Below are 84,214 nucleotides of genomic sequence, written 5' to 3'. Positions count from 1 at the left end.
GTGACACGCCTGTCGTTGCTTGCTTTGTTGCGCCTGTAATATAGGAAACAATAATGAAAAAGCTCTGTTCTACTCTCCTGCTCTCTACTCTATTCACAGCTTCTTCTTTGGCAGATGAGAGTACTTACTCTGGATGGGGTAACCTCCATATCAACTGGCAAGAATGGGGGCACGGTGCCTCTGACAGCGACTTCAGCCAAGGCCTGATTGGCGTGGAAGGCGGAATGAACTTCGAATGGGGAGAGGTCTTTGGCTTCTATGATTTCGAGGGTATCGACCGCGATTCAGGCCAACAAACCGCAACCATGAACTTACAAGCCCATACCTATTTAAGTGATTCAGGCTTGAGTCTGTTTACCAAGGTCTACAACACGCAAGGTACCGAGATAAAAGAAACCAACAGCTTTTTGGGCTTGGGGTACACCGAGATCAAAGGCGATGGTTGGTGGTTTACGCCATGCTTGCCGCCAACTACACGACGGTTTACAACGAGTTTGCCCCCATTACCAACGCGAACGGATTTAATGGTGCGACTTTAGGTTGGAGCGCAGGTTATGTATTCAATGCATTTGGAGAATCCTTCATTCTTAGTAACTGGACAGAAATTGAAATGGCTCGCTCAGATGAATACGCGCTTAACAACTATGGCGACACAGGTGTTAACGGCGGCCTAAACCTAGGCTGGAATATCACGAAAGACATCAGTGCGACTGTGATGTACCGTTATTACTACAACAAACTTGGCAACGGCGGTTATGGGGACATCTTGATCTACCGCCTCGCTACAATTTCTAGACTACCGCCATCCATTAAGCCCAAGAAGGCTGTTTGATCGCTCTTAGATAGATTCTTACCCAAACTAGGGTGGAATCCATTGAGGTACACCTATCAAAAAGCCTGCAGTCATGCAGGCTTTACATAATATGGAGGTGGTCGCAGCGCGAATATTTACAGTGTCGCTCTCAACTGCTCTAACAAGTCACGCTGTTTATCTGTAAGATTCGTTGGTGTCTCTACCTGAATCTTGACTAACAGATCGCCAGTTTGACCTTTACGGCTCGTCACACCTTTTCCAGCCATCTTGAACTTACGCCCTGACTGAGTACCCGCAGGAATCTTGAGCTTGAATCGGCTATCAAGAACATTGACTTCAACTTCGCCACCTAGCGCAGCTGTAGCAATATCAACTTTGGTGTTGCAGATTAAATCGTTTTCATCTCGCTCTAAAAATGCATGTGAGCGAATGGCCACCGATAGCAGCAGATCCCCTGCAGGGCCACCATGGCTACCTGGACCACCCTTTCCGGAAAAGCGAATTTTCTCACCATCTTTAATGCCCGCCGGCACCTTAACGTTGATCTTCTTCTGCTCACCATTAATTGGCAGTTCTACAACTTTTTCAGTGCCCTGCACCGCATCAACAAAATCAACGGTGAGCGTGTATTCACGATCTTGACCTTTCTGTGGACGTGCACGGCCGCCACGGGACTGTGAAAACATGTCATCAAATCCACCAAAACCTCCGCCGCCACCGAAACCGCCGCCTCTCTGTCTAAAGACATCACCAAAGATATCTTCAAAGCCCGCACCACCCTGAGAACGGTGACCACCATGACCACCAAAGCCGCCACCTTCAAACGCAGCATGACCAAATCGATCGTATTGGTTGCGCTTATCTTTGTCAGTCAGCACCTCGTAAGCTTCTTTAATCTCTTTAAAGCTAGCTTCTGCTTTGGCATCTCCGGGATTTTTATCTGGGTGATATTTCATCGCCAACTTCTTGTAGGCTTTCTTAATATCTTTCTCTGAGGCTCCCTTAGAAACACCTAGCACGCTGTAATAATCTCGCTTCGACATGCTATAACCTCACTCCAATCTCTCTTATTTTCATAAACTCAGGCGTATAAGTTCCCTACACGCCTCAAACCCCGTTAACTTCATGTATTTGTACTCATAAATCAACTATTAATTGTGTCTAAGCGACCAATAGCTAAAAGCACTACCGGATACGTTACAAGAAATGGCGAAATCGTAAATTTGTTTGGAAGGATTGAAGCCCACTAAAAAGTAATGGCTATGAATAGGAGGCAGCGAGGGGCTAGCAAGGAGCTAGGCTGGTATCGAAGGAGAGATTTGACTAAATCCCTCTTTCACTGCGGATACGAAAAGCCCCAGCATTTCTGCTAGGGCCTAGAATGTGGCGGAGTGCCGGGGTTGCGTCCAACTAGGGATTTGAAGAAATCCCTTTAAATGCACCGATGCAAAAAAGCCCGCTAATTTCTTAGCGGGCTTTTTCTAAATGTGGCGGAGAGATAGGGATTTGAACCCTAGATACGCTATTAACGTATGCCGGTTTTCAAGACCGGTGCTTTCAACCACTCAGCCATCTCTCCAGTGGTTTGTATCCTATGTTTTGGCATGAGTTTTGTAAAGCTTATTTTTGGCTACCTGAACCCGTTTGGGCGTATATTGACCAAATTGTTTAGTAAAGAAACAGAGAACTTTTTGATCTAATCCATACTCTTTATAAGAGTTTAGGCTCTAATATGCACAATCTAATAAAATAATGTTTTATTTATAAGTGCATGATAATTAGTAATAAAACCACTTTAAGTTAACAAGTGTTCGCCCGAAAGATGTTGCACATAAGTGTGAACTATTTCAAAATTATAGGGTTGCCAATTTATTGGTTGTTTACAGAGGTTTTTATGAAGGTCGCGAATCTATTCAAGCATCGTGGTGATTCCATGTCTAAGCACCACTCGGAGTTTATGCAATGGATGTCTCCTGCCGTGCGTGATTACTGGCAAGAGTTTTTAAACAAAGCGAATAACCGCACCTTGTTTACGCGTTTGCGCGACCTCCATTTAGGCGATCTACAAAAGCTGCAGTTAATGATGAACAACCAAAGCCGAAGCCAATTCAGTTAAAACCTGAAGCAGAAGCGGTATATCTTGAGCTTCAAGAGAAGATCGGTGAAGTCATTCACACAGGTGAGTGGTTAGACGTTTCTCAAGAGCGTATCAACCAGTTTGGCCAAGTAACCGAAGATATGCAATGGATCCATACTGATCCAGAAAGAGCCGAGCAAGAGTCTCCATTTAAAACGACTATCGCTCATGGTTTTCTTACGCTGTCACTACTTCCAAAGTTAACAGACAGTGTCGACCCAGATTCAGCTATGTTCCCGACAGCTAAAATGGTCGTCAACATCGGCTTGAACCAAGTACGTTTTCCGTACCCGGTGAAAGCGAACAATCAAGTTCGCGCCGTGAGCACGCTAACTAAAGTGACCCCTATTCGCAAAGGCTTAGAAATTGAGCGCGAAATCAAAGTTGAAATCGACGGTGTAAGACGCCCAGGTTGCGTTGCAGTATCTGTTATCCAGCTGCACTTCTAGTGGTTAAATCAATTTCAAAGTATTAAAAAAGGAGAGCTTGTGCTCTCCTTTTTTGTATCCGCATTTACTTAGCTGGCGTATAACCGTACTCAGTAATCAGCGCTGCAGCTTTATTTGTCGTCACGTAGTTCAAGAACTCGGTCGCTTTTTCATCCAGCTCTTCAGTGTGGTAGAGCAGAATGAATGGACGAGAAAGCTCGTATTTGCGTGATGCAATACTTTCATTGGTCGGCGCAACGCCTTCAAAGTTAATCGCTTTCACTGAGCGGTCAACGGAACCTGTAGAGATAAAACCGATCGCTTGTTTGTTATGATTGACGATGGTTTTCACCATGCTGTTGCTATTTACTACTAGGTTGTCGTGACTGATGTCAGACACCATTCGATCGTTAACAATTTTTGTCAGTCCCAATAGGCTTTCGAAGCTGTAACGAGAGCCCGAAGACGCTTCACGTGTCACGACTGCAATTTTTTGATCCGCACCGCCAAGCTCTTTCCAATTGGTGATTTTGCCTTTGTAGATGTCAAACAGCTGCTCGCGGGTGACGTTCGCTACGTTATTTTCAGGGTTCACCACAACAGCCAAGCCATCGAGTGCGATCGTCTTAGTCGAGATCGACTCATCTTGCTCACGTTCAGTTAAGTAGCGCGAACTCATACCGATATCCACCACGCCTTTTTTCAATAGCGTAATCCCTGCTGTTGACCCAACGCTTTGCACGGCGACATAGGTGTCTGGGTGGTCATTGTTAAAATCTTCTGCTAGCACTTCCATGACTCGCGAAACAGACGTAGAGCCTGACACACTCACTTCAGAGGCAATAGCTGGGGAACTTAGGATTGTCGCAGACAAGAGTGCTGTTACAGCGGCTCGAAACATATCTAACTCCGTTAATACAGGTGACTGATAAGAATATTCATAAAAATTACAGGCGCTATCATATGTCGATTTGATGACAGTTTTGTGAAAGTGGATGCAGATCCCTAACCTTTCAAGCACTACTATAATTAACACGGAAAAGAAGTTGAGGTGGTGTTGTGAGCTTAGTCAGTTTGTTGCAAAAGCAGGTAGAAAGTCGCGCACTTATCGTGTGCCAAAATCGAAACCGCAGCTTACCTGTAGAGCTAGGGAAGTCGTGCTTTGAGTCTTTCGACTGTGGTGTGGAATTCATTAAACAGCACTACCTGTTGGACTCTTCACACATGGATTACACCAGCTCAGTTGCTCGTGTTGAGTGGAATCCAACGCAAGCCTGTTGGCATCTAATGATCCCTAAAGACGACAACCAGCCAACGACTTGGTTGCCTTACCCTTATTTGATTAAGAGCCAAGACTTAACCGCAATCATGCGTGAGATCGACAAAGATCCAAAATCGTTATTTTGGGATTAATCTGCCCATAGATCGTAATTTTGCCAATAAAAAAGCCGATGAATAAACATCGGCTTTCTTTTTCGAAACAATCTTTTTCGAAGCAATTTTTAAGATTGTGTCTCTTCTTCCGTTTGAGGCAATGGCGCGTACTCTTTGGTCGGTTTCGCCACCAAGCTGCGCGTTTCCTGATTCACTTCAGTTAGAACAACCTCTAGTGTATCGCCTAAACGGTACTCAAGTGCTTTATCTACAGAGATGGTACCAAGGTCGGCATTACATTCAATGCGCTCTTTGTTATCAACAATCAGCTTACCTGGAATAAACGCAGCTGCGCCATTTTCAAGCAGTCGGATACGAGCACCCGCGCGGTTAATATCAAAGATTTCACCAGTGTAAACAGTTTTGTTCTCTGGCTCTTTCGCTAACGTACGAGCATATACCAATCGGCAACGTTACGCTCAGCAATCTTATGGTGCTTACGATGTAGTGCAAGTTCTTCACCGACCGTTTCATCTGGCTTTTGAACTGGCTCTTTGCCCAAGATGTGAGCTTTCAGCATACGGTGGTTGATCATATCACCGTACTTACGGATTGGAGATGTCCAAGTCGCGTAGATGTCTAAGCCCATTGCGTAATGTGGTAGAGGTTCGCTACCCATTTCGCTGTATGCTTGCGCTTTACGGATACGATTGTCGAGATAGCTTGTCTCTTGCGATCCCAACCAACGGCGCAGCGCGGCAAAGCTTCCAACGTCACGACACTTTCTGCTGTGTATTCTAGCTCGCCTTCAGGGTTCACCAGCTCGATGACGTCTGCAATTTTCTCTGGCTTGAAGCCCGCATGTGTATTGAATACTCCTGCACCAAACGTTGCTTTCAGCGTTTTACCTGCACAGATGTTGGCAGTGATCATTGCTTCTTCAACAAGGCGGTTGGCACTACGACGCATATCAGCATGAATCGCAACCACATCGTTGTCTTCGCTCAACTCAAAACGGTAGTCAGGACGGTCAGGGAAGACAACCGCATTCTCTTCACGCCAGTTAGCACGTGCTTTAGAGAAATCGTATAGATCAGAAACAATCGCAGCAATCTCTTCGCTTGGAGACCATTTTTCGCATTCGCCGTTCTCTAGCCAATCCGAAACATTGTCGTACGCAAGACGAGCGTGAGATTTAATGTTCGCGGCAAAGAAGTTGATGTCGTCACCAATGACACCTTCTTTCGATACGCTAACCGTGCAGCAAAGCGCCGGACGAACTTCGTTTTCAATCAAAGAGCACAAGTCATCAGCGAGGTCACGAGGAAGCATTGGGATGTTACGTCCTGGCATGTAGATGGTGAATCCACGTTCGCGTGCCACTTTATCCATCTCATCATTCGGCGTGATGTATGCGGTCGGATCGGCGATAGCAATCGTCAGTTCAAAGTCGCCTGATTCTGTTTTCTTCGCGTACAACGCATCATCCATGTCCTTAGTCGACTCACCGTCGATAGTCACGAATGGAATATGCGTCATATCAAGACGTTCAAGATCCGCATCGTCTTTGAGTTCCCAATTGTCAATACCTGCTGGTTCGCTGTTTGGTAGGTCGTTAATCGCCAACGTCACCCACCAAGGCGCGATCTTGTCAGACGCATCGGTAATCTTCTCTGAGATCTCAACTAAGAAGTTGTTGTCACCTTTCAATGGGTGGCGAACCAAGTGAGCGACTACCCAGTCACCCTCACCAAGCGTTTCGGGATTTACCCCTTTCTTCGCCTTGGCTTTGAGTGAAAGTTTCTTCAGTTGTGGATGATCAGGCACAACGTTCAAGCGACCTTTAAACAGTTTCACACGACCAATAAATCGCGTAACTCCTTGCTCCAAAAGCTCTTCAGGCTCAGCCACTTCTTTCTCTTTTTCGGTGCGGATGATCGCCACAACCTTGTCACCATGCATGCATTTTTTCATGTAAGGGGGTGGAATAAAGAAGCTGGTTTTACTATCGACTTCTAAAAAGCCGAAGCCCTTTTCCGTCGCTTTGATTGTCCCTTCCTTTTTTGGAAGCGTTTCTTGGATTTGCTGCTTAAGCTGAGCGAGTAGCGGATTGTCTTGAAACATCTTATCTAGTCTACATTGAACGATTGCGCACACTATAAACATAGAGGCGAATTATTACTAGGGTATGGCTACGGTGAAAGGCGAAATTTTAGCACCATGAACGCACCTTACAAATACGTCATTTATCAATAATCTTCACCGACACACTAACTTTTAAGCGGTTAATGAAGATTTAATGACCATTTCTCCCAGAATGAGAAAAATATGTGATGTATTTCAATTTTTTCTGGCTTTTTTTGTGTATTTAGGGAATAATCCGCGCCCTTAAGTTGTTGTCCCTAGCGGCTTGATGCATTTTGAAACTTGTCTGCATCTGAATGGAATCAGCTCAAACTGGATTGGTATTGGAATTGGTAGAGCTCGTGGGACCTTTCGTTAATTTACATAGTGGGATCCCGATGGAAAACCAAGAAAATCAAATCAAATTCAGTGAACTAGCCCTGAGCGAAGAAATCCTATCATCACTTGATGACATGGGTTTTGTTTCGCCTACGCCTATCCAGCAGCGGCTATTCCACACCTATTGCGAGGTGCTGACGCATTAGGTAAAGCTCAAACAGGTACTGGTAAAACAGCTGCTTTCTCTCTTCCTCTGCTTACTAAACTTGATCTTTCTCAACGTAAGCCTCAAGCAATTGTTCTTGCGCCTACTCGTGAGCTTGCAATTCAAGTAGCAGCAGAGATGAAAAACCTTGGTAAAAACATCAAGGGCCTAAAAGTTTTAGAGATCTACGGTGGTGCTTCTATCGTTGATCAAATGCGCGCACTTAAATCTGGTGCACACATTGTTGTTGGTACTCCTGGCCGTGTTCAAGATCTTATCAACCGTGATCGTCTACACCTAGACGAAGTGATGACGTTCGTTCTAGATGAAGCAGACGAAATGCTTAACATGGGTTTCGTTGATGATGTAACTGAAATCATGGAGCACGCTCCAGAATCAGCGCAACGTGTTCTGTTCTCTGCAACTATGCCTCCAATGCTGAAAAACATTGTTGAGCGCTTCCTACGTGAACCAGTAACGATTGACGTTGCAGGTAAAAACCACACAGTAGACAAAGTAGAACAGCAGTTCTGGGTTGTAAAAGGCATCGAGAAAGACGAAGCAATGTCTCGCCTTCTTGAAACGGAAGAGACTGACGCATCAATCGTATTCGTACGTACTCGTCAAGATACCGAACGTCTAGCTGACTGGCTAAGCGCACGTGGTTTTAAAGCTGCGGCTCTTCACGGTGATATCCCACAGTCTCAACGTGAGCGTACAGTAGACAACATCAAGCAAGGTGTTATCGATATTCTAGTTGCAACGGACGTTGTAGCGCGTGGTCTTGATGTTCCACGTATCACACACGTATTTAACTACGACATCCCATTCGATGTTGAGTCATACATCCACCGTATCGGTCGTACTGGTCGTGCTGGACGTAAAGGTAAAGCGATCCTTCTTGTTCGCACAAACCAAATCCGTATGCTTCGCACTATCGAGCGCGTAACTAAGTCTTCAATGGAAGAAATCCAACTTCCACTACGCGACAAAGTTGCAGAGGCACGTCTAGTGAAGCTAGCAGCTGAGCTAGAAGCAGAAAAAGAACACAAAGCAATCGACAAGTTTGCAGAACTGGTTGAGAAGCTACAAGAATCTCTAGAGATTGATGCCGCAACACTGGCAGCAATTCTACTTAAGCGTCAACAAGGTAAGCGCCCACTGTTCTACGTTGGTGAAGACCCAATGATTGCTGCTATCGAGCGTGATAAGCAACGTCGTAAAGAACGCCGCGAAGGTGGTCGTGACGGTCGCGATGGCGGTCGTGGTCGCAGCTTCAACACCCAAGATTGGGATACTTACCAGCTTCAAGTTGGTCGCGAGCAAGGCGTTCAAGTTAAAGACATCGTTGGTGCGCTTGCAAACGAACTTGGCCTAGTAAAAGGTTCTATTGGCGCTATCAAGCTTGCTCAAGGCGAAACTTACGTTCAGCTTCCTAAAGCAATGAACAGCGAAACTGCAAACAAGCTTGCTAAACTACGCATCCGTCAGAAAGAAGTTGGCGCAGTAGTGTGTGACTTTGATGACTTCCGTGAGCCTCGTGGTCGTCGTGATGGTGGTCGTCGTGACGGCGGTTACCGTGGTAACCGTGATGGTAACCGTGATGGTCGTCGTGGTAATGGCGGTGGTTACCGTGGCAACCGTGAAGGTGGCCGTGATGGTAACCGCGAAGGCGGCTACCGTGGTAACCGTGAAGGTGGCCGTGATGGCGAGCGTCGCTTCGATCGCAACCGTGGTGGTGACCACCGTGGTAACTACCGTGGCGAACGTGGCCATGGTCGTTCACGCCGTGAAGACTAATCCGATAGTCGGATAACGAACTGAAAAAAAAACCTGCTCAATGAGCAGGTTTTTTTATGCTTGTTAACTGTCGTTCCTATTTTCTAGCTACTTATAAATCCGAAGACTTCTCTACTTAGTCGCACTTTCATATTAAAGACTCTCCACTACAGCTGTTCTTCAATGGGCAACCAACCTGCTATGGTTGCTCCCATCCTGCGCAGAATACCAGCATGAGGTTCACTGGTATAAACAGCGCCACTCACATGGTCTTTCCACACTATATCCCCATCTTGCATCTTCAGTTCATAAGCATTATCGCGAAGCGCTGACTCAAAACTCAGTAGTGACTCCTCGATATAGTTTGGTTGTTCAATCACAACTGCCATTTCAGTATTCAAATGAGCAGAGCGTGGATCCCAGTTCATCGAGCCAACAAAGAGCTTTCTTTTATCAAACATAATTGCTTTGGCATGAAGCTAGAGCGGCTGCTGCCCGTTAAACTCCACTGATTGCCAACGTCCGCGCTTGCTTTTACTTCCCAAATTTCTATGCCAGCTTCAATCAATGCCTCACGATACTTTGCGTACCACCCATGAACAGCAAAGACATCATTAGAAGCTAAAGAGTTGGTGACAATAACGATTTCTTTGCCTCGCTGAACCGCATCAATAAGCTCTTGAGTCCCTTCTTCAGTAGGAACAAAGTAAGGTGAAATCAAAATCATTGATTCGTTCACTTGCTCTAAAAATGCGCTTAGGCTTGCAACGAGCTCACTCTCTGCGCCACCAATTTTAGATGGTGTGTCGTACCAAAGTTTGGCAGGCCCCCAAAAAAGTTCCAATTCTTGATTTTCAAACTTTCTATATATCTCCAACTGGGTAAAGTCATACTCGCCATAGCTGAACTTCTCGATCAGCCCGGATTGAGCAACCAAGCTTGAACCTCTTCGTCTGTTCTTGCCGTTACATTTGGCTCGAAGGCTTCTACTGGCACGGCAAAGTCACTGTTCCAATACAGATCAAATTGATCCGCGATCTGCTCGACTGTATTGCCATACAAAAGTAAGTCTAAATCACCAAACTCTACTGCACTGCTGAATGAAAAGTACTCGTTGCCAACATTTCTACCTCCCACAATCGAGGCTACTGTATCTGCTGTTAAAGATTTATTATGCATTCTGCGATTGAGACGCTCAAAGTCCGTCGCCATACCAACGCCACGAACACTTCTAAACTGATTTGGATTAAACAGCCTAACCTCAATGTTTGGATGAGCGTTAAGGCGAGCCAGTGAGCGATCACTGCGTTTTTGAAAATCATCCAGCAGCAAGCGGACCTTAACACCGCGTTGCGCCGCTTCGTACAAGCGCCAAGTAAGGAGCTGCCCCGTTTCATCTTCACGATAAATGTAATACTGAAGATCAAGACTCACTTCAGCACTTTCAATCAATGCCAATCGGGCCAGAAAGGCATCATGCCCACGTTTCAATGGGAAGAATCCGCTATGTGTCGATGTATCGAAATCATCCTGCTTAAAAAACGAGTCTAGCAGGCTCCCTTCTTGGTACCCACTATGATAACTGTCTACTTTATTCTCTATCGCAGCGGTATCTATACTACTGCACGCAATCATTAACACTGAAAAACCACATACAGCAATTTTAACGAACGTCTTTACTTTCATAGCGTTCCGGTTGTCTCTTTTTAACGCATATCTAAACTGTTTCTTGTCACCGAGGTGTATCAACGGTCACTAATCTATTATGATTGCATAATAATTGAAAACGTCACGCAATTTACGTGGTAATTGTTCGACACATCAAGGATTAATCCAAAAGGAAAGTATGTGAAAAAGTTAGCATTGGTAGTATTTATCGCGACTCAACTCATGGCCTGCACTGAAGTGGGCAGCGAAGCGTGGTGCAGGATATGAAAGAAAAACCCAAAGGTGACTGGACAGCCAACGAAGCTGGTGATTTTGCTAAGCATTGCATCTTTTAGTTTGAAGTTATTGGTCCTCTCATTTTCTATCCAAGCTATCGCCTTAGACATATATTAATGACGCGTTAAGTACTTGCTCTTTAATTGATTGGAAGGACCTCAATTAACATAATGCTTACCCCATTCAGATATTCGCCCATCCCAATTAATAATTTTGTAAATTTTGATTGAATGACTGGCACACACCAATCATCTCAAGCTAAAATAACGCCTAACTGCGCGTCTATTGATCATGACCGACGCGGATTCACCTATAATCCAATATCGTAATAAGCGTAATTTGACGCCATCGACTGAGTTTTTATCTCTACGAACCCAGTCACTATTTTCGCAACGATGATTTAGCGTAAAGCCCATGGATACAGATAAGTTTACCAATATTTACCGACTACCGACTTCAATTCAGATCCGAATTGGTAAATGGCAACAAACATTCAGAGGCACATCCGATCTTGTGCTTCATAAAGCATTGCTTGTCAGAAATGAAAAGTTCAAAAGCCGAGCCTTGATACCAACAGGGTGGGCTGTAAATTTATTCGCTAGCGACGAAGCTTCAATCACTCATCATGGTCGTTATATTCAAACGCCAATGCGTTCAATGATTGATCGTAAAGTCGCCTACAAACGCATTTATCTTTCTACTATTCCATTAGAGGAAGCTGAAAAGGCGCTGATCGCTTTTAAGCTTGAGTGGATAGAAAAGCACAACAAAATTGCAAATAAATACAACCAAATCAAACTGAAAGAGTTTTTGAACTTTGCCAACGAAGAAGAGGAAACCCTTTACCCCTCTATTCCAAAAGGTGAGTTTGATAAAGCACTTTGGAATCGTCTAGTCCGTTCTGAATTTGGGCCAGAGAAAAAGTACAACAACCCTTTCTTTGTAAAAAAGGCGGTAATACTCAAGCCGGGTGAAGAACTGCCAGAAGAAATCGAAGAAGAGCCAAAAGCAGACAAACCACAAAGGCGTCGTCAAAAAAGTCGTTCGAATTCAAACGCTGAAGCAAACTCTCAAGAGAAGAATCATTCTCAGGAGAGCAAGACTGGTAACAGAAAGCCACAAAATCGACGCCGTAAGCCTCAAGGTCAAGGCAATGGCAATGGCAATGGCAATGGCAACAGTGAACACAAGCCACGCAACCATCGTCAAAAGTCACATGCCAACCGTTCAGGTCACGATGGTCACCGGAATCGTTCTGACCGTAACCGCCAAGAAGGCAACGGGAATAGAGCCGAAGCTAACGGAAACCGTACTGACAACAAAGCGACATCAAAACAACGACAAGGCGCGAGTAAAAATCGCAGGCCTCGAAACAACGTCAACAATCGAAAAGCTCGCCAAGAATAGCTATTTTTTATAAAGCGCTAACTCTGTTAGCGCTTTTTCATTACTAACTTAAAACAACCATTACTGACTTAAAGTAGTTTGGCCAAACGTTCTTTAAGCAATACCAGCCATTGCTCATAGGCTATCGCGTTCAAATGCAAATCATCGCAACTGTATTTGGCATCAAGCATACCTTGTTCGACCAAAACAGAATTTACATCAAGATACTCAATTTCTTCTTTAGCACACAACGCTTCAAGCCTTTGGTTAAGCTCGTTCACTTGGCTATTCAATACATCCAAACGTTTACCTACTAAGAGTGTAGATTGCACCAAAACTTGGCAGTCAGACTCTTTCCATATCGCTAGCATCTCTTTGTAGTTCGCAAACACTTGGTCAACGCTGTAACCCTGAGCTAAGTCATTAATGCCTGCCATCACACAAACAAAATCAGGCTTAACCACGATAGAGGTATCGATTCGTTTGAGCATTCCCTGAGTCGTATCTCCCGCAATGCCTCGATTAACAATCTTGTAATCCAAAGCGTCATTCCAAGGGCCCCATTCAGTGATAGAATCGCCGAACATGACAATGTCAGCTTTAGGTGTAAAGCGACGATGGTTATCGGTACTTTGAATGTAGCGGCTCACGCTGTGCCCTCTTTGTTGTGTATCGCTTTGTGTCACTATGTATTCAAGCTGGCTTTTGATGTCTAGTTCCTGTGATTGACACACAAGGTTTTCAATCTGCGTTTTCTGAATACTCAAACGGCTCGTTAGCCCGTGCTCTCGCTTAATTTCCTTCAAAGCATCAATCAGGTCATAGAGTGAGTAATGTTCTTCTATCTCCTGATACAAATCCGGTAAATCAATGTAGTCTGAGTTTTCTAGCCAAGCCTTTAATTTATCTCTATTCATGAACATAACGCATTTCAAATGTTTAACCTCATGATACCAAGCTTTAGCTCAATACCTAGCATCGTAACTAAGATTGATTATTTGATTGAGAAGTTGATTAATATGGAAATAGCAGAAACAAAAAAGCCGATGCTTAAAGGCATCGGCTTAAAAACAGTATATTGCTGCTTACAGTTTGAAGAATGACAGCTGCGCTTTTTGCTTCTCAGCGAGTTTTGATAGCTCTGTACTTGCCGAAGCACTTTGACTGATACCAGCTACATTCTGGTTAACCAGCTCAGACATGTTTACCACGTTACGATTAATATCTTGGGTCACCTGAGATTGCTCTTCCGCCGCAGTGGCCACTTGAGTATTGGTATCGTTGATGTTCATTACAGACTCGGTGATGCCAACTAGTGCCTCGTTCGCACGTTGGGCAAGCTCACTGTTTTTTGCGATCATTTCTAGGCTATCTTGCATCGAGTCGTTAGCAAGTACTGACTGTTTCTGCAGCTCTTCAATAATGGTTTGAATTTCCACCGTTGAATCTTGCGTACGTGCTGCCAACATACGAACTTCGTCTGCCACTACCGCAAAGCCACGACCGGACTCACCTGCACGAGCTGCCTCAATCGCCGCGTTAAGCGCCAACAGATTCGTTTGCTCTGACACGCCTTTAATTACCTCAATCACATCGTTAATCTGTTCAGATTGTTGTTTTAGGCTTGAAACCACTTGAGCTGCATCATTTAGAGCATTCGACATTTGAGCTGTCGCTTGACTGCTCTCTTCAAAGATAGACAAACCAGACTTGGCCAAAGCATCCGTTTCACGTGCAGTCGCATCCGCCATAGTTGCATTGTCACTTACGTTATTCGCTGTGCTCGCAAGTTCATTAACAGCAGAAGCCACTTGTTCGATTTCGGCTAGCTCTTTGTGAGCGTTACCTTCCGCTTGAAGCATCACCGCAGCCAACTCAGTGGAAGCAGATGCCACCTCTTCGCTAATACGATTCAGATGATCAACCGTTTGATTCAGACGCTCAGCCGTCACGTTCACATCTTTACCCAGTTGTGCAATCTCATTCTCACCATCACTAGGCGCTGTTACAGTTAGATCACCTTCTGACAGGCGAGCCATCACTGAACGCAGTGCAAAGATAGGGGCAACAATTTTTCCAGATATGAAGTAAGCAAACACTAGAGCTCCCGCAAGTACTGCAAAGATCGACAATATCGCTTTGTTTAGCACGGCATCCGCTTCATCGGCAGTATCTAGCATGGCTTGCTGGGCAAACTGATTGAGGTCTGTAGAGAACTTCTCAATTTGCTGAATAAGCACTTCACCAGCGCCTCGATAAGACGCATAGAACTGTTGGTATTCAGATTGCGACAGTTGGCCGTTATCATAAGCATTGAAAACGCCTGTAGAGCGCTTGGCTAACTCTATGTACTGATTGAATGCATTACCGATTGTCTGCGCATCACGGGCGAACGTTTCACGGCTCTTGATAACACTTAGTACGTTATTCACTTCTCGCTCAGCTTGAGCAACCTGATTGGCAAACACGTCACGTCTTTCCGCTTCAAAAATGGAATAAACCGCATTCACTCTCAACGGGTAGATTGTATTGGTTAAATCCGCAATCGAATCTTTGTAGAAAGTTAATGAGTCTGAGTTCGAAATCATCGTGGTTTGTTCTTCTTCAAGATTTCTTTGCGTTACCCACAAAGCGACAGCAAGAGCTAGGGTAATAAAGAGAACAGGAACGAGAATTTGTGCTCGAATAGAGAGGTTTTTGAAAGAAAGGGTCATGTGATTTCCCAATAAATGATTAACATCAGGTTTATGTAGCATTCTTGATACCGGCGCGAATACTAGACATAGATCACACTTTTGTCTACGAGAAATTAACCCAATTTCATAGTTTTTGTTATCTCGAGAACTTTGAATATTTATAAAGTCATTACATCTCAACCAAAAAGCAAAATTTAGGCAATTAAAAAGGAGAGCCGAAGCTCTCCTTTCTCTTAAACCTGAAACTGCTAATTAAAGAGCAGCTTTCGCTTTTTCAACTAGAACAGCAAATGCTGCTTTGTCGAATACTGCGATGTCAGCAAGAATCTTACGATCGATCTCGATAGATGCTTTCTTAAGACCGTTGATGAAACGGCTGTAAGATAGACCATTTTGACGAGATGCCGCGTTGATACGTGCAATCCATAGTTGACGGAATTGACGCTTCTTGTTACGACGGTCGCGGTAAGCGTATTGACCAGCTTTGGTAACTGCTTGGAAAGCTACGCGGTAAACACGTGAACGTGCACCGTAGTAACCTTTAGCTTGTTTTAGAACTTTCTTATGACGTGCACGAGCTTGTACACCACGTTTTACGCGAGGCATTATGCTTCTCCTAAACTAAACGATTATTAAACTAAAAAGAATTAAGCGTATGGCAACATACGAGCAACTGCTGCTACTTCACACTTAGGAAGTAGAGAGTTAGGACGTAGCTGACGCTTGTTCTTAGTAGTACGCTTAGTCAGGATGTGACGTTTACCAGCGTGCTTAAACTTAATACCACCAGCAGTTTTCTTGAAACGCTTAGCAGCACCTTTGTTGGATTTCATCTTAGGCATGATGAAGAACTCCGCATTGTTGAGTTGATTAAACAATAGTAATTAGGGCGAACAAAACCCCGCCGCTAGACCTTCGTGAGAAAGCACGGCAGGGTTTTCTTACTTGCAAAAGCCGTTAATTACTTCTTTTTAGGGGCTAACACCATGATCATCTGGCGGCCTTCGATTCGAGTCGGGAAAGATTCTACAACAGCTAAATCCACTGTATCTTCTTTCAGACGATTCAAAACGTCGACACCGATTTCTTGGTGTGCCATTTCGCGGCCACGGAAGCGAATTGTTACCTTCACTTTGTTGCCGTCTTCTAGGAAACGCGTCAGGTTGCGTAGTTTTACCTGATAGTCTCCAATATCAGTTCCAGGACGGAATTTTACTTCCTTAATCTGAATCTGTTTTTGCTTCTTCTTCTGCTCTTTAGCAGCTTTGCTCTTTTCAAAGAGGAACTTGCCATAGTCCATCACACGACAAACTGGTGGCTCGGCGTTAGGGCTGATCTCTACGAGATCCATACCAGCTTCTACAGCTGCTTCAAGTGCTTCGTTAATAGAAACGATGCCAACGGCTTCACCGTCCGCGCCTGTTAAGCGAACTTCACGAACGCCACGAATTTCACCGTTTAAACGGTGCTGGTTTTGTTTGGCCGGTTGTTGGCCACGTCTTCCGCCTTTAATAGCTTATTCCTCCAGATTGAGCTTACGGGTAAAGACTTCGTCTTGGATGTGTGCAATAAAGTCATCCACTTTAAATTTACCTAAGTCTTTACCTTTACGTGTACGTACTGCGATTTCGCCAGCTTCCATTTCTTGGTCGCCACAAACAAGCATATACGGAACACGCTTCAAAGTATGTTCGCGGATTTTAAAGCCAATCTTCTCATTTCTCAAGTCTGCTTTGGCTCTAATTCCACTTTTTTGCAGTTTTTGTACAACTTCTTGCACATACGCTGACTGTTTGTCAGTGATATTCATGATAACTGCTTGCTCCGGTGCCAACCAAGTTGGGAAGAAGCCAGCGTACTCTTCAATTAGAATACCAATGAAACGCTCTAGTGAACCTAGGATTGCGCGGTGAATCATAACAGGAACAAGACGCTCGTTGTTTTCACCAACATAAGTTGCACCTAGACGACCAGGTAGGTTGAAGTCTAGCTGAACCGTACCACATTGCCACGCACGATCTAAACAATCGTAAAGAGTGAACTCAATCTTAGGGCCGTAGAATGCGCCTTCGCCTTCTTGAATCTCGTACTCAATGTTCATTGATTCAAGAGACTGCTTGAGCGCTTCCTCAGATTGATCCCAGATTTCATCTGAACCAACACGCTTTTCAGGGCGAGTCGATAGTTTCACAACAATGTTATCAAAACCGAACGTTTGGTACGTGTCGTAAACCATCTTAATACAGTTAGTCACTTCCTCTTGGATTTGACTCTCAGTACAGAAAACGTGAGCATCATCTTGAGTGAAACCACGCACACGCATAATGCCGTGTAGCGCACCTGATGGTTCGTTACGGTGGCAAGAACCAAACTCCGCCATGCGAAGTGGTAGATCACGGTATGATTTCAGACCTTGGTTAAAGATCTGAACGTGACCTGGACAGTTCATTGGCTTGATCGCGTATTCACGAGCTTCTGATGACGTAGTGAACATCGCATCTGCGTATTTATCCCAGTGACCAGAGCGTTCCCAAAGAACACGGTCCATCATTAGAGGGCCTTTTACTTCTTGGTAGCCGTATTCATCAAGCTTTGAGCGGATGAATACTTCAAGATCACGGAAAATAGACCAACCGTTGTGATGCCAGAACACCATACCTGGTGCTTCTTGCTGCATGTGGAACAGGTCTAGCTGCTTACCAATTTTACGGTGGTCGCGTTTAGCCGCTTCTTCCAGACGTGTTAGGTGAGCTTTAAGTGCCTTCTTGTCATGGAATGCAGTACCATAGATACGCTGAAGCATCTTGTTGTCGCTATTACCGCGCCAGTATGCACCAGCAACGTTTAATAGCGTGAAGTGTTGGCAAAAGCCATATGTGGTACGTGAGGTCCACGACACATATCAATGTATTCTTCATGATGGTATAGGCCTGGACGATCATCTTTTGATACGTTTTCGTCTAGGATTTCCATCTTGTAAGTTTCACCGCGAGCTTCGAATGCATCGCGTGCTTCCTGCCAGCTAACTTTTTTCTTGATAACTTGGTACTTGGTTTTTGCCAGCTCTTTCATCCGCTTTTCGATCTTTTCAAGATCTTCTTGCGTTAGAGAGTGCTCCATGTCGATATCGTAGTAGAAACCGTTATCGATGGTTGGACCAATCGCCATCTTAGCTTCAGGGTAGAGCTGCTTGATCGCGTGACCTAAAAGGTGCGCACAAGAGTGACGAACGATTTCTAGACCATCAACTTCATCTTTTACGGTGATGATTTCAAGGCTTGCATCGTTTTCAATGAGATCGCATGCATCAACACGGTTGCCATCAACACGGCCTGCAATGGTTGCTTTCGCAAGACCAGGACCAATAGATTGAGCAACTTCTAGAGTTGAAACTGGGTTATCAAATTCGCGCTGACTGCCGTCAGGAAGAGTAATAATAGGCATTAGGTATCCTTTACAGTGGTGTTGCACACCAAGCAACACGTGTTCAGTTAGTGTTTGTAAACACATCTAAAATAAGTGATGAGCATCTCCAGAAATGCAAATACGAATGCATCGCTAAAAATGCGAGCGAGTATTGTAACCGAATCCAGACAAATAACAATGAATGTGACTAAGTTCAAGAGTTGTTCTTTTGCATTCACTTTGAAAGGGAGCGAAACAATTTGGGCTGAACATCAAGCTTTGTCAATCAGGTTGCTTTCCTGACAATAAATAAACAAAAGCCCTCACTGTGAGCACTACCATGACCTTTATTCGCTCAACTTTATTCACAAACTACGTCAAAGAACCAAAATGAACTACAAAGATCAGCTAAATCGTGTTTGCCAGAGCTTGTCGAACGCTGGCTTCCACAATATCAAAAGTAACCTATCGGAAGAGAAGCTGTTTATCGTGGCTGACCTTACCTATGTCAGACTGTCTATTGCATTTAATTACACACCTAAAAAGGTGGAATGTGATATTTTCCCGATATCCAATGGCGTGAAATTTTACAATGACATGCCTGCCATGTCCTTCAACGAAACCAATGAGATAGACCGAAAGCTCACAGGTGTATTAAGAATTGCGCGGACGCAAAATGACTATTTGGGGCTTCGACTGAACAAGGAAGCAGAAAGCAATACAATCGCAGGAAAGAAGAAGGTTAAGTCGACACGCAGCTACATCATCTATGACCAAGAAGAAATTCGCTATCACTAGTTTCTGAGCGCCCTAAAACAACAAAGCAACACGAGGAGTGTTGCTTGGCGGTTTAATTGGTTTTAAAAAGGGACCTCGATCTGCATCATTACATCACCTTCATATTTTTCATGCCATCGATAATCAAAACGCATTCTTGGTTCACCTGGCTTACGATCGCCAAAGCCAACACTAAACTGCAACCCATGACTTCGGATCCAGTCTTCGGTCGACATGGTTTTTGATTCTTCCAATAGATCTGATGGCATCCAAACGCCCACGCCAAAGTGGTTAGAAGAAAGACTCTGGCTGAGTAATGGATCCGAATCTAATCGAAAGGCCCAACTCTCCCAATAGCTTTCTGTCTCAAAGGACTTTTCTTTCTCTTGTATCGAGATAACCGTTTCACTTGCGTAGTTATAACTATCAAGCATCGATATGCAGACTCCGTAAGAAGGAGGCGCAAGATCGGAGCGAGGTTCATCCCCATAACTTTGCGTAAAAAGATCGCAAGCAAACGTTGGGAAAGCGCACATCCCAACCAACAACAAACGAAAATGCATACCGCGTACTGCAACCTCACAACATGCACAGAGTAAATGGGCGTGTGCCCTAATTAATAGTAATGATTACTCTGTAAAATTCGCGCAACCGAAGGCGTGGTTAACTCATCCACTGACGCCTCGTTGGCTAAACGATTTCGAATATCCGTACTTCGAATCGCCACTTTTTCTGGGCAAGCCATCACTGACCACTTGCTGAGTATTTCTTCTGCTTTATAAAATTTTGAAAAGTTGAAGAGATTATCAGGCCCTAATACAAACGTAATCTCTGATTGAGGAAAATCTTCACTCAACTGAGATAAAACGGCGAAAGTTGTGACACTTTGTCCAGGTTCCTCCAACCGCTCTTCTACTTTGGATCGTTCTACATTGTGCAACGCTAAATCTTGGATAAACGCATCGACTAACTCACACCGACTCGTATACTCGAGCATTTGCTTTCCCCAAGCATGCGATATGCTCGGCAAAAGTAGTACTTTGTCAAAATGGCCCAAAGATTCGATAACACTTTTGTGCCCCAAACTCGGCGGATTGAATGCACTCCCAAACACGGCTATTTTCACGCTTATCCCTACTTCGTCTTATTTCGGCGCTATCTTACACCTTACCAGCCCGCAATAATAACCAAATAATTTGTACAGTATGCAACCAACGATTCCCTCGAGAAACTCAATCTAAGTCAAATTTCGGTCAATTGTTTGGCACATCAACCCTTACGCGGATTTTGAAGTCAATAAACGATGGGGTTATGATACGGACATCAATCGATTTTTTATTTGCTTGCAGGAAGACAAACCATGGAACAGATCATTCGCGATGAGATGCGCGTACTCCCATCAATCGACCCACATTTTGAAATTGACCGTCGAGTGGAGTTCATTCAGCGCAAATTGCAAGAGTCTGGTTGTAAATCAGTTGTGCTTGGGATCAGCGGTGGCGTTGATTCAACAACCTGTGGCCGACTCGCTCAATTGGCCGTCGAAGGACTTAATACCCAGACCAACAGTAACGACTATCAATTCATTGCTGTGCGTCTTCCATACGGTGAGCAAAAAGACGAAGACGAAGCTCAACTGGCGTTGGGGTTCATCAAGCCAACGCATTCCGTTTCGGTTAACATTCAACAAGGCGTTGATGGTATTCACTCTGCCACTAACCTTGCCCTTGAAGGTACTGGCCTCATTCCTGAAGACCCAGCAAAAGTCGACTTTGTGAAAGGCAATGTGAAAGCACGTGCCCGCATGGTCGCTCAGTATGAGATTGCTGGTTACGTTGGTGGTTTAGTTCTTGGAACCGATCATTCAGCGGAAAACATTACTGGTTTTTACACTAAGTTCGGTGACGGTGCTTGCGATTTGGCTCCGCTATTTGGCCTAAGCAAACGCCAAGTACGTGAAATCGCAGCGACACTTGGCGCGCCAGAACTGCTGGTTAAGAAAGTGCCAACAGCCGATCTTGAAGAGCTTGATCCTCAAAAAGCCGACGAAGATGCACTAAACCTAAGCTATGACCAAATTGATGATTTCTTGGAAGGTAAACCTGTCCCTGAGTTTGTATCTGAAAGGTTGATTGGTATCTATAAAGCCACGCAACACAAACGTCAGCCAATTCCGACGATATACGATTAATAAAAGTCGAATCGTGAACAATCAAAAAGGGAGCACTTCGCTCCCTTTTTTATTCGCATTTATTCAGTCAACGCTAAACACGTTCTTCCATGCCAATGTTGTTATTCGCCCACAATAAAGCCTGAAGTCGGTTCTTCGCGTTTATCTTCTTAAAGATATTGTGTAGATGCGTTTTCACTGTGTTCTCGCTAACAAACAGCTCTTCTGCGATTTGGATATTTGACGCACCATGTCCGAGTAAGTGAATGATCTCTTTTTCTCGCTTAGTCAGGCTAGTGTATGTCTTAGAGGTTGTCACACTATTAGAACAACGGAAGTGCTGTATGTAATCTTGTGCCAGTTTACGAGATAGCCACATTTCGTCTTGCATGACTTTTTTCATTCCTTTAAGTAACAGCTCTAGATCATCGTTTACATAGAACACCGCAACAAGACCGCGCCACTTAAACAGGTGTGAAGATCCCAAGTCTTTTGGACAGTTAATCACTATCTCTTTCACGTTATGTTTGCAGGCGCTGCGCACTTGTGTGTAATGCTCAAACTTCTCTTGGTCTAGATAAGCGTAATCAACCAAGATTATTTCATTAAGTAACAGCGTCGGGTTGAAGCTGTTAACTAGTTGAGAAAATGGAACAATGTTCAATGACACGTTCAAGTTTGCTTCTATCGATTGCTTAAAAAGATTCGCCTGCATGCTATGGTCAGATAACAGTGTGATCTGTTTGGTGTCTGTCTCACTCATTTCCTTTGCCCCTCTCGCCGATATTCATCCGCCAACAAACATTCAGCAAATCTATAGAACTATTTTTTCGTGTCAATGGCTACTTTTTGCGCGATAGAACAAAAGTTGCATAACCGTATGTTTCCCATAGAATAATTATCATTCTCTCAGTTTTGAGAGAATACTCAATTAAATGCATTAGAGGCAATAATAAGAAAAATCTAGTACTTTAGATTTAAGCTCTAATACAAAAAGTTAGGCTCAAAAAAAGGACGGTAAGCACCGTCCTCCTTTTTGGGCCAGAGTGACTGATTAGCGTCTGCGGCTAAAGAATAGTCCCAAGCCAGCAAGTACCCACAATGGTAAACTGCCACCACTGTCACCTGAGTTAGAGCTGGAATCAGTATTTCCCGTATCTACTAATGATGCTAAGTATTCTTCTCGTCTAGCATCAGTCGCTGTGTAGCTCGCAGTTTCACTTCCCGCAATTACACTGTCGATCCACGTTCGATAATCATAAATTTCTGTAAAGACTGATGTAATCGCTCCTGTCCCACAACTAGTTGGACCGAAGCTAGTAATGCCGACTTGTACCCAATCGTTAGCACCACGCTGCCAATAGACTGGCCCGCCAGAGTCACCTTGACAAGTGCTGTTACTCAATTGAGAGCTCACGTTAAATGCACCGCTAAAACATAAAATGACTGTCTTGTATATCAGTATTGAATACTGAATCACAAGTCGCATTTGTTTCATAAGTCAATGTGGTTTCTAGTAATGCTCCAATCGGGTTGGTGGTATCTGTTGTTCTTCCATGCCCAAGAGCTTTAAACGTGTTCGGACCTCGATAACTTTCATCTGCAGGTCGTTGGATACCATCAGTATTGGGGTCAATATTATACGGAGAAGCCAATTTAATGATTGCGATATCATTCAACAAAGTCGCATGATTGTAGTCCGGATGAAAGTAAAACGTCTCCGCCATAACTTTTTGGATATTACCGTTCGGAAAATCACCTTCATCAGAGAGCTGAGGGACAATCGACGTAAAGAGCACTGTATCTTCATCGATTGTGTTCCCGTTATCGTTATAAAAACAATGCGCCGCTGTCAAAATATGCTGCTCATCCAATAGCGTTCCACCACAAAAACTTCCGCTACCATACACTCCATCGTAATCGATACGGTCATAGAACAAAGTCGCTATTGAAGGAAATTCTGTCACCGATGCACTCGAGCCATTAACAATATAAGGGCTGACCTCAACATCCGACGCAGATACACTCAAACTCATTGGAAAAGTAGCAAGTATTGAAACCGTCAGTAGAGAACTTTTATTCATAGAAATATCCTTTCACTAGAACTTCGAACCATCGCAACGTGAGTCACATAAAAAAAGCCTTCTAAATAGAAGGCTTTAATCATTTACATTGATACTTGGTAGTATAGTTTATCCACGGTGATATCGCTGTGGAACGAAAGGCATTTTTTCTATGGTCATCGCTAATTTTTTTCCTCGAACGAGGGCATAGACCTCTTCACCGATTACATTTAGGTCTGCTCGAATGTAACCCATTGAAACTGGTTTGCCTGCTGTTGGGCCAGCTGTACCGCTTGTTACAACGCCAATCTTGTTGTCGTCTGTATCAAACAACTCTGTACCTTCGCGCACTGGTGCTTTAGTTTGCCCAACTAATCCAACACGTTTACGTGATACGTCTTTCAACTCAATCTGTTTAAGAATGATATCGGCACCTGGGAACCCACCCTCACGCTCGCCACCAATACGACGAATTTTCTGAATGCCCCAAAGAAGGCTGGCTTCCACAGGGGTAGTTGTCGTATCTAGTCATGACCATACAAACATAGGCCACACTCTAGGCGTAGAGAGTCGCGAGCACCTAAACCAATCCACTCTACTTCATCAAAGCCTGTAAGCTTTTTCGCAAGCGCTTCAGCACTTTCGTTTGGTACTGAGATTTCAAATCCATCTTCGCCGGTGTAGCCGCTGCGACTTACAATGCAGTTAACGCCATCGATATCTAGCGTTTGCACATCCATAAACACCATATCCGCAACTTTAGGTTGGATTTGTGCTAGCACTTCTGCTGCTTTTGGCCCCTGTAATGCAAGCAAAGCGCGATCGTCGATCACCTCAAGCTCAACGCCTTCAGGTAAATGTGCTTCAAGATGATTAATGTCTTGCTCTTTACAAGCCGCATTGACCACTACAAATAGATGGTCGCCAAGATTAGCCACCATCAAGTCATCCATAATGCCGCCTTCATCGTTAGTAAAGAAGGCATAACGCTGATTGCCTGAAGGCAGGTCAATGATGTCGACAGGAACCAGTGATTCAAGAAACGCAGCCGCACCCTCACCATGTAAACGCAATTGGCCCATGTGCGATACATCAAACAAACCTGCGGCGTCGCGGGTATGAATGTGCTCTTTTTTAACACCAAGCGGATATTGCACAGGCATTTCGTAGCCCGCAAATGGAACCATCTTCGCTCCTACTTCTTTATGTAAATCATAAAGTGGCGTCTTTAGTAAATCCTGAGTCGCTGCATCTTGTGTCATTGTGTTCTCCATTCACCAAACCCTACTACATAGGATGGTATTGATTGTGATTTTTGCCTGCTTACCGTTTTTTCCTGTTTAACAGTGGAAGCAAACTAAACAGTCCGGAAATTATGTTTCGTATAGTAAACAAGGATTGGACTAAAATTCACCATTAACAACTTTTAAACAAGCAAAAATGTGACATTTAACACCCTTGTCACATAACCAATCCTAGCAAACAAGCTAGACAGCACAATAAACAGCCCTATTTCGACCACAAAAAAAGCACACATCTGCCTACGCAAACGTGTGCTTTCACTATAGGAAACTTAATAGAATTGAGTTATTTAGCGGTCACCCACAAAATATGAGCGTCTTCTTCACTGACTGAAACGAGCATATGCCCCATATTCGCGTCATAATAAACGCTGTCCCCTTCCGACAAAATCACCGGTTCGTAGAATTCAGAAAAGAATCGAACTTCACCAGAAAGAATAAGTAGAAACTCTTCGCCATCATGCCTAACCCAGTCGCTGTACTCTTCGAAACTTCGAGCGCGGATACGACTCTTAAAAGGCATCATCTTTTTGTTCGATAACTGAGTCGCAAGCAACTCGTGTTCGTAGGTTGGCGTTGGGTGAGGTTTACCTTGCCCAGCAATCGAGATGTCTCGCCGACCTGTTGCAACTTTTTTTTCTTGGTGGTTCAAAGAGTTGAGGCATATCTATCTGAAGGCCAAGCGCCAACTTTTGCATCGCTTGAAACGTTGGTGAGATCTGTTCGTTCTCTATTTTACTCAACGTTGAACGAGCCAGCCCAGTTCGTTGGCTTGCCTCTTCTAAAGTAATTCCGAGTTTTGCTCGAATTTCTTTAATTCTTTGGCCTAACTTTAGGGGCTCTATATTTTGGTCGCCGGCCTCTTTGGCTAGCGTCAACGATGGGTACTCATCATAGATATCTTCAGACATACCTGTCCCTCAATTAGTACTGCTTCCTATATGAAACATCATTGTTGCACGAAGCCACTAATTGATTAAAGAGGACAAGCGCAAATAAACCGTGCTCCACGTAACAAATTTAGAAACTATGTTTCCTATTGGAAATTTTTGATTGAATGTTTGTTGCGCAAGGGGTATGTTATCGACTTGTTAGATGAAGAGATGCTATTTCTGGTCTTGCTTAAAGTCGAATTTAACAAATAAGCCGACCATTTTGCCCACATTTTTAGGGACTAATTCGCGCTGTACCGCCCTACATTTTATAAGGTGCAGAAGTATTAATTAAGCCAAGTGAGTAATGACAATAGAGATAAAACTCGCTGGCAGTATGGAAGGTCATCTACCATGAACAATGCATACCAAAAACAAGGTCTTGAAAACTTTTTCACCACCAGCCTAGCCGCTACCGACGATGCCATTTTTGCCGGCATCCAAGCTGAAAACGGTCGCCAGAATGAGCAGATTGAGCTCATCGCCTCTGAAAACATCGTATCTAAAGCCGTCATGCAAGCGCAGGGCACCTGCCTGACCAATAAGTATGCTGAAGGCTACCCAGGCCGCCGCTACTACGGTGGTTGCGAACATGTAGATACCGTTGAAGCGATTGCTATCGAGCGCGCAAAAATGCTTTTCAAATGCCAATACGCAAACGTTCAACCACACTCTGGCGCTCAAGCCAATGGTGCAGTCAAACTCGCTCTACTTCAGCCTGGTGACACAATCTTAGGCATGTCACTTGATGCTGGCGGTCACTTAACGCACGGTGCTCGCCCTGCGCTTTCAGGCAAATGGTTCAACGCAATTCAGTATGGCGTTGACCGTGAAACATTAGAAATCAACTACGAAGACGTTCGTGCACTCGCGCTAGAACACAAACCGAAAATGATCATTGCCGGTGGTAGCGCGATTCCACGTACTATCGATTTTGCTAAATTCCGTGAAATTGCAGATGAAGTCGATGCGCTATTGATGGTTGATATGGCGCACATTGCAGGCCTTATCGCAACAGGGGCTCACCCGAGCCCAATTCCTCATGCTCACGTTGTGACGACGACAACGCACAAAACACTTCGTGGCCCACGCGGCGGCATGATCCTGACCAACGACGAAGCGATCAACAAGAAAATCAACTCAGCCGTTTTCCCAGGCCTGCAAGGTGGCCCACTTATGCATGTCATCGCGGCGAAAGCAGTGGCATTTGGTGAAGCATTAGGCCCTGAATTCAACACATACATCGATAACGTCATTCAGAATGCGAAAGTACTGGCTGAAGTACTTCAAACGCGCGGATGCGACATCGTAACTGGCGGCACTGACACGCATTTGATGTTGGTTGACCTGCGCCCTAAAGGATTAAAAGGCAACAAGGCAGAAGAAGCACTTGAACGTGCAGGTATCACCTGCAACAAAAATGGCATCCCGTTTGACACAGAAAAGCCTATGATTACATCGGGTATCCGTTTAGGAACCCCTGCTGGAACCACACGTGGTTTTGGCCAAGAAGAATTCAAACTCATTGGTGAGTGGATTGGTGATGTTCTAGACGGGTTAGTAGAAAACCCTGAAGGCAACCCAGAAGTTGAGCAACGCGTTCGCAAACAAGTGAAAGAACTGTGTGCTCGCTACCCACTTTACCGATAAACAATTTTATATTTAGGACACGTCCTTACAGTTATTTGGAGAATAAGCAATGGATAACACACTGAAGTTTGCAGATAGCCACGAGTGGGTAAAAGACAACGGTGACGGTACAGTAACAATCGGTATTTCTGAGCACGCTCAGCAAATGTTAGGCGATGTAGTTTTCGTTGACCTACCAGAGGTTGAAGACGAAATCGAAGCTGGTGAAAGCTTCTCATTGGTTGAATCTGTAAAAGCCGCTTCAGATATCTATGCACCAATAACCGGCGAAATCTTGGAGATCAACGAAGAGCTAGAAGATAGCCCAGAGCTGATCAACGAAGAGCCGTATGAAGGTGGTTGGATTGTTAAAGTAAAAATGTCTGATGCAGACGAGCTTAACAACCTGAAAGACGCCGAGGAATACCTAAACTCGATCGAAGACGAGTAAGCAGTAAAAGTTAAGCTGCTCAGTGAAAGCTGAGCAGCTTTTTTATAAGGACGCTTATTACTTTTCGTTGCCAAGCCCTTGCTCAACAAGGCATTACTCACCTGATATAGCAACGAACAAGAAAATGATGAAGGCCTTATTGAGAAGGTAAAGGAACCATGACTGATAAATTAAACAGCCCACTACTAAACGAACTGAGCACGCAAAATGAATTTGTTGCGCGCCACAATGGCCCGAATAAAGCCGACCAACAAAAAATGCTCGCTGCAATCAATGCCAGCAGCTTGGAAAGCTTGATTGACGAAACCGTGCCATCCCAAATTCGTTTAGAGCAACCTCTTAGCTTAGATGCGCCGAAAAGCGAAGCGGACATGCTAGAGGCAATGAAAGTGTTTGCTCAGCAGAACAAAGTTAACCGAACATTCATTGGTCAGGGTTACTACAATACTTTCACGCCAAACGTCATCCTACGTAACGTACTTGAAAACCCAGGTTGGTACACCGCATACACGCCTTATCAACCAGAGATTTCACAAGGTCGCCTAGAATCACTGCTGAATTTCCAACAGATGGTCATGGACCTAACAGGTATGGAGATCGCTAACGCTTCTCTACTAGACGAAGCGACTGCTGCTGCTGAAGCGATGACCCTATGTAAGCGCGCCGGTAAGAGCAAGAGTAAAGTCTTCTTTGTAGCAGACGATGTTCACCCTCAAACCATTGAAGTGGTAAAAACTCGTGCGAAATACATCGGTTTTGATGTTGTGATTGATGCGCTTGAAACTCTACCTGAACACGACGTGTTTGGCGCATTGCTTCAATACCCAGGCACAACCGGTGAAGTTCGCGATCTGACAGATATCATCGCCAAAGCACAAGCAAACAAAACATTGGTTTCGGTTGCTACAGATCTACTTGCGAGCGCACTACTTAAGCCTGCAGGTGAAATGGGCGCAGATGTTGTTATCGGTAGCGCGCAGCGTTTCGGTGTACCTATGGGTTACGGCGGTCCGCACGCAGCCTTCATGGCAACGCGCGACAAACACAAGCGTACTATGCCAGGCCGTGTCATCGGTGTATCTATTGATACCAACGGCAACCAAGCACTTCGCATGGCAATGCAAACTCGTGAGCAGCACATTCGCCGCGAGAAAGCGACATCAAACATCTGTACTGCTCAGGCACTGCTTGCCAACATGGCATCGTTCTACGCGGTATACCATGGTGCAGAAGGCCTTCGCACTATCGCTCGCCGCACGCACCACATGACAGCCATCCTAGCGGCTGGTCTAACTAAAACTGGCTTCGAATTGGCACATAATAGCTTCTTCGACACCATCACTCTGAACACGGGTGCAAACACGCAAGCGATATACGACAAAGCGCAAGCCGCAGAGCTAAACCTGCGTAAACTGCCTGAACAACTTGGCATCAGCTTGGACGAGACCACCACAACAGAAGATATCCAAGCGCTATTTGCAATCTTTGATGTAAATGAGAACGTTGCCGATCTATCTGTGGAAATCGCGGGTAATGAGTTCGCCGCTATTCCAGAGGCGCTGCGTCGTACAACGTCTTACCTAACGCACCCAGTATTCAATACGCATCACAGCGAAACACAAATGATGCGCTACCTAAAACAGCTTGAGAACAAAGACTTCTCGCTAACTCACGGTATGATCCCACTGGGCAGCTGTACCATGAAGCTCAATGCAGCGGCAGAAATGATCCCAGTGACATGGCCAGAGTTTGGCGCAATTCACCCATTCGCACCATTAGATCAAGCCGCAGGTTACACCGCATTAGCGAAAGACCTAAAAGAGAAACTGTGTGAAATCACGGGTTACGATGATTTCTCTCTACAACCTAACTCAGGGGCTTCTGGTGAATACGCAGGTTTGATTGCGATTCAACGCTACCATGAGAGCCGCGGCGAAGGTCACCGTAACGTATGTTTGATTCCAAGCTCAGCGCACGGTACTAACCCTGCAACGGCTTCAATGGTTTCAATGAAAGTGGTTGTGGTGAAATGTGACGAAGACGGCAACATCGACATCGCAGACCTAGGAGCGAAAATCGACAAGCATCGCGACAACCTATCAAGCATCATGATCACTTACCCGTCAACGCACGGCGTGTATGAAGAGCAAGTGAAAGAAGTGTGTGAAATGGTTCATGAAGCTGGCGGTCAGGTTTACCTAGACGGCGCTAACATGAACGCACAGGTTGGTCTAACATCACCAGCCTAATCGGCTCAGATGTATCACACCTAAACCTGCACAAAACATTCTGTATCCCACACGGTGGTGGCGGTCCGGGTATGGGCCCAATTGGTGTGAAATCTCACCTAGCGCCTTTCCTACCGGGTCACATTGAAAATGGCGTTGAAGGTTCAGATTGCGCGGTTGCCGCTGCAGACCTTGGCAGTGCGTCAATCCTACCTATCTCTTGGGCTTACATTGCCATGATGGGTGAAGCTGGCCTAACAGAAGCGACTAAAGTTGCGATTTTAAACGCCAACTACGTGATGGAAAAACTACGTCCTCACTACCCTGTTCTTTACCGTGGCAGCAACGGCCGCGTTGCACACGAATGTATTATCGATATTCGCCCGCTGAAAGAAGAGACGGGTATCAGTGAAGAAGACATTGCAAAACGTCTAATGGACTACGGTTTCCACGCGCCAACGATGTCGTTCCCGGTTGCAGGTACACTAATGGTTGAGCCAACAGAGTCGGAAGACTTGGAAGAGCTAGACCGTTTCTGTGAAGCAATGATCGCTATACGTGAAGAGATGACGAAAGTGAAAGAGGGTGTTTGGCCACTAGATAATAACCCGCTAGTAAACGCACCTCACACTCAAGTTGATATGACAAACGAAGAGTGGGATCGCCCATATTCACGTGAACTTGGTAGCTTCCCATCTGCGCACCAAAGAACGTGGAAGTACTGGCCAACAGTTAACCGTGTCGACAACGTATACGGCGACCGTAACCTTATCTGTTCTTGCCCAAGCATCGACAACTACGAAGACTAATTGTTTTTCTATCAAATAGACAAAGGCGAACCATTGGGTTCGCCTTTTTTTGTTTGCCCTGATATTCCTATTTCCCGTATGACAAGAAGTAAGTTCAATAATGAATACCGTTCACTTCTTGTCACATTAGTAATAGGTTAGATTACATCTCATCACTTAAACTTACGGTTTATTGCTCCAAACGACCTCGAACCAACCTACAATGACGTGTGAATACTATGACTGAATTTGAAAAGATGTTAGCAGGGCTTGATTTCGACGGTGCCGATCAAGGCATCAACGATATTCGCGATAATGCGTCTATTACCCTCCAGACCCTCAACCAAACGATCGATTCCACCGAGCGAAACGAGCTTCTTTTCCAGCTCATGGGCGAGATGCATGCTTCGAGTATCGTCCGATCGCCCTTTCATTGCGAGTTCGGCAAGACTATTTTCATCGGCAAAGAGACATTCATCAACATGAACGTGACCATGCTAGATGGGGCAAAGATCAGCATTGGCAGTAACGTTTTGATTGGTCCTAATACCCAGTTCTATACGGCTAGCCATTCCCTTGATTACCGTTCTCGACGCAGATGGGAGACGTTTTGTAAACCCATTACGGTAGAAGATGATGTGTGGATTGGCGGGAATGTGGTGATAAACCAAGGGGTGACGATTGGCGCTCGTTCTGTGATTGCGGCCAACTCAGTTGTTAACTCAGACGTGCCACCAGATAGTCTATATGGCGGTACGCCAGCAAAATTAATTAGGCACATTACCGAAAACAATTAAGGTAGCCCAAATAGCATGACGTAATACTCAAAGGCGAACCCTAGGATTCGCCTTTTACATTAATCTGAATAACGACGTTATTCACTAACCGCTTGATGCTGAACAATATCAATATTGATTCCTGACGGGTCTTGCACCATGAAATGAACTTGCCCCCACACTTCTTCTTTTAAAGGCATAGAGACTTTTAGGCCAAGCTCTTGCGCGTGAGAATAGGCTCGAGTGGCATCCGCGACTATGGCGATGGTAACTACGGTTGTTGTGTCACTATTTGTACACCCCTGAAATAATACCTATCTCAAACATGAGCTATGCAGCATTTTTGTCATAAGTGGCGCGTGCTTTGTTAATTTTGTCTTGGTGCGTCTCGGCCCATAGTACCAACTGATACAGTGGCTTCACGAGATCCTTACCCATATCTGTTAGTTCATATTCAACACGAACTGGCACTTCAGGATAAACCGTGCGATTCACATAACCATCTCGCTCCAGATCGCGAACTGTTTGAGTGAGCATTCGTTGAGAAATCCCCTCGATTCTGCCTTTTAACGCATTAAAACGCTCTGGCCCATCAACTAATGCAAAAAGAATTAACAGTGACCATTTATCACCAATCTGCGCCACTACATTGCGTACTGGGCACTCTTCTGTGTTGAAAAATATACGTTTTTCTTGTTTTTCTAGATCAGCCATAAGCTGTTACTCACTTCAAATTGCTCTCAACAGTTACCAAAATGTGCCTACCCGACTTTTTGGTGCCTTCTTGTAACCTTGGTTACTAATAATTACTATGGTAATTATTGAGTACTAAAGACCAATAATATACAGGAGTTCCCTATGTTTAAAGTACTATTATCAACCGCTCTACTATTGACCAGCACTCTTGTTGCAGCGCAAGCTAAGAACCCGATCGTTATTGATCTTCCATCGCTACAAAAACCAAGCTGGACAGAACAAGAAGCGCAAAACGCAGAAATCATCACTGACTTTGTTCAGCACTTAATGAACAATCATGACTTCGACTATATCCTCAAGCACTACAACGACAGTGCCTATACTCAGCACAACCGCAATCTACCAGACAAAGTCACAGGCCTTGTTGGTTTCCTTGAAGAGTTTGTAGAGGAGTACCCAGATTACACTTACGACGTGAAACATGTTTATGTGGATGGCGACTATGTGATCTTCCATTCTCACGCCACGCTGAACCTTGAAGATCGAGGTAATGATGAGAAAGGTTTGAACATCATTGATAAATGGCGCCTAGAAGATGGCAGAATTGTTGAGCACTGGGACTCTATTCAAGCGCTCGATTTCTCAATGCGCATGTACTCCCTCATCAGTGGCGGTGATATTGCCAATGACAATGGTGTCTTTTGATTTGAGTTTTCTCGCAAGTATTAAAAAGGGCGATGTGAAGTTGGGATTCACTTGCAGAGATATCGCTGGCGATTTGTGGCAAGGCAACCAAGTAGAAATCAATGGCTGTCGGATAGAGCAATACAAAGGCAAAGCTGCAGAGCAGATATCGAGAAGCCAGATTTCTGGATGCTATGTTTCTGGAGGCAAGGTTTCTGAATACTATGGTTCTGGATGCACTGATTGGTTTCATGATGACCTCGTAAACAAGTGGGTTTACGAGGATGATATGAGACATAACTTAGCTTGGCGCGTTACCTATATGACAACAGGTATTTCCATTTACGACATCGGGTACAATCGAGCATGAAAATTGAAGGTGCATCAATAAAGCGCCTCGACCTCTCAAAGTACTTGCTTGGAATAGCGGCTCATCAACTTCCAATGCTTTGAAGCATATTGGGTGATTTTAGATGATCCCGTATTGAGCCAAAACTCAGTGCGGTTAAACCTATATTGTGGCTGATATTTAGGAAGCGTCGATGCCAAAGGATACTTTCGACCAAAACCAGACTTTTGAGTCGCTTCTAACACGTACTCTTTCCCGTCTATGAACAGAACGACCCAAGCATGGCCCTCATTATCGTATTTCCCCAAAGCAACGTAGGCGTTATAGCCCGATTCAATCAACCAGTCGGTCAGTAGAATAGCGTGGTCTTCGCAATCTCCAGAAGGATAGTAGTAAGACTGTCTGCTCGATTGCCAAACCTCCATCAGTCCACCGTACTGCTCATGGTCATATTGATAGTTTTTCTTGCGGGCGATCGTTAACATCGGCAGCATCGGGTTATCAACCTTAAACGGTTCAAAACCTTCTAAATAACTATGAGCCAGATGGAAGTCGGTGTTGTGATCGGACGCCAAACCCGTAAATGCCTCTCCGCCCTGAAGCTGTAGGTGTAAAAACCATTTTCGCCTTTCAAAGACTCGATCCAATGACTAATCAGACTATGATCAGCCACCTGTTTTGTTTCCTCGATGGTGACGTAACCTTTGCTACCATTGAACTCAACACTCGCTGCAGAAAATGACCGAGCCTCCGGCGACTCCATAGTTCGGATTTCCGCCACACTCGGCAACGCATTTTTCTGCTCTTCGAGAAATGCTACTAGGATGACCAGAGCAGCAATTAAAGGAAGATAAAACTTAGAGCTCATAGCTTATGATCGAAATCCAAACGCGACGATGACCGCGACGAAAATTAGAATAGTAGAGGCGAAAATAGAAACCGCAATATTGCCCTTTTTCATCTCATCTTCAATATCGACACTTTTCAAAAGCTTTCTGTCTACCCAAAGTAAGGCGTAAACACCGACCAACAAAGAAATAATGGTGTAAATGAGATTAATGGAAAGGTTAAGAATTGACGCGAAAAAAAACTCGCTGCCCATAGTGACACTCCTTTGCAAAGGGATAACGGCTCCAGCCAGAAACAAAAATAATACTGATTTTCTTCAAGTTTCTCGCCAATTTCGCATCATTATGCGAGGGCAATAACATTCGCGAAAAAGTGAAAATCACGTACACATTAAAGAAATTCATCTATGCCATCATGGGTTGACCGTTCTCAAACATCGTGAGGGCTTTCGTAAAAGGATCGGTTATCCCTAGTCACTCAACAAGGTTGTCGTTCGCTAAATACGATTTCAGCTTATTCCTGAGCCAAACATTAGCCGGGTTTTTCTTATCTCGATTATGGACAAAAAGCTGGTGTTGAATGGTAACTGTCGAGAAAGGGGCTCTTAATACTTGGATACCTAGCTTGTCGGCTAATTCATCCGCTAAACTCTTCGTCATACATGCAATACTGTCGCTGACTGATACCATGGACATTTGCCAAACTAACGATGAACACTCTGCAGCAACAACCCTTTCCTCAAGGCTTTCTGTTGTAAAATAATCAGCCAAATAAGCCTGTTCACGACGCAGCTTCAACGTTATGTGCATTTCTTTGTAGTACTCTGCTTTAGAAATACTGCCGTTAATTCTGGGGTGACCTTTTCTCGCGATAATGCACATTTCGTCTTCAAACAGCTTTTCGCTAAAAAAAGAGCTAGAGGAGTGATTGGAAAACTCGATAGCAAGATCCGCTTTGCGTTGATTAAGATCTTCCATTAATTGTGCTTCATCAGACCGTGTGGGATGAAGTTCGATTGTGACATTACCCAGAGTCGAATCCGCTTGCATTAAAGGCAGCAACTTCATCATGACTGGTTCGGATGCATAAACAACAAATTTATGGGGCCGATCGGTGCTAAATCCCTCTAGATTCTCTAATGCATTATTAATTTGTACCAAAGCAGGGTCGATTTGACGAATCAGCTCCTGAGCTTGACGCGTAGGGGCAATTCCACGCCCAGAACGAATAAACAGCTGACATCCAACTTGGTTCTGCAAACGCTTCAATAGGCCACTCACCCCTGGCTGGGTCATACCCATCTCATCCGCAGCAAGGGTAATCGACTGGTGATGGTAAACAGCGGAAAACACTCTAAGAAGGTTTAAATCAAGTTTCTCTAGCATAGTTCAACACATAACAGTTTGTGATGTTTTATATCCATACTCGTTTATGTTTTCTTATGTGTCAATCCTATAGATTTACCTCATACCAACCCGAGAGACAAAGTGAGGTTCTCTATGAAAACGTCTTTAAATCGTTCTGTTCTATCTTTAGCAATCATCGTGTCATTTGGCGCAACCGCAGACAACGAGTACGAGTCAATCGAAACCTACGTCGGCAAGCCGGCGACGGAGCATACTATCGCAGCCAACAACGCACTTGCTGAAACCCTACCGTGGCACGATACTTCTGCATTTGAGCGCTCAGAGCGTGGCCTTATCGCGGCTTTTGGTGACCATCGCGTTGGCGAATTGCGTAACCGCATGGCTCATATGGACGTAGAGAACATTCGTGACGATCGACCTGACACAGTAAACCCTTCCATTTGGCGTCAAGGTCAAATGAACTATGCTTCAGGCGGCCTTTATCAAGTAACCGATGGTGTTTATCAGATTCGCGGCGCAGACCTGTCAAACATGACGATCTACCGTACCGACAATGGTTACCTGATTCACGATCCACTTCTGCACGATGAAGTCGCCGAAGCCGCTTGGAACTTTGCCAAAGAGCACCTACCAGCCGTCAATGGTGAACACAAAATCACAGGTATGATTTACTCGCACACGCACGCCGACCATTTTGGTGGCTCTCGCGGGATCCTCAATACGGGTGACGTGGTTGAAGACGCGCCAATAATTGCGCCTGGAGATTTCATCAAAGAAATGGCGGATGAAAACATCATGCTGGGTAACGCCATGTCTCGTCGAGGCCAGTATCAGTATGGACAGTCACTAGAAAACGACCCAACGGGTATCGTTGATAACGCGCTCGGCATGGGCTTTGGTAAAGGTGCAGTCACATTAGTTACCCCAACAACCAAAATCGTAGAACGCGAAGAAACTCGAGTGATCGATGGCCTTGAAGTGCTGTTCATCAACATGCCAGGCGCTGAAGCCCCGGTTGAAATCGTTAACTACGTGCCAGCATACCGTTCATTGAACACTGCTGAACTCACGTACGATGGTCAACACAACATCTATACGTTCCGTGGGGCGAAAGTCCGTGATTCGTTGGCTTGGTCTAAGTACCTAACCGAACTTAAGATGCGTTTCGTCGACTCAGGTTTAGTGGACAACATTCACTCTGCCCACTCTGCGCCAGTGTGGAACAACCCAGAAACTGAGATTAACGAAATTGGCCACTACATGGAGATGCAGCGTGATAACTACAGTTGCTACATAACAACTCCGTACGCCTTGCTAACCATGGCGTGAAGATTGGTGATGTTGGCCGAGCGATTGAAGACATTGTGCCTGAAGCGCAAAAACAGAATTGGGCTTCGCGCGGTTACCATGGTTCATACAGCCACAACGCTCGTGCGATTGTGAACCTGTACCTAGGTTACCTAGATCTAAACCCGGTAAACATTAACCCGCTTACATCGGTCGATATGTCTTGTACTTATGTTGAAGCAGGTGGCGCGGATAATTTCTACAAATCAGCAAAAGCGCACTTTGATGCAGGTAACTACCAAGAAGCAGGCCAACTACTCAATGATTTGGTCCTATGTGAGCCAACTAATCTAGAGTATCGCGATCTGCTTGCAGATACTTTCGAACAGCAAGGTTACCAGTCAGAAACCATGGCATGGCGTAACTCTTACTTGCAAGGTGCAGTAGAACTACGTACCAACGAGATTGGCGAAGCATTAAAGACCGCTTCAGAAGATGTGATTGCGAATACTCCAACGACCAATTTCCTTGATTTGGTCGGCGTGCAGCTCAACGGACCGAAAGCAGAAGCGGCAGGCCTTAACTTCAACATGGGGGTTTACCATCCAGATATTGAAGAGCGCCATTACATCGAGGTTTCTAACGCAACGTTCTCTCACCTACCTGTGACTGAGCTTGGACTAGAAGACTCAATTCCAGCAATGGACACTGAAATCATCATTCACAAAGCAGACCTCACTCGAGTGCTGACGGGTCAAACAACATTAGATGAACTGTTCAAGAGTGGACAAGCGGGTCTAAACGGCAGCTCAAGCAACTTGAACGACCTAAAAGGTGCGCTAGACCAATTCGACATGAAGTTTGAAATACTGCCACTACTTCAAAAAGACTAGTCCTTTCCAAAGGCTAATCATGCATCAGACAAAAGAGCCGCTTATGCGGCTCTTATCTCGTCTATCAATCGCGGTTAACCTTCTCGATCATTCAGAGTCTAAGCCAGCTTTCCACCTTGCCAGCACCTCAATGTGTCTCGGTTCAATGCCGCAGCACCCACCAATAATCGATGCGCCTAACTCATGCCAGCGCTTGGCGAACTGTAAATATTCCTCTGGAGAAAAATGTCTTACGGTTTGAATCGACTCATTGGCTTGATGGCCTGATTTAATCGGGGTGAAACTATTGGCAAACACGCCAATCTCCAGCGATATTCCTCGCAACTTACAGACTCGATTCACATCGCGAATCGCTTGCTCAATAACTTCTGGAATAGAGCAGTTAAAAAATAGCCCCTTTGACCCCGCGTCCAACAAACACTCTACGGCGTCAGCTACTTCCTCGCCGGAGCGCAACTTCGCCGTTGCTTCTTCTTCATCTTGCAAGGTAAAGCAAATATAGGAGGGTTTATCGGTAAGGCTTAACACCTCATTAAGCGCTTTCGCTTCAGCAATACTCGCGACGGTTTCAACCAGCCAAAGATCAACATACTCATCTTGTGCTTGCAGAAGCTCTGCACTGATCCTTTTGCCTTTTTCGGCTTCAAATAACTCTGGTCGGTAAGAGCCAAACACAGGTGGAATCGACCCCGCCACCAGCACTTTAGGCTCGGCGTCCTTAGCCACTTCATAAGCCAACTGAGCCGCTTTTCTCGCCAGTTGAACGCCTTGTTTAGCGTAGAGTTCTTCACCCAAATGGAATGGCACGCACGCATAACTGTTAACCGTGATGATCTCAGCGCCCGAATCAATGAATGCTTGATGCGCTTGCTTAACATAGTGTGGCGATTCAATCAGCGCTTGTGCACTCCACAATGGCTGAGAAAACGGCGCTCCAATACGCTCTAGCTCACGCCCCATACCACCATCTAATATCGTTAACTTCACCATGTTGACTCACTGACTGCTTATCGTTTTTACCCTGCTATTAAACCATAACATTCAGCAAGCTCAAGTAGAGCTGGCAACCCCATGTTCACCCCAACAAACAGAAGTAGTAACCCCATTAGTTTGTTCACCAAGTTCAGAACGTTTGTCTGCCGGATATTTCGTCCAATCAAGCGGCCCATCACGAAGTAAACCAGCGGCGCACCGAAGGCTAATACTGCCAAGATGGCACACCAGACCAATAGATAATTACCTGTGATACCAGCAGATGGAAACTGGACGGTGGCGATAGGCAGAGCCACAGTCAGTCCCTTAGGGTTTAGTATTTGCAACATAAACCCATCTCGTGCGGTCAGTAACTGCTTTTGAACATCATTTTGACGACTTACCGAGCTAGAAAACACTTTGTAGGCAAGCTATAAAACATAAGCGCTACCCAATATCGCCGTCCCTCGCAGTAAGGCATCGTTCACCAGTTGTTCACCCAACAATGACACGGAGCTGAACATCGCAAACATTGCAATGGAAACCCCGAGGCAAAAGCCCAAGATGGCTTTTTGCCTTTGTACACCACTATTTAGGCAAATAGCGTTCACTGGCCCAGGGGTGTACATGACCCCGAAGGCATAAAGAATTATGTCTATCATAAGAGCTGACTTTTATTGACTAGATTGTGTGACTGCTTGTTTTGACTACCCCATACAGAGTGACTGTCGGGTGTTATTCAAAAAGCTGTTGCTGGTATTGATTTGGCGTGATGCCAAAAGTACTTTTAAAGTTACGATTTAAATGGCTTAAATCCGAAAACCCAAACTGGGTCGCGATATTCACCGCTTTATCGCCTAATTCAAGTGCTTGCTTGCAGCGATTGATTCTCGAACTCAGCACATATTGATGCGGCGTCATACCAAACTGTTCGTTGAACAGCCGGATAAAGTGGTACTTAGACATACTCGCTGCACTGGCGATTTCATCAATCGTCATTTTTCGATGAAGGTTGTAGTGGATGAACTCTTTGGCACGCTCCAACAAAGTCTCTTTGCGATGCCTTGTTGATAGCGGTTCAACTGACTTCCCGCCAAGTCGAACAATTGAATGGGCGACAGCCATAAGCAAATGCTCTTCTTCCAATGATGAAGACGGTTCAGCACGGTTTATTAAACCAGCTAGATTAAACACCTGCTCTCTTAGCAAACGATCTTGGAACAATGATGAGGTTAAGCGAATCGGGTGTGTTTGATTGCCTGTAATAGTTTGAGCAAGGTCGGTAATGACCGGCTCAGGAATATAGAGCATGCGATATTGCATCTCCTCCCCAGCGCCAGCACAGCCATCGTGTACCTGTTCAGGATTAAAGAAGATGATGTTTCCAGCATTACTTTTGTGGTATTTGCCATCACTAAAAAAGTCCTGTCGGCCACTGCAAGTCACACCAATACTGTACTCTTCATGCGCATGTTTAACGTAGCTGAACTCTTTCATTTTGGCGCTGAACGCACTCAAACCAGCAGTATGAGGGCTTTTTAAATAACTGAATTGCTCTTCCATGTCATTGTGCTCTGCTAGTTTGAAACATGCATTCAGTATAGAGAGCCCAAGTTATGGTGAATAGAATAAAATTGCGGATTTTCGATATCGGTTTTTTACACGTCTAGAGGATCTGATTTTGGTCGCTTCGTTCGCTTTGGGTATACTCTGATAATACCCAACGTGGGGAAGGTATCAGTAAAAAGCGGGCCCAAAATCCTAGGCCCGCTCTCTTAGATCTCCTCTACCTAGCGCTCAAGAAAAATGGTGTCACCGAATTCCTCCGTCCGTTCAAACTCATGTCTCGATTCAGAGCTCGAAACACTTTGCGCGTCATAGGAGCAATCACCAATCGTGTTTCTCGGACAGATATGGCTGTCTGCACGCTCTAATAGTTCTGTGCGGCAAATCGGGCATTGAGCTTTCATACTTATCTCCTTCTTTATTACTGACGTTGTTAGTAAACCTAAACAAAAATACACTTAAGCTTTGTCATTACCTATATGCCCTAGCCAAGGCATATAGGTAATGACAAAGCCCTGCTGAGTACTCACAGCAATAAGTCAGTTCGCGATTCTATCTAGGTATTTAATTCGATAACGATTGTTCTTGCAGCTATCGAATGGGGGAAATGAAACCCTCTGGCTTCATTGCCACTAAAGAGCAAGTGATTGACTGCAGGATGTTTTCTGCCGTATTGCCTATCACAAACCCAGCTATCCCTGTTCGTGCTAGAGTTCCCATGACCAGCACGTCTATATCCAACTCTTCTACGCTTTCTGGAATTTTCAGATCTGGTTTACCGTGCAAATGGTGAATCACCGTTTCACAAGACACTCCAGCTTCAGAAATCAGCATTTTCAAAGCATGATGGTGGTCTCGTTGAGCTTTAGCGACTTCACTGGCTAACTGTTGCTCATCGATTTGAATCCAGCCTTGATTGTCTAAATAGCTCTCTAGATAGTTTTCCCAACAGGAAACGACGTGAAGTCGGCTATCACAAGAATCAGCAATTGAGCAGGCCAGTTCCAGCAGTCGCAATGAGAGTGCGTGGTGCTCTTCCGTCTCGGTAAAAGGATCTATCGCTACAGCCACTCGTCTTTTGAGGCGGGGTTTGTCGGTAGGACGCTGAAGCCAGACTGCACTTGGGCATTTTCGCAACAAGGTCATGTCGATCGCTTTAAACCCTTCGGCGCCTTCATTGAGTGGTTCGGCTTCTTTGATGATAAGATCATGATGATGCGACTGCGCGTGTTTTATGATGCACACGGCAGGTTGCTCGCTGGTTTTGGTTTCAATAGGAAACGGCACCGCGTCGCTCGTGATTTGGCTTTCCACTCGACAAGTGTCGATGCTTTGCTGAACCGTATCCATCAAAGCTTGTTCAAAGCTCACCTGATATTGCGCCATGTCTCCTGGGAAATAAGGGCAGGCGATCAATCCAGTAAGAGGCACACGGTTATTCGCGGCGATTTGCATCGCTTGGCCGAGGGCCTCTGCATGTCCTGGTAAGCCTTGTGTGGCGAAAAGTATGTTCTCGAAACGCTTCATACACACCTCCTATATTGACTAAAGCTTAGTCAAGAGGCCGAACAAACACGTAATTTGAAATTGTAACGACTCGTGAATTAGATTCAGAGATCTCTCGCTTATGATGCCACTTGCGTTTGATTTAGGTGTTTAAGAAGCACCGCTTTGACCCCTTCAAGTGTGTAGGGTTTTGCGATGACATCATCAAAGCCAAGGTTAAAGTACATGGCGACATCGCTATCAAAGGTATTTGCCGTCATCGCGATTACAATCGTATTAGGCGCAAGATTGCGTTTTTTGATTTGCTTTAAAGCTTTCTACACCATCAAGAACTGGCATCTGAATATCCAAGAAAATCACATCAAAGTCTGCCTTTGCCAACGTGTCCAAACACTCTTGACCATTTTCCGCTATATCAGGTTGAATCCCGAGTTGGCTGAGCGTCTTTTGTGCGACAATCTGATTTACTCGCATGTCTTCGACCAATAGGGTTCTGATTCCAGACAAGTTAGGGGGCGATGTGAGTTCAGCCTCTGCCTCGACATTCGAGTCAGTAGGCACCTCAACGCTTAATGGATTGTTGTCTACTTCAATCTCAGATGTTTGTTCAAGCAGCGCTTCGACTAACTCTAGATTGCAGTAGGGTTTAGCGATAAAGAGCTTGCTCACCCCTAACTGACTGCGGTGATTAATATGTATGATTACGATGATCTTTTCACTGAATTCCTGTTCGAGCTTCGCCAGTTCTTGAGCCAAGTTGCTTGATGCATCGTGATAGTAAATCACCCATTCTCCGCTCGGGGAATAGAGTTCATGCAGTTTTAACTCCGCCCTGATCATTTCACACATGTGGACATTCTTAGAATACACCTTAACTCGAGGGGTATTTGCCGTCTTGGTAATCGGCGTTTTCTCTGCCACCGTAACCGGAATACAAACTTTAAACTCACTCCCCAGCCCAACCACACTTCGAACCGCTATGCTGCCATTGAAGTGTTCTGTTAACGACTTACAAATTGACAGCCCAAGCCCCGTACCGCCATAGCGGCGAGTGGTTGATTCATCTGCTTGAACAAACTCATCAAACACGGAACTTTGTTGCTCCTTACTCATTCCGATGCCGGTATCTTTCACCGTCATGACTAAAGTCGCTTGAGTCGTCGTCAACTGCTCGATATCAAGCTTTATCGTTATCGCGCCTTTTTCGGTAAATTTCATCGCATTGGAACACAGATTCGTCACGATTTGCGCGAGCTTAGTGAAATCTGAGTTAAGCACGTATTTGTAATTTGAAGGAAGGTGAACAGAAACATCGACGTGCTTATCTTTATCGCTACTGACAAACAAACTTGCTGCTGATTTTGCCAACTCATACAAGTCGAAATCGATATTTTCCGTCGTCATTCTACCTGAATCTATCTTGCTCAAATCGAGTATGTTGTTAATCAAGCTAAGCAAATGCTGCCCTGACTCATGAATCAAGCTAATGTTGTCGCGCTCGTCTTGCGAAGCAGTTTTATAGTACTCGGAATGACTCAAACCAATGATGGCATTCAGTGGTGTACGGATCTCGTGGGAGGTATTGGCCAAGAACCGAGCTTTGGCCTCAGCACTCTCTTCGGCAATATACTTCGCCTCTTCAAGCTCGGCTTTTTGCTCGTTCAATTGAGTGAGCAACTTACGCTGATTCATAAACATCAATAGAACCGCTACAAATCCGAACAAAATTAGAAACAGCAGGGCAGTAATGTAGACGTAGCGATCTTTATGCAGTTTGTCTTTGCTTTCGATATAGGTATTTTGAGTGTGCTGAACATCCGTTACAAAGTCCGATAAATAGAAGTTCAAGTCTCTGTACAAGGCATTTAAATCTTGGCTAATCTGAGCCACGTGAATGTTTGACTCTTGCTCACCGTTCAACGCCCCGATTTGGTCAAACACATGTTCAATCTGACTACGCAGCCTGTTGAGTTCTTCGAAATCGCCAAACTCTTTATGAATCGCTTCCGTCGTTTGGCTATTCAGGTCTTGGAATATACTCGATTTGAGTACGCGGCTCTTAAATTTCAAGCTCGTAAGCTGTTTGAGTGTCGGATTACTGGAATACTTGTCCACTTCATTCACAAGCTGCAATATTTTTATCTTAGAACCCACATTGTTGTTTACAACGGCCACGTAGGGCATGGGCATGTTGCTCCCCACGGCTTGATAAAACTTAAGCACTGAGACGAGCAGCGCTGCAACAATGATAAATACAAACAAAGTCAGCCCCAAAAAGAGCTGACGATGACTCAAACGTTGCAAAAGCTTATTCATCATTCGACGATAATTTCTCTGACCTGCCAAACCGACAGGTTGTAGTAAAGGTCATTTTGAAGCTCTGGGTTATCAGTGAACGGGAACACAACGAAAAACGGGCCTTTGTCATCGATAGTCATCCGTTTTCCATTTTCGTGCGTCGCCAACAGTAATCCATATTGTTTGATCGTTTCGATAGGAATGGTCACCACATAATCATCCCAAGCAATGAACTTCGCATCTTTCCCTTGGTGACCCGCAAGTTCTAAGACACTCTCAATAGTTGGCCCTTCATAAGACGCCACTTGTTCCACAACGTGGTTGGATGTTGCAATATGTCCCATATCCATTTGGCTAATGAACATCTCATCCAATACCAGCCCCTCTGGCGTATTGGTGTTGGTGATCTTACCGCTAACCCAAAGAATGGGGTCTCCTACGAGTTCAGGTGTTGTCTCCGAATACGCCAAATTGGTAAACGCCGCAGAGAATAAAAGTAATGCCGCTAAAAACCCTCGAGTGATCCAACTGAATACTGAACCTATCATGCCATTATCCTTAATTAGCCATTGCTTCTATAAAGGTAGTCGTCAATAACGCTCCTCGCGAGAAGCCTTGCGACTAAGTCGCTAACATTTCTATAGATAATCGCCAAACCTTGACCTTCATTGCGACATTTGGCGCTAGGGTTACATTGACTTTCATTACACATGCCCAGCCTCATCATCAAGGCGAACCACAATATAGAAAAAGCGGCGCTCAAAGGCGCCGCTGTTTGTCTGGAACTCATCACCGAAATGAGCGTAGAACTGAAGCCGAATTAGAATAGGAACTGGTACAAGAAACCTGCGCCAATCGCCATACTCAAGATGACAGTCAAGAAGGCAATGATCATCTGATTCTTGAAGATAGACTTGAGTAAGATAACTTCTGTTAAGCTCGCCCCTGCACTACCGATAATCAAAGCCATTACCGCGCCTAACCTCATGCCTTTTGCCGCTAAGGCTGCACTTAGTGGAATAACCGCTTCAGTGCGAATGTACAATGGAATACCAATCACAGCCGCAACAGGAATCGCGAATGGGTTGTTGTCACTTGCGACAGAAGCAATGAACTCGGTTGGCATGAAGCCGTAAATCAACGAGCCTAGTGCAATACCGCCCAGCAGATAAGGCAACACTTTTTTGAAATCAGTCCAAGTGCTGTTCCAGATTTTGCGCCATTTCGACACCTGTGGTTTTTGACCACAGCTAGAGCCGCAACCCTTTGATTCAGGTTCGATGTAAGCCTCTTCTTTGATAAAACGCTCAAAGCCTAACTTCTCTAGCGTATAGCCAGCAATCACTGACACGCCCATCGCAACAACAAAATAGAACACTGTCACCTGTAAGCCAAACGTCACGGCGAATAAACCAATAATGATCGGGTTTAACAGTGGGCTGGCAAACAGGAAAACCAACATAGTGCCAAAATCAGCCTTTGCTCTTAACAACCCCTTAAGAAACGGGATGGTTGAGCAAGAACAAAATGGAGTAATGGCACCAAGCAGGCTCGCCACGACATAACCTCGACCATTTTGACCACTCAGAATCTTTTGAATTTTCGCAGGCGGGATGTAGTGCTGCAGTACCCCAACGCCATAGCTAATCAAAAGAAACAGAACCGTAAGCTCTGCGGCCAAAAATGCGAACATTCCGAGTGTATCGGTGATCATGGATTGTGAAATAGTCATTAGATTCTCTTTTCTGCATTTCTAGAATGATCGAAATATAGGTTTATAAACTGGCGGAGTCAAATTATTTCTAGTAATATCGAAATATAATTTTTGAACTGGAAGTAATATGAGTATTGAAGTTGTCGCTAAAGCATTGAAAGAATTGGGCCACCCTACCCGACTTGGTATTTACAAACGAATCATGAAAGCGGGTAGCGAAGGGGTTGCCGTTGGGAAAATTGCAGAAAGTTTAGGCGTGCCGAACTCAACTCTGTCACATCACATTTCCAGTTTAATGTCGGCAGAGCTCATCAGCCAACACCGAGACGGCCGAATTTTGTACTGTCGTGCCAACTACGATATGAGAGAAACAGTGCTGAGCTTTCTTGAAGACGAATGCTGTGTGGAGTCGGACGTTTAAATGTCTCACTAGCCTTGATTGATAACGATTGAGGCTATCTCTAGCTTCCTAGTCGTATATGTAAAGGCGCTTAAGTTAAGCCGCATAAGTAATAATCGTTATTCTAAATTCATCACTTCCACTTGATACCATTTCGTAACTCTATGTTTACTCGAGCCTTCTTGTTACTCAACGACCACTTTTTTCTTTCGAAAGCTAGAGGATGAAAGCGAGAAGTTTGAAACTCGAAGAGCCTGGTAAATCGTTCGTCTTTCCCTATATCAATAGAAGTTTTGTTAATTTTGATGAAAAACCGCGTTCTTCCTTCTTTTCATATCAGTTTGTTTGTTTCCTCTTTACTGTGCACGAGTGCCGCCGATGCGAAGGACTACAAATCCAACCTACTGCTGATTAATGCTCGATCAATTGCCACAGATATTGCGGTTATTGAGGAAAACAGTCACTACCACATACACGCCGACAATATTGGTCATTTCATCAAAACCAACTTAAGCCTGAACCTAAATCGCCATCGCCATTTCGGCGATCAAGCCATTTTCTATATTGAAGAGACCGATCTGGACGTCAACTGCCATATCGTGGTGGACTTTGCGCCCGTACCTAATAGCCAATCGCTACATAAAACCGTGAATGTACTCACTGATGGATGCCAGTTTCGACAACACGACAGGTAGCAGTAGGAATAATAGTTCGGCACTAATATCAACGAATTAACTATATTCCCGATTGTTTTGGTATGCGCTCTATTTGTTATTGGAAAATGACATTCAATAGATTTAATCTATGTGTTTAGAGCATCAATGGAGCGATGCATGAGCTCGTCACAGCAAAACACACCCAACTCAAATTCCACAACTTGGAAAACACCATTCAACTTTCTGATTATCGTTTCAATTATTGTCCCGATATCGTTCTCCAGCTGGATGGCACTTCTTAACAACTTCGTGATTGAAAAAGCCAATTTTGATGGCGCCGACATTGGTGTTCTTCAAAGTATTCGAGAAGTTCCTGGCTTTCTCGCTTTCACCGCCATTTTTGTTTTAGCCTTCATTAAAGAACAGCGTTTTATGATCATTGCTCTAGCTATGCTGACTCTGGGGGTTGTCGCCACTGGCTTTTTCCCAAGTTATTGGGGCCTGATGCTCACCACACTTTTGATGTCGAGTGGTTTCCACTATTTCGAGACGTTGAAACAGTCCCTGTCGCTGCAGTGGCTAAACAAAGATGAAGCCCCAGAAATGCTCGGTAAGCTGATTTCAATTGGAGCTCTGGCTTCGTTGTTTACCTACGCCTCATTGTGGTTTTGCTTGGAACAGCTCAAGCTGGATTTTAAATGGGTCTACCTACTGTTTGGCGGTGCTGGCTTTGTTCTTCTGGTTTGGATTGCTTTTGCATTCCCGATGTTTGAATCCAAAACTCAACAAACCACTAAGCTCGTGCTTCGAAAACGATACTGCTTTATTACGCCCTAACCTTTATGAGCGGCGCACGTCGCCAGATCTTTACAGTATTTGCAGGCTTCCTACTCGTTGAGAAATTTGGCTACTCAGCGGCCGATATTACCTTGCTTTTCTTAGCAAACTACGCGTTTAACTTTATGTTTGCTAAGAAAATTGGCCGATTCATTGGCAAAGTCGGTGAGCGCAAAGCTTGGTATTTGAGTATGTTGGTTTGATAGGTGTGTTCTTAAGCTATGCCTTTGTACAGGACGCCAATTGGGCGGCGGCACTATATATCATCGACCACCTGTTCTTTGCGTTAGCACTGGCCATCAAAACTTACTTCCAAAAGATTGCCGACCCTGCCGACATGGCATCGACGGCGGGCGTAAGCTTTACCATTAACCACATTGCAGCTGTCGTGATACCTGCGGCTTTCGGTATTCTGTGGCTTACATCGCCATCATTGGTATTCATTATTGGCGCTGTAATGGCCGCGATTTCTCTGGTGTTATCGCTCAACATCCCACGCCACCCAAGTGAAAACAACGAAGTTAACGTACTGCGTTGGAACTAGGATTCATTAGCTTACTAATTTAGTTAAACTCACTCATTAGCCAGCGGCGAAGTTTTTCAACGCTGGCTAACTTCAACTTCTCGGGCAAGCAGGCGAAATAGAAGTCCTGAAAAGGGTGCTTCACTGGCTCACCAACTTCCACCAGCAAACCTTGCTCAACATGATCTTTCACAAACTGCCGATGCGTCACAAACACCCCAAGTCCATTAATTGCCGCTTGAAGCGCGTGGACTGACGCCATAAAGGTCAAGTTTGGCTGTTGATTCGGCATGCCCAGGCCTTTGGACTCGCACCAAAAAATCCAGTCGTTTTTTCTTCGGTCATTGGTGTTGTATATGGCATTGTACTTTGCGAGCAATTCGCTGGGCTTACTAGAGCGAGTCGCAAGTTTCGGGCTACACACTAGTACCATTTCATCGTCGCTGAGTTTTTCACAATGGTAGTTTGTCCAGTCCTTCTTGTTACCATGAATCACGGCCACATCAACATTTTCTCGCTCAAGTTCAAACACGCCGACCAAGTTGGAAATTCGAATATCCAGTTCCGGTGCGACACTATGAAACTGATGAACTCGGGGGATCCACCAGTGGATGGCAAGGGAGTTAATCATATTAAACGTTAGGCGATTTTCATTAACCGGTACTTGTAGGGCATAAGTGGCATCGATGATCTGCTGCATGGCAGGAGCCACTTGTTGATAATAACGGCTACCAATCTCAGTCAGCTCTACCCTACGTCCCACTCGAACAAACAGCTTAAGGTCGAGCTGTTCTTCCAGCGATTTGATCGCTTGGCTGATTGCAGAGTGGCTAACATTAAGTCCATCGGCGGCATTGGTCATGCTGCCTGTTTTGGCGACGGCTATAAAAGTATGAATCGATTTCAGTGGTAGTCTCATCCAAATCAACCTGTAAGTTATTCTTACATTATCAGTTAATATTACTCGCTTTTTTCACAGACGTCATTGCCCTAAGATCTTATCAACTTTAGGAGTATTCGATGATGTACAATTTCAGTGCTACGCACTTTATGTTGCTTTCTACGCTCAGCCTTTCTGCCAACGGGGTTCTTGCTAAGCTTCTTGCCCAGTACGCAAGCCTAAACCCGTTAGTGTTTTTTCGTTTGCTGCTTCCTGCGCTATTTATGCTTGGGACTGCGTTTGTTTTGAAGCACACCTTTTACAATAAAAACTTACTAAAGCCGATCGTTGTTCGAGCATTTTGCATCGCAGGGTGTCAATGGTGTTTCTTGTATGCACTCGCACATCTTTCTTTGATTGAGAGCGTCGTTTTATTTGCCACTGGTCCTTTATTCATTCCAGTGGTAGAGAAACTATTCTTTGCGACGAGACTTCCCCTGCGCAATCTCATCGCTCTTGTGACAACCTTTATAGGCGTGCTCTTCTTGGCCGGTGACGTCACTCAAATCTCACTCAGAAGTGAGCTGTTAGTTGGATTGATGGCTGGTGTTTTTAATGCCGGAGCGCAGGTAAGTTTGTATCGAGCGTCAAAAAGTAATTTGTCGCCGATTGTGGTCAATGGCTGGGTGTTTCTACTTGGTTCGATGCTGATTGTCCCTGTAATGATGCTGTCAGGCACCAGTGCCGATGACTTTTCCTTCGCAACTGCACCTACTGAACACGGGCTCATCTGGCTAGGGTTGTGCCTTTTGGCCTTAGCGACCATCAGCAATCAAGTATTTCGTTCGAAAGCGTACAAACTCGCCACGAGTAACACGCAAGTTGCCCCACTTATCTTCACTAACCTTCTGTTTAGTTTAGTGTGGCAACTGCTGTTCTTCGATGACTCTATGAGCGTTCAAAAAGCGGTCGGCGTTTGCTTAATCATCTTTGCTAATGTCATGTTGGTGTTCTCAGCTAAGTGGCCTCGTAGTTTGAAAGCAGCTAAAGCATGATTAATGCGTTTAAAAACAGAAATAGAAATAGAAATAGAAATAGAAAGGGTCACACGTATGTGACCCTTTTCGAATCTTTGTGATGACTACGCTTTTGGCGCTTTAGCCAAGATGTCATCGATGTCTTTCGCGCTGTGCCTTTCTAGCACTTGCTCCCACTCTTCACCGAATGGTCGATTAACAATACGGCCGCGCTTAACCGCTTCACGCTCATCGATCTGTTTCGCCCAACGAACCACGTTCTCGTAGGTGTGCACTTCCAAGAACTCAGCCGCATTGTAGAGTCTGCCTAACACTAGGCTGCCGTACCAAGCCAAATCGCCATATCAGCAATGGTGTACTCGTCACCCGAAATATAGGCGTTGTTCGCAAGCTGCTTATTCAACACATCAAGCTGGCGTTTCGCTTCCATAGCAAAGCGGTTAATTGGATACTCTTGCTTCTCGTCGGCGTAAGCATAGAAGTGACCAAAGCCACCACCTAGGAAAGGCGCTGAACCTTGTGCCCAGAATAACCAGTTGAAAGCCTGAGTTCTTGCTGCACCACTTTCAGGGAGGAACTTGCCAAATTTCTCAGCCAGATGAACCAAAATAGAAGCCGATTCGAATACATTGACTGGCTCTGACCCCGAGTTATCCACCAATGCAGGGATCTTAGAATTGGGGTTAACGCCAACAAAGCCCGAAGAGAACTGATCGGAATCGCCTATTTTAATTAAGTGTGCATCGTACTCTGCTTCACTCACGCCCGCGGCAAGCAATTCTTCAAATAGAATCGTTACTTTTTGGCCATTCGGTGTTCCCAACGAGTAGAGCTGGAAAGGATGTTCACCAACAGGAAGATCTTTGTCGAATCGAGCACCAGCTTCAGGGCGGTTGATATTCGCCCATTGGTTACCTGCGCTAGGTTCGTTTTTCCATACTTTTGGTGGCACGTATTCATTAGTCATTTTCTATCCTTCTTCTTATAAGACCGACTGGCCTGACGATGTTCTGGCCTCGCATCTGTGACAAAACAAGCACCTTTCTATTTCTCTCCAAGCACTTAGCTAATTACGTTTTCTGTAAAACAACAGAGCAGCAAACAATAATAGAACAAACAAAAAGGTGGAGAGTTATTCCTCTCCACCCTAACGCGTTTCGTGTAACCTAACAATAAACTTAATGTTATGGCTTATACCATCCTTCCAAACCAGTTTGCAGGCGATTTGCCGCATCTGCTGGCATCATTGAACCATTAATGACGCTCACGCTGGTTTCCCAGATTTCCATCTCTAAGCTTGGGTTACCACGGTTAAGAATTTGGTAACTGTTACGAATAGTAGAATCACACTCCTCGCGCCAAGCAATCATAGTTTTTGCGGTTGGGTCTTCTACATCAATGAAGTGGTTAGATAATGAGAAGAAGCCAGGTAAGGCGTTAGTGAAAATACCTGCAAATTCTTCGCTAGCCATCCAATTGATAAAGGTAAGTGCCTCTTCTTGGTTCTTACTATTGGCATTGATGCCGATACCGATATCCGTGTGGTCACTGATAAAACAGTCGTCTCCCGCATTCACGACAGGTGGTCTGAATACACCCAAGTCAATCTTGCTGTTAAAGGCAGATATGTCCCAAGAACCCGCTGGATAAACCGCCGCTTTACCGCCACCAAACAGTTCAATAGCGTCGGTGTAGCCACGAGTTTCGAAGCCGTCGCCTAGATACGGGCCCCATTTACCAAGCTGCTCAAATACTGCCACATACTCTGGAGCACTGAGTTTGCCTTCGCCTGATATCAGCCCAAAGCGTCCATCTTCACCCATCCAGTAGTTAGGGCCGATGTTTTGGAAACCCATAGTCGCCGCTTCCCACTTGTCCTGAGTCCCCATGGCCATTGGCACATACTTACCGCTAGCCTTCACTTTCTCCATCGCCATGAAGAACTCTTCGACCGTAGCCGGCTCACCAATGCCTAATTCTGAGAAAATAGCCTTATTGTAAAAGAAGCCATGAATGACAGAGGCGAGTGGTAGACAAAAAGTGATTGCACCATCATCGGTTTGCCAAGCAGATTGAGCGAATGAAGGGAAATTCTCCATACCGTCAATATCGGTTAAGTCCACCAAATGTCCGGCGTCATACAATTTCAAGGAATCATCAAACGGACGACACGTGATAATATCACCCGCATTACCTCCTGCTAATCGGCCGTTGAGCTGGTCGTTGTACTCGGTTGCAATCGTATGTTTGTACTCAACTTTTATTCCCGGATGAGCAGCATTGAATGCCGGAATAATCTTGTCATTCCAAATCGCGCCGTCTTCTCGCCAACTTTCAATGACTAACGTGCCGCTTTGCGCTGCGGCTGAAAAGCAGACCGCGACGAATAAACTGAGCTTTAAAAAATATCTCATACCTTCCCTACCTTAGTATTTCCTCGATTTGCTGGTGACTACAACTTGAACCTATGAACCAGCGTACGTTGCTGCTGCGCAAGTTGAGCAAGTACATCACTTACCGCCGATGCCCCTCGCGCTTCTGTTTCCGTTTCGGTCGCGACTTCCGAGATTTCATTGATGGTCTTGGCAATATCGCGACTGACTGAAATTTGCTCTTCTGATGCATGCGCAACCTGCATACTCATTTCATTAATGTTCTGCATTCGCTCGGCAACCGACTTCAGGGTTTCATCGGTAATACGGCTTTGATTTACGCACTCTTTGGTTTTGTCTTGGCTTTGCCCCATGACTTCCACCACTTCACGTGATGCGTCTTGTAGGCTCTCAATCATGGTTTGAATTTCCACCGTCGACTGCTGGGTGCGAGTGGCCAGCGTGCGAACTTCATCCGCAACCACGGCAAAGCCTCGCCCGTGTTCACCGGCCCTCGCTGCCTCAATGGCTGCATTCAAGGCTAACAGGTTGGTTTGGTCAGCAATGCCTCGAATGACATCCAAAATACTGCCAATGTTGTCACTGAACTCATCCAACTTGTGGGTGATCTCTGAAGCGGTTTGAATCGCATCAAATAGCTCTTCCACCACGACAAGGCTCGACGCCACTTGCTGACGGCAATCTTGGGTACTGGTGTTGGCTTCTGTGACTTCAGTTTGTGACTGCTCTGTAGAGCGGAATACTTCCGACACGCTCACTTCCATTTGCGAAATGGCCGCCGCGACGGATTCAATTTGCTGTTTCTGAGTCGAGACGCGAGACATGGTCGCATCACTGATTTGCGATGCATTCTGTGCCTCTTCCGCTAAGCTGTCTGATCCCTCATTGATTTTGGATAGCACACTTTTCATCTCAGACACTAACTGATCGAGCGAAGTAGAAAGCTGACCGAATTCGCAGCTCGATTGATAATTCACATGATGGGTCATATCCCCTTGAGTCATCTTACGCAGCACGCGGTTGATCAATGACAACGGCTTGTGAATGGCTCTCGAAGTCAGATAGCCAATAACGGCTGCAACTAAGGCTGATATCAAGCTAGTGGTGATAATAATGACTTCCGCCGATTCGACGGATTTTGACGTGACGCTACTTGCCGAAGCGACTTCTTGCAGAGCCAGATCACCTAGCTGCTCGACTTCTTGCTCCATAGCGCGAGTGCTTTGCTGCGCTTGTTCAATCAGCGAACGAATTTCAGCTTGCAATTCACGCTGGCGAATCATCAAAGGCAACATCCCCTTCTCAGACACACCCGCTTCCTCTAGCTTGGCCACCGTTTTTTCAAATCGAGCAATCACCCCTTTGCTCACTTTGATACTGCTAATCCCTTTTTTTGCCCGCTCTGAGTTCGTGGTAAAGGTGTCTACTAGCTTACTTAGGTCCATATCAGGATTGGCAGCACGTAGGGTGCGTAAGTCACGTTTAATACCACTGGTTAGTCGATCGACCTTATTACTTTGCGAACGGCTCTTACTGACTTTATCAAGCAGTAAAAGCGTCACTTTTTGAAATGAGTCCTCGAACTTTACAAACACTTCACGCGCTTGATTTAACTGTTGGTTAAGCTCTAGCGATTCCAGATGGCGTGCCATGATAATATCGGCAATATTAAAGTAAGCGTCGGCCGCAGAAGCAATGGCAGCAGTTTGATTGGATTGAGAGGTCGCCAAAGAGATTTTTTGTAGTATGACGCCAAAATGTTCTTTCTCAGCGATGAAGGTTTGCTGTATTGGCGCTAATAGTTCAACGTCATCATAGGTGATGTATTCCAGTAAGCTTCGCTGGCTTTTTAATACCACCGTTTGCAGCTCTGACGTGTCCACAAGAAGCGGTGTTGCTTGATCGGTCACTTGGCCCACATGATCATTAACCATGGTCAGTTTGAAATAACTGATGCCCCCTAACAAGGCCAGTAATAAGAACATGACAAAGTAGCCACCAATGATCCTTTGGACAATGCTTAGCTTCATACGTAAGTACCAAAAATTAACACTATCAATAAAAGTAGACGAAAAATTGAGCGACTTCACACTGAGTATCTGAACAAAGTTAATTTTTTATTTCGAAATTACCCTCTGTTCGGGTTTGCGGCGTGCTAAACTCTGCGCTAATTTCTTCTGCATAATGCAGTTTCACTGACTGATAGATTGATACCCATATGTCCTTTTCTAAACTTGGCTTGAGCCAACCTGTAATTGATGCATTGAGTGATCGTGGTTATAGCGAACCGACTCAGATTCAAACGCAAGCGATTCCTATTGTACTTAAAGGGAAAAACCTGATTGCAGCGGCTCAAACCGGTACCGGTAAGACGGCGAGTTTCGTACTACCGATTTTGGAAAAGTTAAGCGGCGCTCAAACTCAGAAAAAGAAGCGTATTCGCGCACTTATCGTAACGCCTACTCGTGAGCTCGCCATTCAGGTTAATGACAACATTCAGGCTTACGCAAAGCATCTACCACTGACTTCTACAGCTATTTACGGTGGTGTCGATGATAAGCCGCAGAAACAGGCATTGATCGATGGCGTTGATATTCTCGTTTCAACGCCAGGCCGTCTGATAGACCTTTATGGCCAACGCGCGGTGTACTTTGAAGAAGTCGAAACGCTTGTTCTTGATGAAGCAGACCGCATGCTTGATATGGGCTTTATTGAAGACATCAACAAGATCATCGCTCGCCTGCCGCAAGATGTACAAAACCTTCTGTTCTCAGCAACGCTGTCGAACCCAGTTCGAGATTTAGCCAAATCAGCAATCGACTACGCTGAAGAGATCTCCATTGCCAAGACAGACGCGTCAAAAAAGAACATCGAACAATGGCTTGTGACGGTAGACAAAGATAAGAAATCGGCGCTGCTGAGCCATATGATCAAAGAGAACGACTGGGATCAGGCGCTCATCTTTATCGAAACCAAACACGGTGCAGCCAAGCTTGCAAGCCAACTAGAAAAACGTGGCATTCACGCCGAAGCGTTTCACAGTGGCCGCAGCCAAGCGATTCGTGCCAAGCTATTGGAAGACTTCAAAGCAGGCAAGATCCAGTACATGATCGCAACGGGTGTGGGCGCGCGTGGTATTGATATTCATGAACTGCCACGTGTCATTAACTACGATTTGCCTTACCCAGCCGATGAGTATGTTCACCGAATTGGTCGTACTGGTCGTGCTGGCGCGCAAGGTGAAGCTATCTCGTTTGTTTCAAAAGACAACTTCAAAAACCTTTGCATGATTGAAAGCCGACTCGGCCACTTGATCGAACGTCGTGTAATTGAAGGCTTTGAGCCACGTAAAGAAGTACCCATTTCGATTTTGAATTACGTACCGAAGCATAAGCGTCAAAAAGATTAAGCGATTGATTACTTGATCAATTCACGCACAAAAAAGCCAGCATGACTAATCATGCTAGCTTTTTGTTTAGCGCAGAGTTCTAAATTAGAAGCAATATTTACAAGTTGTAGCAGTACTCAAGGTTGTAATCTTCGCCATTCTTACCTGTGTACTCTTTATCTTCGCTGCATGCTTTTGGCTTACCTTTTTCATCACCTTGTACCAAGCTGATCCAGTGACGCATTGCCGCCATGTTCGACTCTTCTGTCGTCTGCGTGAATGTAGTACAACTTTCTAGTTGGATATCTTCGATATCGACAAACTCAACACAACCTGTGCCTTTGTGGCATCCAAAAGTCACTTCCACATGAGCACCGCTACCATCTTTGAACAAGATAGACGTTGGATCTTCAGGTTCACCAGTAAACGCAACAAAGTGCTTGTTGTTTTTAAGCCCCGCATGGCTGCCATCTTTGAAATACGCCATTACGTGGCGGTAGTCGATAACGTAGCTAGTCACATCTTGGTGAGAGCCTTGCTCTAGTGGGAAAAGACGGTCAAGCAACTGCTTAGACTTCATCTGTTTTTCCATCTGCATCTTCGCGCTGATGGTCTCGACAGCAAAGACTGCTTCAGCGATAAATGGTTTTGTTTGTTTTTGGATTTCTGTTTTATCGAATGTCAGCATATTCATGGTCGTTCCCTCGTCTGCAACCGCTCATCAAAGATGATGCACTAATAAAAATTTGTTTTTTTGAGCCTGTCTAAATGTTGCTTAGTCACTTATGGATATTTAGTTTGTGACGACGCTTTTTCATTTATGTGACTGCTTAATTAGAAGACTAGCGAATTTTTGACTACAATTTCACAACAAAAATTTTACAATGTGAATTTTACAAAATGTCCTTGTCAAAAAGCTTAGTTCGTCAGTCCCACTTCCTAGGTACAAAGATAAGAAACCTTAGGAAACGCAACCACTTAACCATGGAAGACTTGTCTGCCCGCTGCATTCGCGTCAATCCAGAGTACGCCCCTTCTGTTTCTTACTTGTCTATGATTGAGCGCGGAAAACGGGTGCCAAGCATCGACATGTTGGAAGTCATAGCGGAAGTTTTTCAAAAAGAACCTACCTGGTTTTTGGATGACGAGCCCGAACAAACGGCCATAACCCCTGATAAGGGTAATCGCGGTGGCATCAGCGGCATGGCGCTTGAGCCAAGCTTTCTTTTCTCAAACGACATTTTACAAATCGCCATTCCAGAAATGCTATCTCAAACCGGTATCACTGGTAGGCAGTTCGCCCACCTTCTGATTCGTGCCCACCAAGAGAAGAATCAAAACCACTTTCCCGATCTGGAACGTGCGGCAGAAGAGGTGGGACTGAAACGACTCAACCTCTCTTTTGAAGATTTAGTTGATATTGCCAAAAGCTTGGGCGTGAGTATTCAATGGGTAAGCAGAACGCCAGAAGATGTCGTCGATGAGCTAGGAGTTAGCGCCAAGCAGCTCGTCACCTCTTTTTTTGAACCGCCAGGTACCATCTACTTAAACGAGATATTAAAAGAGTATCCTACTCGGTTGAAGTACGATTTGGCGGTCTATATCGGCCATTGTGTTCTTCACAGTCGTGACGGATTAAAGAATGTTCTTTCAGTCGGCCACACCAACAGTTGGGAAGATGCCAACCCCGCGACTCAAACCTCCGAGCTAAATTCACAAGATATTTTACAAGCTTGGCGCGATTTCGAGTCGAGCTTTTTTGCAGGAGCGCTGCTGTGCCCGAAAGTGCCATTCAGGCAACTACTCGATAGAAGCGGCTACGAGATAGATGTACACCTCAGAGCCGGCGTTTCACCTTCGGTAGCTATGCGCCGAATGACGGTGGTGTCACCTTATCCTCATTGGCATTACTTTGATGCTTACGGTCAAAACAAGCTGAAAGCCGTGTATCGAGGAAATGGGATTCCGCTTCCTTGGGGAAACATGCGGAAGGTCAACGACCCTTGTCAGCACTGGGCTGTATTTAGACGTTTATCCGAACCACAAGCTCACAGCTCCGCGCAGATTTCGATCCTCAACGTGAACGACGAACCGAGGATTTATTGTTGTGAATCGGTCAACATGACCGACCCTGCAGGTAACAATCGCGTATTGTGCGCCGGTATCGACTTAAATCCTGCGATTGATGCACAAGGTGGCAACTCGCGTGCGATTGCAGAAGAGCTTCAATCACTTTGTGTTGGGCAAGGAGGAAGCGCGACCATTCCTAGATCGATTCAAAAAGAATTCACCACCATCGCCAAGATTCTCAATATTAATTGGATAGAGCGGGGGTTAGAAAATCAAGCTCGAGTGATCTGCTCCCGAGGTGCAGTGTGTCCTCGTAAGCCAAGTTGTTATCAGCAATGCTCAGAATATGACGTGTTCCGCTCAGACGACGTTTAGTCGAAAATTCACCAAAAATGGCAGAAAAAAAGCCAATCTCAATAAGCGAGATTGGCTATATATATTTGTGAACAAATTGGGTTCACTAACAACGTCAGTTGGCTAGGTGACCCTCGGCTTAATAAGGGTCATTTTAAATAATGCACTATGCGTGCCAACTTTAAATATTCATCAAATCACCATATTTTGGTCACTTAAGCATCAGTTATCGGAAAACTCAGTGCATAACCATCAAGCAAAATGCAAATCCATTGCAAATTGCGAAAGAATTCGAGGTGCATTTTGCAAATTACTTTTTCCTAAATACCCAAATAGGACCAATTAGTAGAAACTGGATATCTTCAAAGAAAGAAGGTCTCTGACCTTCGATCTTATGTCCGATGAATTGTAGAACCCACAGCCCAACAAACAAACCAATGGAAACATTCAACACTGGCCAACCCAACAGCTCCATCGACCAAACCAATCCAATGCACGCCAACGTATAACCCAACATCATCAGAAACACGCTTAACGAAAGCCGAAAATAGAACACCATGATCGGTAAGCTCGCCACCCAAACCCAATTCAGGGTATAACCCATTAACGCGATCGCAGGAATTGACCAAATAAGGCCGACAACTGACAGATAGATCCCCGGAACCGCTACTTTATGGATTTTCTTGTTTATCGGATGTTGATGACTTACCCCGTAAGCTTGTAACCAATCAGTGAGTGTTCGCACGCGTCCTCCTTGCGTTTCTCATACCCTATCTCTGTGTTTCTCGTCTCTATTTCTATAGCACTGTCTCTTAAAGGCTGCCGTCATTGGATAGATTTGTAGATAAAAACATCAGCTAAGATCACTTTTTTGCATTATGATCAAAGCCATCAGATTCGCTCAAGACTTATCAATGACTCACCCAAAATCCCAAATTCGCCTATTAAAAAAAGGCGATGCTCAAGCCTTACTAGATTTTGAGTACAAGAACAAACGCTGGTTTGAATCTAAAATTGGGCCTCGTGAAAATGATTTTTACTCTATTGATGGCGTTAAGCTCCACATATTAGAGACCCTAACTCACTATCATGCAAAGGCGACCTTACCGTTGGTCATTATCAATTGCGGGGCTATTGTTGGCCGTATTAACTTACATAACCTCGATGTCGAAAAGCGTCGAGCCCACATTGGGTATCGGATTGATCAAGACATGATTGGGCAAGGGCTGGCGACAAAAGCCGTGGAACACATTGTAGAGTACGCATTGAAGCATTTTGGTATTCGTCACTTCATCGCACTGGCAGCCGTCGATAACCCAGCGTCTCAGAAAGTCCTCCTCAACAACCAGTTCAGCTATGCCAGAAAACACACCGCATTTGCTCGGGTTAAAGGTAAGGTGCTCGACTGTAATGAGTACATCAAAGTATTGCAGCCTCAACATATAGACTGAGTAATGGCAGTCACTAACTTATCGAGTTCCGCTTTGACTGCTTCGGTGAGATCAAAGCCAATGTTCACTCGTAAGCAATCATCATAGAGCGACAAGGTGCTGAACAGATGCCCCAAGCGAATGTCGATATGCCTTTGCTCAATCAAAGATTTAAAACGCGCTACGTTAAGGTCCGGAACCTGAAGCCAAAGCACCATTCCACCTTGTGGGTTAGTGATTTTTACTTTTTCTGGCAAGTGGCTTGAGAGATAACTCAGATAGGCCTGCCTCAATTTCAGAAGCTTATTACGACGGCGTTTTAGCTGCTTTGCATAGTGACCCGATTCAATAAAATCTGCTATTGCGAGTTGAATAGGTAAGGACACACCAAAGCACGAAGCCGTGTGTTGAGCACGATAAGTTTGCGTATACCGTCCAGGTAAGCACCAACCTAATCGATAGCTTGGTGACAGACTTTTCGACACCGAACCACACCATAAAATGTAACCGCCCTGATCGTAATATTTGGCGGGTAACGGTGTGTGCTCGGAATAGGATAGTTCCAAGTACACGTCATCTTCAATCACAGGAATTTGGTAGCGATTCGCTAGCTCTGCCAACTTCTGCTTTTGTTGGGCAGACATAGTGATCCCTTGCGGGTTCATGTGCGATGTACAAAACACCCCCGCTTTTATAGTGCCCTGCTTAAGGTGATCTTCAAACTGAGCCAAATCGATACCATCGTCGAGTGAAGGGATCTCGACGATTTTTCTCCCCATACGCCCTAACAAATCCAAAATACCGCTAAAACATGGCGAGCTAATAGCAATCGCATCCCCCTCTTGCGTGCAAGCTTCCAATGCGGCCTTGATAGAAGGCATGCAGCCAGAGGTAATAACAAGCTCGTCTGAGTTTATGTGTAAGCCTAACTTTGAGAAATGTACACTGAGTGCGTTTCGAAGAGAGGGCTCGCCTTGCGTATCTGGGTATTGATTCAATCGCTGACCTAATCGCTTACTTGCGCGGCGAAAACTTCTCTCCAGTTCATTTAATGCGGCCTCGTCAATGTTGGTGCTAGACACACCCAAAGGGCCATTTAGGGAAGAGTGAATAGCAAAGTTTTGATTAACCGTCGAAACCTTGCTGATGAATCGCGCCCACTCTGGCGTTTTGTGTTTGCTTTGCCTAGGAGCAACGAAGTAACCCGCTTGGGGACGAGAATGAATCCAACCTTGAGATTCCAACTCTTGGTAACAACTGACCGCCGTGGACATACTGACCGCCTGCTGCTTAGAAAGTTGCCTCAAAGAAGGCATGCGATTTCCTTCTATCAACTTTCCTGTTTCGATTTCTTGGATAAACTGGTTAGCAAGCGCTTTGTATATACTCACGAGTCAACTGTACCTTTTTTTTTAATAAAAAACTGTATCTGTACCGATAACTGTACTCAAGTAATACTAGTTTTCAAGCGAAAGGGAGATCAGTTATGACTAGGAACGATTTATTGTTAGCCATCTTGGTGATGGCAATTTGGGGCTTCAACTTTTCCATGATCAAAATGGGCATCACAGAAGTTCATCCATTGTTGGCGACCGCGGCGCGTTTTAGTTTAGCCGTCATTCCAGCCATCTTCTTCATTCGACGCCCAACTGTGGCATGGCGATACCTATTTAGCTATGGTGTCGTCTTTGGTTTAGGTATCTGGGGTATGGCCTCATGGTCGATTACTGCTGGTCTCTCTTCTGGCATGTCATCGGTATTACTTTCATCCAATGCGCTCATTAGTATGGCAGTAGGCGTATTTATTCATAAGGAAGCTGCGTCTAAGCGTAAGGTAATGGGGGCTATCACCGCTTTAGTGGCATTGTTAGTTCTCCTTTCAGCCACCAATGGCAACATTACGGCTCAAGGCTTAATGTTTATCATGATTGCAGCAAGCTGTTGGACCATCATGGGGATGATTGTAAAAGCTTCCAAAACCACTCAAGCTTTTGCGTTTAATGTGTGGGGAATGCTGTTCGCCCCAATCCCGCTGGTGCTGTTTGCGGTAAGCCTCCATGGCCCAAGTATTGTCTCGCATGCCATCACAGCTTGGGACACCAGCACAACCATCGCTGTCGTATTCCAAGCATATCCAACAACCTTATTTGGCTACTGGGTTTGGAACCGACTGCTGATTCGCTATCCGCTCAGCACTACAGCGCCGTTAACACTATTGGTTCCTGTATTTGCGCTAATCTCAGGCTACTTCATGTATGACGAGCTTCTAAGCCACGCGCAAGTCATTGCCTGCGCATTATTCCTAGTCGGCATTGGATTGATTGTTAAACCTGCCGCAAATCCAAGTAAGTTGGCCGCCAAAGCGATGACGAGTTCCACCAGTAGAGCTTAAAACTCTTATAACACTTTAACCGACTGACCACTTTAACGGACTTATCACTTCAACCATGGAAAGGGCGGACGACAACATTTGTTCGCCCTTTCTGATTCTGTATGCTATTTCACACCAGTTTGCGATATCCCGAAAGCAGACTGCCCCTCGATTGTGTCCCGAATTAGATACAACATTTAATTTTCGTCACAAATGGTCACACGAAAAATCATTGACATAAGCTATGCTAGAGCGACCGATTATAACGACTTGTGTATCTATGAACTTATCTGCCTCATACAACATTGTTCTGGTTGAAGACGACTTAGAGCTTGCCGAACTTATCCGCGACTACCTTCAAAGCTTCGAGTTCAATATTGAGATCGTGACCGACGGTATCACTGCCGTCAGCACTATACTGTCAACTCAGCCTGATTTGGTCGTGTTGGATGTCATGTTGCCGGGTCAAAGTGGCATGGACGTTTGCCGTGAAATCCGCCCGAAATACAACGGTATGATCTTAATGCAAACCGCGCTAGATGACGACGTCGATCAGATGATGGGGCTCGAACTCGGGGCCGATGACTACATCGTTAAAAAGGTCAAACCAAGATTAATGTTGTCTCGCATTCGCGCGCTGCTGCGTCGCCAAGAGCGAACAAATTCTGAAAGTTCTCAAGATGTTCTGCAGATTGGTCCCCTAAAAATTCATTTGCAACACCGCACCGTTAGCCTCAATCAAGCCAGTGTAAAGCTCACTACATCCGAGTTTGACCTACTGCACCTGCTCGCTAGCAATGTAGGGCAAGTGGTGTCGAGAGATGACATTGCCCAACACATTCGCGGCTTTGAATACGACGGATTAGATCGCTCTATCGATCGACGCATATCTCGCTTACGCCGTTCACTTCAAGATGATCCCAATGAGCCAGAGCTGATTAAAACCATTCGCGGCAAAGGCTACCAACTTTGTGCAGCGCAAGGAGTTGAATCCATATGATTAGGGCGTTTTCTATTTTATGGCTTGCCGTCTTTCTGCCCATCATCATTTTGATCCTTCCAACTGGTGTCAGCCCCATTCAGCGCTTAAATGAAACCTTTTCTGAAAAGTTTTACATCGAGACTTACCAAGCAAAATTCGAACTAATATCCGCAGAGCTTGAGAACCTTCCAGAATCTCAGTGGGAAGGTAAGATTCGAAGTTTCGCCCCCACTTTGGTTACCCAATTGAACTCCAAGATATTGAGAAGTATCAATCAGACCCAGAGCTTTACAGAAGATTGAAAAGTGGTGATGTAGAATTTCTATTCGGCGACCCATTGGCCCTGCTGCAACAAGTTGGCGATAGCAAAAAGGTAGTTTACGTAGCGCTCAATGAATCTTCTGAACAGGCGATCGTCAATCAAGCAAAAGGGGGCTGTTTCTCGCCACTGAAGATTTGCGTCGCCACCCTAAAGAGCAATGGGAAGATAGGCTAGCTTTACAGACCTCCAATGCCCCATTCGTCGTTCGACTCAAAGGCTACAATGAGCTCCCTGATGAAGCAAAAGCCGCCATTAGCAACAAACCCAACGAGACCGTTTCGTTTATCGGTTCTGAAGGGCGTTTCGAATTGGTCTCGCCTGTCGCTGAGGACATTTGGCTCCATGTGGAAGACGATATCTCGATGTCTACGCAAATGAAAGTGACCTCAGCTATTATCGGTGCGTTCTTTGTTCTTGTATCGCTTGCTTTAGTGTTATGGGTTTACCCGCTTTGGCGAGACCTAAAACGGCTAGTCGTTACGTCTACCGAATTTGGTAACGGGGTGCTTTCCAAGCGTGCGTCTACGTCTAAATTGTCAGTGATTTCCCAGCTTAGCGACTCCTTCAATCAAATGGCCGACAACATCGAGCAACTGATTGCGGGCCAAAAAGAGCTCACCAATTCGATTGCCCACGATTTACGAACCCCGCTGTATCGACTGCGCTTTGCTTTGGAAATGATGGAAGATGAAGATACGCCCGATCTGCAGAGGCAGAAATACCGAAACACGGCCCATTCCAGCATTGAAGACTTAGATCATCTGATTAACCAGACATTGCTATTATCTCGATATAATCGTGTCGCGGACATCACCCATTTCTCGCACTGCTACTTTGGGCAAGAACTACTAAAGGAAGTCGACTATTTCAAGCTTGAACACCTAGACTTCAATATCCACTTTGATTGCGCGCCAGATTTAAAAAATCAGCCGTTGTTTGTCGATAACAAAGGCTTGATGCGAGCGGTCAAAAACCTCATGACTAATGCCAGTCGGTTTGCCCAATCCACCATAACCATTTCATTCTTGATTGAAGAAGAACAATACAAGATCAGGGTAGAAGACGACGGAAAGGGGATTCCTAGAGAACAGGCAGAGAAAATATTTGAGCCTTTCCAACAATTAAACAATGACGAACGCAGTAGCGATAAGGGTCATGGGCTTGGGCTTGCGATCGTTAAGCAGATCATGACCTTGCACAAAGGCAGCGCAAATGTACGCCAGTCGAGCATGAATGGTGCTCTGTTTGAGCTTTCTTGGCCAACTCACGCGCTCGGCCCGTCTACTAAAGAGGAAAGTGTGACCAATTAGGACACAAACCGTCCATAAAACGCCAACGACTCATTGGCAGTGTGAATGTAATTTTGAGTGGCATTACAAAATAGTCACTCAAAAGGAAATGACATGAACCTGCCAATGAATTCAAAAACTAAACTGATCCTTGCCCTTAGCCCTCTGTTCTCATCAACAACGTTTGCAGAAACAGACCTATTCACTCCTGGCTTCAGCGGCGCTTTCAGCGTTAACGTCGGTACAGGCAGTAACCAATCTCAAAGTAGTACTCACGGCGATAATGCTGTGACCGACGACCTCAATAACAGTGGTGAGGAAATCAGCCAAGGCTCGCCATTCATTTTAGGCCGATTGCAGTACAGCTTTGGTGATACCGTCATCTTTGTCGGTAATAGTGAAGATCAAATTGCGGAAGCTCAATTCCAAGGTGAACTCGGCGTTGTGCATAGACTCAACGACAACCTGTCACTTACCGCGGCTCTGTTTGGTAATGTGCCAAGTATCGATGAAGTGTGGCAAGACCCTTATTTAACCAATAGTGAGCGTAGAACCACGGAACAAACCGTCGCAGGCGCCCGATTTGCGTTAGGCATGAATGCCGTACTCCCCATCACCTTAAAATACGCTTACGCCTACAGTGAAGTGGATCGAGAAGATATTGGCGTTTCTCAAGATTTGACAGAACAAGAGTCGCAATTGCTCGCGAGAGAAAGTGACTATCACCGATTTGGCGCCGAAATCGCTCTACCAATAAATCAATCCATCGTCGTGGCTCCAGCGTTCTACTACACCCTAAGAGATGCGCTCGGGGACGCCAAAAGCTTCGACCAAATCAGTGCGCAAATCTCTCTTGCAGTCAACCACCAAAAACACAGCTGGGTGACAACTTTCCGAGGCAGCAGCGCAAGCTTTGACACCGAGAATCCCGTTTTCAAGCAAAAACAAGACTATGACTCAACAGGGATATTCTCGGTTTACAGCTTTAACGAACCCTTCGCATGGCGCAATGCGCAGGTTCACCTAATGGCGGGGTATCAATCCACCGACTCAGACATCACTTTCTACGACAGTGAAAGCACCTTTTTCTCGACTGGCTTTAGCTACCGTTTCTAATTAAGGAGAATGAACGATGACTTTTTCTAACACACTATCGAAAATCGCACTTCCTCTGTCACTTTTGATTCTTGTTGGTTGCGGCAGTGACTCTACATTTGAAGACTTCAAGAAATGGGAGAAGCCTGAAGTCAAAGCTGGCTCAGATCAGGTTCATACCCTGCCAAAAACGTCAATTAAGCTCAATGGCTCAGTAAAGAGCTACCCCAAGGATCTCCATACCATCGAAGCAATAAAGTGGACTCAGTTATCAGGCCCTGCTCAACTGACCATTCTTAATGACACCGAAGAGGTCGCCACCCTCGCCAATCCGACCACAGCGGGCACCTATGAGTTCCAGCTTTATGCTAGGGACAGCCGCGATAAAACAAACACGGACAAGGTAAAGATTGTCCTGCGAGAAGCCGTCGCAGCGTCAACGGCGCGCCGAACTTCGGGATTTGGCGATGACTTCCAAGCCATTTGGGATCACGTTGCGGATAACTACTCAGGGTATGAGGAGATCGAGCATCAATGGAATGAGCTCTATCAACCCTATTTAATTGAAGCTGAGAACACGCATTCTGAGCAAGAGTGGCAAAGCCTGCTTGAAGCCATGCTAGTCGAAGTCGATGACCCTAAGCTCATGCTTCAAACAAACGATCTATCTCTTACACCTAATCAAACTCAAACGCAGGACCAAGCTCAAATGGTTAACGCTTATTCCGCGAGCGCGACTTACGCTTCCACGACGCCTTCATTCAATACACTAAATTGGCGAGATGATAATGGCGTTGGCGTCATCATGTTCAACGATCTGTCCGCGATTAAAAATGAAGAGCTGCGCGGTGAGCTCGAATCCGCCATTCAAGCACTCACGTATCTCGATGAACTGAGACTTGAGTTCACGGAGCCAGAGAGCGTTAACGAGCAGATGACCTTACAGCTGATGGCGTGGTTTACTCGCCAACCTACAGAGCTTGTGATTCGCTCTCGCGACAATCAATCGCTGACCCTTGCAGCTAGCCCACTCGCGACTCACTCAATTGTGACGGTGGCCGACGGGTACACCAATGTGGAGATTATCGAGCTAAACGAATATCTGCTGAGTCAGCAATATGGTGAGATCAGCTATCAGTACGCGCCACACTTCGTGATTCCGACCTCTAACTAGGCGAAAAATAGAGCAACTGACTTACTGACTCTAAAGGTTTTTTCAGTCACACAAACACAAAAGCGATGCTCATTGGGCATCGCTTCTTAGTATTTAGATTCACTGCCTAGATTTTCCGTGCAAATAAACCGCTATCTTTCGTCTTTTGGCGTGTCCATCACCACCATAGTAGTAATCGAGTTCACCTGCTTACACTCACCTAGTACATCCGCATGGAACTTCTTATAAGCGGGCAAATCTTGCGTTTCCACTCGAATCAGATACTCATTGGCTCCGGTAATGTTGTGGCATTCAACCACCTCTTTTTGAAAGCGAACATGCTCTTCAAACTCTAGTTGCGCTTGCTTGCGATGGCTGGCTAATCCAATCGATACATAAGCAATAAACCCCACACCGAGCTGATTGTTATCCAACACCGCACGATAGCCTTTTATCACTTGTTTTTTCTCAAGCTCTTGAACGCGCCGTAGTGTCGCCGACGGAGACAAGCCAACTTTTTCTGCAAGGTCGACATTCGAGATCCTTCCGTCCATTTTAAGCTCGAGCAATATTCTTTCGTCAAATTTATCCATAAGGCACTTTTTATTGCGTACAGTCTGTTTCACTGACAACATAAAAACACATAATTGCGCGCGAATCTACTTAACATTGTGAGTATAGAAGCATGGATATTACATCAGATTATTAAAGGAGATCCGCCATGAGCATTGAACAAATGGGCGCGCTGTTACTGTTTGCGTTTGTATCAACATTCACTCCAGGGCCAAACAACATCATGTTGATGACATCGGGTGCCAACGTCGGCTTCAAGCGCACGCTACCGCACATGCTGGGGATCGCGCTAGGCTTTGCGTTCATGGTCATATTAGTTGGCATTGGCCTTGTTGGCGTGTTCAACACCTACCCAGTGAGTCACCAGATTTTGAAGTATGTTAGCTTGGGTTATCTTCTTTATTTAGCCGCGAAAATTGCCATGAGCGGGCGCGCAAAAGAGGTGGATGATTTCAAACCTCTGACATTTTTAGGTGCCGCGAGTTTTCAGTGGGTGAATCCAAAAGGATGGTCGATGGCACTAACTGCCGTGACGCTCTTTAGTGCTTCTGGCGCTTGGTTTGAAGTGGGCATTATTGCCATTGCTTTCACTCTGGCTAACATCCCTTCGGTCAGCTTTTGGACCATTGCTGGGCAGAAGTTGCAACATTGGCTAACAACGCCACTTCGAATTCGCGGCTTCAACGTTACCATGGCTGCACTGCTGATTGCTTCGACATTGCCGATGATTTAAGAAAGTCAGTGAGCACTAACTATTGGTGAATTATCTAGTAAATAAAGATCACGTTAGTTGCTCACTCAAATAGTCGATGAGTAAACGTACCTTTGGCGACAAATGGCGATTCTGCGGATAGAGCGCCCAAATACCATCTCGTTCCGAGCGATGACTCGGCAAAACTTCGATCAATTTGCCAGACAGCAAATATTCGCTCACGTAGTAGTCAGGCAATTGCACTAACCCCAAGCCTTGCTTCGCGGCATCCAACAACGCGATACCCGAATTACACTGAATTCGTCCACTGACTCTTAACGACTTTTCCTTACCCTGCTGAGTAAAACGCCAGTAATCCACGGAACCAACCAAGCAATGGTGATTTGCCAGTTCCGACAAGGAATGTGGCTCCCCATACTTTTGCAAGTAATCGGGACTGGCACAGACGTAAAGCTGACGGCTCGACAATTTTTTCGCCACCAGCAAGGAGTCTTCCAGATTGCCAAGGCGAATCGCTAAATCCATACCCGACTCAATTAAGTCTAACTTCTGGTTAGTCAAGGTTAGCTCTAGATCCAATTTTGGATAGCGTTTTAGAAACAGGTGGATCAAAGGCGCGAGTTGGTTTTCCCCATAAGTCACTGGCGCAGTGACTCGCAAAACGCCTTTCGGCGCAGATTGCATTTGCGTAACGGCAAGCTCGGCAAGCTCCAACCCTTCAATAAGCGGTTTACACTGATGAAAATAGATTTGGCCCGCTTCAGTGAGAGACACTTTCCTTGTGGTTCGGTTTAACAACTTCACTGCAAGGCGATCTTCTAGCGCAGACACTCTGCGGCTGACTTGTGCCACCGACGTCGACAGCTTGATCGCAGCCGTTGTGAAGCTTTGAGTTTCCGCGACTGCAACAAATTCGACTACTCCTTCCCAATTGACCATCTCATTTCCTCGCTACGCCTACAAAGCACCATCGCCACCCTTATATTATTGCATATGCGTAATAATGAATTTCAATTTTCATGGATTATCAATAATACGTAAATAAATACAATAACCCCAACCTAAAAAACGAAGACTATCGCATCACCGCAAAGTCCGTCTGAGATAGCAAGGCGGGATGGCAAAAGGTTGACTAACCTTAACGCGATAGCCAATAACACAAATAAGGAAGCAATAATGGCTCTAGAACTTAAACCTGGTCAAACGCATATCCAATCTAAAGCAATGGTCGCTTGGGCTGCGGGTGAACCTCTAAAACGTGAAACTGTCGATGTTGAACTGCCAAAAGCGGGCGAAGTGCTTGTGCGTATTGTCGCAACGGGTGTGTGTCATACTGATGCTTTTACTTTATCAGGTGAGGATCCAGAAGGTATCTTCCCATCGATCCTGGGTCACGAAGGTGGCGGTATTGTCGAGATGGTCGGTGAAGGTGTCACGAGCGTTGAAGTCGGCGACCACGTTATCCCACTTTACACTGCAGAGTGTGGTGAATGTAAGTTCTGTAAATCTGGCAAAACTAATTTATGCCAAGCAGTGCGCGAGACGCAAGGTAAAGGCCTAATGCCAGATGGTACCAGCCGCTTCTCTATCAATGGTGAAACCATTTTCCACTACATGGGCTGTTCAACGTTCTCTGAGTACACGGTTCTTCCAGAAATTTCATTGGCCAAAGTGAACAAGGAAGCGCCATTAGAAGAAGTTTGCCTATTGGGTTGTGGCGTAACAACCGGTATGGGCGCGGTGCTGAATACAGCAAAAGTTGAGCAAGGCGATACCGTTGCGATCTTTGGTTTGGGAGGTATTGGTCTTTCTGCCATCATTGGCGCACGCATGGCGGGTGCAAGCCGTATCATTGGTATCGATATCAACGAGAGTAAGTTTGATCTCGCGAAACAGCTAGGCGCTACCGATGTGATTAACCCACAGAAGTTCGACAAGCCAATTCAAGAAGTGATTGTTGAGATGACGGATGGCGGCGTGGATTACTCATTTGAGTGTATCGGTAACGTCAACGTAATGCGCCAAGCACTTGAATGCTGTCACAAAGGTTGGGGTGAATCGGTCATTATTGGCGTAGCAGGCGCAGGCCAAGAGATTTCGACTCGTCCATTCCAGCTGGTTACCGGTCGTGTTTGGCGAGGCAGTGCTTTCGGTGGCGTGAAAGGTCGCTCTGAACTACCAGAAATTGTTAACCGTTACATGGCTGGCGAATTTGGTTTGCAAGAGTTCATCACGCACACCATGTCACTTGATGACGTGAACCAAGCCTTTGATTTAATGCACAAAGGCGAGTCTATTCGTACCGTGCTGCACATGGATAGATAATCCAAATCATCGTAATGCCCCTTAGCACCGTAGCCCTTTTAATTGGGAGTGTTAAGGGGCTTTTCGCGATTAAGTTTCGTATGATAATCAAACCATAACAACAACAGTGACGACTCGAACTATGAACATTGAAAACGTTAGCCAAGCGAAAGTCGCCGGTGGCTGGCACAAGCAATACACTCATTCATCTCCGACCTTAAGCTGTGATATGCGCTTTGCCATTTTCCTTCCGCCTAGCGCCAATGCTAGTAACCCTTTGCCTGTCGTTTATTGGCTATCAGGCTTAACCTGCAGTGATGAAAACTTCATGCAAAAGGCAGGGGCGTTTAAAAAAGCGGCCGAACTAGGCATTGCGATTGTCGCACCGGACACGAGCCCACGCGGCGAAGGTGTTGCCGACGACGACAACTACGATTTAGGCCAAGGCGCAGGCTTTTATTTAAATGCGACCGAGTCCCCTTGGCAGCAGCATTATCAGATGTATGAGTACATCACCACAGAACTGCCAGAACTTATCGAGGAACATTTCCCTGTATCAACCGCTCGTTCTATCGCTGGACACAGTATGGGCGGTCACGGCGCACTGACCATTGGCTTGCGTAATCAAAACCGCTATCGCAGCATTTCAGCGTTTAGCCCGATTACTAACCGGTCAATGTCCCTTGGGGTCAAAAAGCCTTTATGGCTTACTTGGGCAGCAACACGGATACTTGGAAGCAATACGATGCATGCGAATTACTAAAAGCCGGCAAAGCAACCCTGCCAATTTTGGTAGACCAAGGTGATGCCGACAGCTTCTTAGCGGAGCAGCTAAGGCCGGAAAACTTAGTGGACGCTGCTACGCAGAGCCAAAGTGATATCACACTCAGAATGCAAGCAGGCTACGATCATAGCTACTACTTCATTTCGAGCTTTATTGACGAGCACCTAAGCTTCCACGCCAAGCATCTATTTGCGAACGAATAGCTTTCCAATATTCGAGCAAAGTTGACAAGACGCTAACTTACCCGTCGTATATGAATATGCTAATCTCACCCCTCAATTCTAGAGGGGTGATTTTTATGTCTGAAATGTATACCAAACATGCAAAAAAGTAAGGCGAAGTCGTTAAGGATAACATTTACAACGCCCTGTTAGAGCGCTCGTCGACCCAAGCATTACTCGATGATGTAAAAGAGAAGAAAGTCATTGATATGGGCTGTGGTTCAGGCATCTACACCCAGTGGTTGGTTGAGAATCAAGCTCAGTCGGTCATCAGTATTGATCTATCACAAGACATGGTGGACATGGTCAATCAATGCCAATACCCAAATGTCACTGCCTATCAGCAAGACATGACGTTAGGCTTACCAAAAGAGACGGATAACAGTGCTGATGTGATTATCTGCCCGCTCTTGATTCACTATATCGAAGATTTGGCTCCCCTGTTTGCCGAAGTCCATCGCGTACTCAAATCCAGTGGTTACATGGTGTTTTCGACTCACCATCCATTTGCCGATTTTGAATGCTCGCAATCAGGTAACTACTTTGATCGTGAACTGATCAAAGAGCAATGGGATACAGTAGGTACACCGGTTGAAGTTCAGTTTTATCGCCGCTCGCTAACCGAACTATCTAATGCCATTACTTCAACTGGCTTGACAATCACTAACATCAGCGAAGGCAAAGTGGATGAGAAGGTGAAAGAGATATCACCAGAGCGCTACGAATACTTATCAAAGAACCCAAACTTCATCTTTATGCGTGTTGAAAAGTCGCTGCGATGATATCTTTTGAGATAGAAATCACCGCATAAATCGGTACAATCCTCGCAGTTTATTGATCAAGTAAAGAGCCACCCATGCTAACGCCCGAGCACTGTTTCACTCCATTTCAATCATCCATTGAAGGCATAGACTTACCTGAGCGTTTTACTTATCCGTTCTACTATCAGCCTCATGAGTTGTGCGTGATTGCCGCTCGCGAGTTGCAGTCGCATCTACTTAGTCAAACTGATTGGCAACATGACTTTGGTGTTGCTGAAGATGGCGAACTTTCTAGTCGCGAATCAAAATCGACCGGCAAGATGTTTGGCGTGCTATTGGTAAGAAACCCGCAGGGCGAGCTTGGCTACTTGAGCGCATTTTCTGGCAAGATTGCCGACCAAAACCTGCTGCCGCATTTCGTGCCACCTGTATTCGATATGCTGTCGAGTGACAGTTTCTTTCGCACGGAGCTCGCTGAAATTACCGAAATCAACACTCAAGTTTCTCAGCGCTCAAATGATGCGGAACTGAAAACTCTGCGCGATACATTTAAGGCACAAACGCAGCAGTACCAAGCTGAAGAACAGTCGATTCGCAATGACCACATCGCAGCGCGTGCAGCTCGAAAAGCTCAACGAAAGCAGGCACAAGCGACCCTACCAGAAGGCGAACTCGCTTCGGTTCTTGAAGATCTAGGAAAGCAAAGTGTCGCTGACAAGAATCAGCTTAAGTACTTCAAATTAGAGTGGGATGAAAAGATCAAGCAAACCGAGCAAGCACTCGATGCATTGGAGTCTCAACTCGCAGGTCTTAAAGCTGAACGTAAAAAGCTTTCTAACGCTCTTCAGCACAAGCTTTTTGGTCAGTATCGCTTCTTAAATGCTTTGGACAAGACGCAAGATCTCAATGCGATCTTTGCTCCAACGACGAACCCTGTCCCACCAGCGGGGGCTGGTGAATGTGCCGCGCCAAAACTGCTGCAATACGCTTATCTGCATGGATTTACACCCTTAGCCATGGCCGAATTTTGGTGGGGAAAATCGCCTAAATCAGAAGTTCGCCAACATAAAAAGTTCTACCCGTCTTGTCACGGAAAATGCTTCCCTATTCTCGGCCACATGCTACAAGGGCTAGACGTTGATCCGAACCCACTAGAAGAGAACTGGGCCGAAGACAAGCCACTCGAGATCATCTACCAAGATGAAGCTATGGTAGTGGTAAACAAACCTTCTGGGCTGCTCTCCGTTCCTGGTAAAACCATTACCGATTCAGCCTACACACGTCTACAGGAGCAATTTCCTGATGTTGAAGGCCCATTTGTGATTCATCGCCTTGATATGGCGACATCAGGCTTATTGGTTTTTGCCCTAACAAGACGAGCAAATAAAAGCCTGCAAAAACAGTTTATTAGCCGCAGTGTGCAGAAGCGTTACATGGCGCTATTACAAGGCCAAGTCGAGGGGAAACAAGGGGATATTGATTTGCCTATGCGTGGCGATCCAGACGATCGACCAAGACAACTCGTCTGCTTTGAATACGGTAAACCCGCTCAAACCCATTGGGAGCTGATTGAGAATATTGGCGGTCAATCAAAGCTCTATCTGTACCCTAGAACAGGCCGAACTCATCAATTGCGCGTTCACTGCGCGCATCATTTGGGGCTGAACCTACCAATGGTTGGCGATACGTTATATGGCGAGAAAACTGATCGCCTCCACCTGCACGCAGAAAGACTGGAACTGGACCACCCTTACAGCAAAGAACGAATGGTGTTTACTGCTGATTGCGACTTTTAATCGGTTTGAGCATCTAACCATTTGATAAAATAATAAGGAGACCCAAATTGGTCGCCTCGTTTAGTATGCAGGTATGAGGGTCTCAGTACTTATTCAATCGTAAACCGCGTCGAACTACATACCACCCAAGCATAAGTACTTGGTATTGAGATACTCTCCAATGCCTTGCTTTGCTCCTTCTCGGCCAAAGCCTGACTGCTTAACACCGCCAAAGGGCGCAACTTCCGTAGACAAAATACCTTCGTTAATTCCTACCATTCCGTACTCAAGCTTCTCAGCAATGTGAAACGCTCGATGAATGTTTTGGGTATAGAAATAGCTGGCGAGTCCATAAATGGTGTCGTTCGCTTGATCAATGAGATCGTCGTCATCACTAAAGCGTAAAATCGGCGCAACTGGGCCAAAAATCTCTTGCTGAGTAATACTCATATCGCGGCGAACTTCAGTAAGTATCGTTGGTTCTACGAAGTTGTCGGATCCCAGCCCCGAAAACTCGCCACCACCCAATACAAGATTCGCCCCTTGCTCAGTGGCTTCTTCAATCAGTGCGAGAATATTCACCTTGGCTTTTTGGTCAATCACAGGACCAATATCCGTGCCCGCTTCTAAGCCATTCCCCACTTTAAGCGCTTTAACTGCAGTAATGAACTTTTCGACAAACTCATCGTAAATGTTGTCGTGAACATAAATTCGATTGGCGCACACGCAGGTTTGCCCAGCGTTGCGAAACTTGGATGCAATCGCGCCACTCACCGCGGCGTCGATGTCTGCGTCATCAAAGACGATAAACGGCGCATTTCCGCCAAGCTCCATTGAGGTACGTTTTATGGTGTCTGCGGCTTGCTTGATGAGTGTTCTTCCCACTTCCGTCGAGCCGGTAAATGAGAGCTTTTTGATGTCAGGGTGGTTGAGAACACATCACCAACTTCTGATGACGAGTGACTGCTCACCACCAGCAGTAAGTCATGAGGCACCCCGCCTGATAGGCCAGCTCAGTGATCGCATAGGCGCTGATTGGCGTTAGATTGGCGGGTTTCACCAAACAGCTGCAGCCTGCTGCTAAAGCAGGTGCGACTTTACGAGTGAGCATGGCAATGGGAAAGTTCCATGGCGTTATGGATGCAGTGACACCCACTGGCTGTTTAATCGTCATTATACGCTTGTTGCCTGCAGGGGTTGGGATGGTATCGCCATAAGCACGCTTACCCTCTTCTGCAAACCACTGCACAAATCCAGCACCATATACCACTTCACCTTTTGCTTCGGTTAGCGGTTTGCCTTGCTCCAACGTCATGATACGGGCTAAATCATCGGCATTTTCAATCAATAACTCATACCACTGTTTGAGTACTAAGCTTCGCTCAGCCGCTGTGGTTTGCTGCCATTTCTGCTGGGCAACTTTCGATGCATAGACTCGGCTTTCAATTTCGGCTTTCGTGAGAGCAGGCACAAAGCCGAGCAGCTCTTCATTAGCAGGGTTGATCACTGAAATGGCATTCTCACTTTGCTTGACCAAGGCATTAAGCAGCGTTTTGTTATTGATCTTATCCACGACCTTTCATTCCTTTTCTTTGCGTGCCAATCGCTTTTGACGATTTGGTTGTTGGAAATAGTGTTCTTTGAGTGCTCTTGAAGATATGGGCTATTTTGGTACCGTAAAATTTGCTCTGGCTTGTGTCACTTTTTCACGAATTGAGCAATCGAGCTCGTGATCATTAATCAGACCCATCGCCTGCATAAACGCATAAGCAGTAGTGGGACCAACAAATTTCCAACCGCGCTTTTTCAACTCTTTAGACAGCGCTACCGATTCCACTGAAGTTGTCTGTGATTGTGGGATATAACTGTCATCCACTTTGGCTTCATAGCGCCACATGAAAGCCGCAATAGAGCCTTCCTGTTCCACCATCTCTTTGGCACGTTTGGCGTTATTAATCACCGCTTCAATTTTGCCGCGATGACGAATAATGCCTTTGTCTTGCAATAGACGCTCTACGTCTTGTTCGCCAAACTCAGCCACTTTATTGAAATCAAACCGGGCAAACGCAGCACGCAAATTTTCACGCTTAGCCAAAATAGTTCGCCAGCTTAACCCCGACTGAAAGCTCTCAAGACAGACCTTTTCAAACAAGCGCTGATCTTCTGCAACCGGAAAACCCCACTCTTTATCATGATAATCAAAGAACTCTTCGACAGTGCCACACCAACTGCAACGCGGAAGACCATCTGGGCCAAGTACGGTATTACTCATAAATCTTCACAACCTTAACTCTCAATGTCATTCAATACCAAGCAGACTAGTTTATATTCTCCACTCGTTCTAAGATCTCATTCTCAATTGTCTCTATGAATGTGAATCAAACGTGTTAATTCTGATAAAAAATCCAGCAACTCGTGCTGGATTTTTTTGACCTACAAATTGAGGTTACTAAACAAAACTGAGGTTAATAATCAAAATTTAGAATACCACTGTCGCCGGCGGCTAACGTCACTTCACCCAGCTTTTCTCCTGGAGAATTACCTGTTGGCGCTGCTGGAATCACAATATCGGGATCATGCTCAACCGAGTCATCTGAGTTTCCATCACACACAAATACCGCGGTATAACTGCCTGCTTCCAAGAAACCAAACGAATAACTTCCGTCATCACCCGCTTCGGTCGAACCAATTGGCACAATCGCATCATCAGGAATGGCAGGATCACCACTGAATTCCTCATCATCAGGGTCGACAAGGTCTATAAGGTTATTCGCATCTAAACCGATGCCAGAATATAGGTAAATCATGTTGCCATCTTGAGTAGAGCAATCGCCCTCATCAAATAGGTTGGTATCAACAGTGCCGCTCAGCGACGCCGAAGTGGCATTATTTACTATGGACACACCATGTGGCTTCAAGATGTAACCATTATTGTTATTTTGATTACCCCGCATCACTAGTGAGCTACGCAGATCGAATTCAATCGTGAACGCCTGTACGTCTTCTGTAGTCACTTCAAACGCGCCTAAGCGCAGTTTATTACTGGGTTGTTTAAGCGCTTGCTGACCATTGTTATCAATCACATAGTTGAGACCCGATTCAGCGCTGATATGCAAGATGAGATTGTCGTAGCTGCCAACCGGTACCGCTTGATCTGAGACGATCATCAGCGAGTTTTCTCCCTGATATTCCAATAGATCCACTTGAATATAATCGAGCGTTCCGTCTTCCGAGCTCACATCAATTAATGTTGACTCTCCTTCACCATCCACTAATTCGATTTGATCAAATGCAATCACCACTTCGTCGGCGGAATCAACAGGCGCATCAGAGACCGAAAATGACACCGACGCACTGCCACTGGAAGATGAACTGCTGCTATCTCCACCACATGCTACCAAAACAATCGGCGTACAGATCACCGCGCACACTTTTTGCCAATACTTCATGTTCAACATCCTCTCACTTCAATTACAACAAGTATGGCAATAAACGGATTGTCCTTTGATCGAATCACAAATAAATCCTAACGATTAGCAAAAAAATCCTAACATTAGATAAAACTTTGCGACTAAACCAAAAAGCCTCAGGCATTAACATGAGGCTATCTCCATGTTTTATAATTCATTTACAGTGTAAACCTAACCCATTTCTGCTTATGCCAGCGGCGCGCCATGATTAATCCGCGTACCCACTCATCTAAAGCAACCGCTAGCCACGCGCCAAGTACACCGTAACCCCAATGAATACCCAAAACATAGCTCATGACGACACCGACACCCCACATGCTCAAAATGCCCATTTGAACCGGAAACTTCACATCACCGGCCGCTTTTAGTGCCGAAATGAACACGAGATTAAAGGCTCGGCCAGATTCTAATAGTAACGAGCCAAAGAGCAGCATCGAGCTAAGCCAATGATTTCAGCGTTGTCGGTGAAAACGGACAAAATGGTTTCACTGTTTAGCCAAATCAATACGGTAAAAGAAACAGACACCGTAACGCTGACCAAAAAATACCGCTGGACACGCTGAGTAATTTCATCGATCCACCCTTTACCCATGTAGTAGCCCGCTTGAATCTGCGTTGCACTGCCAACGGCAATAGCAAAAGCAAACGAAAAACGGGCAATATTTTGCGCATAGGTATAAGCTGCGAGTGACGCCGTGCCCATTTGCACCACAAAATACACAATCGCAATTTGAGCGATGTTGTAGGAGAGCATCTCGCCCGCGTTCATCCCACCCAGTTTAAGTATTTTTTGGTATATCGCAGCGGGCACCTGTCGAAACTGCCCCATTGGCAGTTCAATTGAGCTACGCGCCACTACCCACCATAAAATAAGCATACCAATGGTTTGGCTCACAACCGTCGCAATTGCTACCCCTTCTACCCCATACACAGGAAGCCCAAACGGCTGGTAGAGAGCAAAGTAGTTACCTATCACATTGATAACACCCGTAATGATGTTCACTACCATCGGCGATTTGGAATAGCCATGCGCGCGCAAAATCGTCGACAAGGTCACGGCAATCGTGACAGTAAAGGTCATACTGCCGCTGATCAGCAGATACTCAAGCGCGTACTGCTCTACTTGTGGCTCCAAACCGTAGAACGCCAGAATATAAGGCGCAGCGACCACCGCCATTACGCTGAGCGATACGCCTATCAGAATGCCGAGAATGATACTGGCAACCCCAACCTGCTTAGACTCTTTTTTCCGCCCTGACCCATTGTATTGCGCAATCAATATGCTTGATCCACTGCTCACAAACATGGACACGATGATCAAAAAGAAGGTGAGCTGGGCTACCACCCCAACCGCCGATACTGCGCGATCCGAATAACCACTGAGCATGAAGACATCACTGGTACCCAGCGCTGTTCGCAGCAGAACTTCGACCAAGATTGGCCAAGTGAGCGCAACGATTGACATGCGTTTGAGCATGGCTGAATCGCTACTATCTTCATAAGTATGAGAGTGTCCTTTCTCTGTTAGATGTTCAGCGGCTAATCCTGCCGCTGATTTTGGTTCTTTGACCTCGGTATAACGAGATGAGGACATATCCAATTCCAACTAATCGATCATAAAAATTAAAGCAGCGAGTTACTTTCCCAACTCACGTTGGCCAAAACCAAGTGCCAGTCACCGTCTGTTGTTAGTACAAATAGTTTATCTAGCCGACGCAGCTGTGCTTGCTCATGAACTAAATCGCGACAATTGACTTCAATTTTCACAAAGCCCTGATTGTTGCGGCGCGCATCATATAGACACTGCTCTCGCACATCAACCTTTTCCGACAGCGATTGATCTTCGCGAAACAACGTAACAAAGAGCGGCTGAGAAGAGGCTTTGATTACCTTTAATTCAAATACTATTTTTCCATCTTTACACCATGTAAAATCTTCTGACTGACGAGTGCCCGATTCGACATACACTTGTGCACTTCGATCATTAAACTCAACTTCAACCGCATCTTGCTGCTGTTGATAGTTAAATGGCTTGGTTTTAGCCCCATCAATTCAACAAGGTTGTTACGAGACACATCCACGCCATTCGGTGTTGAAGCATCGGCAATTCGAAGTTGATAGTCGCCGATGGTTGCTTGAATACCATATAGGTGCTCGATCTTTTGAACATCCACATCGCCTTCACTTCTATCTAAATCCAGAACGTCTAAATTACGTTGCTGCTTAGCATCGCTATAGTTAAGCCCGTATCCGTACTCAAACAACGGAGTATGCTCCCCCTCTGGCGACTGCTCATGGTCGGGTACCTCATAGTCAGGAATATGTTCAGGGATACGGCTGACTGCGTCACTGCGTTTCTTGTTAGGCCAGCTATAAGATAGTTTACCCACGAAATCGACATTTGGTTGCCCGTTTACGTTAGCGATCAGAACATCAGTCATACCGCGACCTTCACTGCCCGGTAAGAACGCTGCAACAAAGGCATCGGAAAGCGAAATTTCCTCGTTAACAAATAGAGGTCGACCACTAAAGAACACCGAAATCACTTTAACGCCTTGCTCATGCAAACGACGAATCTTCTCACTATCTGCCGCATAGCTGCGCTTTAGTGACGCAAACTCTAACGTTTGCCACTCTTTGATGTCTCCCATCATTTCGGCATACGGATCTTCTCCAAATGCCACGATCGCAATGTCACCTTTGCCATACTTGGCTTCTAAACTTGGGTCAAAGCAGACATTCCCTTGTCCCAACTCTGCTTCCAGTGCCATCTTCAACGTGGTTGCGCCTGGGAAATCATCAAGAGAGTTCTCATCTCCTTGCCATGTAAGGTTCCAACCACCCGATTGCTTCTGCAGATCGTTCGCCGCGCTTCCTGTCAAAATCACTTTCTGAGTTTTACTGAGTGGCAAAATCTGGTCTTTGTTTTTCAGCAATACCATAGACTTTTGTACTGCTTCACGCGCGACTTCTCTGTGTTCCACTGCGCCCAATGTTGCTTGGTTTCCAGCCAATGAACGTTCGCTTGGTGCGGGCTTGTTCCACAAGTTTGCGCGCATCTTTACACGCAAAATCCTAGCAACGGCATCGTCTATTCTGCTCAAAGCAATCTTACCAGCATGTACATCTTCAACCGTCTGTTTGTACACCGCTTGCCAATGTTCGCGGACTGGCACCATTAAGATGTCATTACCCGCGTTAATTGCATAGGTCGCATTGCCATCAGTGCACTTGCTTACCTCTGAATGTCCATGCCAATCGGTCACGACCAAACCATCAAACTTCATCTGCTCTTTAAGTACATCAGTAAGCAAATACTTACTTCCGTGGATCTTTTTATTGTATATACCTTCAACGCTGTCATCATGGTCATAGTTAGCCGACTGCTCCCAACTATTAAACGATGACATCACCACTTGGGCACCAGCATTCAAACCACTGAAATACCCCATAGCATGAATGTTTCTTAAATGATCTTCGCTGTATGGATTAATGCCTCTATCTACGCCATTGATGGTGCCGCCATCGCCGACCCAGTGCTTCACATTCGAAATCACATATTGATCGCCTTTTAAGGTTTCTGCATCACCTTGGAGACCTTTCACCATTTCGCCTGCGTAAGCTAGGTAATTTCAGGATCTTCAGAATATCCTTCATACACACGCCCCCAACGAAGATTACGTGGTGTGGCAACGGTAGGGGCAAACGTCCAATCCAGACCGGTTGCGGCAATTTCTAATGCGGTAATTCGGCCAATGCGTCGAATCAATTCAGGATCACGAGCACAGCCCAAGCCGATATTGTGTGGAAATACTGTGGCGCCAAATACATTGTTATGTCCGTGAACAGCATCGGTAGCCAGAAAAAGGGAATGCGAAACGGCCTATCTGCAAACATTTTTTCCGTCGCATGCCAGAAAAGATCCGCTTTCGCCGTCCACTCATTGGCACTTGCCTGTTTGTTATTGTCTGGCCAAGAGCCACCGCCGTTTAAAATTGAGCCTATTTTGTATTCGATGATCTCTTCTGGCGTAATATCGCGCAGCTCTGGTTGGATCATTTGACCGACTTTTTCCTCTAGCGTCATCAAAGACAAGATTCGAGTAATTTCTTGTTCTATTGCAGGATCTGTTTTGATTAGGGAATCAATCTGCGGCCATTGTTCGAAATAAGGTGTTTTTGTGTGGGTCACGGCATGAGTCCTCAAGTAAAGATTAGCGCTCGTTCACGTTGTTCGTTATAGCCAATCTGAGTTTGTAAAATTTTGCTTTTCTATTGGCCAGTTTTTCTATCAACAATGGTAAGATTCATTTAGACGCACCTCTACCAATATAGCGACATAAAAAAGGAATATTGCGACATGAGCATCATTTACAAGCTGAGTGACCATCAGCTTCACCCCCATCTCAAGTTTGCAATCTTCGATGGTAATCATCATTGTGATTTTGCCGATCATAAACATGACTTTTCGGAGATGCTTCTTGTGACAGAGGGAAGTGGGATTCACTCTGTAGCGTCGCATCGCTACAGCATCAAAAAAGGTGACGTCTTTATCATCAATGGCGATATTGAACATGGCTTTAGTGACGTTGATAACCTGTCCCTTATCAACTTAATGTTTGATGCCCCAGTTCCTTTTTTTGAACAGCCCTCTATGCGCAGTTTGGCTGGCTATCAAGCCATGTTTAAAGTCGAGCCTATTGCGCGCCAAACCAGTGACTACCAAGCCAAACTCACTCTCGACGATGAGCAATTGCCAAAGGTTCGGAATCTATTGGAAGAAATTCGTACCGAGTACAATCAAGGAAAGGCAGGCTTTGAAACCATGGTAACAAGCATGATGCAGCAGCTAGTTGTGCTGCTGTCGCGCCTCTATCAAGGCCAGGAGTCCAGCAAGCCACAGACGACACTGGCACTGAGCCGAGCTCTGGTACACATTGAAAAGCACTTAACGCAGCCCGAGCTTAACAGTGAGTCCATCGCCAACGCCGCGTTCGTTAGTAAGCGCCAGCTTGAACGATTGTTTCGACAGTTTTTGGATACATCTCCGACTCAATACATCCGCGACGCTCAATTGAACAAGGCTAAAATGCTGCTGTTAGCCAACTCAGAATTCTCTATACAAGCTGTGGCTGATATGAGTGGGTTTTCTGACAGCAATTACTTCTCTAAGTGTTTCAAAACTAGATTTGAGATGAGCCCAATGGCATTTCGCAATCAAGTGCTCCATGAAGGTCTATAAGCTTGAAAGCGGACTGAGTACGCCATTTGCGCCCCGCTCAATCACGTGAGTGTATATTTGTGTGGTTCTAACATCGCTATGCCCCAACTGTTCTTGAACGGTTCTGATATCAGCCCCTGACTCTAATAAATGCGTTGCAAAGCTGTGCCGCAGTGTATGGCAAGTGACGTTCTTTTCAATCTGCGCGAGTTTCGCGCTCTTTTTCACAGATCGCTGAAGCGAGATTTCATTCATATGATGACGCCTTAATAGCCCCGTTGTGGGGTCTTGTGATAACTTGATGGATGGGAATAGATAATGCCAACGAAACTCTAACTCAGCGCCGGGGTATTTCTTTCTTAAGGCTGGATTTATCCAAACGCCTGTGTATCCCTTGGTATTCATGTCAACTTGGTAGTAATCTCTCGCAACCGTCTCTTGATGTTTCAATAAAGGAATGAGCTCTTTAGCTAAGGTGACTGTTCTATTCTTACCGCCTTTTCCCTGCCAAACGCGCACAGCACCATAATGATAATCGATATCTTGAACACGAAGCCTTACGCACTCCATTAGCCTTAGGCCAGAGCCATACAATAACATTGTCTGTAACTTGTACTTAGGATCGATATGGTCGATGAACGCTCGCATCTCATTTCGATTTAATACGACAGGCAGTTTAGGTTCACGCCGCGAGCGTTGAAAATGGAGTGTTTCTGGTAAAGGTTGCTTAAAGTAATCCCGATATAGAAACTGAATCGCATTGAGTGCTAATGCCTGCGTTTTTGCGGCCACTTGTTTCTCGTTCGCCAAGTGCGTCAAGAAAGCCACCACTTCTTCACTACCCAACTTAGACGGATGCTGCATATCATGAAAAATGATAAAGCGCTTAATCCACGTAATATAGGCTTCGACGGTCTTCTTAGCGTAATAACGGCTGAACATAAACTCTTTAACACTGAGTAGGAACTGACTTTTCATAGTTTAAAGAACTGGATATATATACATAAAAGTCAGTTTTACCCATGATTCTGAATTAAGGCACAAAGAGATACATAATAAGTGATTGCCTGCGCGCAATCTCATACTTTTCCAACAGCTTTTCATTGAGTTAGCAGCCTAAATCCAATACGTTGGTTTGTAGAAAGATGACTGTACGGTTTGGGATAGGCGAACTCAAAGACGTATAGATAGCGTTATGTAACAGGCTGATTTTCAATAACATTAAGCCCACCGAAATTCCAAACTTCTTCTCAGCTCTTGGGTTTATAGCTCTGCGTTTTTGTTTGG

62 protein-coding genes, 1 tRNA gene and 19 pseudogenes are annotated in these 84,214 nt (G+C 45.4%); 33 read left to right on the top strand and 49 right to left on the bottom strand.

The features are described 5' to 3' along the window. Nucleotides 1-53 precede the first annotated feature (53 nt). Together UA76_RS24995 and UA76_RS23240 are read left to right on the top strand one after the other, a co-directional pair. Nucleotides 54-539 (top strand): nucleoside-specific channel-forming Tsx family protein, encoded by a 486-nt coding sequence (locus UA76_RS24995; RefSeq protein WP_157617694.1) that lies wholly within the window; start codon nt 54-56, stop codon nt 537-539. After that, the gene (locus tag UA76_RS23240) at nt 446-832 is read left to right on the top strand and encodes an outer membrane protein OmpK (RefSeq protein WP_157617693.1); all 387 of its coding nucleotides are present in this window, start codon (nt 446-448) and stop codon (nt 830-832) included. The genes UA76_RS24995 and UA76_RS23240 overlap by 94 nt, the downstream gene beginning before the upstream one ends. A 116-nt stretch (nt 833-948) precedes the next feature. Here the strand turns inward: UA76_RS23240 and UA76_RS20010 are convergent, their stop codons facing one another. Beyond that, a complete protein-coding gene (locus UA76_RS20010; RefSeq protein WP_047049658.1) occupies nt 949-1,857 on the bottom strand; it encodes a DnaJ C-terminal domain-containing protein in 909 nt (302 codons plus the stop codon). Between the two features lie 445 nt (nt 1,858-2,302). Continuing rightward, nucleotides 2,303-2,393: transfer RNA gene (locus UA76_RS20005), tRNA-Ser, on the bottom strand. 315 nt (nt 2,394-2,708) lie between these two features. Here UA76_RS20005 and UA76_RS20000 point away from each other — a divergent pair. After that, nucleotides 2,709-3,400 (top strand): annotated as a pseudogene (locus tag UA76_RS20000) (MaoC family dehydratase). Between the two features lie 64 nt (nt 3,401-3,464). On the opposite strand, the gene UA76_RS19995 reads toward UA76_RS20000, so the two are convergent. Further along, nucleotides 3,465-4,280 carry a phosphate ABC transporter substrate-binding protein gene (locus UA76_RS19995; protein WP_047049657.1) on the bottom strand — a complete coding sequence of 272 codons (816 nt, stop codon included), beginning with the start codon at nt 4,278-4,280 and terminating at the stop codon, nt 3,465-3,467. Between the two features lie 158 nt (nt 4,281-4,438). Between UA76_RS19995 and UA76_RS19990 the strand changes: the two genes are divergently transcribed. Next, nucleotides 4,439-4,792 carry a DUF3024 domain-containing protein gene (locus UA76_RS19990; RefSeq protein WP_047049656.1) on the top strand — a complete coding sequence of 118 codons (354 nt, stop codon included), beginning with the start codon at nt 4,439-4,441 and terminating at the stop codon, nt 4,790-4,792. A gap of 89 nt (nt 4,793-4,881) precedes the next feature. Here the strand turns inward: UA76_RS19990 and rnb are convergent. After that, a pseudogene (rnb, locus tag UA76_RS19985) lies at nt 4,882-6,877 on the bottom strand (exoribonuclease II). Nucleotides 6,878-7,275: 398 nt separating this feature from the next. Between rnb and UA76_RS19980 the strand changes: the two are divergent. Continuing rightward, a pseudogene (locus UA76_RS19980) lies at nt 7,276-9,221 on the top strand (DEAD/DEAH box helicase). A gap of 146 nt (nt 9,222-9,367) precedes the next feature. Here UA76_RS19980 and UA76_RS19975 read toward each other — a convergent pair. After that, nucleotides 9,368-10,886: pseudogene (locus tag UA76_RS19975) on the bottom strand (phospholipase D family protein). 162 nt (nt 10,887-11,048) lie between these two features. On the opposite strand from UA76_RS19975, the pseudogene UA76_RS23235 reads away from it, so the two are divergent. Both UA76_RS23235 and UA76_RS19970 read left to right on the top strand, forming a co-directional pair. After that, nucleotides 11,049-11,203 (top strand): annotated as a pseudogene (locus tag UA76_RS23235) (DUF3012 domain-containing protein). Between the two features lie 355 nt (nt 11,204-11,558). Further along, nucleotides 11,559-12,104: pseudogene (locus tag UA76_RS19970) on the top strand (MSHA operon transcriptional regulator); the annotation flags it as partial. A gap of 515 nt (nt 12,105-12,619) precedes the next feature. Here UA76_RS19970 and UA76_RS19965 read toward each other — a convergent pair. The 6 genes and pseudogenes from UA76_RS19965 to thrS all read right to left on the bottom strand — a co-directional run bounded on the left by UA76_RS19965 (nt 12,620) and on the right by thrS (nt 18,670). Then, nucleotides 12,620-13,447, bottom strand: coding sequence for an SGNH/GDSL hydrolase family protein (locus UA76_RS19965; RefSeq protein ID WP_047049665.1), 828 nt, complete (start codon nt 13,445-13,447; stop codon nt 12,620-12,622). A 168-nt stretch (nt 13,448-13,615) separates the two neighbouring features. Continuing rightward, a complete protein-coding gene (locus UA76_RS19960; RefSeq protein ID WP_047049655.1) occupies nt 13,616-15,244 on the bottom strand; it encodes a methyl-accepting chemotaxis protein in 1,629 nt (542 codons plus the stop codon). 234 nt (nt 15,245-15,478) lie between these two features. Further along, nucleotides 15,479-15,832: a 50S ribosomal protein L20 gene (gene rplT / locus UA76_RS19955; RefSeq protein ID WP_004401084.1), complete on the bottom strand. Its 354-nt coding sequence runs from the start codon at nt 15,830-15,832 to the stop codon at nt 15,479-15,481. A gap of 41 nt (nt 15,833-15,873) precedes the next feature. Beyond that, a complete protein-coding gene (gene rpmI / locus UA76_RS19950) occupies nt 15,874-16,068 on the bottom strand; it encodes a 50S ribosomal protein L35 (RefSeq protein WP_047049664.1) in 195 nt (64 codons plus the stop codon). 119 nt (nt 16,069-16,187) lie between these two features. After that, nucleotides 16,188-16,739 carry a translation initiation factor IF-3 gene (infC, locus tag UA76_RS19945; RefSeq protein WP_075202610.1) on the bottom strand — a complete coding sequence of 184 codons (552 nt, stop codon included), beginning with the start codon at nt 16,737-16,739 and terminating at the stop codon, nt 16,188-16,190. 3 nt (nt 16,740-16,742) lie between these two features. Further along, nucleotides 16,743-18,670, bottom strand: a pseudogene (thrS, locus tag UA76_RS19940) (threonine--tRNA ligase). Between the two features lie 351 nt (nt 18,671-19,021). Here thrS and UA76_RS19935 point away from each other — a divergent pair. Continuing rightward, on the top strand, nt 19,022-19,429 hold the full coding sequence (locus UA76_RS19935) for a hypothetical protein (protein WP_047049653.1): 408 nt from the start codon (nt 19,022-19,024) through the stop codon (nt 19,427-19,429). Between the two features lie 62 nt (nt 19,430-19,491). Here UA76_RS19935 and UA76_RS19930 read toward each other — a convergent pair whose 3' ends face one another. Both UA76_RS19930 and UA76_RS19925 read right to left on the bottom strand, forming a co-directional pair. Continuing rightward, nucleotides 19,492-19,842 (bottom strand): hypothetical protein, encoded by a 351-nt coding sequence (locus tag UA76_RS19930; protein WP_420340932.1) that lies wholly within the window; start codon nt 19,840-19,842, stop codon nt 19,492-19,494. 182 nt (nt 19,843-20,024) lie between these two features. Then, nucleotides 20,025-20,534: a nicotinate-nicotinamide nucleotide adenylyltransferase gene (locus UA76_RS19925; RefSeq protein ID WP_047049652.1), complete on the bottom strand. Its 510-nt coding sequence runs from the start codon at nt 20,532-20,534 to the stop codon at nt 20,025-20,027. Nucleotides 20,535-20,768: 234 nt separating this feature from the next. On the opposite strand from UA76_RS19925, the gene nadE reads away from it, so the two are divergent. Beyond that, nucleotides 20,769-21,599 (top strand): ammonia-dependent NAD(+) synthetase, encoded by an 831-nt coding sequence (nadE, locus tag UA76_RS19920; RefSeq protein WP_047049651.1) that lies wholly within the window; start codon nt 20,769-20,771, stop codon nt 21,597-21,599. Nucleotides 21,600-21,672: 73 nt separating this feature from the next. Here the strand turns inward: nadE and UA76_RS19915 are convergent, their stop codons facing one another. The 5 genes and pseudogenes from UA76_RS19915 to UA76_RS19900 form a co-directional block, all read right to left on the bottom strand. After that, entirely contained in the window at nt 21,673-22,341 is a 669-nt protein-coding gene (locus tag UA76_RS19915) for a LuxR C-terminal-related transcriptional regulator (RefSeq protein ID WP_047049650.1), read from the bottom strand. Between the two features lie 291 nt (nt 22,342-22,632). Further along, nucleotides 22,633-22,995, bottom strand: coding sequence for a trypsin-like serine protease (locus UA76_RS25310; protein ID WP_162198968.1), 363 nt, complete (start codon nt 22,993-22,995; stop codon nt 22,633-22,635). A gap of 13 nt (nt 22,996-23,008) precedes the next feature. Further along, nucleotides 23,009-23,662 (bottom strand): S1 family peptidase, encoded by a 654-nt coding sequence (locus UA76_RS25305; RefSeq protein ID WP_157617690.1) that lies wholly within the window; start codon nt 23,660-23,662, stop codon nt 23,009-23,011. Between the two features lie 108 nt (nt 23,663-23,770). Then, nucleotides 23,771-24,903 (bottom strand): annotated as a pseudogene (gene gcvT / locus UA76_RS19905) (glycine cleavage system aminomethyltransferase GcvT). A 325-nt stretch (nt 24,904-25,228) separates the two neighbouring features. Next, nucleotides 25,229-25,853, bottom strand: a pseudogene (locus tag UA76_RS19900) (helix-turn-helix domain-containing protein). Nucleotides 25,854-26,228: 375 nt separating this feature from the next. On the opposite strand from UA76_RS19900, the gene UA76_RS19895 reads away from it, so the two are divergent. From UA76_RS19895 to UA76_RS19880, 4 genes and pseudogenes are all read left to right on the top strand, one after another. Continuing rightward, nucleotides 26,229-27,524: a serine hydroxymethyltransferase gene (locus tag UA76_RS19895; RefSeq protein ID WP_047049649.1), complete on the top strand. Its 1,296-nt coding sequence runs from the start codon at nt 26,229-26,231 to the stop codon at nt 27,522-27,524. A 49-nt stretch (nt 27,525-27,573) separates the two neighbouring features. Then, a complete protein-coding gene (gcvH, locus tag UA76_RS19890) occupies nt 27,574-27,954 on the top strand; it encodes a glycine cleavage system protein GcvH (protein ID WP_047049648.1) in 381 nt (126 codons plus the stop codon). Nucleotides 27,955-28,112: 158 nt separating this feature from the next. Then, a pseudogene (gcvP, locus tag UA76_RS19885) lies at nt 28,113-30,991 on the top strand (aminomethyl-transferring glycine dehydrogenase). 218 nt (nt 30,992-31,209) lie between these two features. After that, on the top strand, nt 31,210-31,767 hold the full coding sequence (locus tag UA76_RS19880; RefSeq protein ID WP_047049647.1) for a sugar O-acetyltransferase: 558 nt from the start codon (nt 31,210-31,212) through the stop codon (nt 31,765-31,767). A gap of 77 nt (nt 31,768-31,844) precedes the next feature. On the opposite strand, the gene UA76_RS25300 is transcribed toward UA76_RS19880, so the two are convergent. Together UA76_RS25300 and UA76_RS19870 are read right to left on the bottom strand one after the other, a co-directional pair. Then, the gene (locus UA76_RS25300; protein WP_272946041.1) at nt 31,845-32,006 is read right to left on the bottom strand and encodes a VOC family protein; all 162 of its coding nucleotides are present in this window, start codon (nt 32,004-32,006) and stop codon (nt 31,845-31,847) included. Nucleotides 32,007-32,076: 70 nt separating this feature from the next. Next, nucleotides 32,077-32,460, bottom strand: a complete 384-nt coding sequence (locus UA76_RS19870) for a winged helix-turn-helix transcriptional regulator (RefSeq protein ID WP_047049646.1) — start codon at nt 32,458-32,460, stop codon at nt 32,077-32,079. 144 nt (nt 32,461-32,604) lie between these two features. On the opposite strand from UA76_RS19870, the gene UA76_RS19865 reads away from it, so the two are divergent. Beyond that, nucleotides 32,605-33,147 (top strand): nuclear transport factor 2 family protein, encoded by a 543-nt coding sequence (locus UA76_RS19865; RefSeq protein WP_047049645.1) that lies wholly within the window; start codon nt 32,605-32,607, stop codon nt 33,145-33,147. 28 nt (nt 33,148-33,175) lie between these two features. Here the strand turns inward: UA76_RS19865 and UA76_RS24980 are convergent. The 5 genes and pseudogenes from UA76_RS24980 to UA76_RS19845 form a co-directional block, all read right to left on the bottom strand. Then, nucleotides 33,176-33,424, bottom strand: a pseudogene (locus tag UA76_RS24980) (hypothetical protein); the annotation flags it as partial. A 107-nt stretch (nt 33,425-33,531) separates the two neighbouring features. Next, a complete protein-coding gene (locus UA76_RS24975; RefSeq protein ID WP_238322369.1) occupies nt 33,532-34,050 on the bottom strand; it encodes a transglutaminase-like domain-containing protein in 519 nt (172 codons plus the stop codon). Next, complete coding sequence (locus UA76_RS24970; protein ID WP_238322368.1) at nt 34,002-34,343, bottom strand: hypothetical protein; 342 nt, start codon at nt 34,341-34,343, stop codon at nt 34,002-34,004. The genes UA76_RS24975 and UA76_RS24970 overlap by 49 nt, the downstream gene beginning before the upstream one ends. Nucleotides 34,344-34,346: 3 nt before the next feature. Continuing rightward, nucleotides 34,347-34,622, bottom strand: a complete 276-nt coding sequence (locus tag UA76_RS19850) for a DUF350 domain-containing protein (protein WP_475345784.1) — start codon at nt 34,620-34,622, stop codon at nt 34,347-34,349. Between the two features lie 175 nt (nt 34,623-34,797). Beyond that, entirely contained in the window at nt 34,798-35,709 is a 912-nt protein-coding gene (locus tag UA76_RS19845; protein WP_047049642.1) for a LysR family transcriptional regulator, read from the bottom strand. 114 nt (nt 35,710-35,823) lie between these two features. Here UA76_RS19845 and UA76_RS19840 point away from each other — a divergent pair. Further along, nucleotides 35,824-37,871 (top strand): annotated as a pseudogene (locus UA76_RS19840) (alkyl/aryl-sulfatase). 87 nt (nt 37,872-37,958) lie between these two features. Here the strand turns inward: UA76_RS19840 and UA76_RS19835 are convergent. From UA76_RS19835 to UA76_RS19800, 9 genes are all read right to left on the bottom strand, one after another. Then, entirely contained in the window at nt 37,959-38,861 is a 903-nt protein-coding gene (locus UA76_RS19835; RefSeq protein WP_047049641.1) for a homocysteine S-methyltransferase family protein, read from the bottom strand. A 26-nt stretch (nt 38,862-38,887) separates the two neighbouring features. After that, complete coding sequence (locus UA76_RS24965) at nt 38,888-39,193, bottom strand: hypothetical protein (protein WP_238322367.1); 306 nt, start codon at nt 39,191-39,193, stop codon at nt 38,888-38,890. Nucleotides 39,194-39,578: 385 nt separating this feature from the next. Next, entirely contained in the window at nt 39,579-40,406 is an 828-nt protein-coding gene (locus tag UA76_RS19825) for an AraC family transcriptional regulator (RefSeq protein WP_047049640.1), read from the bottom strand. 227 nt (nt 40,407-40,633) lie between these two features. Beyond that, nucleotides 40,634-40,813: a hypothetical protein gene (locus UA76_RS19820; RefSeq protein WP_047049639.1), complete on the bottom strand. Its 180-nt coding sequence runs from the start codon at nt 40,811-40,813 to the stop codon at nt 40,634-40,636. Nucleotides 40,814-41,000: 187 nt separating this feature from the next. Beyond that, nucleotides 41,001-41,936 carry a universal stress protein gene (locus UA76_RS19815; protein ID WP_047049638.1) on the bottom strand — a complete coding sequence of 312 codons (936 nt, stop codon included), beginning with the start codon at nt 41,934-41,936 and terminating at the stop codon, nt 41,001-41,003. A 98-nt stretch (nt 41,937-42,034) separates the two neighbouring features. Beyond that, nucleotides 42,035-42,175, bottom strand: coding sequence for a response regulator (locus UA76_RS23745; protein ID WP_162198967.1), 141 nt, complete (start codon nt 42,173-42,175; stop codon nt 42,035-42,037). Nucleotides 42,176-42,191: 16 nt separating this feature from the next. Continuing rightward, nucleotides 42,192-44,234 carry a hybrid sensor histidine kinase/response regulator gene (locus UA76_RS19810; RefSeq protein ID WP_052772120.1) on the bottom strand — a complete coding sequence of 681 codons (2,043 nt, stop codon included), beginning with the start codon at nt 44,232-44,234 and terminating at the stop codon, nt 42,192-42,194. Then, nucleotides 44,231-44,761 carry a putative pterin-binding protein gene (locus UA76_RS19805; RefSeq protein ID WP_238322366.1) on the bottom strand — a complete coding sequence of 177 codons (531 nt, stop codon included), beginning with the start codon at nt 44,759-44,761 and terminating at the stop codon, nt 44,231-44,233. The genes UA76_RS19810 and UA76_RS19805 overlap by 4 nt, the downstream gene beginning before the upstream one ends. A gap of 272 nt (nt 44,762-45,033) precedes the next feature. Continuing rightward, entirely contained in the window at nt 45,034-45,927 is an 894-nt protein-coding gene (locus tag UA76_RS19800) for a permease (RefSeq protein WP_202906962.1), read from the bottom strand. 127 nt (nt 45,928-46,054) lie between these two features. Between UA76_RS19800 and UA76_RS19795 the strand changes: the two genes are divergently transcribed. The 3 genes and pseudogenes from UA76_RS19795 (at nt 46,055) to UA76_RS19785 (ending at nt 48,364) form a co-directional block, all read left to right on the top strand. Next, nucleotides 46,055-46,348 (top strand): ArsR/SmtB family transcription factor, encoded by a 294-nt coding sequence (locus UA76_RS19795; RefSeq protein WP_047049636.1) that lies wholly within the window; start codon nt 46,055-46,057, stop codon nt 46,346-46,348. Nucleotides 46,349-46,632: 284 nt separating this feature from the next. Further along, a complete protein-coding gene (locus UA76_RS19790) occupies nt 46,633-47,022 on the top strand; it encodes a hypothetical protein (RefSeq protein WP_047049635.1) in 390 nt (129 codons plus the stop codon). Between the two features lie 138 nt (nt 47,023-47,160). Beyond that, nucleotides 47,161-48,364: pseudogene (locus tag UA76_RS19785) on the top strand (MFS transporter). Nucleotides 48,365-48,383: 19 nt separating this feature from the next. Here the strand turns inward: UA76_RS19785 and UA76_RS19780 are convergent. After that, nucleotides 48,384-49,262 carry a LysR substrate-binding domain-containing protein gene (locus UA76_RS19780; RefSeq protein WP_047049634.1) on the bottom strand — a complete coding sequence of 293 codons (879 nt, stop codon included), beginning with the start codon at nt 49,260-49,262 and terminating at the stop codon, nt 48,384-48,386. A 101-nt stretch (nt 49,263-49,363) separates the two neighbouring features. Between UA76_RS19780 and UA76_RS19775 the strand changes: the two genes are divergently transcribed. Next, nucleotides 49,364-50,278, top strand: coding sequence for a DMT family transporter (locus UA76_RS19775; protein ID WP_047049633.1), 915 nt, complete (start codon nt 49,364-49,366; stop codon nt 50,276-50,278). A gap of 86 nt (nt 50,279-50,364) precedes the next feature. On the opposite strand, the pseudogene yghU reads toward UA76_RS19775, so the two are convergent. The 3 genes and pseudogenes from yghU to UA76_RS19760 all read right to left on the bottom strand — a co-directional run bounded on the left by yghU (nt 50,365) and on the right by UA76_RS19760 (nt 54,683). Beyond that, nucleotides 50,365-51,227 (bottom strand): annotated as a pseudogene (gene yghU, locus UA76_RS19770) (glutathione-dependent disulfide-bond oxidoreductase). Nucleotides 51,228-51,444: 217 nt separating this feature from the next. Next, nucleotides 51,445-52,674, bottom strand: coding sequence for an ABC transporter substrate-binding protein (locus UA76_RS19765; RefSeq protein WP_047049632.1), 1,230 nt, complete (start codon nt 52,672-52,674; stop codon nt 51,445-51,447). 38 nt (nt 52,675-52,712) lie between these two features. Further along, nucleotides 52,713-54,683: a methyl-accepting chemotaxis protein gene (locus tag UA76_RS19760; protein ID WP_047049631.1), complete on the bottom strand. Its 1,971-nt coding sequence runs from the start codon at nt 54,681-54,683 to the stop codon at nt 52,713-52,715. A 188-nt stretch (nt 54,684-54,871) separates the two neighbouring features. On the opposite strand from UA76_RS19760, the gene UA76_RS19755 reads away from it, so the two are divergent. Continuing rightward, nucleotides 54,872-56,062 carry a DEAD/DEAH box helicase gene (locus UA76_RS19755; protein WP_047049630.1) on the top strand — a complete coding sequence of 397 codons (1,191 nt, stop codon included), beginning with the start codon at nt 54,872-54,874 and terminating at the stop codon, nt 56,060-56,062. A 97-nt stretch (nt 56,063-56,159) separates the two neighbouring features. On the opposite strand, the gene UA76_RS19750 is transcribed toward UA76_RS19755, so the two are convergent. Beyond that, a complete protein-coding gene (locus tag UA76_RS19750) occupies nt 56,160-56,735 on the bottom strand; it encodes an aldolase/citrate lyase/malate synthase family protein (RefSeq protein WP_047049629.1) in 576 nt (191 codons plus the stop codon). A 206-nt stretch (nt 56,736-56,941) separates the two neighbouring features. Here UA76_RS19750 and UA76_RS19745 point away from each other — a divergent pair, with 206 nt between their 5' ends. Beyond that, complete coding sequence (locus tag UA76_RS19745) at nt 56,942-58,486, top strand: DUF3612 domain-containing protein (protein ID WP_047049628.1); 1,545 nt, start codon at nt 56,942-56,944, stop codon at nt 58,484-58,486. 289 nt (nt 58,487-58,775) lie between these two features. On the opposite strand, the gene UA76_RS19740 is transcribed toward UA76_RS19745, so the two are convergent. Next, nucleotides 58,776-59,210, bottom strand: coding sequence for an Mpo1 family 2-hydroxy fatty acid dioxygenase (locus tag UA76_RS19740; protein WP_047049627.1), 435 nt, complete (start codon nt 59,208-59,210; stop codon nt 58,776-58,778). Between the two features lie 169 nt (nt 59,211-59,379). On the opposite strand from UA76_RS19740, the gene UA76_RS19735 reads away from it, so the two are divergent. Next, nucleotides 59,380-59,916, top strand: coding sequence for a GNAT family N-acetyltransferase (locus UA76_RS19735; RefSeq protein WP_047049660.1), 537 nt, complete (start codon nt 59,380-59,382; stop codon nt 59,914-59,916). Here UA76_RS19735 and UA76_RS19730 read toward each other — a convergent pair. Then, nucleotides 59,901-61,286 (bottom strand): aminotransferase-like domain-containing protein, encoded by a 1,386-nt coding sequence (locus UA76_RS19730; RefSeq protein ID WP_047049626.1) that lies wholly within the window; start codon nt 61,284-61,286, stop codon nt 59,901-59,903. The genes UA76_RS19735 and UA76_RS19730 overlap by 16 nt on opposite strands. Before the next feature lie 95 nt (nt 61,287-61,381). Between UA76_RS19730 and UA76_RS19725 the strand changes: the two genes are divergently transcribed. The 5 genes and pseudogenes from UA76_RS19725 (at nt 61,382) to UA76_RS19705 (ending at nt 67,128) form a co-directional block, all read left to right on the top strand. Further along, nucleotides 61,382-62,287 (top strand): EamA family transporter, encoded by a 906-nt coding sequence (locus UA76_RS19725; RefSeq protein ID WP_047049625.1) that lies wholly within the window; start codon nt 61,382-61,384, stop codon nt 62,285-62,287. A 259-nt stretch (nt 62,288-62,546) separates the two neighbouring features. Further along, nucleotides 62,547-63,266 carry a winged helix-turn-helix domain-containing protein gene (locus tag UA76_RS19720; protein ID WP_047049624.1) on the top strand — a complete coding sequence of 240 codons (720 nt, stop codon included), beginning with the start codon at nt 62,547-62,549 and terminating at the stop codon, nt 63,264-63,266. Further along, nucleotides 63,263-64,880, top strand: a pseudogene (locus UA76_RS19715) (ATP-binding protein). Before UA76_RS19720 ends, UA76_RS19715 begins: the two are co-directional and overlap by 4 nt. A gap of 93 nt (nt 64,881-64,973) precedes the next feature. Next, nucleotides 64,974-65,975, top strand: coding sequence for a DUF2860 family protein (locus tag UA76_RS19710; RefSeq protein WP_047049623.1), 1,002 nt, complete (start codon nt 64,974-64,976; stop codon nt 65,973-65,975). Nucleotides 65,976-65,991: 16 nt separating this feature from the next. Further along, nucleotides 65,992-67,128 (top strand): PKD domain-containing protein, encoded by a 1,137-nt coding sequence (locus tag UA76_RS19705; protein ID WP_047049622.1) that lies wholly within the window; start codon nt 65,992-65,994, stop codon nt 67,126-67,128. Nucleotides 67,129-67,259: 131 nt separating this feature from the next. Here UA76_RS19705 and UA76_RS19700 read toward each other — a convergent pair whose 3' ends face one another. Then, nucleotides 67,260-67,700, bottom strand: coding sequence for an Lrp/AsnC family transcriptional regulator (locus UA76_RS19700; RefSeq protein WP_047049621.1), 441 nt, complete (start codon nt 67,698-67,700; stop codon nt 67,260-67,262). 128 nt (nt 67,701-67,828) lie between these two features. Between UA76_RS19700 and UA76_RS19695 the strand changes: the two genes are divergently transcribed. Then, nucleotides 67,829-68,413 (top strand): LysE family translocator, encoded by a 585-nt coding sequence (locus tag UA76_RS19695; RefSeq protein ID WP_047049620.1) that lies wholly within the window; start codon nt 67,829-67,831, stop codon nt 68,411-68,413. A 48-nt stretch (nt 68,414-68,461) separates the two neighbouring features. Here UA76_RS19695 and UA76_RS19690 read toward each other — a convergent pair whose 3' ends face one another. Further along, nucleotides 68,462-69,331, bottom strand: a complete 870-nt coding sequence (locus tag UA76_RS19690) for a LysR substrate-binding domain-containing protein (protein WP_047049619.1) — start codon at nt 69,329-69,331, stop codon at nt 68,462-68,464. 237 nt (nt 69,332-69,568) lie between these two features. On the opposite strand from UA76_RS19690, the gene UA76_RS19685 reads away from it, so the two are divergent. From UA76_RS19685 to UA76_RS19670, 4 genes and pseudogenes are all read left to right on the top strand, one after another. Then, on the top strand, nt 69,569-70,717 hold the full coding sequence (locus tag UA76_RS19685) for an S-(hydroxymethyl)glutathione dehydrogenase/class III alcohol dehydrogenase (protein WP_047049618.1): 1,149 nt from the start codon (nt 69,569-69,571) through the stop codon (nt 70,715-70,717). A 208-nt stretch (nt 70,718-70,925) separates the two neighbouring features. Continuing rightward, a pseudogene (gene fghA, locus UA76_RS19680) lies at nt 70,926-71,683 on the top strand (S-formylglutathione hydrolase). Between the two features lie 152 nt (nt 71,684-71,835). Further along, the gene (locus UA76_RS19675; RefSeq protein ID WP_238322371.1) at nt 71,836-72,483 is read left to right on the top strand and encodes a class I SAM-dependent methyltransferase; all 648 of its coding nucleotides are present in this window, start codon (nt 71,836-71,838) and stop codon (nt 72,481-72,483) included. 74 nt (nt 72,484-72,557) lie between these two features. Then, a complete protein-coding gene (locus UA76_RS19670) occupies nt 72,558-74,258 on the top strand; it encodes an RluA family pseudouridine synthase (protein ID WP_047049617.1) in 1,701 nt (566 codons plus the stop codon). Nucleotides 74,259-74,372: 114 nt separating this feature from the next. On the opposite strand, the pseudogene UA76_RS19665 reads toward UA76_RS19670, so the two are convergent. From UA76_RS19665 to UA76_RS19645, 5 genes and pseudogenes are all read right to left on the bottom strand, one after another. Next, nucleotides 74,373-75,810 (bottom strand): annotated as a pseudogene (locus UA76_RS19665) (NAD-dependent succinate-semialdehyde dehydrogenase). 90 nt (nt 75,811-75,900) lie between these two features. Beyond that, complete coding sequence (locus tag UA76_RS19660) at nt 75,901-76,509, bottom strand: DNA-3-methyladenine glycosylase I (RefSeq protein WP_047049616.1); 609 nt, start codon at nt 76,507-76,509, stop codon at nt 75,901-75,903. A 193-nt stretch (nt 76,510-76,702) separates the two neighbouring features. Then, nucleotides 76,703-77,686, bottom strand: coding sequence for a DUF4382 domain-containing protein (locus UA76_RS19655; RefSeq protein WP_047049659.1), 984 nt, complete (start codon nt 77,684-77,686; stop codon nt 76,703-76,705). Nucleotides 77,687-77,865: 179 nt separating this feature from the next. Next, nucleotides 77,866-79,184, bottom strand: a pseudogene (locus tag UA76_RS19650) (MATE family efflux transporter). Nucleotides 79,185-79,330: 146 nt separating this feature from the next. Next, a pseudogene (locus tag UA76_RS19645) lies at nt 79,331-81,898 on the bottom strand (glycoside hydrolase family 3 protein). Nucleotides 81,899-82,066: 168 nt separating this feature from the next. On the opposite strand from UA76_RS19645, the gene UA76_RS19640 reads away from it, so the two are divergent. Next, nucleotides 82,067-82,948, top strand: coding sequence for a helix-turn-helix domain-containing protein (locus UA76_RS19640; protein WP_047049615.1), 882 nt, complete (start codon nt 82,067-82,069; stop codon nt 82,946-82,948). Here the strand turns inward: UA76_RS19640 and UA76_RS19635 are convergent. Then, the gene (locus tag UA76_RS19635) at nt 82,943-83,905 is read right to left on the bottom strand and encodes an integron integrase (protein ID WP_047049614.1); all 963 of its coding nucleotides are present in this window, start codon (nt 83,903-83,905) and stop codon (nt 82,943-82,945) included. The two genes, UA76_RS19640 and UA76_RS19635, sit on opposite strands and share 6 nt — an antisense overlap. Nucleotides 83,906-84,214: the final 309 nt, after the last annotated feature.

It is taken from the genome of Vibrio mexicanus, assembly GCF_001012815.1.
Classification (GTDB): domain Bacteria; phylum Pseudomonadota; class Gammaproteobacteria; order Enterobacterales; family Vibrionaceae; genus Vibrio; species Vibrio mexicanus.
Note: the sequence above shows the minus strand (reverse complement) of the source record. Positions and strands in the feature narration are given on the sequence as shown.

Excerpts from the sequence above, each read along its gene's own strand:
- UA76_RS19700 (WP_047049621.1), bottom strand. The coding sequence starts at position 67,700 with ATGGATAAATTTGACGAAAGAATATTGCTCGAGCTTAAAATGGACGGA.
- UA76_RS19820 (WP_047049639.1), bottom strand. The coding sequence starts at position 40,813 with ATGAAAGCTCAATGCCCGATTTGCCGCACAGAACTATTAGAGCGTGCA.
- UA76_RS19835 (WP_047049641.1), bottom strand. The coding sequence starts at position 38,861 with ATGGTGAAGTTAACGATATTAGATGGTGGTATGGGGCGTGAGCTAGAG.
- UA76_RS19965 (WP_047049665.1), bottom strand. The coding sequence starts at position 13,447 with ATGAATAGAGATAAATTAAAGGCTTGGCTAGAAAACTCAGACTACATT.
- UA76_RS19670 (WP_047049617.1), top strand. The coding sequence starts at position 72,558 with ATGCTAACGCCCGAGCACTGTTTCACTCCATTTCAATCATCCATTGAA.
- gcvH (WP_047049648.1), top strand. The coding sequence starts at position 27,574 with ATGGATAACACACTGAAGTTTGCAGATAGCCACGAGTGGGTAAAAGAC.
- UA76_RS19825 (WP_047049640.1), bottom strand. The coding sequence starts at position 40,406 with ATGGAAGAGCAATTCAGTTATTTAAAAAGCCCTCATACTGCTGGTTTG.
- UA76_RS19640 (WP_047049615.1), top strand. The coding sequence starts at position 82,067 with ATGAGCATCATTTACAAGCTGAGTGACCATCAGCTTCACCCCCATCTC.
- UA76_RS20010 (WP_047049658.1), bottom strand. The coding sequence starts at position 1,857 with ATGTCGAAGCGAGATTATTACAGCGTGCTAGGTGTTTCTAAGGGAGCC.
- UA76_RS19870 (WP_047049646.1), bottom strand. The coding sequence starts at position 32,460 with ATGGCTGATCTAGAAAAACAAGAAAAACGTATATTTTTCAACACAGAA.
- UA76_RS19690 (WP_047049619.1), bottom strand. The coding sequence starts at position 69,331 with ATGGTCAATTGGGAAGGAGTAGTCGAATTTGTTGCAGTCGCGGAAACT.
- UA76_RS24970 (WP_238322368.1), bottom strand. The coding sequence starts at position 34,343 with ATGAGCTCTAAGTTTTATCTTCCTTTAATTGCTGCTCTGGTCATCCTA.
- UA76_RS25305 (WP_157617690.1), bottom strand. The coding sequence starts at position 23,662 with ATGAATAAAAGTTCTCTACTGACGGTTTCAATACTTGCTACTTTTCCA.
- UA76_RS19810 (WP_052772120.1), bottom strand. The coding sequence starts at position 44,234 with ATGATGAATAAGCTTTTGCAACGTTTGAGTCATCGTCAGCTCTTTTTG.
- UA76_RS19745 (WP_047049628.1), top strand. The coding sequence starts at position 56,942 with ATGTCCTTGTCAAAAAGCTTAGTTCGTCAGTCCCACTTCCTAGGTACA.
- UA76_RS19780 (WP_047049634.1), bottom strand. The coding sequence starts at position 49,262 with ATGAGACTACCACTGAAATCGATTCATACTTTTATAGCCGTCGCCAAA.
- UA76_RS19660 (WP_047049616.1), bottom strand. The coding sequence starts at position 76,509 with ATGAGTAATACCGTACTTGGCCCAGATGGTCTTCCGCGTTGCAGTTGG.
- UA76_RS19930 (WP_420340932.1), bottom strand. The coding sequence starts at position 19,842 with ATGCTTGATAGTTATAACTACGCAAGTGAAACGGTTATCTCGATACAA.
- UA76_RS23745 (WP_162198967.1), bottom strand. The coding sequence starts at position 42,175 with ATGACGGCAAATACCTTTGATAGCGATGTCGCCATGTACTTTAACCTT.
- UA76_RS19710 (WP_047049623.1), top strand. The coding sequence starts at position 64,974 with ATGAACCTGCCAATGAATTCAAAAACTAAACTGATCCTTGCCCTTAGC.
- UA76_RS19735 (WP_047049660.1), top strand. The coding sequence starts at position 59,380 with ATGACTCACCCAAAATCCCAAATTCGCCTATTAAAAAAAGGCGATGCT.
- rplT (WP_004401084.1), bottom strand. The coding sequence starts at position 15,832 with ATGCCTCGCGTAAAACGTGGTGTACAAGCTCGTGCACGTCATAAGAAA.
- UA76_RS24965 (WP_238322367.1), bottom strand. The coding sequence starts at position 39,193 with ATGTTGCAAATACTAAACCCTAAGGGACTGACTGTGGCTCTGCCTATC.
- UA76_RS19815 (WP_047049638.1), bottom strand. The coding sequence starts at position 41,936 with ATGAAGCGTTTCGAGAACATACTTTTCGCCACACAAGGCTTACCAGGA.
- UA76_RS19725 (WP_047049625.1), top strand. The coding sequence starts at position 61,382 with ATGACTAGGAACGATTTATTGTTAGCCATCTTGGTGATGGCAATTTGG.
- UA76_RS24995 (WP_157617694.1), top strand. The coding sequence starts at position 54 with ATGAAAAAGCTCTGTTCTACTCTCCTGCTCTCTACTCTATTCACAGCT.
- UA76_RS19800 (WP_202906962.1), bottom strand. The coding sequence starts at position 45,927 with ATGATCACCGATACACTCGGAATGTTCGCATTTTTGGCCGCAGAGCTT.
- UA76_RS19960 (WP_047049655.1), bottom strand. The coding sequence starts at position 15,244 with ATGACCCTTTCTTTCAAAAACCTCTCTATTCGAGCACAAATTCTCGTT.
- UA76_RS19805 (WP_238322366.1), bottom strand. The coding sequence starts at position 44,761 with ATGATAGGTTCAGTATTCAGTTGGATCACTCGAGGGTTTTTAGCGGCA.
- UA76_RS19865 (WP_047049645.1), top strand. The coding sequence starts at position 32,605 with ATGTTTAAAGTACTATTATCAACCGCTCTACTATTGACCAGCACTCTT.
- UA76_RS19635 (WP_047049614.1), bottom strand. The coding sequence starts at position 83,905 with ATGAAAAGTCAGTTCCTACTCAGTGTTAAAGAGTTTATGTTCAGCCGT.
- UA76_RS19795 (WP_047049636.1), top strand. The coding sequence starts at position 46,055 with ATGAGTATTGAAGTTGTCGCTAAAGCATTGAAAGAATTGGGCCACCCT.
- UA76_RS19685 (WP_047049618.1), top strand. The coding sequence starts at position 69,569 with ATGGCTCTAGAACTTAAACCTGGTCAAACGCATATCCAATCTAAAGCA.
- UA76_RS19915 (WP_047049650.1), bottom strand. The coding sequence starts at position 22,341 with ATGAGTGAGACAGACACCAAACAGATCACACTGTTATCTGACCATAGC.
- UA76_RS19720 (WP_047049624.1), top strand. The coding sequence starts at position 62,547 with ATGAACTTATCTGCCTCATACAACATTGTTCTGGTTGAAGACGACTTA.
- UA76_RS19765 (WP_047049632.1), bottom strand. The coding sequence starts at position 52,674 with ATGAGATATTTTTTAAAGCTCAGTTTATTCGTCGCGGTCTGCTTTTCA.
- UA76_RS19705 (WP_047049622.1), top strand. The coding sequence starts at position 65,992 with ATGACTTTTTCTAACACACTATCGAAAATCGCACTTCCTCTGTCACTT.
- UA76_RS19895 (WP_047049649.1), top strand. The coding sequence starts at position 26,229 with ATGAACAATGCATACCAAAAACAAGGTCTTGAAAACTTTTTCACCACC.
- UA76_RS19880 (WP_047049647.1), top strand. The coding sequence starts at position 31,210 with ATGACTGAATTTGAAAAGATGTTAGCAGGGCTTGATTTCGACGGTGCC.
- UA76_RS19845 (WP_047049642.1), bottom strand. The coding sequence starts at position 35,709 with ATGCTAGAGAAACTTGATTTAAACCTTCTTAGAGTGTTTTCCGCTGTT.
- UA76_RS19695 (WP_047049620.1), top strand. The coding sequence starts at position 67,829 with ATGAGCATTGAACAAATGGGCGCGCTGTTACTGTTTGCGTTTGTATCA.
- UA76_RS19655 (WP_047049659.1), bottom strand. The coding sequence starts at position 77,686 with ATGAAGTATTGGCAAAAAGTGTGCGCGGTGATCTGTACGCCGATTGTT.
- UA76_RS19750 (WP_047049629.1), bottom strand. The coding sequence starts at position 56,735 with ATGAATATGCTGACATTCGATAAAACAGAAATCCAAAAACAAACAAAA.
- UA76_RS19760 (WP_047049631.1), bottom strand. The coding sequence starts at position 54,683 with ATGAAGCTAAGCATTGTCCAAAGGATCATTGGTGGCTACTTTGTCATG.
- UA76_RS19935 (WP_047049653.1), top strand. The coding sequence starts at position 19,022 with ATGAACTACAAAGATCAGCTAAATCGTGTTTGCCAGAGCTTGTCGAAC.
- rpmI (WP_047049664.1), bottom strand. The coding sequence starts at position 16,068 with ATGCCTAAGATGAAATCCAACAAAGGTGCTGCTAAGCGTTTCAAGAAA.
- UA76_RS19790 (WP_047049635.1), top strand. The coding sequence starts at position 46,633 with ATGAAAAACCGCGTTCTTCCTTCTTTTCATATCAGTTTGTTTGTTTCC.
- nadE (WP_047049651.1), top strand. The coding sequence starts at position 20,769 with ATGGAACAGATCATTCGCGATGAGATGCGCGTACTCCCATCAATCGAC.
- UA76_RS19775 (WP_047049633.1), top strand. The coding sequence starts at position 49,364 with ATGATGTACAATTTCAGTGCTACGCACTTTATGTTGCTTTCTACGCTC.
- UA76_RS19995 (WP_047049657.1), bottom strand. The coding sequence starts at position 4,280 with ATGTTTCGAGCCGCTGTAACAGCACTCTTGTCTGCGACAATCCTAAGT.
- UA76_RS19755 (WP_047049630.1), top strand. The coding sequence starts at position 54,872 with ATGTCCTTTTCTAAACTTGGCTTGAGCCAACCTGTAATTGATGCATTG.